General features: G+C 68.3%; 114 protein-coding genes and 1 tRNA gene (2 of these 115 running past the window's edge). 60 read left to right on the plus strand and 55 right to left on the minus strand.

The annotated features are described in order from the left end of the window. The 5 genes from recJ to BLTE_RS09625 form a co-directional block, all read right to left on the minus strand. Positions 1 to 1,746, minus strand: the 5' portion of a protein-coding gene (gene recJ, locus BLTE_RS09605) for a single-stranded-DNA-specific exonuclease RecJ (RefSeq protein WP_126399795.1). Its footprint begins 63 nt before the window's first position; the window shows 1,746 of its 1,809 coding nt (coding positions 1-1,746); the start codon lies at positions 1,744 to 1,746; its stop codon lies off the left edge, out of view. A gap of 157 nt (positions 1,747 to 1,903) precedes the next feature. Next, the gene (glpX, locus tag BLTE_RS09610; RefSeq protein ID WP_425290269.1) at positions 1,904 to 2,881 is read right to left on the minus strand and encodes a class II fructose-bisphosphatase; all 978 of its coding nucleotides are present in this window, start codon (positions 2,879 to 2,881) and stop codon (positions 1,904 to 1,906) included. A 92-nt stretch (positions 2,882 to 2,973) separates the two neighbouring features. Further along, positions 2,974 to 4,284, minus strand: a complete 1,311-nt coding sequence (locus tag BLTE_RS09615) for a homoserine dehydrogenase (RefSeq protein ID WP_126399801.1) — start codon at positions 4,282 to 4,284, stop codon at positions 2,974 to 2,976. Positions 4,285 to 4,324: 40 nt separating this feature from the next. Next, positions 4,325 to 5,542 carry an LL-diaminopimelate aminotransferase gene (locus tag BLTE_RS09620; RefSeq protein ID WP_126402137.1) on the minus strand — a complete coding sequence of 406 codons (1,218 nt, stop codon included), beginning with the start codon at positions 5,540 to 5,542 and terminating at the stop codon, positions 4,325 to 4,327. Between the two features lie 116 nt (positions 5,543 to 5,658). Beyond that, on the minus strand, positions 5,659 to 5,928 hold the full coding sequence (locus tag BLTE_RS09625; RefSeq protein WP_126399803.1) for a hypothetical protein: 270 nt from the start codon (positions 5,926 to 5,928) through the stop codon (positions 5,659 to 5,661). Positions 5,929 to 6,575: 647 nt separating this feature from the next. Between BLTE_RS09625 and BLTE_RS09630 the strand changes: the two genes are divergently transcribed. The 3 genes from BLTE_RS09630 (at position 6,576) to ybaL (ending at position 11,103) form a co-directional block, all read left to right on the plus strand. Continuing rightward, complete coding sequence (locus BLTE_RS09630) at positions 6,576 to 8,375, plus strand: PHA/PHB synthase family protein (RefSeq protein WP_244600216.1); 1,800 nt, start codon at positions 6,576 to 6,578, stop codon at positions 8,373 to 8,375. A gap of 103 nt (positions 8,376 to 8,478) precedes the next feature. Beyond that, positions 8,479 to 8,724 (plus strand): hypothetical protein, encoded by a 246-nt coding sequence (locus tag BLTE_RS09635; protein ID WP_126399806.1) that lies wholly within the window; start codon positions 8,479 to 8,481, stop codon positions 8,722 to 8,724. 648 nt (positions 8,725 to 9,372) lie between these two features. Continuing rightward, complete coding sequence (gene ybaL, locus BLTE_RS09640; protein WP_126399809.1) at positions 9,373 to 11,103, plus strand: YbaL family putative K(+) efflux transporter; 1,731 nt, start codon at positions 9,373 to 9,375, stop codon at positions 11,101 to 11,103. A 52-nt stretch (positions 11,104 to 11,155) separates the two neighbouring features. Here the strand turns inward: ybaL and argC are convergent, their stop codons facing one another. The 5 genes from argC to speB form a co-directional block, all read right to left on the minus strand. Beyond that, complete coding sequence (argC, locus tag BLTE_RS09645) at positions 11,156 to 12,214, minus strand: N-acetyl-gamma-glutamyl-phosphate reductase (protein WP_126399812.1); 1,059 nt, start codon at positions 12,212 to 12,214, stop codon at positions 11,156 to 11,158. Between the two features lie 218 nt (positions 12,215 to 12,432). After that, positions 12,433 to 13,560, minus strand: a complete 1,128-nt coding sequence (locus BLTE_RS09650; protein ID WP_126399814.1) for a Fic family protein — start codon at positions 13,558 to 13,560, stop codon at positions 12,433 to 12,435. A 108-nt stretch (positions 13,561 to 13,668) separates the two neighbouring features. Beyond that, positions 13,669 to 14,793 carry a thiolase family protein gene (locus BLTE_RS09655; RefSeq protein WP_126399817.1) on the minus strand — a complete coding sequence of 375 codons (1,125 nt, stop codon included), beginning with the start codon at positions 14,791 to 14,793 and terminating at the stop codon, positions 13,669 to 13,671. After that, positions 14,790 to 16,238, minus strand: a complete 1,449-nt coding sequence (locus BLTE_RS09660; RefSeq protein ID WP_126399820.1) for an AMP-binding protein — start codon at positions 16,236 to 16,238, stop codon at positions 14,790 to 14,792. The genes BLTE_RS09655 and BLTE_RS09660 overlap by 4 nt, the downstream gene beginning before the upstream one ends. Continuing rightward, positions 16,235 to 17,188, minus strand: a complete 954-nt coding sequence (gene speB / locus BLTE_RS09665) for an agmatinase (protein ID WP_126399823.1) — start codon at positions 17,186 to 17,188, stop codon at positions 16,235 to 16,237. Before speB ends, BLTE_RS09660 begins: the two co-directional genes overlap by 4 nt. 120 nt (positions 17,189 to 17,308) lie before the next feature. Here speB and parE point away from each other — a divergent pair, with 120 nt between their 5' ends. Together parE and BLTE_RS09675 are read left to right on the plus strand one after the other, a co-directional pair. Next, positions 17,309 to 19,399: a DNA topoisomerase IV subunit B gene (parE, locus tag BLTE_RS09670; RefSeq protein ID WP_126399826.1), complete on the plus strand. Its 2,091-nt coding sequence runs from the start codon at positions 17,309 to 17,311 to the stop codon at positions 19,397 to 19,399. Positions 19,400 to 19,679: 280 nt separating this feature from the next. Next, positions 19,680 to 20,648 (plus strand): IS110 family RNA-guided transposase, encoded by a 969-nt coding sequence (locus tag BLTE_RS09675; RefSeq protein WP_126399672.1) that lies wholly within the window; start codon positions 19,680 to 19,682, stop codon positions 20,646 to 20,648. 83 nt (positions 20,649 to 20,731) lie between these two features. Here BLTE_RS09675 and BLTE_RS09680 read toward each other — a convergent pair whose 3' ends face one another. From BLTE_RS09680 to BLTE_RS09710, 7 genes are all read right to left on the minus strand, one after another. After that, positions 20,732 to 21,046: a type II toxin-antitoxin system RelE/ParE family toxin gene (locus BLTE_RS09680; RefSeq protein ID WP_126399828.1), complete on the minus strand. Its 315-nt coding sequence runs from the start codon at positions 21,044 to 21,046 to the stop codon at positions 20,732 to 20,734. A gap of 7 nt (positions 21,047 to 21,053) precedes the next feature. Beyond that, complete coding sequence (locus BLTE_RS09685; RefSeq protein ID WP_197723225.1) at positions 21,054 to 21,290, minus strand: ribbon-helix-helix domain-containing protein; 237 nt, start codon at positions 21,288 to 21,290, stop codon at positions 21,054 to 21,056. A gap of 110 nt (positions 21,291 to 21,400) precedes the next feature. Continuing rightward, positions 21,401 to 22,918, minus strand: a complete 1,518-nt coding sequence (gene ppx / locus BLTE_RS09690; protein WP_126399834.1) for an exopolyphosphatase — start codon at positions 22,916 to 22,918, stop codon at positions 21,401 to 21,403. Between the two features lies 1 nt (position 22,919). Continuing rightward, positions 22,920 to 25,133 carry an RNA degradosome polyphosphate kinase gene (locus tag BLTE_RS09695; RefSeq protein ID WP_244600218.1) on the minus strand — a complete coding sequence of 738 codons (2,214 nt, stop codon included), beginning with the start codon at positions 25,131 to 25,133 and terminating at the stop codon, positions 22,920 to 22,922. Between the two features lie 281 nt (positions 25,134 to 25,414). Next, complete coding sequence (locus BLTE_RS09700; RefSeq protein WP_174769537.1) at positions 25,415 to 26,158, minus strand: HdaA/DnaA family protein; 744 nt, start codon at positions 26,156 to 26,158, stop codon at positions 25,415 to 25,417. Next, positions 26,155 to 27,237, minus strand: a complete 1,083-nt coding sequence (locus BLTE_RS09705; protein ID WP_126399839.1) for an AI-2E family transporter — start codon at positions 27,235 to 27,237, stop codon at positions 26,155 to 26,157. Before BLTE_RS09705 ends, BLTE_RS09700 begins: the two co-directional genes overlap by 4 nt. Positions 27,238 to 27,265: 28 nt before the next feature. Then, positions 27,266 to 27,796: a CDP-alcohol phosphatidyltransferase family protein gene (locus BLTE_RS09710; protein ID WP_126399842.1), complete on the minus strand. Its 531-nt coding sequence runs from the start codon at positions 27,794 to 27,796 to the stop codon at positions 27,266 to 27,268. A gap of 173 nt (positions 27,797 to 27,969) precedes the next feature. Here BLTE_RS09710 and purM point away from each other — a divergent pair, with 173 nt between their 5' ends. The 4 genes from purM (at position 27,970) to BLTE_RS09730 (ending at position 30,881) form a co-directional block, all read left to right on the plus strand. After that, positions 27,970 to 29,052: a phosphoribosylformylglycinamidine cyclo-ligase gene (gene purM / locus BLTE_RS09715; protein WP_126399845.1), complete on the plus strand. Its 1,083-nt coding sequence runs from the start codon at positions 27,970 to 27,972 to the stop codon at positions 29,050 to 29,052. Between the two features lie 13 nt (positions 29,053 to 29,065). After that, entirely contained in the window at positions 29,066 to 29,737 is a 672-nt protein-coding gene (gene purN, locus BLTE_RS09720) for a phosphoribosylglycinamide formyltransferase (RefSeq protein WP_126402139.1), read from the plus strand. Positions 29,738 to 29,747: 10 nt separating this feature from the next. Then, entirely contained in the window at positions 29,748 to 30,452 is a 705-nt protein-coding gene (locus BLTE_RS09725) for a glutathione S-transferase family protein (protein ID WP_126399847.1), read from the plus strand. 108 nt (positions 30,453 to 30,560) lie between these two features. Beyond that, on the plus strand, positions 30,561 to 30,881 hold the full coding sequence (locus BLTE_RS09730; protein ID WP_126399849.1) for a rubredoxin: 321 nt from the start codon (positions 30,561 to 30,563) through the stop codon (positions 30,879 to 30,881). An 82-nt stretch (positions 30,882 to 30,963) separates the two neighbouring features. Here the strand turns inward: BLTE_RS09730 and BLTE_RS09735 are convergent, their stop codons facing one another. Further along, entirely contained in the window at positions 30,964 to 33,039 is a 2,076-nt protein-coding gene (locus tag BLTE_RS09735; protein WP_126399850.1) for a PhoX family protein, read from the minus strand. Positions 33,040 to 33,164: 125 nt separating this feature from the next. Beyond that, positions 33,165 to 33,782, minus strand: coding sequence for a cation efflux transmembrane domain-containing protein (locus BLTE_RS09740; protein ID WP_244600219.1), 618 nt, complete (start codon positions 33,780 to 33,782; stop codon positions 33,165 to 33,167). A gap of 197 nt (positions 33,783 to 33,979) precedes the next feature. Here BLTE_RS09740 and BLTE_RS09745 point away from each other — a divergent pair, with 197 nt between their 5' ends. Then, positions 33,980 to 34,402 (plus strand): MerR family transcriptional regulator, encoded by a 423-nt coding sequence (locus BLTE_RS09745; RefSeq protein WP_126399855.1) that lies wholly within the window; start codon positions 33,980 to 33,982, stop codon positions 34,400 to 34,402. A 78-nt stretch (positions 34,403 to 34,480) separates the two neighbouring features. Here BLTE_RS09745 and BLTE_RS09750 read toward each other — a convergent pair whose 3' ends face one another. The 3 genes from BLTE_RS09750 to ndk all read right to left on the minus strand — a co-directional run bounded on the left by BLTE_RS09750 (position 34,481) and on the right by ndk (position 36,343). Further along, positions 34,481 to 34,948, minus strand: coding sequence for a hypothetical protein (locus BLTE_RS09750; RefSeq protein ID WP_126399858.1), 468 nt, complete (start codon positions 34,946 to 34,948; stop codon positions 34,481 to 34,483). A gap of 35 nt (positions 34,949 to 34,983) precedes the next feature. Continuing rightward, a complete protein-coding gene (locus tag BLTE_RS09755) occupies positions 34,984 to 35,685 on the minus strand; it encodes a TerC family protein (RefSeq protein ID WP_126399860.1) in 702 nt (233 codons plus the stop codon). A 235-nt stretch (positions 35,686 to 35,920) separates the two neighbouring features. Next, positions 35,921 to 36,343 carry a nucleoside-diphosphate kinase gene (gene ndk, locus BLTE_RS09760; RefSeq protein ID WP_126399862.1) on the minus strand — a complete coding sequence of 141 codons (423 nt, stop codon included), beginning with the start codon at positions 36,341 to 36,343 and terminating at the stop codon, positions 35,921 to 35,923. Between the two features lie 185 nt (positions 36,344 to 36,528). Here ndk and BLTE_RS09765 point away from each other — a divergent pair, with 185 nt between their 5' ends. Both BLTE_RS09765 and BLTE_RS09770 read left to right on the plus strand, forming a co-directional pair. After that, positions 36,529 to 37,050 carry a DinB family protein gene (locus BLTE_RS09765; RefSeq protein ID WP_126399864.1) on the plus strand — a complete coding sequence of 174 codons (522 nt, stop codon included), beginning with the start codon at positions 36,529 to 36,531 and terminating at the stop codon, positions 37,048 to 37,050. A 464-nt stretch (positions 37,051 to 37,514) separates the two neighbouring features. Next, positions 37,515 to 38,777, plus strand: a complete 1,263-nt coding sequence (locus BLTE_RS09770) for a glycerate kinase type-2 family protein (protein ID WP_126399867.1) — start codon at positions 37,515 to 37,517, stop codon at positions 38,775 to 38,777. Positions 38,778 to 39,032: 255 nt separating this feature from the next. On the opposite strand, the gene BLTE_RS09775 is transcribed toward BLTE_RS09770, so the two are convergent. The 6 genes from BLTE_RS09775 to hyfB are packed head-to-tail and all read right to left on the minus strand — an operon-like array spanning position 39,033 to position 46,203. After that, positions 39,033 to 39,557: an NADH-quinone oxidoreductase subunit B family protein gene (locus tag BLTE_RS09775; protein WP_126402140.1), complete on the minus strand. Its 525-nt coding sequence runs from the start codon at positions 39,555 to 39,557 to the stop codon at positions 39,033 to 39,035. Between the two features lie 3 nt (positions 39,558 to 39,560). After that, a complete protein-coding gene (locus BLTE_RS09780) occupies positions 39,561 to 41,084 on the minus strand; it encodes a hydrogenase large subunit (RefSeq protein ID WP_126399870.1) in 1,524 nt (507 codons plus the stop codon). A 4-nt stretch (positions 41,085 to 41,088) separates the two neighbouring features. After that, on the minus strand, positions 41,089 to 42,537 hold the full coding sequence (locus BLTE_RS09785; protein WP_126399873.1) for a hydrogenase 4 subunit F: 1,449 nt from the start codon (positions 42,535 to 42,537) through the stop codon (positions 41,089 to 41,091). After that, positions 42,534 to 43,205, minus strand: a complete 672-nt coding sequence (locus tag BLTE_RS09790) for a hydrogenase-4 component E (protein WP_126399876.1) — start codon at positions 43,203 to 43,205, stop codon at positions 42,534 to 42,536. Before BLTE_RS09790 ends, BLTE_RS09785 begins: the two co-directional genes overlap by 4 nt. Positions 43,206 to 43,207: 2 nt before the next feature. Continuing rightward, complete coding sequence (locus tag BLTE_RS09795; RefSeq protein ID WP_244599945.1) at positions 43,208 to 44,188, minus strand: respiratory chain complex I subunit 1 family protein; 981 nt, start codon at positions 44,186 to 44,188, stop codon at positions 43,208 to 43,210. Next, positions 44,185 to 46,203 (minus strand): hydrogenase 4 subunit B, encoded by a 2,019-nt coding sequence (gene hyfB, locus BLTE_RS09800; RefSeq protein ID WP_126399879.1) that lies wholly within the window; start codon positions 46,201 to 46,203, stop codon positions 44,185 to 44,187. Before hyfB ends, BLTE_RS09795 begins: the two co-directional genes overlap by 4 nt. A 353-nt stretch (positions 46,204 to 46,556) precedes the next feature. Between hyfB and BLTE_RS09805 the strand changes: the two genes are divergently transcribed. The 5 genes from BLTE_RS09805 to BLTE_RS09825 all read left to right on the plus strand — a co-directional run bounded on the left by BLTE_RS09805 (position 46,557) and on the right by BLTE_RS09825 (position 50,755). Next, a complete protein-coding gene (locus BLTE_RS09805) occupies positions 46,557 to 46,838 on the plus strand; it encodes an acyl carrier protein (protein ID WP_126399882.1) in 282 nt (93 codons plus the stop codon). A 39-nt stretch (positions 46,839 to 46,877) separates the two neighbouring features. Further along, entirely contained in the window at positions 46,878 to 47,366 is a 489-nt protein-coding gene (locus tag BLTE_RS09810; RefSeq protein ID WP_126399885.1) for a 3-hydroxyacyl-ACP dehydratase FabZ family protein, read from the plus strand. Next, positions 47,359 to 48,549, plus strand: coding sequence for a beta-ketoacyl-ACP synthase (locus BLTE_RS09815; protein ID WP_126399888.1), 1,191 nt, complete (start codon positions 47,359 to 47,361; stop codon positions 48,547 to 48,549). Before BLTE_RS09810 ends, BLTE_RS09815 begins: the two co-directional genes overlap by 8 nt. Before the next feature lie 155 nt (positions 48,550 to 48,704). Continuing rightward, a complete protein-coding gene (locus BLTE_RS09820; protein WP_126399891.1) occupies positions 48,705 to 49,988 on the plus strand; it encodes a beta-ketoacyl-ACP synthase in 1,284 nt (427 codons plus the stop codon). Continuing rightward, entirely contained in the window at positions 49,988 to 50,755 is a 768-nt protein-coding gene (locus BLTE_RS09825; protein WP_126399894.1) for an SDR family NAD(P)-dependent oxidoreductase, read from the plus strand. Before BLTE_RS09820 ends, BLTE_RS09825 begins: the two co-directional genes overlap by 1 nt. Before the next feature lie 437 nt (positions 50,756 to 51,192). On the opposite strand, the gene BLTE_RS09830 is transcribed toward BLTE_RS09825, so the two are convergent. Further along, entirely contained in the window at positions 51,193 to 51,555 is a 363-nt protein-coding gene (locus BLTE_RS09830) for a hypothetical protein (protein WP_126399897.1), read from the minus strand. A gap of 253 nt (positions 51,556 to 51,808) precedes the next feature. Here BLTE_RS09830 and BLTE_RS09835 point away from each other — a divergent pair, with 253 nt between their 5' ends. Both BLTE_RS09835 and BLTE_RS09840 read left to right on the plus strand, forming a co-directional pair. Next, positions 51,809 to 52,831, plus strand: coding sequence for a zinc-binding dehydrogenase (locus BLTE_RS09835; protein WP_126399900.1), 1,023 nt, complete (start codon positions 51,809 to 51,811; stop codon positions 52,829 to 52,831). A gap of 102 nt (positions 52,832 to 52,933) precedes the next feature. Then, entirely contained in the window at positions 52,934 to 53,884 is a 951-nt protein-coding gene (locus BLTE_RS09840) for a lipid A biosynthesis lauroyl acyltransferase (protein WP_126399905.1), read from the plus strand. A gap of 252 nt (positions 53,885 to 54,136) precedes the next feature. On the opposite strand, the gene BLTE_RS09845 is transcribed toward BLTE_RS09840, so the two are convergent. From BLTE_RS09845 to BLTE_RS09860, 4 genes are all read right to left on the minus strand, one after another. Beyond that, positions 54,137 to 55,249, minus strand: a complete 1,113-nt coding sequence (locus BLTE_RS09845) for a polyamine ABC transporter substrate-binding protein (protein WP_126399907.1) — start codon at positions 55,247 to 55,249, stop codon at positions 54,137 to 54,139. A 147-nt stretch (positions 55,250 to 55,396) separates the two neighbouring features. Beyond that, entirely contained in the window at positions 55,397 to 56,497 is a 1,101-nt protein-coding gene (locus tag BLTE_RS09850) for a 3-hydroxyacyl-CoA dehydrogenase (protein WP_126399910.1), read from the minus strand. A 235-nt stretch (positions 56,498 to 56,732) separates the two neighbouring features. Then, positions 56,733 to 57,557, minus strand: a complete 825-nt coding sequence (locus BLTE_RS09855) for an OmpA/MotB family protein (protein ID WP_126399913.1) — start codon at positions 57,555 to 57,557, stop codon at positions 56,733 to 56,735. Between the two features lie 24 nt (positions 57,558 to 57,581). After that, positions 57,582 to 58,355, minus strand: coding sequence for a motility protein A (locus BLTE_RS09860; protein WP_126399916.1), 774 nt, complete (start codon positions 58,353 to 58,355; stop codon positions 57,582 to 57,584). Positions 58,356 to 58,894: 539 nt separating this feature from the next. On the opposite strand from BLTE_RS09860, the gene BLTE_RS09865 reads away from it, so the two are divergent. From BLTE_RS09865 to BLTE_RS09900, 8 genes are all read left to right on the plus strand, one after another. Then, on the plus strand, positions 58,895 to 59,602 hold the full coding sequence (locus BLTE_RS09865) for an outer membrane protein (RefSeq protein WP_160140566.1): 708 nt from the start codon (positions 58,895 to 58,897) through the stop codon (positions 59,600 to 59,602). Between the two features lie 311 nt (positions 59,603 to 59,913). After that, on the plus strand, positions 59,914 to 60,609 hold the full coding sequence (locus tag BLTE_RS09870) for an outer membrane protein (protein ID WP_160140567.1): 696 nt from the start codon (positions 59,914 to 59,916) through the stop codon (positions 60,607 to 60,609). Between the two features lie 114 nt (positions 60,610 to 60,723). Continuing rightward, a complete protein-coding gene (locus BLTE_RS09875; RefSeq protein ID WP_160140568.1) occupies positions 60,724 to 61,398 on the plus strand; it encodes an outer membrane protein in 675 nt (224 codons plus the stop codon). A 410-nt stretch (positions 61,399 to 61,808) separates the two neighbouring features. Then, the gene (locus BLTE_RS09880) at positions 61,809 to 62,513 is read left to right on the plus strand and encodes an outer membrane protein (protein WP_126399928.1); all 705 of its coding nucleotides are present in this window, start codon (positions 61,809 to 61,811) and stop codon (positions 62,511 to 62,513) included. 187 nt (positions 62,514 to 62,700) lie between these two features. Then, positions 62,701 to 64,197, plus strand: coding sequence for a CoA-acylating methylmalonate-semialdehyde dehydrogenase (locus BLTE_RS09885; protein ID WP_126399931.1), 1,497 nt, complete (start codon positions 62,701 to 62,703; stop codon positions 64,195 to 64,197). 460 nt (positions 64,198 to 64,657) lie between these two features. Continuing rightward, on the plus strand, positions 64,658 to 65,179 hold the full coding sequence (locus tag BLTE_RS09890; protein ID WP_160140569.1) for an AprI/Inh family metalloprotease inhibitor: 522 nt from the start codon (positions 64,658 to 64,660) through the stop codon (positions 65,177 to 65,179). 172 nt (positions 65,180 to 65,351) lie between these two features. Further along, on the plus strand, positions 65,352 to 65,981 hold the full coding sequence (locus BLTE_RS09895) for an AprI/Inh family metalloprotease inhibitor (RefSeq protein WP_126399936.1): 630 nt from the start codon (positions 65,352 to 65,354) through the stop codon (positions 65,979 to 65,981). A gap of 273 nt (positions 65,982 to 66,254) precedes the next feature. Next, a complete protein-coding gene (locus BLTE_RS09900; protein ID WP_126399939.1) occupies positions 66,255 to 66,518 on the plus strand; it encodes a hypothetical protein in 264 nt (87 codons plus the stop codon). Positions 66,519 to 66,539: 21 nt separating this feature from the next. On the opposite strand, the gene BLTE_RS09905 is transcribed toward BLTE_RS09900, so the two are convergent. The 5 genes from BLTE_RS09905 to pssA all read right to left on the minus strand — a co-directional run bounded on the left by BLTE_RS09905 (position 66,540) and on the right by pssA (position 70,879). Continuing rightward, positions 66,540 to 67,859, minus strand: coding sequence for a TRAP transporter large permease (locus BLTE_RS09905; protein ID WP_425290270.1), 1,320 nt, complete (start codon positions 67,857 to 67,859; stop codon positions 66,540 to 66,542). Beyond that, complete coding sequence (locus tag BLTE_RS09910; protein WP_126399941.1) at positions 67,856 to 68,377, minus strand: TRAP transporter small permease; 522 nt, start codon at positions 68,375 to 68,377, stop codon at positions 67,856 to 67,858. The genes BLTE_RS09905 and BLTE_RS09910 overlap by 4 nt, the downstream gene beginning before the upstream one ends. 3 nt (positions 68,378 to 68,380) lie before the next feature. Beyond that, on the minus strand, positions 68,381 to 69,370 hold the full coding sequence (locus BLTE_RS09915; protein ID WP_244599946.1) for a TRAP transporter substrate-binding protein: 990 nt from the start codon (positions 69,368 to 69,370) through the stop codon (positions 68,381 to 68,383). Positions 69,371 to 69,518: 148 nt separating this feature from the next. Continuing rightward, positions 69,519 to 69,797, minus strand: a complete 279-nt coding sequence (locus BLTE_RS09920; protein ID WP_126399946.1) for a hypothetical protein — start codon at positions 69,795 to 69,797, stop codon at positions 69,519 to 69,521. 167 nt (positions 69,798 to 69,964) lie between these two features. Continuing rightward, positions 69,965 to 70,879: a CDP-diacylglycerol--serine O-phosphatidyltransferase gene (gene pssA, locus BLTE_RS09925; protein WP_126399949.1), complete on the minus strand. Its 915-nt coding sequence runs from the start codon at positions 70,877 to 70,879 to the stop codon at positions 69,965 to 69,967. A 167-nt stretch (positions 70,880 to 71,046) separates the two neighbouring features. On the opposite strand from pssA, the gene BLTE_RS09930 reads away from it, so the two are divergent. The 3 genes from BLTE_RS09930 (at position 71,047) to BLTE_RS09940 (ending at position 74,287) form a co-directional block, all read left to right on the plus strand. Next, entirely contained in the window at positions 71,047 to 71,415 is a 369-nt protein-coding gene (locus BLTE_RS09930) for an ArsR/SmtB family transcription factor (protein WP_126399951.1), read from the plus strand. A 19-nt stretch (positions 71,416 to 71,434) separates the two neighbouring features. Continuing rightward, positions 71,435 to 73,363, plus strand: a complete 1,929-nt coding sequence (locus tag BLTE_RS09935; protein WP_126399954.1) for an ABCB family ABC transporter ATP-binding protein/permease — start codon at positions 71,435 to 71,437, stop codon at positions 73,361 to 73,363. Positions 73,364 to 73,576: 213 nt separating this feature from the next. Continuing rightward, positions 73,577 to 74,287 (plus strand): phosphatidylserine decarboxylase, encoded by a 711-nt coding sequence (locus tag BLTE_RS09940; protein WP_126402143.1) that lies wholly within the window; start codon positions 73,577 to 73,579, stop codon positions 74,285 to 74,287. Positions 74,288 to 74,319: 32 nt separating this feature from the next. On the opposite strand, the gene BLTE_RS09945 is transcribed toward BLTE_RS09940, so the two are convergent. The 6 genes from BLTE_RS09945 to BLTE_RS09970 all read right to left on the minus strand — a co-directional run bounded on the left by BLTE_RS09945 (position 74,320) and on the right by BLTE_RS09970 (position 80,390). Next, positions 74,320 to 75,303 carry a polysaccharide deacetylase family protein gene (locus BLTE_RS09945; protein ID WP_244599947.1) on the minus strand — a complete coding sequence of 328 codons (984 nt, stop codon included), beginning with the start codon at positions 75,301 to 75,303 and terminating at the stop codon, positions 74,320 to 74,322. A gap of 164 nt (positions 75,304 to 75,467) precedes the next feature. Further along, positions 75,468 to 76,706, minus strand: a complete 1,239-nt coding sequence (locus BLTE_RS09950; RefSeq protein ID WP_126399959.1) for a carboxylate--amine ligase — start codon at positions 76,704 to 76,706, stop codon at positions 75,468 to 75,470. 388 nt (positions 76,707 to 77,094) lie between these two features. Further along, on the minus strand, positions 77,095 to 78,543 hold the full coding sequence (locus BLTE_RS09955; RefSeq protein ID WP_126399962.1) for a tryptophanase: 1,449 nt from the start codon (positions 78,541 to 78,543) through the stop codon (positions 77,095 to 77,097). 305 nt (positions 78,544 to 78,848) lie between these two features. Further along, positions 78,849 to 79,325: a 30S ribosomal protein S9 gene (gene rpsI, locus BLTE_RS09960; protein WP_126399965.1), complete on the minus strand. Its 477-nt coding sequence runs from the start codon at positions 79,323 to 79,325 to the stop codon at positions 78,849 to 78,851. 2 nt (positions 79,326 to 79,327) lie between these two features. Beyond that, positions 79,328 to 79,792, minus strand: a complete 465-nt coding sequence (gene rplM, locus BLTE_RS09965; RefSeq protein ID WP_126399967.1) for a 50S ribosomal protein L13 — start codon at positions 79,790 to 79,792, stop codon at positions 79,328 to 79,330. Between the two features lie 169 nt (positions 79,793 to 79,961). Then, the gene (locus BLTE_RS09970; protein WP_244600220.1) at positions 79,962 to 80,390 is read right to left on the minus strand and encodes a PaaI family thioesterase; all 429 of its coding nucleotides are present in this window, start codon (positions 80,388 to 80,390) and stop codon (positions 79,962 to 79,964) included. 172 nt (positions 80,391 to 80,562) lie between these two features. On the opposite strand from BLTE_RS09970, the gene BLTE_RS09975 reads away from it, so the two are divergent. From BLTE_RS09975 to BLTE_RS09995, 5 genes are all read left to right on the plus strand, one after another. Next, the gene (locus BLTE_RS09975; RefSeq protein WP_126399970.1) at positions 80,563 to 81,408 is read left to right on the plus strand and encodes an enoyl-CoA hydratase; all 846 of its coding nucleotides are present in this window, start codon (positions 80,563 to 80,565) and stop codon (positions 81,406 to 81,408) included. Next, positions 81,408 to 81,863: a CoA-binding protein gene (locus BLTE_RS09980; RefSeq protein WP_126399972.1), complete on the plus strand. Its 456-nt coding sequence runs from the start codon at positions 81,408 to 81,410 to the stop codon at positions 81,861 to 81,863. The genes BLTE_RS09975 and BLTE_RS09980 overlap by 1 nt, the downstream gene beginning before the upstream one ends. 285 nt (positions 81,864 to 82,148) lie before the next feature. Further along, positions 82,149 to 83,426, plus strand: coding sequence for an O-acetylhomoserine aminocarboxypropyltransferase (locus tag BLTE_RS09985; RefSeq protein WP_126399975.1), 1,278 nt, complete (start codon positions 82,149 to 82,151; stop codon positions 83,424 to 83,426). 17 nt (positions 83,427 to 83,443) lie between these two features. After that, complete coding sequence (locus tag BLTE_RS09990) at positions 83,444 to 83,656, plus strand: DUF2842 domain-containing protein (protein ID WP_126399978.1); 213 nt, start codon at positions 83,444 to 83,446, stop codon at positions 83,654 to 83,656. A gap of 167 nt (positions 83,657 to 83,823) precedes the next feature. Beyond that, positions 83,824 to 85,047 carry a GNAT family N-acetyltransferase gene (locus BLTE_RS09995; protein ID WP_160140570.1) on the plus strand — a complete coding sequence of 408 codons (1,224 nt, stop codon included), beginning with the start codon at positions 83,824 to 83,826 and terminating at the stop codon, positions 85,045 to 85,047. Here the strand turns inward: BLTE_RS09995 and BLTE_RS10000 are convergent. Then, positions 85,034 to 87,154 (minus strand): GumC family protein, encoded by a 2,121-nt coding sequence (locus BLTE_RS10000; protein WP_126399984.1) that lies wholly within the window; start codon positions 87,152 to 87,154, stop codon positions 85,034 to 85,036. The two genes, BLTE_RS09995 and BLTE_RS10000, sit on opposite strands and share 14 nt — an antisense overlap. A 153-nt stretch (positions 87,155 to 87,307) precedes the next feature. Between BLTE_RS10000 and BLTE_RS18540 the strand changes: the two genes are divergently transcribed. The 4 genes from BLTE_RS18540 (at position 87,308) to BLTE_RS10015 (ending at position 91,871) form a co-directional block, all read left to right on the plus strand. Beyond that, entirely contained in the window at positions 87,308 to 87,862 is a 555-nt protein-coding gene (locus BLTE_RS18540; RefSeq protein ID WP_244599948.1) for a polysaccharide biosynthesis/export family protein, read from the plus strand. Further along, positions 87,859 to 88,974, plus strand: coding sequence for a glycosyltransferase family 4 protein (locus tag BLTE_RS18545; RefSeq protein ID WP_244599949.1), 1,116 nt, complete (start codon positions 87,859 to 87,861; stop codon positions 88,972 to 88,974). Before BLTE_RS18540 ends, BLTE_RS18545 begins: the two co-directional genes overlap by 4 nt. 90 nt (positions 88,975 to 89,064) lie before the next feature. Further along, positions 89,065 to 90,606 (plus strand): undecaprenyl-phosphate glucose phosphotransferase, encoded by a 1,542-nt coding sequence (locus tag BLTE_RS10010; protein ID WP_126399991.1) that lies wholly within the window; start codon positions 89,065 to 89,067, stop codon positions 90,604 to 90,606. 11 nt (positions 90,607 to 90,617) lie between these two features. After that, entirely contained in the window at positions 90,618 to 91,871 is a 1,254-nt protein-coding gene (locus BLTE_RS10015; protein WP_126399994.1) for an O-antigen ligase family protein, read from the plus strand. Here BLTE_RS10015 and BLTE_RS10020 read toward each other — a convergent pair. Continuing rightward, the gene (locus BLTE_RS10020) at positions 91,843 to 92,301 is read right to left on the minus strand and encodes a hypothetical protein (protein ID WP_126399997.1); all 459 of its coding nucleotides are present in this window, start codon (positions 92,299 to 92,301) and stop codon (positions 91,843 to 91,845) included. The two genes, BLTE_RS10015 and BLTE_RS10020, sit on opposite strands and share 29 nt — an antisense overlap. 173 nt (positions 92,302 to 92,474) lie before the next feature. Between BLTE_RS10020 and BLTE_RS10025 the strand changes: the two genes are divergently transcribed. From BLTE_RS10025 to BLTE_RS10040, 4 genes are all read left to right on the plus strand, one after another. Continuing rightward, positions 92,475 to 92,816 carry a hypothetical protein gene (locus BLTE_RS10025; RefSeq protein ID WP_126400000.1) on the plus strand — a complete coding sequence of 114 codons (342 nt, stop codon included), beginning with the start codon at positions 92,475 to 92,477 and terminating at the stop codon, positions 92,814 to 92,816. Between the two features lie 328 nt (positions 92,817 to 93,144). Beyond that, positions 93,145 to 94,266: an AI-2E family transporter gene (locus BLTE_RS10030; protein ID WP_160140571.1), complete on the plus strand. Its 1,122-nt coding sequence runs from the start codon at positions 93,145 to 93,147 to the stop codon at positions 94,264 to 94,266. Positions 94,267 to 94,474: 208 nt separating this feature from the next. After that, positions 94,475 to 95,035: a hypothetical protein gene (locus BLTE_RS10035; protein ID WP_244599950.1), complete on the plus strand. Its 561-nt coding sequence runs from the start codon at positions 94,475 to 94,477 to the stop codon at positions 95,033 to 95,035. A gap of 242 nt (positions 95,036 to 95,277) precedes the next feature. Further along, a tRNA-Pro gene (locus BLTE_RS10040) sits at positions 95,278 to 95,355 on the plus strand. 137 nt (positions 95,356 to 95,492) lie between these two features. On the opposite strand, the gene BLTE_RS10045 is transcribed toward BLTE_RS10040, so the two are convergent. Genes BLTE_RS10045 through BLTE_RS10065 form a run of 6 tightly spaced genes read right to left on the minus strand, consistent with a single transcriptional unit; the run spans position 95,493 to position 98,357 of the window. Beyond that, the gene (locus BLTE_RS10045) at positions 95,493 to 96,650 is read right to left on the minus strand and encodes a tyrosine-type recombinase/integrase (RefSeq protein ID WP_126400005.1); all 1,158 of its coding nucleotides are present in this window, start codon (positions 96,648 to 96,650) and stop codon (positions 95,493 to 95,495) included. Beyond that, entirely contained in the window at positions 96,536 to 96,868 is a 333-nt protein-coding gene (locus tag BLTE_RS18785) for a helix-turn-helix domain-containing protein (RefSeq protein ID WP_160140572.1), read from the minus strand. The genes BLTE_RS10045 and BLTE_RS18785 overlap by 115 nt, the downstream gene beginning before the upstream one ends. Then, a complete protein-coding gene (locus tag BLTE_RS18080; protein WP_160140573.1) occupies positions 96,858 to 97,304 on the minus strand; it encodes a hypothetical protein in 447 nt (148 codons plus the stop codon). The genes BLTE_RS18785 and BLTE_RS18080 overlap by 11 nt, the downstream gene beginning before the upstream one ends. After that, positions 97,301 to 97,621: a hypothetical protein gene (locus tag BLTE_RS10055; RefSeq protein WP_126400011.1), complete on the minus strand. Its 321-nt coding sequence runs from the start codon at positions 97,619 to 97,621 to the stop codon at positions 97,301 to 97,303. Before BLTE_RS10055 ends, BLTE_RS18080 begins: the two co-directional genes overlap by 4 nt. Then, a complete protein-coding gene (locus BLTE_RS10060) occupies positions 97,618 to 97,956 on the minus strand; it encodes a hypothetical protein (RefSeq protein ID WP_126400014.1) in 339 nt (112 codons plus the stop codon). Before BLTE_RS10060 ends, BLTE_RS10055 begins: the two co-directional genes overlap by 4 nt. Further along, on the minus strand, positions 97,953 to 98,357 hold the full coding sequence (locus BLTE_RS10065; protein ID WP_126400016.1) for a hypothetical protein: 405 nt from the start codon (positions 98,355 to 98,357) through the stop codon (positions 97,953 to 97,955). The genes BLTE_RS10060 and BLTE_RS10065 overlap by 4 nt, the downstream gene beginning before the upstream one ends. 97 nt (positions 98,358 to 98,454) lie before the next feature. Here BLTE_RS10065 and BLTE_RS10070 point away from each other — a divergent pair, with 97 nt between their 5' ends. The 3 genes from BLTE_RS10070 (at position 98,455) to BLTE_RS10080 (ending at position 99,822) form a co-directional block, all read left to right on the plus strand. Beyond that, a complete protein-coding gene (locus BLTE_RS10070) occupies positions 98,455 to 99,051 on the plus strand; it encodes a hypothetical protein (RefSeq protein WP_126400020.1) in 597 nt (198 codons plus the stop codon). 120 nt (positions 99,052 to 99,171) lie between these two features. Beyond that, complete coding sequence (locus BLTE_RS10075) at positions 99,172 to 99,423, plus strand: hypothetical protein (RefSeq protein ID WP_126400023.1); 252 nt, start codon at positions 99,172 to 99,174, stop codon at positions 99,421 to 99,423. Between the two features lie 150 nt (positions 99,424 to 99,573). Further along, positions 99,574 to 99,822, plus strand: a complete 249-nt coding sequence (locus tag BLTE_RS10080) for a hypothetical protein (RefSeq protein ID WP_126400026.1) — start codon at positions 99,574 to 99,576, stop codon at positions 99,820 to 99,822. Between the two features lie 13 nt (positions 99,823 to 99,835). On the opposite strand, the gene BLTE_RS10085 is transcribed toward BLTE_RS10080, so the two are convergent. Next, complete coding sequence (locus BLTE_RS10085) at positions 99,836 to 100,501, minus strand: XRE family transcriptional regulator (protein ID WP_160140574.1); 666 nt, start codon at positions 100,499 to 100,501, stop codon at positions 99,836 to 99,838. An 87-nt stretch (positions 100,502 to 100,588) separates the two neighbouring features. On the opposite strand from BLTE_RS10085, the gene BLTE_RS10090 reads away from it, so the two are divergent. From BLTE_RS10090 to BLTE_RS10125, 8 genes are all read left to right on the plus strand, one after another. Then, complete coding sequence (locus BLTE_RS10090) at positions 100,589 to 100,843, plus strand: hypothetical protein (RefSeq protein ID WP_126400033.1); 255 nt, start codon at positions 100,589 to 100,591, stop codon at positions 100,841 to 100,843. Continuing rightward, complete coding sequence (locus BLTE_RS10095) at positions 100,840 to 101,292, plus strand: phage regulatory CII family protein (protein ID WP_126400035.1); 453 nt, start codon at positions 100,840 to 100,842, stop codon at positions 101,290 to 101,292. Before BLTE_RS10090 ends, BLTE_RS10095 begins: the two co-directional genes overlap by 4 nt. A 325-nt stretch (positions 101,293 to 101,617) precedes the next feature. Next, positions 101,618 to 101,938 carry a hypothetical protein gene (locus tag BLTE_RS10100; protein WP_126400038.1) on the plus strand — a complete coding sequence of 107 codons (321 nt, stop codon included), beginning with the start codon at positions 101,618 to 101,620 and terminating at the stop codon, positions 101,936 to 101,938. 12 nt (positions 101,939 to 101,950) lie between these two features. Continuing rightward, a complete protein-coding gene (locus BLTE_RS10105) occupies positions 101,951 to 102,223 on the plus strand; it encodes a hypothetical protein (RefSeq protein WP_126400041.1) in 273 nt (90 codons plus the stop codon). Next, entirely contained in the window at positions 102,223 to 103,455 is a 1,233-nt protein-coding gene (locus BLTE_RS10110; protein WP_244599951.1) for an MT-A70 family methyltransferase, read from the plus strand. Before BLTE_RS10105 ends, BLTE_RS10110 begins: the two co-directional genes overlap by 1 nt. Next, positions 103,452 to 103,982 (plus strand): DUF7220 family protein, encoded by a 531-nt coding sequence (locus tag BLTE_RS10115; protein ID WP_126400044.1) that lies wholly within the window; start codon positions 103,452 to 103,454, stop codon positions 103,980 to 103,982. The genes BLTE_RS10110 and BLTE_RS10115 overlap by 4 nt, the downstream gene beginning before the upstream one ends. Next, the gene (locus BLTE_RS10120) at positions 103,975 to 104,232 is read left to right on the plus strand and encodes a hypothetical protein (RefSeq protein WP_126400048.1); all 258 of its coding nucleotides are present in this window, start codon (positions 103,975 to 103,977) and stop codon (positions 104,230 to 104,232) included. Before BLTE_RS10115 ends, BLTE_RS10120 begins: the two co-directional genes overlap by 8 nt. Further along, complete coding sequence (locus tag BLTE_RS10125) at positions 104,225 to 104,956, plus strand: DNA cytosine methyltransferase (protein WP_126400051.1); 732 nt, start codon at positions 104,225 to 104,227, stop codon at positions 104,954 to 104,956. The genes BLTE_RS10120 and BLTE_RS10125 overlap by 8 nt, the downstream gene beginning before the upstream one ends. A 16-nt stretch (positions 104,957 to 104,972) precedes the next feature. On the opposite strand, the gene BLTE_RS10130 is transcribed toward BLTE_RS10125, so the two are convergent. Further along, positions 104,973 to 105,230 carry a BrnA antitoxin family protein gene (locus tag BLTE_RS10130; RefSeq protein ID WP_126400054.1) on the minus strand — a complete coding sequence of 86 codons (258 nt, stop codon included), beginning with the start codon at positions 105,228 to 105,230 and terminating at the stop codon, positions 104,973 to 104,975. Then, the gene (locus BLTE_RS10135) at positions 105,184 to 105,462 is read right to left on the minus strand and encodes a BrnT family toxin (RefSeq protein WP_126400056.1); all 279 of its coding nucleotides are present in this window, start codon (positions 105,460 to 105,462) and stop codon (positions 105,184 to 105,186) included. The genes BLTE_RS10130 and BLTE_RS10135 overlap by 47 nt, the downstream gene beginning before the upstream one ends. A gap of 89 nt (positions 105,463 to 105,551) precedes the next feature. Here BLTE_RS10135 and BLTE_RS10140 point away from each other — a divergent pair, with 89 nt between their 5' ends. The 6 genes from BLTE_RS10140 to BLTE_RS10165 all read left to right on the plus strand — a co-directional run. Further along, entirely contained in the window at positions 105,552 to 106,745 is a 1,194-nt protein-coding gene (locus BLTE_RS10140; protein WP_126400059.1) for a helix-turn-helix domain-containing protein, read from the plus strand. Positions 106,746 to 106,756: 11 nt separating this feature from the next. Continuing rightward, positions 106,757 to 107,380, plus strand: coding sequence for a transcription termination/antitermination protein NusG (gene nusG, locus BLTE_RS10145; protein ID WP_160140575.1), 624 nt, complete (start codon positions 106,757 to 106,759; stop codon positions 107,378 to 107,380). Positions 107,381 to 107,544: 164 nt separating this feature from the next. Next, positions 107,545 to 107,910, plus strand: coding sequence for an HNH endonuclease (locus BLTE_RS10150; RefSeq protein ID WP_174769539.1), 366 nt, complete (start codon positions 107,545 to 107,547; stop codon positions 107,908 to 107,910). Positions 107,911 to 108,090: 180 nt separating this feature from the next. Further along, a complete protein-coding gene (locus BLTE_RS10155) occupies positions 108,091 to 108,708 on the plus strand; it encodes a P27 family phage terminase small subunit (protein WP_126400064.1) in 618 nt (205 codons plus the stop codon). Between the two features lie 9 nt (positions 108,709 to 108,717). Continuing rightward, positions 108,718 to 109,086, plus strand: a complete 369-nt coding sequence (locus BLTE_RS10160; protein WP_126400067.1) for a P27 family phage terminase small subunit — start codon at positions 108,718 to 108,720, stop codon at positions 109,084 to 109,086. Further along, on the plus strand, positions 109,086 to 110,277 hold the 5' portion of the coding sequence (locus BLTE_RS10165; protein WP_126400070.1) for a terminase large subunit. Its footprint extends 377 nt past the window's final position; 1,192 of the gene's 1,569 nt are visible here — the first part of the coding sequence; it begins with the start codon at positions 109,086 to 109,088; its stop codon lies beyond the right edge, outside the window. The genes BLTE_RS10160 and BLTE_RS10165 overlap by 1 nt, the downstream gene beginning before the upstream one ends.

The following is a 110,277-nucleotide window of genomic DNA, read 5'->3' on the forward strand; positions in this document are numbered from 1 at the left end:
GTCGAGGCTGAGTGTTCCTGCGACATGCAGGCTCTGGCCGCGTGCGGCCAGGAGCAGCCGGCCGACCGGCTCGTTCGCCACCCGGAAGGCAACCGCGTCGACCGTCGCGCCGTCCGGCGCCCGGAGGCGCGCCCGCAGATGATCGGCGCCGAAGGTCTCGGCATGGGCCACGGTGTGTGCGGGCAGCGCGAACACCGGCTCGGGATTGCCGGCGCCGAACGGGCCGCCGCGCTCGATCGACGCCACCAGTTCGGGACCGGCGCCGCCGGCCGTCAGCGCGCCGTCGATCAGCAGCGCATCGCGCGCCCGTGCCGCCGCCACCTCGCCGGCAAGCCGCTCTTCGAGAAAGGCGCGCAGGGCGCCGAGTTGTTCGCGGGCGATGGTGAGCCCCGCCGCCATGGCGTGGCCGCCGCCCTTCACCGCGATGCCGGCCTCGACCGCCGCCCGCACGGCCTTGCCGAGATCGACGCCTGAGATCGAGCGGCCCGAGCCGGTACCCTGCCCGTTCGCCCCCCAGGCGATGGCGATCGCCGGCCGGCCGAGCTTCTCCTTCAGCCGCGCTGCCACCAGCCCCATCACGCCGGGGTGCCAGCGCTCGGCGGCGACCACCGCCACCGGCGGCCCCTCCTTCAGCCCCATCGCCGCCAGCGCCTCGGCTTCGGCCTCGGCCACGGTCGCCTGCTCGATGGCTTGGCGCTCGGCGTTCAGCCGGTCGAGCTCGGCGGCGATGCGCCGCGCCTCGATGTCGTCGGCGGTGGCGAGCAGCCGGGCGCCGAGCCCGGCATCGCCGATGCGGCCGCCGGCATTGATGCGCGGCCCCAACAGGAAGCCAAGGTGCCAGGGCTTGGGCGGCCCTTCCAACCGCGCCACGTCCATCAGCGCGACAAGGCCCGGCCGGCTGCGCCGCCGCATGGCGAGAAGCCCCTTGGCGACATAGGCGCGGTTGAGCCCCTTGAGCGGCACCACGTCGGCCACCGTGCCGAGCGCCACCAGATCGACGAGGCCGATCAGATCGGGCTCCGGCCGCGCCGCGCTCCAGAAGCCGGACTGGCGCAGCACCCGCGCGGTGGCGATCACGGTCAGGAACACCAGCCCGACCGCGGCGAGGTGGCCGAGGCCGGAAAGATCGTCGTCGCGGTTGGGATTGACGATGGCTGCGGCCGGCGGCAGCGCGCCGGCCACCTGATGGTGGTCGATCACCACCACGTCGAGGCCGAGCTTTCGCGCCTCTTCGAGGGGCTCCAGGCTGGTGGTGCCGCAATCGACGGTGACGAGCAGCGTCACCCCGCGCGCGGCGAGGCGGCGGATCGCCTCGGCATTCGGCCCGTAGCCCTCGAACAGCCGGTCGGGAATGTGGACGAGGGGATAGAGCCCGGCGGCCCGCAGGAACAGCGTCAGCAACGCGGCACTTGCCGCGCCATCGACGTCATAGTCGCCGAACACCGCCACCGTCTCGCCCCTCCGGCAGGCCGCGGCGAGGCGCGCAGCCGCCGCCGCCATGTCGGTGACGGTGTCGGGGTCGGGCATCAGGTTGCGGAGCGACGGGTCGAGGTGATCCTCCACCTCGTCGAGGCCGACGCCGCGCCCGGCCAGCACGCGGGCCAACAGATCGGGCAGGCCATGGCGCTGGGCGATCGCCAGCGCCGTCGCCTCGCCGGTGGCGTTCAGCCGCGCCTGCCACGGCCGTCCGGCGGCCGAGCAGGTGACGTTGAGAAAGGCACGGCGGGACGATGGCAGCTCAGTCATTCCGTATCGCTGGCGCGCCGCCGTTCATCCTGTCTTCCCGGGCGAGCAAAGCGAGCCGGGATCGCGTGCAGAAGCAGAAAGAGCCGCTTCCTGCGGACGGTCCCGGCTCGCGCGGCTGCCGCCGCTTGGCCGGGACGACGCCAACCGAAGTTGCCGCTCAATCCAGATGGAACTTATCGAGCTGGCGGTGCTCGGCATAGATGAAGCGGGTGGTGCCGGTGGCGGAGCGGTAGACCACCGTCTCGGTCTCGATCAGATTGCCGCGGAACTTGACGCCGCGCAGCACCGGGCCGTCGGTGACGCCGGTGGCCGCCACCAGACAGTCGCCGCGAACCATCTCGTGGGCTTCGTACTTCTTGTGCGGATCGGTGACGCCCATGCGCTCGGCGCGTTCGCGCTTGGCCTCGGTATCGAGCACCAGCCGGCCCTGCATCTGGCCGCCGATGCAGCGCAGCGCGGCGGCAGCGATGACGCCCTCGGGTGCCGCGCCGGTGCCGATATAGAGGTCGACGCCGGAGTCCGGCTTGGCGGTCGCCACCACGCCGGCCACGTCGCCGTCCGAGATCAGGTGAACCGACACCCCGGTGCGGCGCAGGGTGTTGATCAGTTCGGCGTGGCGCGGCCGGTCGAGCACCAGCGCGGTCAGTTCGCTGGGCTGCACGCCTTTGGCCTTGGCCAAAGAGTGGACGTTCTCTTCCGGCGACATGTCGAGATCGACCGTGCCGACCGGATAGCCCGGGCCGATGGCGATCTTGTCCATATAGACGTCGGGCGCGGCGAGCAGGGTGCCGTCCTCGGCCATGGCGATCACCGCGATGGCGCCGGGCGTGTTCTTGGCGCACATCGTGGTGCCTTCCAGCGGATCGACGGCGATGTCGACCTTGGGGCCGTGGCCGATGCCCACGGTTTCGCCGATGAACAGCATCGGCGCCTCGTCGCGCTCGCCCTCGCCGATACGCACGGTGCCGCGGATCGACAGCCGGTTGAGTTCGCGGCGCATGGCGTCCACCGCCGCCTGGTCGGCCGCCTTCTCATTGCCGCGGCCTCGCCATCGGGCGGCCGACACCGCGGCGCGCTCGGTGACGCGGACAAGTTCGAGGGTCAGGATGCGTTCGAGAACCGGACTGGGCTTCAAGAGCGTCACCGGTCCGGCACTCGCACTCGCCGCACTCGCACTCATACTTGCAGTCGCAGACGTAGGCATGGCGCTGAACCCCTCGCTTGGCGTCAATTCTGCTCGATCCGAATGACTTGGGGCGAGCCGACGACGACGCCGTCCCGCTCGATGGCAGCGAGCGCGCGGCGGACGGCGTCCTCGCTGGTCGCATAGGTGATCAGGACCACCGGAACCGGCGCGTCCGCGGAGGCCTGCGCCTCCCCGCGCGACCCGCGCCGCCGCTGCACGATGGATTCCAGAGAGATCATCTCGTCCGCCATGCGGCGGGCGATGGTCGCCGCGGTGCCGGGCTTGTCGACGGCGGCGAGCCGTATGTAGTAGCCGCCGGCATGGTGCTGCATCGGCGCGCGCCGCGGGCGCACCAGCCGGTCGACCGAGCGGCCGAACGGGGCGATGCGGTCGCCGCGGGCGATATCGCACAGGTCCGACACCACCGCCGAGGCGGTGGCCGGCCCGCCGGCGCCCGGCCCGATCAGCGTCAGCGACACCGCGTCGCCGTCGATCTTGACGGCGTTGGTGACGCCGCCGACCTGGGCCAGCGGCGACTCCTTCGGCACCATCGTCGGGTGGACGCGCTGCTCGATGCCCGAGTCGGTGCGCACCGCCACGCCGAGCAGCTTGACCCGGTAGCCGAGCTCGTCGGCCATCTCCAGATCGGCCAGCGAGATCGAGCGGACGCCCTCGACATAGACCGCGTCGCAGTCGATCTCGGTGCCGAAGGCGAGCGAAGTGAGGATGGCCAGCTTGTGGGCGGTGTCGAAGCCGTCGATGTCGAAGGCCGGGTTGGCCTCGGCATAGCCCAGGCGCTGGGCCTCCTTCAGGCAGTCCTCGAACGACAGCTTCTCGTCCAGCATCCGGGTGAGAATGTAGTTGCAGGTGCCGTTGAGGATGCCCCACACTCGGTCGATACGGTTGGCGACCAATCCCTCGCGCAGGGTCTTGATCACCGGGATACCGCCAGCCACCGCCGCCTCGAAATTGAAGGCGACGTTACGGTCCTCGGCGGCGCGCGCCAGCATCGCGCCATGACGGGCGATCAGCGCCTTGTTGGCGGTGACCACGTGCTTTCCGGACTTCAGCGCGGTCTCGACCGTGGTCTTGGCCGGATCGCCCTCCCCGCCCATCAACTCGACCAGCACGTCGATCTCGGGATCGGCGGCGAGCGCGGTCGGGCTGTCCACCCAGCGCACCGTGGCGAGGTCGAGGTTCTTGTCCCTCACCTCCTTGGCGCAGACGGCGACCAGCTCGACCGGGCGGCCGGCCTTGGCGGCGAGCTTGGCCGCCTTGTCCTGGAGAATGCGAACGACGGACGACCCCACCGTGCCAAGCCCGGCGAGGCCAACCTTGAGAGAACCAGCCATGGAAACGTCCGAATGGAAACGTCCGAAACGATGCAGCCGATCAGGCGCGGGCGGCCAGGGGCACCACGTTGTGCAACGTCTTGTCCGCGGTTTCAAGGAAACGTCGCACGTTTCGCGCGGCTTGGCGAATGCGCTGCTCGTTTTCGACCATGGCGATGCGCACGAAGCCGTCGCCGTGCTCGCCGAAGCCGAGGCCGGGCGCCACCGCCACCTCCGCCTTCTCGATCAGGAGCTTCGAGAACTCGATCGAGCCGAGGCTGCGGAACGGCTCCGGGATCGGCACCCAGGCGAACATCGAGGCCGAGGGCGCCGGGATCTCCCAGCCTGCCCGCGCGAAGCTCTCGACCAGCGCCTCGCGGCGCTTCTTGTAGGTGTCGCGCATCTCGCGGATGCAGTCCTCCGGGCCGTTCAGCGCGGCGGTGGCCGCCACCTGCACCGGCGTGAAGGCGCCATAGTCGAGATAGGACTTCACCCGCCCCAACGCGCCGATCAGCCGCTCATTGCCGACCGCGAAGCCGATGCGCCAGCCGGCCATCGAGAAGGTCTTGGACATCGAGGTGAACTCGACCGTGACGTCCATGGCGCCCGGCACCTGCAGCACCGAGGGCGGCGGGTTGTCGTCGAAATAGACCTCGGCATAAGCGAGGTCCGACAGCACGAAGATGTCGTGCTTCTTCGCGAACGCCACGAGATCCTTGTAGAAATCGAGGCTGGCGACGTGCGCCGTCGGGTTCGACGGATAGCAGACCACGACCGCGATCGGCTTGGGGATCGAGTGGACGATGGCGCGCTCCAGCGCGCCGAAGAAGTCCGGCGTCGGCTCGCACGGCACCGAGCGGATGACGCCGCCGGCCATCAGGAAGCCGAAGGCGTGGATCGGGTAGCTCGGATTCGGCACCAGCACCACGTCGCCCGGCGCGGTGATGGCCTGCGCCATGTTCGCGAAGCCTTCCTTGGAGCCCAGGGTGGCGACGACCTGACGGTCGGGATCGAGCTTCACGCCGAAGCGGCGCCCGTAATAGGCGGCCTGCGCCCGGCGCAGACCGGCAATGCCCTTGGAGGCGGAGTAGCGGTCGGTACGCGGCTTGCCGACCGTCTCCTTCAGCTTCTCGACCACATGGGCCGGAGCCGGCAGGTCGGGGTTGCCCATGCCGAGATCGATGATGTCGACGCCCGCGTTGCGAGCCGCCGCCTTCACGCGGTTCACCTGCTCGAAGACGTAGGGCGGCAGACGGCGGATGCGGTAAAACTCTTCCATAGTCACGGGACAGCTCGACAGGTTGAATCGACTGGATGCGGTGAATACGGCTTATTACCACCGATCGCGACCGAATTCAGGCGAAAAGCCACGCCCTTGTCATTGTTCCGTATCGGTCACTGGTCCGACTCGAGCGAACGCTCGACCGCCTTGCGGCGTGTTGCCGCGAGCCCCTTCAGTTCGGCCTCGGTACGCGCCTGCTCCTCGGCGGTCAGCGGCGGCCGCGGCCGGTCGGGCGGAAGCTCGCCGACATTGGGATAGGCCGGCTGCGGCGTCTTTTCGTCCGGCACGTCATGGAACAGGTCGGAGCTGGCGCAACCGCCGAGCGCCAGCCCGGTTATCGCCACAGCGGCAAGCAATCGACGGCGGTCCATCCCAATCGTCACGATTGTGTCCCCGATCCTCTCGGCGGCAAAGCCCTGGCCGGTTATCATGGCGGAAGCGAGACGACGGCCGAGATCTCAATTACGGCCGGCACAGGGAAACGACCATGGACGAAACCACCAAGATCGACCCGGTCCGGTTCGGCGATGCGCCGATGAATCCGGTCGAGAGCACCAGCGCGCCACCCCCGCCGAAGGCCAAGGCCGCGAAGCCCAACGAGGCTGCGAAGCCCAGCGAGCCCGCCAAGTCAAGCGGGCGGGGTAAGTCAAGCGGGCGGGCCAAATCGGCCAAGCGGGCCAAGCCGGCCGGACAGAGCGAGCCGGCCGGACAGGCCAAACCGGCGAAGGCGACGAAGACGGCGAAGGCACCCAACACGGGCGGGGGCGTCACGCCGGCCGCGGCGACGACCGGGACCGATTCGGGCAAGACCGATTCGGGCAGGTCAAAGCCCGGGAAGACCGGAGCGAGCAAGGCCGGAGCGGGCAAGACCCGGGCGGCGAAAGCCGTGCCGCCGGCGGCCGAGGCGCCGGCACCGGCAAGGCTCAAGACGGCGGAGCCCCGGATCGCCAAACCCGAGCCCGCAAGGACTGAGCCCGCAAAGACCGAATCCTCGAGGCCCGAACCCGCCAAGGCGGGCTCGGCCCATCCGCTGCTGCCGGAGGGGATCGACGGGCGGATCGGCGGCTTCGATCCTGAGGAATTCGCCCGCAATCTCGGCCGGCTGGTCGAGGAGAGCGGCCATGTGATGGCCTCCTACCTCAAGCCGCGCGAGAAGGGCCAGGTCGCCGCCGAATTGACCGAAGAGACGGCCGACATGATCAAGACGCTCGGCCACCTCGCCGAGTACTGGATGGCGGATCCGCAGCGCACGGTGGAGGCCCAGACCCGGCTGATCACCGGCTACATGGATCTGTGGCGCTCCTCGCTGAAGCGGCTGGCCGGCGAACCGGCCGAACCGGCCGTGACGCCCGACCCGCGCGACCTGCGCTTCAAGGACCCCGAATGGTCCTCGAACCAGTTCTTCGACTTCCTCAAGCAGGCCTATCTGATCACCGCCGGCTGGGCCGAGGCGCTGGTCAAGGACGCCAAGGACATCGACGACCGCACCCGCCAGAAGGCGGACTTCTACATGCGCCAGCTCGCGGCGGCGATCTCGCCCTCCAACTTCGTGCTGACCAATCCCGAAGTGCTGCGCGAGACGCTGGCATCCAGCGGTGAAAATCTCGTGCGCGGCATGAAGATGCTGGCCGAGGACATCGAGGCCGGCCGCGGCTCGCTGAAGATCCGCCAGTCCGACCCGTCGCGTTTCGAGGTCGGCAAGAACCTCGCCAACACGCCGGGCAAGGTGATCTTCCAGAACGAGCTGATGCAGCTGATCCAATACTCGCCGGTCACCGAGACGGTGCTGAAGACACCGATCATGATCGTGCCGCCCTGGATCAACAAATACTACGTGCTCGACCTCAACCCGGAGAAGTCCTTCATCCGCTGGTGCGTCGAGAACGGGCTCACGGTGTTCACGATCTCCTGGGTCAATCCGGATTCCCGCCTCGCCCAGAAGGGGTTCGACGACTATGTGACCGAGGGGCCGCTGACCGCGCTCGACATCATCGGCGAGGTGACCGGCGAGGACGGGGTGCACGCCATCGGCTATTGCGTCGGCGGCACGCTGCTGTCGGTGACGCTGGCGCACATGGCGCATCTGGGCGACCGGCGGATCAAGAGCGCGACGCTGTTCACCACCCAGGTCGACTTCACCCATGCCGGCGACCTGAAGATCTTTGTCGACGACGATCAGGTTTCCGCCATCGAGCGTAAGATGGCCGAGCAGGGCTACCTCTCGGGCAACAAGATGGCCATGGCGTTCAACCTGCTGCGGTCGAACGATCTGATCTGGCCCTACGTCGTCAACAATTATCTCAAGGGCAAGGCGCCCTTCCCGTTCGACCTGCTGTACTGGAATTCCGATTCCACGCGCATGCCGGCCGCCAACCACTCCTTCTATCTGCGCAACTGTTACCTCAACAACACCCTGACCAAGGGCAAGATGGTGATGTTCGGCCATGTGCTGAACCTGAAGGACGTCACCATCCCGATCTTCAACCTTGCCACGCGCGAGGATCACATCGCGCCGGCCCGCTCGGCGTTCCTGGGATCGCGCTATTTCGGCGGCAAGGTCGATTTCGTGCTGGCCGGCTCCGGCCACATCGCCGGTGTGGTCAACCCGCCGGCCAAGCAGAAATACCAGTTCTGGACCGGGCCCAAGCCGGCCGGCAGCTACGACACCTGGCTGAAGCACGCCACCGAGCACCCGGGCTCGTGGTGGCCGTACTGGTTGGAGTGGATCCGCAAGCAGGGCAGCACCCCCGTGCCCGCCCGCATCCCCGGCACCGGCAGATATCCGCCGATCGAGGACGCACCGGGCAGCTATGTGAAGATGAAGGATTGAGAGGAGCGCCGGATTGCGGGGCGAGAGTTCGCATCATCATGCAGGTTTCGGTCTCGTGTTCGCCATTCTTCCGCGATCCGGCGTTCCATGTTAGCGTTTTTCGATGACGAAGCTGCTTGATCAGGCCTTGGAAGCGGTGCGGCGGCTCCCGGCGGGAGAGCAGGACGAGATTGCGCGTCTGATGATGCGCTGGGCCTCCGGCCCGGCGGACGCAGGAGATGACGACATCGCTGAACTGGATCGCCGCGCCTGTGCTGCTGCGGCAGGTCCGGTCGTCGCCCATGATGACGTCTCGGCTTGGCTCGCGACCTGGGGCACGCCCGCCTTCAAACCGTGGTCGGAGCGGTGAAGCTCGTCTGGTCGGCGGATGCGCTTGCCGATCTCGACCGGTTCGCGGCCTTTCTTCACGAGCATTATCCTGAGCTTGCTGGACAAATCGCCCACGCCATTCTTGCCGAGACGTCCGTCCTGGTCGACCATCCCGCGCAAGTGGATGAAATCCGACGCTTGGCACCCACAAGTCGGATTTCATCCACAGAATCAATAGTTTGTGGGCCGACTTATCCTGACATTTGCGGATGCAAATGTCAGGGTCGGACCACTAGGGCGGCTGCTTGCGGGCCGTCCCGACCTTCGCGAGATCGTGCTGCGGGTGTTGAACGCCAGCTACATCCTCCAATACCGCTTGGAGGGTGACCGCATCATCATGTTGCGCGCGTTCCACGGCCGTGAGCGCCGCTGAAGGCCTGCCACGCCGATGCGGCGAACGGCCCGATCGGCCGGAAGGGACCTCATCCATCCGGCATTTCGGGCTTGCCCTGACTTGACGCTACGGGCGATATGACCGGGGGCACCCGGGCGGCGACGCCGGCCGGCAGATGAGGTTTGCGCCCTGGACATGAGGCCCATGCGAAATCGGGGCCGAGCCGTCCGGGCTGCGAACCTTGCCCCCCCCAGGACAGGACGAGCACGACAGTACGAGCAAGACAGGACGAGGATGCCGCACGACACCCCGCTGATCGCCACCATTGTCGCCGGCCTTGGGCTGGCCTTCCTGTTCGGCGCGGTGGTGCAGAGGTTCAAGGTGCCGCCACTGGTCGGATATCTCCTTGCCGGCGTCGCGGTCGGGCCGTTCACGCCGGGCTATGTCGCCGACCAGAAGCTGGCGACGGAACTGGCCGAGATCGGCGTCATCCTGCTGATGTTCGGCGTCGGCCTGCATTTCTCGCTCAGAGACCTTCTGTCGGTGCGGGCCATCGCGCTGCCCGGTGCCATCGTGCAGATCGCGGTTGCGACGGTGTTCGGGCTCGCGCTCGCGCTCGGCTTGGGCTGGACGGTGGGCGGCGGACTGGTGTTCGGGCTTGCGCTGTCCGTGGCCTCCACGGTGGTGCTGCTGCGGGCGATCCAGGAACGCCACCTGATGGAGACCGAGCGCGGGCGCATCGCGGTCGGCTGGCTGATCGTCGAGGATCTGGCGATGGTGCTGGCGCTGGTGCTGCTGCCGGCCGTCGCGCCGCTGCTCGGCGGCAGCACCGAGCAGCTGGCCTCCGATCCGCTCGCGGCCCGCTTCGGCCTCGGGCTTGGCGGCGTGCTGGCGCTCACCGTCGTCAAGGTCGGCCTGTTCGTCGGCGTCATGCTGGTGGTGGGGCGGCGCGTCATCCCCTGGCTGCTGCATTACATCGCCCACACCGGCTCGCGCGAGCTGTTCCGGCTGGCGGTGCTGGCGATCGCGCTGTGCGTGGCGTTCGGCGCGGCCAAGCTGTTCGGCGTGTCGCTGGCGCTGGGGGCGTTCTTCGCCGGCATGATCCTGAGCGAATCGCCGCTCAGCCAGCGCGCCGCCCAGGAGACCCTGCCGCTGCGCGACGCCTTCGCGGTGCTTTTCTTCGTGTCGGTCGGCATGCTGTTCGACCCGCTCAGCATCATTCGCGAGCCCTGGCCGATGCTGGCGACGCTGTTGATCATCATCGTCGGCAAGTCGGCGGCGGCCTTTGTCATCGTGCGCGCCTTCGGCCATCCCACCGCCACCGCGCTGACCATCTCCGCCAGCCTCGCCCAGATCGGCGAATTCTCGTTCATCCTCGCCGAGCTCGGGGTCAAGCTGAAGCTGCTGCCGGTCGAGGGCCTCGGCCTGATCCTGGCCGGCGCCATCCTGTCGATCCTGCTCAACCCGCTGATCTTCGCCGTCATCGACCGGCTGAACCAGCGCCTCCTCAAGCGGGAGGACGAAGCCCCCGCTGCGCCGGGCGAGCCGGCCGCGCCGCCCAAGCCGCGCACCGACGCCACCACGCTCACCGGCCACACCATCCTGGTCGGCTATGGCCGGGTCGGCCGGCTGATCGGCGATGCGCTGGCCAAGGACCACCAGCCGTTCCTGGTGATCGAGGCCTCGGACGACCTGATCGCCAAGCTGCAGCAGGCGAACATCGACACGATCGCCGGCAATGCCGCCCAGCCCGAGGTGCTGAAGGCGGCGAACTTCGATCAGGCGAAGTTCGTGATCATCGCCATCCCGGAAGCGTTCGAGGCCGGACAGGTGATCCGGCAGGCGCGTGCCGCCAATCCGACGGTGCAGATCATCGCCCGCGCCCACCGCGACGACGAGGTCGAGCATATGATCGGGCTCGGCGCCGACGTGGTGATCATGGGCGAGCGGGAGATCGCCCGCGGCATGATCGACACGTTCAACGCCCGGCAACAGGGTGCGCCCGCCGGCCAGCCGGCGGGGTGAACGCGGCCTGCTCCATTCCTTCGGTTTCCGGCTGATCAAGCCGGAAACCGTGTCAGGGAAACAGTGCGATCTGCTCCAGCCCGGCGGTCTCGGGGAAGCCCAGCATCAGATTGGCGTTCTGGATCGCCTGACCGGAAGCGCCCTTCACCAGATTGTCCAGCACCGAGACGATGATGGCGGCGCCTTCCCGACGGTCCTCGGCGACGCCGATCATCGCCATGTTAGAGCCGCGCACATGGCGCGTCTGCGGCATGTCGCCATAGGGCAGCACGTGGACGAACGGCTCCCTGTCATAGGCCTCGGCGAGGATCGAGCGCAGGTCGCGCGCCGTGCGGTCCTTGCGCAGCCGCACATAGATGGTGGCGAGGATGCCGCGATTCATCGGCACGAGGTGGGGCGTGAAGGTGGCGATCACGTCCTGGCCGGCAGCCTTGGAGAATTCCTGGTCGAGCTCGGCCATGTGGCGGTGGCGGGCGATGCCATAGGCGTTGAAGCCCTCGGAGACCTCCGAGAACAGCATCGCCTCCTTGGCCGAGCGGCCGGCGCCGGTCATGCCGGACTTGGCGTCGATGATGATCTCGTCGGGCTCGATCGCCTTGCGCTTGAGCAGCGGGATCAGCGGCAGCTCGCAGGTGGTGGTGTAGCAGCCGGGATTGGCGACCAGCCGCGCGCCCTTGATCTCCTTGCGGTAGATCTCGACGAGACCATAGACCGCCTCGCTCTGCAGCGACAACGCCTGATGCGGGTGGCCGTACCACGTCTCGTAGGCGGCGGGGTCGTCGAGCCGGAAGTCGGCCGACAGATCCACCACGCGGGTGGCCGGCGCGGTGTCCAGCAGCTCCTTCAGCACCAGCTGGGTGGTGCCGTGCGGCAGCGCGCAGAACACCAGATCGAGCGCCAGCGACCGCCAGTCGAGCCCCTCAATCGCCACCAGCTTGGGCAGATCGAACGGCGCGAACTGCGGGAACACGTCGGCCATCGCCTGCCCGGCCTTGCGGTCGGCGGTCAGCACGGCGAGTTCGAAATGGGGATGGCGCAGGCCGAGCCGCACCAGCTCGGCGCCGGTGTAGCCGGACGCGCCAAGAATGCCGATCCTGGCCTTCTTCACCATGGGCTTTCTCCTTGCCGCGCACATCGGCCGAACGCCGAACGCTGTCAAGGCTGGCTTTTGCGGCACGTTCGGCCGGCCAGATCAAAAGCGGCCTGCCTCATCCAATTTCAGGAGATCACGTTTCAGGAGATCCACGGCGTGACCTTGGACGCAGGCTCGCCGACTATCCCGGTTCGAGACTGAGCTTTCGGCACCCGGAAAACGACACTCCCGCTTGATCAGCCAAAATCCACGTCGACCAGCGAGTAGCTTGTGCTTCGCCCTCCCCCTGGATCCCGGGCCAGGATCCCCCGTTCCACCAGATCATTGATGTCCCGCAGAGCCGTGTCGGCCGAGCATTTTTCGATGACGGCCCATTTGGAGGATGTGAGCTTTCCGTCGAACCCGTCGAGCAGACGGTTCAGCATGTCTCGCTGCCGATCGTTGAAGGTTCGGTCTGCATGCATCTCCCAAAACCGCGCTTTCGCCAGAACGTGCGCAAGAATGGTTTCAGTGCTGTCGAAGGCACGTGACAGGCAAGCCAGAAACCATGTCAGCCATACGGTGATGTCAATGTCACCTTTCTGTGCTGCTTCAAGATTATCGTAGTACGTCCTGCGCTCCCGGCGAATCTGCGCCGACATGCTGTAGAAGCGTTGCGAGCTGTGCTCGGAGCGCGCAAGCTGCATGTCCGCGATGGCGCGCGCGATACGTCCGTTGCCATCTTCGAACGGATGGATGGTCACGAACCAAAGGTGTGCGATGCCGGCCTTGAGGACGGGATCGACAGGAACGGGATCCGTGCCTGGCTCGCGGTTGAACCAGGCCAGAAAGCCTGCCATCTCCATTGCGATGCGCGTTGCCTTCGGCGCCTCAAAGTGTACGCGCTCGCGCCCCAACGGCCCCGAAACCACCTGCATCGGTCCCGATCTGTCATCGCGCCACATGCCGACCGCGATCCTGCGCATGCCGCTGCGCCCAGTCGGGAACAGCGCTGCGTGCCAACCGAACAGCCGTTCGCTGGTCAGCGCGTGGCGGTAGTTCTGGGTTGCGTCGAGGGTCATCTCGACAACCCCCTCCACGTCGCGATCCGTCGGCACGAGCCCGCCAACGTCCAGGCCCAGACGACGGGCGACAGATGAGCGAACCTGATTGCGGTCGAGGATTTCGCCCTCAATCTCACTGGATTTGAGAACATCCTCGGTGAGCGTACGCAGCATGGCTTCACTGCGCAGGGAAAAGCCGAGTTCCTCCATTTGGCCGATCAGCCTGCCCTGGCGGAAGCGTACGGCGGCAAGTGTGTCTGCCACTGCCGTCTGGTCCCAGCGGAACATCGGCCAGCCGGGCAGTTCGTGGATATAAGGCATATTCTCCGCACCCGTTGCGGCGATTGTGCTCGGTCTTCACCGCTCGCACAACGCTATTCTCCGCATTTTATGCGGAGAATAGGCCGTCCATTCTCCGCACGGCCCCGCCTACACGTCCGCCACCAGCGCGCTGCCGAGGCCGCCGGCCGCGGCGATGGCGGCAAGGCCGGTGGCGCCGGGGCGCTCGCGCTGCAGCTCGTGCCATAGCCTTACCGCGAGAATCGCACCGGAGGCGCCGATCGGGTGGCCGCGGGCCAGCGCGCCGCCGGAGCGGTTGACGATCCCCGCATCGAGCCCGATGCCGTCGATGCAGGCCATCGCCTGCACCGCGAACGCCTCCATGATCTCGGCCGTGGCGAGGTCGCCCACCCTACGACCCGCGCGCTCCAGCGCGGCGCGGGCGGCCGCGATCGGCGCGAGGCCGGGCCGGACCGGGTCGCCGCCGCACCGCGCCCCGGCCAAAATACGCAGCGGCCGGCCCGGAAGCCTGAACGCGCCGAGCCGGCATTCGCTCGCCACCAGCACCGCGGCCGCCGCATCGGCCTCGACCGCGACTGTGGCCACTGTGACGGCATGGGCGCCCTCGCCCGCCAGCGGCTTCAGCCGGGCGGCAGCGGCCGGCGTCAGCGCGCGGGTGAAGGCGTCGCGCCCAAGATCCGCCACCGCCACGATCTCGCCGGCCGCCGAGCCGGCAAGCGCCTTGCGGTGGCTCTCGACCGCGAACGCCTCCTGCGCCGCGCGCGGGAAGCCGAGTTCGGCCGCAAGCGCTGCCGCGGCCGGGATCATGTCGGGGTCGCGCTCGGGCCAGGGCGTGAAGGGCGGTCGGTCATAGGCCACCGGCACCTCGCCCGGCCCGCGCGGCCGGTGCTGGCGGATCGGCGCCCGGCTGAAGCTCTCGACGCCCCCCGCGACGATCACGTCCGCCGCGCCCGCTTCGACGCGCTCGGCGGCCAGCAGGATGGCGTCGAGCCCGGCGCAGCATTGGCTGTCGAGCGTCAGCGCCGGCACGGTCTCGGGGATGCCGGCGGCGAGTGCGGCGCGGCGCGCCGGATTGCCGCCGCCATAGAGGGCGTTGCCGAGGATGACGTCTTCGACCGCGTCCGGCGCCAGCCCGGCATCGGCCAGCACGGCGGCGATCACCCGGCGCGCGAGGTCGTGCGGCTCGATTTGCGCGAACGCGCCGCCGCGCGGGGCGACCGCGGTGCGGCGGGCGGCGACGATGACGGCGCTCATGCCAGCGCCGCGCAGGCGCCGGCCTGCCACGCCCGCGCCACGCCGGCGAAATCGGTCTTGCCGGAGGCGGTGTGCGGCCACTCGGCCAGGACCGCGACGTGGCGGGGAACCTTCGACGCCGGCAAATGGGCGCGGGCGAACGCCATCAGTTCGGCCGCTGTCGGCGGCTGGCCGGCCGGCTTGATGATCGCCTGCAGGCGGGTGCCGCGCTTGGCATCAGCGACGCCCAGCACTGCCGCTTCGGCGATATCCGGATGGCGGCGCAGCACCGCCTCGATCTCCTCCGGATGGATGTTGCGGCCCGAGGAAATGATCATGCGGTCGGCGCGGCCGACGAGGTGCAGGAAGCCCCCGGCATCGAAAAACCCCATGTCGCCGACCGATAGGGCCTCCCCTTCCCGCCTCAGCGCCGGCTCCTCGCCGGTGGCATATTCCAGGAAGCATAGAGCGCTCCGCACGTACACCCGCCCGGTGCGCCCCACCGGCAGGCGGCGGCCGGAGGCATCGCGGATCGTCACCTCGACGCCGGGAAACGGCCGGCCGACTGAATCGGCCGGCGCGCTCTCATCGGCATAGGCGACGAAGCTCAGTTCGGACGCGCCATAGAACTCGGCAAACGCGGCGTTCGGAAACAGCCGCTTGAGGCGCGCCGTCTCGGACGGCGGCCATTTGGCGCCGGAGGACAGCACCCGCGTCACCCGCTTGATCGGCCCCTGCCCGGCGCGCTCGGCGGCCTCGATCAGCATCAGAAGCTGGGTCGGTACGGCATAGAGGACGCGCACGTCCTCGCGCTCGATCGCGGCAAGCGCGGCGCGGGCCGAGAAGCGCGGCCCGAACACCACCTTGGCGCCGGCATGGAGCCCGCGCACCACGGCATAGAGAAACAGCGAGTGCACCAGCGCGCCCGGCGCCAGCACGGTGCCGGTATGGTCGAGCCCGAACACCTCGGCCTCACCCGCGATGCTGGCGATCCAGGACGCCTGGCTGCGGCGAAACCCCTTGGGAATCCCGGTCGAGCCCGAGGTGAAGCCGACATAGAATGGCAGGTCCGGCGACGGCTCGGCCAGCGGAGGCGGATCGGCCGGTGCGCCCAGCGCGTCGGATACTTGCGCGAACGGGATGTCCAGATCGAGGCCGGCGACGGTCCAGGCCGGCTTCAGCCGCTCGGTGACACGGCGCGCCGTCGCCTCCGGCCAGCCGGGGTCGAAAACCTGCGCCTCGCGGCCGGCGCGGCAGGCGGCGAGCACCAGCAGCACCAGCGCCGGCGAATTGGGCAGGCTGAGCGCCACGCCCTGCCCGGCCGGCACCCGGGAGGTGATGAGTGCTTCAAGGCGCGTCACCGCCCTGTCCAGATCGGCCCATTTGAGGCGGTCATCGCCGAAGACCAGCGCGGTTTCGCCGGGCCGCAGCCGCCCGTGCACCACCAGCGGCGCAGTGAGGCTCATGCGCGGCGCCGCTCCGCAAGCAGCCCGATATAGTGCATGGCGATGGCCGAGGCGGCGATGGCGGTGATGTCGGCGTGGTCGTAGGGGGGCGACACCTCCACCACGTCCATGCCGCGCCAGTCGATCGGCCCGAGCGCCCGCAGCACCGTCAGCGCCTCGCGGCTGGTGAGGCCGCCGGCCACCGGCGTGCCGGTGCCGGGCGCGAAGGCGGGGTCGAGCGCGTCGATGTCGAAGGACAGATAGGCCGGCCCGCCGCCGACCCGCTGACGGATGCGCTCGATCGTGCCCTTCACGCCGATCTCGGCGAAGGTGTAGGCGTCGATGATGTCGAGGTCGCAGGTGGCCGGCGCCACGGTGCGCACGCCGATCTGGATCGAGCGGGCAGGATCGACCAGCCCCTCGGCAACCGCGCGAGCGGTGACGCTGCCATGGTCGATGCGGGCGGCGTCCTTGGCGTGCCAGGTATCCTGGTGTGCGTCGAACTGCACCAGCGCCAGCGGTCCGTGCCGGGTGGCGTGGGCGCGCAACAGGCCGAGCGTGATCGAATGGTCGCCGCCGAGCGTGACGAGCTGAGCGCCGGAGGCGAGAATCTCGCCGGCCTGGGCGGCGATCTCCTCGGTGGCGGCTGCCGGACGGCCGTAATCGAGCGCGCAATCGCCCCAATCGACCACGGTCAGCCGCTCATAGGGGTCGAGGCCGAACGGATATTGCGGGTCGCCGTCGAAGATCGCCGAGGCACGGCGGATCGCCTGCGGTCCGAAACGCGCGCCCGGCCGGTTGGAAGTGGCGGCATCGAACGGTACGCCCCACACCACTACGTCAACGCCCTGGATCTGGCGGCTGTAGCGGCGGCGCATGAAGGACAGCACGCCGCCATAGGTCGGCTCGGGCGAGCCGCCGGTCAGCGGGCCGAAGACGGCGTTGTCGGTGGGACGGCGGGCGGGGCTCATGGCGCAACTCTAGCCGGTCGGTGGGCGCGCGTCAGCCTCGTGCCGGCGCGCCGTCCCCTCTCCCGCCCCAATCTGGCATCATCCAACCTGAACGAATCGCGACCGAACCGGACAGGATTGATGAGCAAAGCCAAGAGCGGACAGGCGAGTGACCTGTTCGGCGCTGCCGAGCAGGCGAAGGCCAAGTCTGCCGATATGAAGTCTGCCGAAAAGACGACGGATAAGGCCGCCAGCGCGCGCTCGGCGGCGCGGGCCGCCGCCTCGGCCGAGGCCGGCTATGGCGCCCAGCACATCGAGGTGCTGGAGGGGCTGGAGCCGGTGCGCCGCCGGCCCGGCATGTATATCGGCGGCACCGACGAGAAGGCGCTGCACCACCTGTTCGCCGAGGTGATCGACAACGCCATGGACGAGGCGGTGGCCGGCCATGCCAGCTTCATCGAGGTGGAGCTTGGCGCCGACGGCTACCTGACCGTCACCGACAATGGCCGCGGCATCCCGGTCGAGGACCACCCGAAATTCCCCGGCAAGTCGGCGCTGGAGGTGATTCTCTGCACGCTGCATGCCGGCGGCAAGTTCGACTCCAAGGTGTACGAGACCTCGGGCGGCCTGCACGGCGTCGGCGTGTCGGTGGTCAATGCGCTGTCCGAGCATCTCGAAATCGAGGTGGCGCGCGGCCAGATGCTCTACCGCCAGATCTACAGCCGCGGCGTACCGCAGGGCCCGCTGGAGGAGGTCGGCCGGGTGGTCAACCGGCGCGGCACCCGCGTGCGCTTCAAGCCGGACCCTCTGATCTTCGGCAAGAGCGTGGCGTTCAAGCCGCAGCGCGTGTTCAAGATGGCGCGCTCGAAGGCGTACCTCTTCGGCGGCGTCGAGATCCGCTGGTCGTGCGACCCGGCACTGCTGGAGGGCGTCGAGGGCGTGCCCGAGAAGGACACGTTCCACTTCCCCGGCGGGCTGAAGGACTTCCTCGCCGCCGCCATCGAGGGCAAGACGCTGGTCCACCCCGAGATTTTCGCCGGCAAGACCAAGACTGGCGGCACCAGCGGCGCGGTGGAATGGGCGGTGGCGTGGATCGCCGACGATGACGGCTTCGTCTCCTCCTACTGCAACACCATCCCGACGCCGGATGGCGGCACGCATGAGTCCGGACTGCGCTCGGCGCTGACGCGCGGCCTCAAGGACCATGCCGAGCGCATGAACCAGGCCAAGCGCGCCAGCGCCATCACGGCGGAGGACGTCACCGCCGGCTGCGCCGCCATGCTCAGCGTGTTCATCCGCGAGCCGGAATTCCAGGGCCAGACCAAGGACAAGCTGGCCACCACCGAGGCCTCGCGGCTGGTCGAGAGCGCGGTGCGCGATGCCTTCGACCACTGGCTCGCCGGCAACCCGAACCAGGCCTCAAAGCTGCTCGACTGGGTGGTGGAGCGCGCCGAGGAGCGGCTGCGCCGCCGCCAGGAGAAGGACGTCGCGCGCAAGACCGCCGTGCGCAAGCTGCGCCTGCCCGGCAAGCTCGCCGACTGCTCCAACGCCCAGGCGGCGGGCTCCGAGCTTTTCATCGTCGAGGGCGACTCGGCCGGCGGCTCGGCCAAGCAGGCGCGCGACCGCCAGACCCAGGCCGTGCTGCCGTTGCGCGGCAAGATCCTCAACGTCGCCTCCGCCGGCCGTGACAAGCTCGCCCAGAACCAGCAGATCGCCGACCTCATCCAGGCGCTGGGCTGCGGCACCGGTGCCGCCTATCGCGAGCAGGACCTGCGCTACGAGCGGGTGATCGTGATGACCGACGCCGATGTCGACGGCGCCCACATCGCCTCGCTGCTGATCACCTTCTTCTTCCGCCAGATGCCGCAACTGATCGAGCAGGGCCATCTGTTCCTGGCGGTGCCGCCGCTGTTCCGGCTCTCGCACGGCGGCAAGATCGTCTATGCCCGCGATGAGGCCCACAAGGACCGGCTGCTGAAAAGCGAATTCAGGGCAGGCTCGAAGGTCGAGATCAGCCGCTTCAAGGGCCTGGGTGAGATGATGGCGTCTCAGCTCAAGGAGACCACCATGGACCCGCGCCGGCGCACCCTGCTGCGGGTGACGGTGGAGGACGCGCGCCGGGCCGAGACCGCCGCCACCATCGAGGAACTGATGGGCAACAAGCCGGAAGCGCGCTTCGCCTTCATCTCCGAGCGCGCCCGTTTCGCCGACGAGGAACTGCTGGATATTTGACGGAATTTTCCCGGCAGTCTCCTGTCGCCCCGGACCGAGCGCAGCGAGGAGCCGGGGCCGTCATCAGGAAGAGGTGCCTTCTCCGGATGACGATCCCGGGTTGGAACGGCGAACTGTGCTTTGATGGGTGCACCGGCTCGGGGTGGCCACCCCGAGCCGGTGCGGGCGGCACGCCGTATCCCGGGTGAGCCTTCGAGGCCGTCGCGAGCAGAAGCGGCCGTCCGTCCCAAGCCAACCCGAACAGTTGCACGGGGCTTTTGACCCCGCTTCCAAGCCTGGGATGCTTGCCATGCTGCCACACCCGACGCCGTTTGCCACCCACCTTGTGGGCATCGATGTCTCCAAGGACTGGCTCGACATCGCCTTCGACGACACCAAGGTCGAGCGCGTCGATAACACCCCCGCGGCTCTCCAGCGCTTGGCCAGGCGCCTGGTGAAGGCCGGGCTCACCACCGCCGGCCTGGAGCCGACCGGCGGCTATGAACGCCTGGCGGTCGCGGTGCTGCGCGAGGCCGGCCTCACCGTGCTGCAGGTCGACAGCTGGCGCTGCCGCCAGTTCGCCAAGGCCTGCGGCCAGCGCGCCAAGAGCGATCCGCTCGACGCCCGCATCATCCGCGCCTTCATGCTGCATCACCCCTGCCGGCCGTTCCCGGAGCCCTCGCAAGCGCAGAGCGACCTGACCGCCTGGGTGCGCGAAATCACCCGCGCCGAGGCCGACATCCGCCGCCTCGAGAACCGCAAGGCCCACCCCACCCTGGCGGCCATCACCGCCCGGCTCGATGCCGAAATCGCCGCCCTGCGCGAGACCGTCGCCGCGGCCGAACAGGCCATCGAGGCGTTGATCGCCGCCGATCCGGCGATGGACGCCAAGGCCAAGATCATCACCTCGGTGCCGGGGATCGCCAACAAGACGGCCCGCGTCCTGCTCGCAGAAGCTCCCGAACTCGGCCAGTTCAGCCCCCGCCAAGCCGGTGCCATCGGCGGCTGCGCACCCTATCGCAACGACAGCGGCAAAGCGCGGCGGCCGGCCCATATCGAGGCCGGACGCCGCGCGCTCAAGCGCGCCTGCTATCTCGCCGCCTTCGCCGCCATCCACTGGAACCCGTGGGCCAAACAGCTCTACGCCGACCTCAAAGCCCGCGGAAAACCCGCCAAGGTCGCCCTCATCGCCATCGCCAGAAAGCTCCTGACCATCCTCAACGCCATGATTCGAGACAACAAACCCTGGCGAGACCCCAAAACCGCATGACAGTTGCTCGCGTTGCTCGCCCGGGACGACGAGGCCCGACGAAGGATGATCGATGCTCGGCAAAATTGCGCCGATGCGCGGCGTCATAGCCCGAAGTCTTCGCGGAAGCGGTCGATCTGGTGCATGCGCTCGTGCAGGATTGTCACAATGCCGATGTCGCCATTGCTGAGCTTTCGCCAATAGACGAAGTGGCTTTCATAGCGGAAGACGTAGCCCTCGACCCCGAACTCGGCCGGAACCGGACGTGACAGCACCTCGCGCGTCTCGATCCTGGCGAACGCCTCGAACAGGCCGGTGATGTAACGATCCGCCTGCTCGGTGCCCCACCGGTCGCGCGTGTAACGGTAGATATCATCGAGGCGGTGGGATGCGGCCTCCTGGATGCGGACCACGGCCATCGCGGCGCTACGCTTTGTTGCGCGCGATGATTTCGGCCGCCGTCAGCGGCTGGTACGACGACTCGGGCGCGGCAAAGGCCCGCGTCAATTCCGCCTTCAGCCGGTCGAACGCCTCCTTTTCCACCCGCTCCTTGTCGCGGCGGATGAGGTCCCGAATGTACTCGCTGACGTTTTCGTAAGCCCCGGTCTCGCCGACATTGGCGGCGACGAAATCGCTGAGCGCTCCGCTGAGCCGGACCGTCATGGTCATGGTTCGGGACATTGCGGCACCTCTTTGCATATCCTCGTATTCAAGATAAGCAAAAATGAATACGAGACAAGCGACGCACTTTCAGGCGTGCGCCGCGCCGTCGCTCACACCGCGGCGATCACCGGCTCGCGGCCGATCAGCTTGGCCAGGGTGCGCAACCGGCCCATCAGCCGCTCGCCGGCGAGGTCGGCGAGGTCGCCTTCGAGCCGCAGCACCAGCTTGCCCTGCACCACCTCCAGCGGCGCGCGCGGCAGGATGCCCGGCATGGCGGCGGAGACGAGATAGCCCACCCGCATGGTGGCGCCGAGGATGCGCGCATGATCGAGCATGCCGGGCGACGCGAGCTCGCGCAGCGCCGGCGACAGCGCATCCTCCGACAGGCCGGCATGGCGGAAATACACCGCCAGCGCCATGAACGCCCGCGCCGAATGGTCGAGCCCGACGAAGGCGGCGTGCGCGATGATGTTGAGCGACTGCTCGCCGCGATAATCGGGGTGGGCGCGCCAGCCGATATCGGCGAGCAGGCAGGCGGCGCGCCGCACGCGCATCTCCTCCGGCGTCTCGTCGATGCCGGTGGAGGCCATGAAGCGGTCCGACCATTCGACCAGCTCATGGCCGTGGCGCGGCGAGCGCGAGCGCAGCGCGTTGAGGTCCGCGGCTGCCACCAGCAGCGGGTCGCGATGCTGCTCGCTCTCGGGCAGCAGCGAGAACAGGAGGCCCTCGCGCACGCCGAGCGCCGAGACCGTGATCTCCGCCGGCTTGCCGATGCGGATGATGTGCTCCAGCACCAGCGCGCCATAGGCGAGCAGCGCGCGGCGGGCATCCGACACCACCTCGATCTTCGACAGCGTCGAGGCGTCGACGCGCTGCACGAGGCGGCAGAATTCCAGCGCCTCCCGCACCGGCAGGGTGTAGCCGTGCATCACGCGCAGCGGATAGCCGCGCTGCGACATGTGCAGCTTCGCCAGTGAGCGCCAAGTGCCGCCGACCGCATAGAAGGTGCGGCCCGGCAATTCCTCAAGCTGGGTGATGCCGGCGAAGGCGTCGCGCACAATGCGGTCGGCCTTCTTCAGCGACTTGGCCGAAACGTCCTGCAGCGCCAGACCGCCGAGCGGCAGGGTGACGCCGGGGCCGATCTTGTGGCCGTGGATGTCGGCAAGCTCCAGCGAGCCGCCGCCGAGATCGCCGACCACGCCGCTCGGCCGGAATGTGCCGGCGATGACGCCGAGCGCGGCGAGCTTGGCCTCGCGCTTGCCGGACAGCACCTCGATGTCGGCGCGGCAGATCTCACGGGCGCGCGCGATAAACTCCTGGCCGTTGGCGGCATCGCGCGCCGCCGCCGTGGCGAGCACGTAGAGATGCTCGACCTGCAGCAGGTCGCACAGCGCGCGGAAGCGCTTCAGCGCCGCCAGCGCCTTCTCGACGGCATCGAGATCGAGCCGGCCGGTGGTGGCCACATTGCGGCCGAGGCCGCACAGCGCCTTCTCGTTGAACATCGGCGTCGGCGAGCGCGAGACCGCCTCATAGACCACGAGGCGAACCGAGTTGGAGCCGATGTCGATGACCGCGACCGGCGGACCGAGCGACAGCCGGCCGCAGGCGACTTCCTGGATGGCACGCACGTCAGCTTCGGGCGATTCGCCGGGTGAGGGTTCGGGGAGCGGTTGCTTCGAGGGACTTTCCACGGCCGGACAGACTCGGGTTGGTCATGAAGTAGCGATGGGCATTGAACGGCTCCTCGTCCGCCGGGCGGATGATGCGTTCGGACCCGCCATCCGGCAAGACCCGCCAGCTCTGTTCGTTGTCCATAAGGTTGGCGACCATGATCTGATCGAGCACCTGCTCGTGCACGGTCGGGTTGAGAATCGGGCACAGCGCCTCGACGCGCCGGTCGAGATTGCGCGGCATCAGGTCGGCCGACGAGATGTAGACCGCCGCCTTGGGGTGCGGCAGGCCGTGGCCGTTGCCGAAGCAGTAGATGCGGCTGTGCTCCAGGAAGCGGCCAATGATCGACTTGACGCGGATGTTCTCCGACAGGCCCGGCACGCCGGGGCGCAGGCAGCAGATGCCGCGCACGCTCAGCTCCACCGGCACGCCGGCCGAGCTTGCGGCATAGAGCGCGTCGATCACCTCGGGATCGACCAGCGCGTTCATCTTGCCCCAGATCCCCGCCGGCCGCCCGGCCTTGGCGTGGGCCATTTCCTGAGCGATGTGGTCGAGGATCTTCTTCTTGAGCGTCACCGGCGACACCGACATGCGCTCCAATTCCTGCGGCTCGGCATAGCCGGTGACGAAATTGAAGATGCGCGCCACGTCGCGCGCGATCATCGGGTCGGCGGTGAAGAACGACAGGTCGGTGTAGATGCGCGCGGTGATCGGATGATAGTTGCCGGTGCCGACGTGGCAGTAGGACACCAGCGAACCGGACTCGCGGCGCACCACCATCGACAGCTTGGCGTGGGTCTTCAGCTCGATGAAGCCGAACACCACCTGTACGCCGGCGCGCTCGAGGTCGCGCGCCCAGCGGATGTTGGCCTCCTCGTCGAAGCGCGCCTTGAGCTCCACCAGCGCGGTGACCGACTTTCCGGCCTCCGCCGCCTCCGCCAGCGCCTTGACGATGGGGCTGTTGGCCGAGGTGCGGTAGAGCGTCTGCTTGATCGCCACCACATTGGGATCGGCCGCCGCCTGGTTGAGGAACTGCACCACGACGTCGAAGGATTCATACGGGTGGTGGACGATGAGATCCTTCTGGCGGATGGCGGCGAAGCAGTCGCCGCCATGGTCGCGGATCCGTTCGGGAAAGCGCGCGTTGAACGGCGGGAACTTCAGCGCCGGCTTGTCGAGCGCGACGATCTGCGACAGGTCGGTGAGCGCGAGGATGCCATCGACCAGGAACGTCTCATCGTCGGCGACGCCGAGCGCGCGCTGGATGAAGCTGCGCAACGGCCGCGGCGTCGAGGCCTCGATCTCCAGGCGGATCACCGAACCGCGGCGGCGCTGCTTAAGCGCGGTCTCGAACAGGCGGACGAGATCCTCGGCCTCTTCCTCGACTTCGAGATCGCTGTCGCGGATCACCCGGAAGGCGCCCTGCCCTTTCACCGTGTAGCCGGGGAACAGGCGGCCGATGAACAGGCCCATCACCTGCTCCAGCGAGATGAAGCGCACCACGCCGGCTTCGCCCTGGTCGGGAATGCGGATGAAGCGCTCGACCTTGACGGGGGCGCGGATCAGCGCGGTGAGCGCGCGCGCATCGGCGGCGACGAGCTGCAGCGCCAGCGAGAAGCCGAGATTGGGAATGAACGGGAACGGGTGCGCCGGATCGATGGCGAGCGGCGTCAAAATGGGGAAGATGTGGCGCAGGAAATACTCTTCGAGCCAGATGCGCTCGGCCCTGGTCATCGTCTCGCCGTCGACCAGGACGATGCCCACCTGCTCAAGCTCCCGGCGCAGCTCGCGCCAGCACCGCTGTTGCTCGGTGGACAGGCGCGCCACCTCGACGGCGATGCGGTCGAGCTGCTCGTGCGGCGTCAGGCCGTCCGGGCTGCGTGAGGTGATGCCGGCGCGTTCCTGGCCCTTGAGACCGGCGACGCGCACCATGAAGAACTCGTCGAGATTGTTGGCCGAGATCGACAGGAAGCGCAGCCGCTCCAGCAGCGGGTGGTGGGCGTTCTCGCTCTCGGCCAGAACGCGGCTGTTGAAATCGAGCCAGGACAGTTCGCGATTGATGAAACGCTCGGGCTGGTCGGCCAGAACCGGGCCAGCCTCCGGCTCTGCCTTGTCCAAAGTGACGCTGTCCGGCTCGGCCAGTTCCGTCTTGGCCAGTTCCGGCTTGGCCATTTCCGCCTTGGATCTGGCCGGCTTGGCGCCCCCGTCCGGCTTGCCCTTGTCAGGCTTGCCCGTGTCGGATTTGGCGGCCTCGGCCTTCACGGAGTCAGGCTTTGCGGATTCAGGCTTTAAGGATTCAGGCTTGGCCGGCGGTGGCGTGGCGACAGACTCGGCGGGGGCACGAGCGCGAACGTCTTTGGCCATGAGGGTCTCCGAAACGGGGTTCGGCAGCCTGACTATTACGAACGCATGACAAAATCGCGAAACTGCCGGGCACTTCTATAGCAGAGCGTTCAACGCCCGGCGCGCGCCCGCGGCGGCGCCTGCGCTGCGTCAACCTCGGGGGCCTGGGGCTCGGACGCCTGCGGCAGAAGCTGGGCGGCCAGCGCCCGCGTCACCGGCCGGCGCAAGGCGAGTGCGGCCTCGTCGAGCATCGCCACCGTGCGCGCCAGGGCCTGGGCCGAGCGCTCGATGCGGGCGAGCAGATAGCGCACGAGGCCGGGGTCGGCATCGATGCCGCGGTCGGCGAAAAGCTTGAAGGCCATGGCCTGCAGCAGCGTCTCGTCGGCCGGGGCCAGCGTCGCCACCGGCAGCGCCCGGAGGCGGGAGACGAGGTCCGGCAGGGTGAAGCCGGCCGCCGGTGCCGCGCGGGCGGTGAGCAGCAGCCACGCCCCCTGCTCGCGCACCAGATTGAGCAGATGGAACAGCACCGGCTGGTCGACGCCCACCGGGTCGAGATCCTCGACCACCAGCGCGCCGGTGGCGAGCAACGTGCCGAGGTCGGCCTCCTGCAGCGCTTCGGCCAGCACCCGCTTGGCGCCGGCCTGGGCGGCCCAGATGGCGGTAAGATGGCTCTTGCCCGTGCCCTCGGACCCGACCAGCGCCACAGCGCGGTCCGGCCAGTGCGGCCAGCGCTCGATCAGCGCCAGCGCATCGGCATTGCAGGGAGCCGACACGAAATCCTCGCGGACGAAGCTCGGCGGTTGTCCGAAATCGAGGACGAGCTGGTGGGGCGCGGCAAGCGGCATGACGGTCATTCGGCGTCCGGGCCGGGGCGCGGTACGCCGGTATAGAAGGGGCTGGCGAGATAGCGCCTGAGCGCGAAGCGCGTCAGCACGCCGGTGGCCGCCGCCAGCGGCACCGCCAGCAGAAGACCCACGAAACCGAACAGATAGCCGAAGGCGAACAGGGCGAACATCAGCCAGACCGGATGCAGGCCGACGCTGTGGCCGACCAGATTGGGCGCCAGGATGTAACCTTCCAGGATCTGGCCGATGGCGAATACCGCCATCACCGCCAGCACCCAGTGCCAGTCCGGCCAGAACTGCACGAACGCCACGCCGGTGGCGGTGAGGAAGCCGGCGAGCGAGCCGACATAGGGGATGAAGGAGAACAGCCCGGCCATCGAGCCGATCAGCAGGCCGAAATTCAGGCCGACCAGGATCAGGCCGAGGGCGTAATAGGAGGCCAGGATCAGGCACACGCCGGCCTGCCCGCGCACGAAGCCGGCGATCGCCATGTTCATCTCGCGGGCCAGTTCGCGGATGGTATCCCGATGCTTTAGCGGCAGCCAGCTGTCGATGGCGCTGATCATCCGCTCCCAGTCATAGAGCAGATAGAAGGCGACGATCGGCGTCACCACGATCAGCGAGACCACCGAGATCAGCGCAGTGCCGCCCGACCACAGGCCCTGAAGCGAGGCGAGCAGCCACCGCGCCCCCTGCGTCACCAGCTCGGACAGCGATTTCTGGACGTCCGGCAGCCAGTTGCCCAGCATCGGCGTCAGCCATTGCCGGTTTTCGCTGGTCAGGAGGTTCTGCAGCGACATCACATAGTCCGGCACGCCCTGGATGAAGGCGATGAGCTGGCTGGTCAGCAGCGGCGCCAGCAGGATGACGCTCAGCACGAAGCCCAGCAGGAACACGCCGACGATGAGCAGCGTCGCCGGCAGGCGGCCGAGCCCCAGCCGCTCCAGCCGGTCGGCGACCGGATCGAGGAAATAGGCCAGCGCCATGCCTGCCACGAACGGCAGCAGCATGCCGCGCAGCAGCCACAGAATGAGGATGAAGACGGCCAGCGTGACGAGCCAGAACGTCACCTGCTTCTGGAGGGTCATGGGTTCGTCCGCCATCGAACGCCGACCCTCAGCTCGCCATGTGGCGTGTCCATTCGGCGAGATAAGCGCCGGCCGAAACCGCCGTCAAGACGCCCGTGATGTACATCGCCACCGCCACCACCGGCTCCAGCGACAGGTTGAATCCCAGCGAGCCCAGCACCAGCGCTGCGAACACGATCTGGGCGGCGGTGTTGAGCTTCGACACAATCAGCGGGCGAATGGTCACCGGCTTCTCCAGCACGCCCGACAGCACGATGGCGCCGACGATCATGATGTCGCGGGAGACCACCAGGATGGTGATCCAAAGGGGGATGTTCCCGTGAATGGCCAGGGTGAGGTAGATGCTGACCAGCAGCGCCTTGTCGGCCAGTGGGTCGAGATAGGCGCCGAGCTCGGTGGCCATGCCGAAGCGCTTGGCCAGGAAGCCGTCCACCGCGTCGGACACGCCGGCGATGACGAACAGCACGAAGGCCAGATGCAGTTCCTGCGCGGATATGGCCCAGACGACCGCCGGAACCAGCAGAATCCGGCCGATGGTGATCAGATTGGGGATGCTCACGCCCGACCCCCGCAACGTCGGATGACCCATCCGGTTGATACAGGCCCCCGCCCCGCTTGGAAAGCCGGCTTGAGAAGCCAGCTTGGGACGGCGGCTCGGGAAGGCGGCGGCCGGCGCATCCCGCCATTGCACGCCGCCGCGTTTGGCCTTAACCCCCCTGCCGGGAGGGCGACATGAGCCTGAGACGCGATACCGGAAGCGGCCTGACCTATGCGGATGCGGGTGTCGACATCGACGCCGGCAACCGGCTCGTGCAACTGATCAAGCCGCAGGTGCGCGCCACCCGCCGCCGTGGCGCGGATGCCGAGATCGGCGGGTTCGGCGCGGCGTTCGACCTCAAGGCCGCCGGCTTCACCGATCCCATCCTGGTCTCGACCACCGACGGCGTCGGCACCAAGGTCAAGATCGCCGCCGAGACCGGCCGGCTTGCCACCATCGGCATCGACCTGGTCGCGATGTGCGTCAACGACCTCGTGGTCCAGGGCGCCGAGCCGCTGTTCTTCCTCGATTATTTCGCGACCGGACGGCTCGATCCGGTGCAGGGCGCCGAGATCGTCGGCGGCATCGCCCAGGGCTGCCGGATCGCCGGCTGCGCGCTGATCGGCGGCGAGACCGCCGAGATGCCGGGCGTCTATGCCGGCGGCGACTTCGACCTCGCCGGCTTCGCGGTCGGCGCCGCCGAGCGCGGCCACCTGCTGCCGCGCGGCGATGTCGCGGCCGGCGACGTGGTGCTGGGGCTCGCCGCCTCGGGCGTGCATTCCAACGGCTATTCGCTGGTGCGGCGGATCGTCCGCGACGCCGGGTTCGAGTGGGATCAGGCGGCGCCGTTCGCCCCCGACGTGCAGGTAGGGCAGGCCCTGCTCGAGCCCACCCGCATCTATGTGAAGAGCCTGCTCGCCGCCATCCGCGCCACCGGCGCCGTCAAGGCGCTGGCCCACATCACCGGCGGCGGCTTCACCGAGAATATTCCGCGCTCGCTGCCCGATGGCTTGGGCGTGCGCATCGACCTTGCCGCCGTGCCGCTGCTGCCGGTGTTCCGGTGGCTGGCCTCGGCCGGCGGTGTGGCGGAAGCGGAAATGCTGCGCACCTTCAACTGCGGCATCGGCATGGTGGCGATCGTCGCCGCGGCCGACGCCAAGCGGGTCACCGAGGTGCTGACCGCCGAGGGCGAGCGGGTGTCCGTTCTCGGCGAGGTGGTGGCGGTGCCGCCGGACGGCTGCCGCGTCGCCTATTCCGGCCGGCTGGACCTCGTCTGACATGGCGTCTGATATGGCGCGCGTCAAAACCGCGGTGCTGATCTCCGGCCGCGGCAGCAACATGGCGGCGCTGATCGCGGCGGCCGCCGCGCCCGGCTTTCCGGCCGAAATTGCGCTCGTCATCGCCAACAAGGCCGGGGCCGGCGGGCTCGCGCTGGCGGCCGAGGCCGGCATCCGGACGGCGGTGGTGGAAAGCCGTCCCTTCGGCAAGGACCGGGCGGCGTTCGAGGCCGTGCTGCAGGCCGAGCTTGAGGCCGCCGGCATCGAGTTGGTGTGCCTCGCCGGCTTCATGCGGGTGCTGACGCCGGCCTTCGTCGAGCGCTGGCAGGGCCGAATGCTGAACATCCACCCGGCGCTGCTGCCCGCCTTCCCCGGCCTCGACACCCACGAGCGGGCGCTCGATGCTGGGGTGAAGATCCACGGCTGCACCGTGCATCTGGTGGTGCCGGAGGTCGATTCGGGGCCGATCCTGGCCCAGGCGGCCGTGCCGGTGCTGCCAAACGACACGCCCGACACGCTGGCCGCGCGGGTGCTGGCGCAGGAGCACGTCATCTATCCGGCCGCCCTGGCCCGCCTCGCCCGCGACCTTGCGTCCGGCGGCGCCGATCCGGCGCCAAGCGACCCCGCCCGGCCAGAGGCCGGCCAGCCTGCCGCCGCTCAGGCGCTCGTCGTTCCCGCTCCTTGAGGATCCCCCGATGATCACGCTCTATGGCTTCGGTCCCGCCTTCGGCCTGCCGGACCCCAGCCCGTTCGTGCTCAAGGCCGAGCTGCTGCTGAAGTTCGCCGGCCTGCCCTACCGCATCGACACCTCGGGCATGATGCGCGCGCCCAAGGGCAAGCTGCCCTATATCGAGGATGACGGCACGCGGATCCCGGACTCGACCTTCATCCGCTTCCATATCGAGAAAAAGTACGGCTTCGACTTCGACGCCGGACTCGACGCCAAGGATCGCGGCATCGCCTGGGCGGTGGAGAAGATGATCGAGGACCAGCTCTATTGGGCGCTGGTCCATGACCGGTGGATGGACGAGACGAATTTCACCAACGGCCCCAAGACCTTCTTCAAGCGCATCCCGCCGCCGCTGCGCCAGCTCGCGATTTTTCTCATCCGGCGCAAGATCCGGGGCGTGCTGAAGGGCCAGGGCTTCGGCCGGCATTCGCGCGCCGAGGTGGCCCAACTCACCGGCCGGGTGGTGGACTCGCTCGCCGCCATTCTCGGCGACAAGCCGTTCCTGATGGGCAACGCGCCCTGCGGCGCCGACGCGACTGTCGCCGGCATGCTGATCGCCATCCTGTGCCCGATCTTCGAGTCCCCCACCCGCGCCGCCATCGAGCGCCACGCCAATCTGGTGGCCTACCGCGACCGGATGATGGAGCGGTATTTTCCGGCGGGCGGCTGAGCGGCCGCACTTCTCGGCCCTCGCCGCAGGCTCGACACCCCGCTGTCATGAAGCGGCGGATAGAATGGCCGACCGTCACGCCACCCCGCGCCCAATGACCGGCTCCCAATGACCGGCCCCGAAACAAGTCCCATCCGCCGTTCCCTGCTGCTCCGTGCCGGCGCGCTGGCGCTTGCGGCGCTGGCCGCTCCGCTCGGTCTTGTCGGCGCGGGCCTCGGGCGGGCGCGGGCAGAGGCCCGGCAGCGCTGGGTGTGCACCAATGCCGACTGCAAGCCCTATATCTACGACCCGGCGGTGGGCGATCCGGTCAATCTCGTCGATCCCGACCATCCGCTGCCGCCTGGCATCGCCTTCGAGGATCTGCCCGACGATTGGCGCTGTCCGGACTGCGGCTCGCCCAAGAGCTATTTCCGCCCGACGCGGCGGTGAGGCGGAAACCGGCCGGCCATCCGAAAACCGTATAAAAACAAAGATGTGGATGGCCGGGACAAGGCCCGGCCATGACGTTTGGTCAGCCGCCGATCGGCCCGCCGTCCTTCCTGGTAATCGCCACCACCGCGGGACGCGGCGGCACGCCGTCCTTGAAGTCGGGCCAGCGGGTGGCCGGGGCCTCGTAGGTCGCCTTGGCCTCGTCGCCCGGGTGCTGGACGGCGACGAAGAAAGTGGTGTTGTCGGGCGTGAAGCACGGCCCGCACATCTCGGCGCCGCGCGGGGTGCGGTAGAAATGGCGGGTCACCGCCCGGCCCGGCCCCTCGACATCGGCCGCCCACACGCCGTCGGCGATGCCGAATTTCGGCGCGCCGTCGGTCGAGATCCAGATCCGGCCCTGCTTGTCGAAGGCCATGTTGTCGGGGCACGACAGCCAGCCGTTCTCGCCGACCTCGCCGCCATAGCGGGCGCCGTCCTTGTCATTGGCCGGGTTGCCGGCGAGCAGGAAGATGTTCCAGGTGTAATTGGTGGCGGCGTGGTCGCGCCGGCCGCGCTCGCCGGGCGGCACCATCTCGATGATGTGGCCATGGGCGTTGCGGGCGCGCGGATTGGCGGCATCCTGCCGGTCGTCCTTGCGCTTGGTGTTGTTGGTGAGGTTCATGAACACCGTGCCGGTGACCGGGTTGGGCTCGACGTCCTCAGGCCGATCCATCGGCGTGGCGCCGACGAGGTCGGCGGCACGGCGGGTCTCGATCAGCACGTCGGCCTGGCTGTTGAAGCCGTTGGCCGGGGTCAGCGGCCCCTCGCCGAACACCAGCGGCAGCCAAGTGAGCCCGCCATCGGCATCGAACCGGCCGACATAGAGCGTTCCGGCATCGAGCAGGTCGGCATTCGCCGCGGGGTTGGCGAGATCGACCTTGCCCGCGGTGATGAACCTGTAGACGTACTCGAACGCCTCGTCGTCGCCGGAATAGATCACCAGCCGGCCGTCGCCATTGAGAATCGTGGTCGCCGCCTCGTGCTTGAAGCGGCCGAGCGCGGTGCGCTTCTTCGGCACGGATTTGGGGTCGTAGGGGTCGAACTCGACCATCCAGCCGAAGCGGTTGGGCTCGTTCGGCTCCTTCGCCACGTCGAAGCGGTCGTGGAAACGCGCCCAGTCATAGGCCGGGCGCTCGGTGATGCCCATGCGCTTGTAGTTGGCGGCTTCCGGACCGGCATCGGCGCTGCCGCGGAAATACTGGTGGAAGTTCTCCTCGGCGACCAGCACCGTGCCCCACGGCGTCTCGCCGCCGGCGCAGTTGTTGAGCGTGCCGATCACCTTGGTGCCGGTGGGGTCGGCCTTGGTCTTCAGCCGGCCGTGGCCGGCGGCCGGGCCGGTGACGACGAACTCGCTGGCCAGCGCGGTGAGCCGCCGGTTGTAGGGGCTCGATTCGACCACCTGCCAGCGGCCGCCCTCGCGCTTGATCTCGACGACGCTCACGCCATGGGCGGCCAGCTCGACGTCGATCATCTCGAGCGTCTGCCTGTCGAGATCCTCCGGGCCGATGCCGGGGAACATCAGCTGGCGGTCGGTATATTCGTGGTTGACGGTGAGCAGGCCGTGGTCGGAGTTCTTCGATCCGCGCGGCAGCGGGAAATAGCCGACGAAATCGTTGTTGTAGCCGAACTGCTTCGCCTGGGCGGCGGCGGTGAGGTTTCTCGGCTCGAACGGCGGCGCATCAGCCAGCACCTTGTCGCCCCAGCGGATCAGCACCTGTGCGTCATAGCCGTCGGCGACGTGGTGGTTCTCGTCATAGCCGTGGGCGAGTTCGGGGAATGTCAGCGAGGATGCGGCCGGCGCCGGGGCAGCCGGGGCCGCTGCCGCAGGATTTGCCGCCGCCGGGCGCGGCGACAGCGCAGCCCCCGCCCCGCCGAGCATGGCCGCTGCCAGCGCGCCCGACATGCCTTTCAGCGCGGTCCGCCGCTCGCAGCGCAAAGCGATGAGGTCGCCGATCGAGGGCGCGCGCGAGGGGTTGACCCCGCGGTTCTCGCTGGCGTCGGCCTCGACCGCGCTCCGCGCCGCAAGCAGCGCGCAGAACGGTTCGCGCTCGCTGGTGTTGACGCCGATGGATTCGCGGGCATCCGCGGCGCGGGCGGACGCGCCCTCTCGATTGGTCATGGTCTGTCCCTCCCCCACCGACTCGCAAGGCGGCGGCAGAGTCCGCACACACCATGAAGGTCTCATGACAGAGGGCCGGTCCCAGCATGTCATCCGGTTTCCGGCAGACCCAGCCGGAAACCCGATCAATGGGGATGCGCGTGGCCGTGGCCGGCGAGCGCGCCGAGATCGTCTCCGGTTCGAACCTCGCGCCACGCTTGCCGCAGGATCTGCAGCGACGAGGTGAGGAACAGGCCGGCCATCGCCGCCGCGACGATCAGGTCCGGCCATGCCGTGGTGGTGCCCCACACGCTGGCCGCCGCCGCCATCACCGCGACATTGCCGATGGCGTCGTTGCGCGAGCACAGCCACACCGAGCGCACATTGGCGTCGCCGTCCTTGTAGCGCATCAGCAGCAGCACGCTGGCGAGGTTGGCGGCGAGCGCCATGAGCCCGACCACCCCCATCACGTCCGCCCGCGGCACGCCGAGATAGAGAAGCTGATAGGCGGTCGAGCCCAGCACCCACAGCCCCATCAGCGACAGGCTCATGCCCTTGACCAGGGCCGCCGTCGCCCGGACCCGGAGCGACATGCCGATTACGGCAAGGCTCATGCCGTAGGTCAGCGTGTCGCCGAGGAAATCCAGCGCGTCGGCCTGCAGCGCCTGCGATCCGGCAGCCCGGCCGGCGGCCAGCTCGGTGACGAACATCGCGCCGTTGAGAGCGATCACCGTCCACAGCACGCGCCGGTAGCGGGGATCCATCCCGTCGAACACCGGATTGCCGTGGCAGCCGCAGGCACCGCCGGAACATGCCGCAGCGGACGGGGCGGCTGCGATCGTATGCACCGCCGCGGTCCGGACCCCATCCTCGCACCCATCACACATCGTCGAGCCCTTCTTTCGTGTGTCAGCGTGCGACGCTACAGTCTCCAGTCACTAGAGGATCAAGGGGCAAGTGCATGGGTTCCCTGTCGATCGGCGACCTGTCGCGCAAGGCCGGCGTGAAGGTGCCGACCATCCGGTTCTATGAGGAGATCGGCCTTCTGCCGCCGCCCGCGCGCACGGCCAGCAACCGGCGCGTCTATGACGCCGAGGCCGTGAAGCGGCTCAGCTTCATCCGCCATGCCCGCGAACTGGGGTTCGAGGTCGAGGCCATCCGCGCCCTGCTGCGCCTCAGCAGCGAGCCGCAGGCGCCGTGCGCGGAGGCCGACCGCATCGCCCGCCGCCACCTCGCCGAGGTCGAGGATCGAATTGCCCGCCTCACCGCGCTGCGCGCCGAGCTAGAGCGCATGGTGGCTGAGTGCGGCCACGGCCGGGTGTGCGACTGCCGGGTGATCGAGGTGCTGGCCGATCACCGGCTGTGCCACCACGACCACCATTGATGCGGTGCTGCGGCCCTGAAGGCCGGAAAGCAGGTCATGCGGTTTCCGGCATCCCGAAGGGATAAACCGGAAACCCTATCAGCCCCGGCGGCCCTGGCAGGCGTCCCAGGCGGCGTTGGCGCGCTCGCGAATGCCCTCGGGCATCTGGTCGCTGGCGTCGAAGGCGGCGATGTCGTCCGGCGAGAAGGTCTTGGCGACGGTCTTCGACCAGCAGCCGCAGCGCGCCGGCGCCGTCTCGTCCGGCTTGTCGCCCTCGGCCGAGCGGTACATGCAGACGTCCTGCAGGCGCAGGCGCACCTGCTCGGCCGTGCGAATGCCGCCGTCCGGCGGCGGCGGCACGACATAAAGCGGGTTCGGCCGCGGCTCGGGCTGGCCGAACAGCGGCCTCTGGCTCACGGCCTGCGGCGGCGCCTTCGGTCCGCCCGGCTGGACCCGGCTCTGCTGAGCCGGCTGGAATGCCCCCTCCTCCGGCGGCACGCCACCCGCCAGGGCGGCGGCGGGCGCGAGACAGAGAACGACGAGGGCGGTGCGCGCGAGCGCAATCATGGTCTTTCATCCCAACAGACGTGTCGCCGGCGCGATCAGAGTTCCTCGATGACGTCCGGGCGCCGCCGGCGGCGCGCCAGAACCCAGCCGATGGCCAGAACCAGCAGCGCGCCCGAGGCGGCGACCGTCAGTTCCAGCAGATGGGGAAGCCTGGAGCCATAGAGGTCGATGATCAGCGGCTCGCTCACCACGATCTCGCCCGCCACCCAGCCGAGCAGCGCCGCGCCGGCCCAGATCATCACCGGGTAGCGCTCCAGGAGACGCATCAGCATGGCGCTGCCGGCGACGATCAGCGGAATGCTGACGATGAGGCCGAACACGATCAGGATCAGTTCGCCGCGCGCCACCGCGGCGATGGCGATGACATTGTCGAGGCTCATCACCGCATCGGCGATGGCGATGATGCGCACCGCCCGCCACAGGCTGTCGGCCGGGGCGAGTTCGCCTTCCGCATGGCTCTCGGCCGGAACCACCAGCTTGACCGCGACCCACACCAGGAGGGCAGCGCCGACCAGCTTGAGATAGGGCAGGCTCATCAGTTCGGTGACGACACCGGCGAACGCGATGCGCAGCGCCACCGCCGTTCCCGCGCCCAGGATCATGCCCCACAGGCGCTGCTGCGGCGGCAGATGGCGGCAGGCGAGCGCGATGACCACCGCATTGTCGCCCGACAGCAGGATGTCGACCCAGATGATCTGGAGAGCGGCGAGCCAGAATGCTGGCTGATCGAGGGACATTGGGGGATAGTCTCTTCGGGGGCAGTCTCGCGGGGAAAGTCCCGTGCGCGGCCGGCGATCTGCGCGGCCGGGTAGGATCGCAACAGGCCGGCTTCGCTGCCGGCACGCCGTGAGGGCGAAACCGTCCCCACGCTTCAATGACGAGCCCGGCGCACTGGCGACGCCGGGCCGTCCGGTCAGACATAAGCGGCCAATCGGGCCGAAAACCGGCATCCGCCGCCGGACCGAAGCCCGCTCAGCCGACGATCTCGTTGCCCGAGAAGAACTGGGCGATCTCGATCGCCGCGTTCTCGACGGAGTCGGAGCCATGCACCGAGTTCTCGCCGATCGACTTGGCGAACTGCTTGCGGATGGTGCCCGGCGCGGCGCTGTCCGGATTGGTCGCGCCCATGATCTCGCGGTACTTCGCCACCGCGTTCTCGCCTTCCAGCACCTGCACCACCACCGGCGCCGAGGTCATCATCTCGACCAGCTCGCCGAAGAAAGGCCGCGCCTTGTGGACGGCATAGAACGTCTCGGCCTCGGCGCGCGACATGCGGATGCGCTTCTGGGCCACGATGCGCAGGCCGGCCTGCTCAATCACCGCGTTGATCGCGCCGGTCAGGTTACGGTCGGTCGCGTCGGGCTTGATGATCGAGAATGTGCGCTCGATCGCCATGGGAAACCTCACGGATTGTTGGATTGGTGGAAGATCGGAAAAATGATCGGCAGGCTCTTAGCAGCGGGCCGACGACGCGACAAGCCGCGGCTTCCGTTGCGGGCGAGGCCTGATCTAGATCAAAGCGGCCCCGGCCGGTCTTCGCCATTCTCCGGCGATCGGTCGCGGTTCCGCTGGAGCAGGGGATGAAGAATCATTTCGTGATGCTGGCCCGCTACAATTCCTGGGCGAACCAGCGTGTCTACGCCGCCGCCGCCACCGCCCCGGCCGAGGCGCTGGATCGGGACGTCGGCGCCTGCGCCGGCTCGATCATCGCCACGCTGAACCACCTCCTCCTGGTCGACCGCAACTGGATGGCGCAGCTCAATGATGGCGGCGAAGCGCCCGACAGCGTCGACGACGTGCTGATCGACGACCTCGCCGAGCTGCGCGCGGTGCGCGAGATCGAGGATGCCCGGATCCTGTCGTTCACCGAGCGGCTGACCGAGGGCGAGCTGGACAAGACCGTCCGCTACCACACCATCCGCCAGCCGCTGGTGGAGGAGCTGCCGCTGTCGACCGTGCTGACCTACAGCTTCACCCACCAGATTCACCATCGCGGCGAGCTGTGGGCGGGCCTGACGCGCATCGGCGCGACCGTCACACCCTACGACCTGTTGTGCTTCCATCGGGAGACCAATCCGAGCCGGCTGGCCCGGGTCGCCTGACGCCCTTTTGCCGGCCCAAGATCTTACCGGCCAAGACCCGACCCCGGACGGGACGGCATGTCGAGACATCCTTCTGGAGCGTCGTAGCCGACGTTCCGCGAGAAAGCCTGACGGACGCCACAGGCGGGGGAAGTTGGCGTACGTTCGGGCCTCAGGGACGGGCGTTCCTTTCGGAACGTCCGTCCCGTTGCTTTTTGGGCCCCTCATCAACCAATGTTCCTATCGACGCCCCTGCCCTTTTGGGTGGCGACCGAGTCGTTTCAACGGCTTGGCACGGAATGTTGAGGCGTTGAATCAGGGCGTTGACGTTGAGAGTGCGGGTCAGCGACCTGACGCTCCAGTTCAGATTCAACGCCTTGCCGTTCCGATTCAGATTCAACGCGGGCTGCGCCCTGCGCCAGAATTCCCGAGTCGCCCGAATCGCTTGGCGCCCGAGGTTCGCGAATTGATTCATCTGCGCTCCCATGCCGCTCGCTGACCCGCGCGCCTTCCTCCGCCGGCTCGCCGAGGCGGCAATCGCCCGCGCCGCGCCCGATCGGGTGGCCGACCACCTGCCGCCGAAGGCCGTTGGGCGCACCGTGGTGGTCGGTGCCGGCAAGGCGTCGGCGGCGATGGCCAGCGCGTTCGAGGCGGCGTGGCCGCACCCGCTCGCCGGGCTGGTGGTGACGCGCTACGGCCACGCCGTTCCCTGCCGGCGGATCGAGGTGGTCGAGGCCGCCCACCCGGTGCCGGACGCGGCCGGCGCCGATGCCGCCCGGCGCATCCTGGACCTGGTCTCCGGTCTCGGCCCGGACGATCTGGTGGTGGCGCTGATGTCGGGCGGCGGCTCGGCGCTGCTGACCCTGCCCGCCCCCGGTCTCACCCTCGCCGACCTTCAGGCGGTCAATGCCACCCTGCTGAGATCGGGCGCCGACATCGGGGCGATGAACACGCTGCGCAAGCACCTGTCGGCGATATCCGGTGGCCGGCTGGCGGCGGCGGTCCACCCGGCCAGATTGTGGACGCTGGCAATCTCTGACGTGCCGGGCGACGACCCGGCGGTGATCGCCTCAGGCCCCACCGTACCGGACCCGACCACGCTCGCTGACGCCCGCGCCGTGGTCGTCCGCTACAACCTCGCGCTGCCGCCGGCCACCGCAGCGCGGCTCGACGACCCCGCTGCCGAGACGCCGAAGCCGGGCGATCCGGCGTTCGCCAATGCCACGTTCCGGCTGGTCGCCCGGCCGTTGGAGAGCCTGATGGCCGCCGCCGAAGTGGCGCGCGCCGCCGGCATTACCCCACTCATTCTGGGCGATGCCCTCACCGGCGAGGCGCGCGAGGTCGGCACGATGATGGCCGGCATCGCTCGCGCGGTGGCCGAGCACGACCTGCCGGTGGCGAAGCCGGCCGTGCTGCTGTCGGGCGGCGAAACCCATGTGACGGTGCGCGGCAGCGGCCGGGGCGGCCGCAACAGCGAGTTCCTGCTGGGGTTCGCGCTGGCCGCGGCGGGCCTGCCCGGCACCTTCGCGCTCGCCATCGACACCGACGGCATCGACGGCAGCGAGGACAATGCCGGGGCGATCGCGGCCCCCGACACATTGGCGCGCCTTGTGGCCGCCGGCTGCGACCCGGCGGCGCTGCTCGCCGACAACGACGCCTATTCCGCCTTCGCGGCGATCGGCGATCTCGTCGTCACCGGCCCGACCCACACCAACGTCAATGACTTCCGGGCGGTGCTGGTGATGTGAGCCCTTGCGTACCGGCCGAGCGGCTGAAGGCCGCGCAAGCCGGGGCCAGATTCAGAATGAGGTGCCCTTACGGAAGACGGTCCCGGGTCTCGCTTCGCTCGCCCGGGACGACAAATGGTGCATTGTCATCCCGGACGGCGCGGATGCGGAGCATCCGGCGCCGAGCCGGGATCGTTGGCCGAAGATGGCGCCAACCCGCCAACCGACCCCGGATCGCGCGGCTTAGCCGCTTGTCCGGGGTGACAGGCGATTATCTCACCGCCGGGCGGCGGCCTGGTCCAGCAGCGCGATCAGGCCCTGCAGCAGGTCGATCGGCCGCGGCGGGCAGCCGGCCAGCGAGAGATCGACCGGGATGACCGAGGACACCGGGCCGGCCACCGCATGGGAGCCGGCGAACACGCCGCAATTCAGGGCGCAGTCGCCGACCGCCACCACCCATTTGGGGTCGGGCGTCGCGGCATAGGTGCGCTCCAGCGCCACCTTCATGTTCTTCGCCACCGGCCCGGTGACGATCAGCCCGTCCGCGTGGCGCGGCGAGGCGACGAATTTGATGCCGAAGCGTTCGAGGTCGTAGATGGCGTTGCCCAGCGCATGCAGCTCCAGCTCGCAGCCATTGCACGAGCCGGCATCGACATGGCGGATCGACAGCGCCCGCCCATGGAGCCGGCGCACCCGTTCCTCCAGCGCCGCAGCGACCTCGGCGAGCGCCGCGTCGGACGGCCCCGGCCCGTCCATGGTCGCGGGCTTCGACAGCACGGCGTTCAGCAGGAAGGTGCGCATCATCTAAAGATCGTGCCCCGAATAGGAGCAGTTGAAGGATTTGTTGATGATCGGGAAGTCGGCGACGATGTTGCCGTCGATCGCCACTTCCAGCAGCGGCCATTGGAACCAGGAGGCATCGCGCAGGTGCAGGCGGGACACCGTGCCGTCCGCGGCGAGCCGAACCCACACCACCACGTCGCCACGGAAGGCCTCAACGATCGCGATGCCCTCGCGGACCTCGCCGGCCGGCATGACCTCTGCCTTGACCGGCCCGGCGCGCAGCTCGTCGAGGAAGGCGCGGATCAGCCGGATCGAGTCGCCCACCTCGTCGATGCGCACCCACAGCCGGGCATCGACGTCGCCGGCCTCACGTAAAGCGACGATCGGCGGAATGCGGTCATAGGGCGGATAGGCGTGATCGCGGCGGGTGTCGAAGTCGCGCCCCGCGGCGCGGCCGACATGGCCGCCGGCCGCGAAGCGGCGGACATCGGCCGGCTTGACTGTGCCGGTGGTCACCGTGCGGTCGAGCAGCGAAGGTGTCGTATCGTAAAGCTCGACAATGCGGGCGAAGCGCGGCTCCAGCCGCGACAGCAGCACGCGGATGCGCTCGGTGCCGTCGGCGGCGATGTCGCGGGCGAGCCCGCCCGGCACGATCATGTCCATCATCAGCCGATGGCCGGTGGCGGCATCGGCGGTACGCAGCACCTCCTCGCGCAGCAGGCCGCACTGCGTCAGCATCAGGGCGAAGGCGGCGTCATTGCACACCGCGCCGATGTCGCCGAGATGGTTGGCGAGGCGCTCCAGCTCGGCCAGCACGCCGCGCAGCATGTGCGCGCGGGGCGGCGGCTCGATGCCGAGCGCCGCCTCCACCGCACGGGCGAAGGCCAGCGCATAGGCGACGGTGGAATCGCCCGACACTCGGCCGGCGAGCTTCGCCGCCCGCTCCAGCGATGCGCCGGCCGCCAGCGCCTCGACGCCCTTGTGGACGTAGCCGAGCCGCTGCTCCAGCCGCACCACCGCCTCGCCATTGGCGGTGAAGCGGAAATGGCCGGGCTCGATGATGCCGGCATGGACCGGGCCGACCGGGATCTGGTGCAGCCCCTCCCCCGTCACCGGCAGGAACGGATAAAGCGTGGCCGCGCCGCCGGCCCAGACGCCGTGATCGAGCCAGGGGCGATCATCGGGGGCGCCCTCCGGCGCGTGGCCGTAGAGGTCGCGGATCGTCCGCTCCAGCCGGATCGCCGGCGGATGGTGGGCGCCGACCGAGGGGAAGCGGCCGTCCGGTACCTGCAGCGAGGCCACCGCCACCCCGCTGACCGGGGCCACGACCGCCCCGCGCACCGCCATATGGACGGCGTCGGCGTCGGCGAACAACGCCACCAGATCGCCCTCGCCACGGCCGAGCGCCAGGGCCAGCGCCGTCCAGGCCGCGGCGTCCCGCAGCACGAAACGCGGCCAGGGCCGGTGGGCCGCGACGCGCGCCGCGCCCGCGAACGGATCGGCGGCGGGGGTGGCTTCGGCCGAGGATGCCGTGGGCGCCGTCATCGCGTCACCCGAGCTGTGCCGCCACCGTCTCGAACCAGCGGCGCACCGGATCGGGCAGCCACAGGCCGGCGACGAGGACGAGGATCATGTGGACATAGACCGGCAGCAGCGAGGCCTGCCGCGGCGCGTAGGCCGGGTTCGGCGTGCCGAACAGCACGTCCTGCAGGCGCCAGATCAGCGCGCCGAAGCCGATGAGAAGGCCAATGGCGAGCGGCACCGCCAGGAGCGGCTGGCGGGCGAAGCTCGACGACACCACCAGGAACTCGCTGACGAACACGCCGAACGGCGGCAGGCCGGCGATCGCCAGCACGCCGAAGGCAAACGCCACCGCCAGCCCCGGATGGCTGACGGACAGGCCGCGAATGTCGGCGAAGCGCTGGGAGTGCGTGACCTGGGCGATGTGGCCGACGGCGAAGAAGATCGCCGACTTGGTGAGCGAGTGCATGGTCATGTGCATCAGGCCGGCGAAATTGGCCAGCGGCCCGCCCATGCCGAAGGCGAAGGCGACGATGCCCATGTGCTCGATCGAGGAATAGGCGAAGAAGCGCTTGATGTCGCTGCGCCGGTACAGCATCACCGCGGCGAAGATCAGCGACACCAGCCCCATCACCACCAGCACCGGGCCGACTGGAATGGTGGCGGGATTGCCGGCGAGGATGATCTTGAAGCGCAGCAGCGCGTAGAGCGCGACATTGAGCAGAAGCCCGGACAGCACCGCCGAGACTGGCGTCGGACCCTCCGCGTGCGCGTCCGGCAGCCAGGCGTGCAGCGGCACGAGGCCCGCCTTGGTGCCGTAGCCGATGAGCAGGAACACGAAGGCGAGCGACAGAAGCCCGGCATCGAGCGTCGCGGCGCTGGCCTTGAGCCCGGTCCAGGCCATCGAGGCGAGGCCGCCGCCGAGTTGCTGCTCGGCCGCGACATAGACGAAGATGGTGCCGAGGAACGCCAGGGCGATGCCGACCGACCCCAGGATGAAATACTTCCAGGCCGCCTCCAGCGCCTGCGGCGTGCGGTAGATGCCGACCATCATCACGGTGGAGACGGTGGCCACCTCGATGCCCACCCACATCAGGCCGATATTGTTGGACAGCAGCGCCAGCGCCATGGCCCCCATCATCGCCTGATACATGGCGTGATAAAGTCCGAGGATGCGCGGCGTCAGCCGGCCGGTCTCCAGCTCGTGGCCGATATAGGCGGCCGAGAAGATGGCGGTGGTGCAGCCGATGAAGGCGTTGAGCAGCACGAGGTAGATGTTGAAGTCATCGACCAGGAACAGTTCGGTGACGAACGGCCCCTCAATGAGCAGCCACACCGCGGCGGCGAGGCTCACCACGGAGAAGCCGACATTCAGCGCCGCGCTGATCCGGTAGTCGGCCGACATCACCAGCACCGCCACGGCCAGCGACGGCACGGCGAGAACGGCGATCAGCGGCGTGATGAGCAGCGGGGTCATGCGCCGTCCTGCTGTTCGCCGCGGTAGCGTTCGAGGGTGCCGATGTCGACGGTGTCGAAACGCTCGCGGATGCGGAAGACGAAGACGCCGAACACGATGAAGGCGATCAAGACCGAGAAGGCGACCGACACCTCCACCACCAGCGGCATGCCCTTGGCGCCGGCCGCGGCCAGAATGAGCCCGTTCTCCAGCGACATGAAGCCGACGATCTGGCTCACCGCGTTGCGCCGGGTGATCATCATCAGAAGGCCGAGCAGCACCACCGCCAGCGCGAAGGCCAGATCCTCGCGCGCCAGCGGGTTGGCGTATTCGGTGGCTGGCATCACCACCAGCACCGCCAGCGCGGTCAGCGCCAGAGCGGCGATCAAAGTCGGGCCGACGCCGACCACCGTCTCGATCTCGCGATGAATGCCGAGCCGGCGGACCATGGCGTGCAAGGCGGTGGGGATGACGATGCCCTTGAAGACGAAGGCGATGCCGGCGGTGATCCACAGATGGCCGGCGCCCTGCACCTCGGCCTGCCAGCCGACGGCGGCGCCGAGCAGCATGGCGTGGGCGGCGAAGACGTTGAGCATCGCCGTCAGCCGGTCCTGATAGAGCAGCACCATGCTGACAACGACCATGAGGCCGGAGAGCAGATGGGCGAGGTCGAAGGCAAAATCGCCCATTCTCAGAACCCTCGCGACACGAACAGCAGGAGCGCCGCCATCGAGGCCAGCGCAAACGCGCCGCCGACGAAATCGGTGACGCGGAACACCCGCATCTTGGCCACCGACACCTCGATCACCGCCACCGCCACGCCAAGCCCGACCAGCTTGGCGAAATAGGTGACGAGCCCGAACGCCATCGCCACCGGATCGTCGGTCGAGGTCGCCATGCCGAACGGCACGAACAGGCAGGCGATCAGCGACAGATAGGCGGTGAGCTTGAGCGCCGCGGCCCATTCGATCATGGCGAGGTGGCGGCCGGAATACTCCAGCACCATCGCCTCGTGCACCATGGTCAGTTCGAGGTGGGTGGCGGGATTGTCGACCGGGACGCGGCCCGTCTCGGTCAGCGCCACCACCATCAGCGCGACGAGGCAGAGCGCCAGCGAGATGCGCAGGCCCACCGGCTGCAGCAGCAGATGATCGGCAATGGCCGACAGCAGCGTGGTGCCGGCCAAGAGCGCCACGGTGAAGGTGATCATCAAGAGCGCCGGCTCGGCCAGCGAGGCGAACAGCATCTCGCGCGAGGAGCCGATGCCGCCGAACGCGGTGCCGACATCCATGCCGGCCAGCGCCAGGATGAAGCGCGCGGTGCCGAGCAGCGCGACGATGGCGATGAGATCGGCCGACCACGAGAACATCAGGCCGGTGGCGAAGCTCGGCACCAGCGCCGCCGCCACCCAGGTGGCGGCGAACTGGCCATAGGGCGCCATGCGGAACAGCGGCGAGGCGGTCTCCGCCACCACCGCCTCCTTGTGCAGAAGGCGCCACAGCTCGCGATAGGGCTGGAAGATCGGCGGGCCGCGGCGGCTGAGCAGCCGCGCCTTGACCTTGCGGATCAGGCCGATCAGCGCCGGCGAGATCGCGAGCATCAGCAGCATCTGGCAGGCCTGCCAGACCAACTCGTGCAGCGACAGGCCGGTCATCGCGGCATCTCCGGTCATCGCCACAGCACCACCACGACAAGGAGCAGCACCAGCGCCGCGAACATCAAGGTGAGGTAGCGGCGAATGGTGAGGAACTGCAGGATGTTGAACTGCCCGGACAGGATCTCGACGACGCGCGCGAGCGGCGCGTAGAGCAGCGACCAGACCGGATCGGTCATCGACAGGCGGAACTCGGCGGGCGCCGTGCTGCCGGGCGGCGGCATGGTGATCTGCTGGCGCACGCGCAGTGCGATCGGACCGAACACCCGGCGAATCGGCTGGGCGAGGCTCGACGCCGTGTACTGGGTTGTGGGCGAGGCGTCGGGGAAGCCACAGTCCCAGGCCGGGGCGCGGCGGGTGGCGCGGGTGGCGATGCGGTGCACCCCCCAGGAGGCCAGGAAGGACGACACCAGCAGAAAGACGGCGATCATGAAGCCGTTATAGGTGGAGCGCGCGCCATCGAACGGGGTGAGCGACAGCGGCGCCGGCCCCGCCGCCGCCTGCGCCGGCAGGCCGGCATGGACGAGCTGCACCGTCACCGGCCGCAGCGCCTCCACCACCAGCGGCGCCAGAACGCCACCGGCGATGCACAGCGCCGCCATCAGCGCCATGGCGACAAGCGAGAACCGGTCGACCTCGTGCGCGTTCGCCGCCTCCGGCGAGCGCGGCCGGCCGAGGAAGGCGATGCCATAGGCGCGCACGAAGCAGGCCGCCGCCAGCGCCGCCACCAGCGCCAGCACCGCGCCGACCGCCGGCACCAGGAAGCGCAGGCCCTCCACCGGCAGCGCCGGGCTGGCCAGGATGGCCTGGAACACCATCCATTCCGAGGCGAAGCCGTTGAGCGGCGGCAGCGCCGAGATGGCGGCGGCGCCGATCAGCATCAGGGCGCCGGTCATCGGCATGCGGTTGAACAGGCCGCCGAGCTTCTCCAGGTCCTTGGAATGGGCCGCGTGCAGCACCGCCCCGGCGCCGCAGAACACCAGGCTCTTCATCACCGCGTGGTTGGCGACGTGGAACAGCGCGGCGGTGAGCGCCACCGCCGCTGGGGCTGTGAGATTCGTGGCGGTGAAGGCCACCGCCAGCCCCAGCGCCACATAGATGATGCCGATGTTCTCGATGGTCGAGAACGCCAGGAGCCGCTTGAGGTCGCGCTCGACCAGCGCCTGCAGCAGGCCGATCAGTGCGGTCGAGATGCCGGCGAACAGGAACGGCAGAGCCCAATACCATTGCGGCGGCGGCATCAGGTCGAAGACGAGGCGGATGGTGCCGTAGATGGCGACCTTGGTCATCACGCCCGACATCAGCGCCGAGACGTGGCTCGGTGCCGCCGGATGGGCGAGCGGCAGCCAGACGTGCAGCGGCACCAGACCGGCCTTGGAGCCGGTGCCCATCAGCACCAGCGCCAGCGCCAGCACCGGCATCCAGCCGGACAGGGCGTGGGCGCGGATGGCGGCGAATGAATAGTCGCCGGTGTGGCCGGCCAGCACGCCGAAGGCGAACAGCAGCGCGAACGCACCGCCGCTGGCCATCAGCAGATAGAGGTGGGCGGCGCGGCGGGCCTCCGGGTCCTCGTGACGCGAGGCCACCATGCCCCACGAAGCGAGCGACATGAACTCCCAGCCGACCAGGAAGGTGAAGGCGTCGTCGGCGACCAGGACAGCATTCATGCCCAACAGGAACAGCGGATAGAGCGCCAGCACGCGGCCCGGATGCTCCTTGCGCCCGTAGCCCACGGCATAGAGGCTGACGAGGGCGGCCACCCCATTCACCACCACCAGGAAAACGAGGCTCAGCGAATCGATTCGCAGCCTGATGCCGACCCCCGGCAGGCCGCCGGGCAGCGCCAGCGCGGCCGGCGATTCGCCGAGAATTCCGTGGACAACGGCAAATCCGGCGCCGACCGCAGCGGCCAGGGCGGAGAGCCCGTAGACGATGTCGGACGTCCCCTGGCGGCGCAGCCCAAGCACGCCGGCGGCCGCCGCCGCGAGCAGCAGGCCGAAGGTGAGGCTCAATTGAAGCGCAAAATGGCTCACCGCACGCTCCGCCGCTGGACAGCCGCCATCGCGACGAAAACGCTCGTTGTTCTCGGACCGACATGGCCGGCCGCGCGGATCACCACCCGTCACTCCCTGATTCTTGGAGGATCATTCCCGAATTTGCGGCCGAAACCAATAAGCGAGGCGAGAAAGCGGACCGGATTTGTGCCGCTGATTTGTGCTGCCGACCTCTGCCACCCCTGGATGACTTGAGCGCCATTGAACTCGTGCGGCCAACCCGGTAAGAGGATCGCCACATTCGAGGTTTCCACCTGGGGCCGTGGCGGTCCGGAACGGCCTATGGTGCGGCCGGTGTGCCGTTCGCTCCCTTTAGAGAGCAAGGTTGCGAGATGTCTTCTACATTCGATACCGTCGCAAATATCATTTCCGAGACCTGCGACATTCCGCGCGAGAAGATCACGGCGCAGAGCCACGCCATTGATGATCTCGGCATCGACAGCCTTGATTTTCTTGACATCGCATTTGCGATCGACAAGGCCTTCGGCATCAAGCTTCCGCTGGAGCAGTGGACGCAGGAAGTCAACGAAGGCAAAGCTTCCACCGAGCAGTACTTCGTGCTCGAAAATCTTTGCGCGCGGATCGACGATCTGATCAAGGCCAAGGGGGCATGATCGAGCGCTTGACCGGCGCCGGCGACTGAGGCCCCCGACGTGCGTCTTGAGTACTTCGAACTGATCGACCGAATCATCGACATCGACCTCCAGGCCGGCACCATCCGGACCGAGGCGGTCGTGCCGAATGAAAGCACCGTGTTCGAGGGGCATTTCCCGGGCTATCCGCTGATGCCCGGGGTGCTGCTCTGCGAAACCATGGCCCAGACCTGCGGCTGGCTGTCGATGGCCAAGCTCAACTTCACCCGCATGGCGTTCCTCGCCGGGTTCAAGGAGGTGAAGCTGCGCACCTTCGTGACGCCCGGCACCCTGCTCGAGGGGCACGGCCAGCTTCTGCACGAGGGGTCGGGCTTCACCCGGCTCCGCTGCCAGGTGACGGCCGCCGGCAAGACGGTGTGCGATTCCGAGCTCAGCATGCGGCTGATGCCGTTCCTCAACGACGCCTTCAAGGCGATGGTGATGGATCGTGCGGCCAGCCTCTCCTTCCCCTTCGACGCGCTAGAGTCGCCCGAGGCCAATAATGCCTGATCGCCGCGAAGCCTGGATCACCGGCATCGGGCTGGTTTCTTCGCTCGGCGAAGGAGTCGATGCCCATTATGAGGCGCTTGCCAGCGGCGCCGGCCCCAAGGTCGACGAGACCCGGTTCGCGCCCTACCCGGTCCATCCGATGGCGCCGCTCGATCTCGACAAGCAGATCCCCAAGCGCGGCGATCAGCGGCAGATGGAGCCCTGGCAGCGCTACGGCACCTATACCGCCGGGCTGGCACTGGAGAGTGCCGGGATCAAGGGCAACACCGAGATCCTGTCGCGCACCCACATGATCGTCGCCGCCGGCGGCGGCGAGCGCGACAATTCCGTCGACATCAAAATTCTCGACGGGCTGCGCACCGCCGGGAACAAGGGCCAGTTCCTCAACGAACGGCTGATGGGCGACCTGCGGCCGACGCTGTTCCTCGCCCAGCTCTCCAACCTGCTCGCCGGCAACATCTCGATCGTGCACGGCGTGGTCGGCTCGTCGCGCACCTTCATGGGCGAGGAGGCCTCGGGCGTCGATGCCGTCCGCATCGCCCTGTCGCGCCTGCACGGCGGCACCGGCGACATCTTCCTGGTCGGCGGCGCGTTCAATGCCGAGCGCGAGGACATGCTGCTGCTGTTCGAGCTCGGCGGCGCGCTGATGCACGGCGCCTATGCCCCGGTGTGGGAGCGGGCAGCGGGCGGCGGCGGGCTGGCGCTGGGCTCGATGGCGGCTTTCCTGGTGCTGGAGGAGAAGGCCCACGCCGAGGCGCGCGCCGCCAAGCCGTTCGCACGGCTGGCATCGGTGCAGTCCGGCCGCTCCCGGCGCAATGCCGGCGACGTGGCGGCGGCGGTCACCAGCCATCTCGATGCGCTGGGTCCGCTCGACCCGGCCTCCTCGGCGATCCTGTCCGGCGCGGTCGGCGCCGAGACCGCAACCAGCGAAGAGCGCGCGGCTCTGGCCGGGCGCGGCCTGCCGGTGCGGGCCACCGCGAGCCTGATCGGCGCGGGCATCGAATCGCAGTTCCCGGTCAACATCGCGCTGGCGGCGATCGCCCTGTCGAAGGGCAAGCTTTTTGCGCCGTTCGGAGCGGACGCCATCGAGGCGCCGTTCGCCGGGCCGCTCAAGCAGGTGGCCGTCACTTCGGTCGGGCACTGGCGGGGCGAGGCGGCGGCGCTGGTCGAGGCGGTCGACTGACGGGGTTTCCGGGCGATCGCATCGCGGTCCCCGGGACCGAACTCGCCGAAAATCCTTGTCCCGAAACGGGATTTTCGGCGAACGGAATACGAAGCCGCGGCTTGGTCAGCCGGATTTCGTATCATTGAACGATATCGCAGAGTGAGGATCAGGACATGGCTGGCGGACGTCGCGACAGGCAGGGCCGGCCGGTGGTCGCCATCACCGGCATGGGCGTGGTGACCTCGCTCGGGCAAGGCAAGGCCGACAACTGGGCCGCCATCATGGCCGGCAAGTCGGGCCTCTCCACCATCAAGCGCTTCCCGCTGGACGGGCTCAAGACCACCGTCGCCGGCACCATCGACTTCATCCCGGCCGAGCCGTTCTGCGCCGCCGAGCTGACCGAGCGCCTCGCCCATGTCGCGGTCGAGGAGGCGCTGGCCGAGGCGGCCATCGGCCGCAAGGGCTTCTTCCCCGGCCCGCTGTTCCTGGCGATGCCGCCGGTCGAGACCGAGTGGGAGCAGCGCGAGGCGGTGCTGGCGGCCGGGCCGAAGGCCGAGCCGGTCACCTACGCCACGCTGCTGGCCGGCGCCGCGACGGGGAAATTCCGCGCCTGGGGCGAGCGCTTCCTGTTCGGCTCGGTCGCCGACCATGTCGCCGAGCGGTTCGGCACCCAGGGCTCGCCGATCACGCTGTCGACCGCCTGCGCCTCCGGCGCCTCGGCGATCCAGCTCGGCGTCGAGGCCATCCGCCGCGGCGAGACGGCCGCAGCGCTCTGCGTCGGCACCGACGCCACGGTGAACCTCGAATCGCTGGTGCGGTTCTCGCTGCTGTCGGCGCTGTCGACCGCCAACGAGCCGCCGGAGGAGGCCTCCAAGCCATTCTCCAAGAACCGCGACGGCTTCGTGATGGCCGAGGGCGCCGCCGCTCTGGTGCTGGAGGACTATGAGGCGGCGGTTGCGCGGGGCGCGCGCATCCTTGGCATCCTCGAGGGCGTCGGCGAGCTCGCCGATTCCTTCCACCGCACCCGCTCCTCGCCCGACGGCAAGCCGGTGATCGGCTGCATGAAGAACGCCCTGGCCGACGCCTCGGTCGGCCCCGAGGCGATCGACTACGTCAACGCCCACGGCACCGGCACGCCGGAAAACGACAAGATGGAGTACAACTCCATGACCGTCGTGTTCGGCGACCTGCTCAAGACGCTGCCGGTGTCGTCCAACAAGTCGATGGTCGGCCATACGCTGTCGGCGGCCGGCGCCATCGAGACGGTGTTCTCGATCCTCACCATGGCGAACGGCCGCATTCCGCCCACCATCAACTACAAGGTTCCCGACCCGGCGATCCCGCTCGACGTGGTGCCGAACGTGCCGCGCGACGCCGAGGTGGCGCGGGTGCTGTCGAACTCGTTCGGCTTCGGCGGCCAAAACGTCTGCCTGGTTCTGGCGCGGGAGCCGGCGTGATGGCCCCCGTGGAAACGAAAAGCCTTCGCGTCCTGCTCACCGGCGGCGGCCGCGGCGTCGGCGCCGCCAGCGTGCGGGCGCTCGCCCAGGCCGGCTTCGGCGTCACCTTCACCTACCGATCAGCCAGCACCGAGGCGGACGCGCTGGTCGCCGAGCTTGCCGCCGCCCATCCCGGCCAGGGCTTCGAGGCGCGCGCGCTCGACCTCACCGACAAGGCGGCGGTCGAGGCGTTCGCGGCCACAGTGGCCGACGAGAGCTATTTCGGCTTCGTCCACAATGCCGGCATGCCCTACGACACGCTGGCGGCGATGATGGACCAGGACAAGGCCGAGGTGCTGATGCAGGTGAACTACTGGTCGTTCACCCGGCTCGCCAAGGCGGTGGTGCGCGGCATGATGCGGGCGCGGGCCGGGCGAATTGTCGGCATCGGCTCGATTGCGGCCTTGCGCGGCAGCCAGGGCAACGCCCCCTATGCCGGCTCGAAGGCGGCGATCATCGGCTACGCCCAGACGCTGGCGGCGGAAAGCGCCCGGCGCGGCATCACCGTCAATGTGATTGCGCCGGGCTTCGTCGACACCGACATGCTGGCGCCCTACGCCGCCTTCCGCCAGAAGATGGAGGCGCAGATCCCGCTCGGCCGCTTCGTCAAGCCGGAGGAGGTGGCGGGGCTCGTCGCCTTCCTGCTGTCGCCGCCGGCCGGCGCGATCACCGGCCAGACGCTGGTGATCGACGGCGGCCTGTCCAGCACGCTGACCCTGCAGCGCTGACCGCCTCGGGTCAGCTTCGGGCGCATCCCACCTTCCCTCTCCGCTTGCGGGCTACGGTATTCATGGATCTGATTCTGTGCTGAGCCATCAATGGCTTAATGGACAGGCTGCGGATGTCTCATCGAGAACGCGGTGGATCGGCAGTTACCGGGGGCCGCAGGATTGAACTCGTCATGCCCGCGCTTGTCGCGGGCATCCACGTCTTGAAAACCTATTTGAAAACAAAGACGTGGATGGCCGGGACAAGCCCGGCCATGACGACGGCGGGCTTGTGCCAGACGCCGCAGGCGCAAGTCACGCCGAAAGAGATCGCGTTTCGGCTCGATCTCTCTTGGCCCAGGCGATTCAGATCCATGAATACCGTAGCCCCTTGCGGGAGAGGGTGCCGAGAGATCGAATGATCGCGAGGCGGCAGGGCGATCCGCCGTCCGGCTCGGTCAGCCGGAAACCGTGTTGTTCTTCGCCTTCTCGACGGCGGCCTGATACTCCTGCTCCAGCCGGTTCAATTCCCAGCGCGCGCGCCAAGCCAAGCCGGTGTGCAACAGCCCGCCGATGATCAAGGCGCACAGGAGCCAGAGCTTGAGCATCGCCAGGTTGGCCGACTCGTCGGTGCGCATGCCCTGGGCATTGATGCAGGCGACCTGCTTGTCCTCCACCTCCATGCCGGTCTCCGGCACGATGTATTTGGTGATGAAGAACTCGATATGCTGTCCCTCGCCGCACAGCGCCTCGGCAATGGCGGGAACGCGCAGGAAGCTGGTGCGATAGACCAGATAGCCGCTGATCACGGTGGACAGCATGATCACCGCGATCGAAAACCCAACCCAACCCAGAAAGCTGCGGCGCCGCGGCCGCAGAGCCCTCGTCTGCGGCGAGGACTGTTGCGTTCCTTGTTCCGACATGCCGTAGTCTCCCTCTCGTTCCGCTCGTCTGAACGCCAATGCCGACGTCCCTCTGTTGACGGCGGCGGCGCCAGCCTATAGCCCCGCCCCAGTCCTGCCGCCAGCCCCGCCATCAGCCGGCGGGTGCGGCACGTTTTCGGAGCCCTATCCCATGCGTGCGCTCAGACTCCATGGTGACCGCGATCTGCGCCTCGATGAGATGGCGCCCCCTGCCCCGCCGGCGCCGGGCGAGGTGCAGATCCGCATCAAGGCCATCGGCCTCAACCACATCGACGTGTGGGGATATCGCGGCATGGCGTTCGCCAAGCGCGCGCTGCCGCTGGTGGTGGGCGCGGAGGCGGCCGGCGAGATCGTGGCGCTCGGCGAGGGCGTGAGCGGGTTCGCCATCGGCCAGCCGGTGGTGATGTATGGGGCGCTGACCTGCAACCAGTGCAAGGCCTGCCGCGAAGGCCGCGACAATCTGTGCGAGAACGTCGCCGGGGTGCTCGGCTTCCATGTCGACGGCTTCGCCCGCGACGTGATGAACCACCCGGCGCGCCTGACCATCCCAGTGCCGGCCGGCATCTCGTTCCAGGCCGCCGCCTGCGCGCCGATCGCCTATTCCACGGTCGAGCACATGCTGTTCGACAATGCCAAGCTGGAGCCCGGCGAGACCATACTGGTGCAGGCCGGCGGCTCTGGCATCGGCACGGTGGCGATCCTGATGGCCAAGGCCATCGGCTGCACGGTCATCACCACGGTCGGCGACGACGAGAAGGCCGAGAAGGCCAAGGCGCTGGGCGCCGACCATGTGATCAACTACCGCAAGGACCGGTTTGCCACCATCACCCGCCGCCTGACCGGCAAGAAGGGCGTCGACGTGGTGTTCGAGCATGTCGGCGCCGAAACCTGGAACGATTCGCTGCTCTGCCTGAAGCGCGGCGGGCGGCTCGTCACCTGCGGCTCGACCTCGGGCGTCTCGGTGCAGATGAACCTGATGCAGCTGTTCCAGCAGCAGTACCGCATCATCGGCTCGTTCGGCGCGCCGATGGCGGCGATCCGCCGCTCGCTCGACAAGATCGCCGCCGGCATGGCGCCGGTGATCGACACCGAACTGCCGGTCGAGCGCTTCGCCGAGGGCCTGGAGCGGCTGGAGAGCCGCAAGGTGTTCGGCAAGATCATCGTGACCTTCTGAGCATTTTCCGCAAAAGTGGAAACCGGTTTTGCGAAAGAAAATGCGATAACTCAAAAACTTATCGCCCCTCGGCGATCGAGTTAAGATGAGTATTTCTGACCGATGCGCTATCACGTCCTTCGCGCCAAGCTGCTGCTGGCCCGCGCCCGTCATACGCTCGCCCTCGCCGGGTTGAAGGTGGTCGATGCGCTGTTCGCGGCCATCACGCTCGGCGCCCTGAAGCTGGCGCGCCGGGCCGATCCGGACCGGATGAGCGATGTCATGGGCGGGGTGGCCCGGCGGTTCGGACCGATCCTGCCGGTCAGCCGCACCGGGCGGGCCAATCTGCGCGCCGCGTTCCCGTCGAAAAGCGCCGCCGAGATCGAGGAGTTGCTCGCCGGCTGCTGGGAGAATCTCGGCCGCGTCGCCGGCGAGTTCCCGCATATCGACCGGCTGTGGGACTTCAGCCGCGAGCAGCCCGGCACCGGGCGCATCGAGACGCCCTCGGTCGCGCTCTACGACCGGCTGCGCGACGACGGCAAGCCGGCGCTGGTGTTCGCCGCCCACCTTGCCAATTGGGAGCTGCCGGCGGTGGCCGCCGCCGCCCACGGCCTCAAGGCCGCCGTGCTCTACCGCGCGCCCAACAATCTCAAGATCGCCGATGCCATCGAGCAGGTGCGCGAGAACGCCATGGGCACGCTGATCGCCTCGGGCCCCGATGCGGTGCTGACCATGGCCGGCGTGCTGGAGCGCGGCGAGCATCTCGGCATGCTGGTGGACCAGCGCTTCGGCCGCGGCGTGCCGGTGACGTTCTTCGGCCGGCGCTGCATGGCCAACCCGACCATCGCCCGCCTCGCCCGGCTCTATCCCGACGTGCCGGTTCACGGCGTGCGGGTGATCCGCCTGCCGAATCACCGTTTCCGCGTCGAGCTGACCGAGCAGCTCGACCTGCCGCGGGCAAAGGACGGCAGCATCGACATTCAGGCCTCGATGCAGATGATCACCTCGATCATCGAGGACTGGGTGCGCGAATATCCTGAACAGTGGCTGTGGCTGCACCGCCGCTGGCGGTGAGACCGGCGCGGTTCCTGTCGTCCCGGGCAAGGGCCGAAGGCCCGCGACCTGGGACCGTTGTCAGAAAGAGCCCCCTTCCGCATGACGATCCCGGGTCTCGGCTTCGCCTCGCCCGGGATGACAGCGGGGAGAGGTCGTCGTCCCGGCCAAGCGGCCGAACGCCACGCGAGCCGGGACCGTCTTCAGAACAAGCACCCCTTCGGATGACGACCCCGGGCCTCGCTCACGCTCGCCCGGGACGGCGACAGAGGGTCACCGCCCGGTCTTGAACTTGGTCCACAGCCGGGTGCCGACGCGCTGGGTGGCGGCATCCCACGGCGTGATGATGAACAGTTTGGCCAGCGTCTCCTCGGGCGGATAGACCGCGGGATCGTTGCGCACACGCGGCTCGATCAGCGGCTGGCTGGCGAGATTGCCATTGGCGTAGCTCACCGCGCTCGAATTCTTCGCCGCGATCTCCGGCCGCAGCATGAAGTCGATGAAGGCGTGGGCCTCGTCGATGTTCTTGGCGTCCTTGGGGATGGCGAAATTGTCGAAGAACATCAGCGTGCCCTCGCGCGGAATGGCGAATGCGACCTGCACCGGCGCTCGTCCGGTCTTCTCGGCGGCCTCGGCCGCGCGCTTCTTGGCCTGGAGCACGTCGCCCGACCAGCCGACCGCGAGGCAGATGTCGCCATTGGCCAGCGCGTTGATGTATTCCGACGAATGGAACTTGCGGATATAGGGCCGCAGCGGCGCCAGCAGCTTCTCGGCCTTCTCGAAATCCGCCTTGTCGCGGCTGTTGGGATCGAGCTTGAGATAGGTCAGCGCCGCCGGGATCAGCTCGTCGGGCGCGTCCAGCATATGGACGCCGCAATCCTTCAGCTTGGCGAGCTTTTCGGGATCGAACACGATCGACCAGGAATCGACCGGCTCGTCCCCTAAGCGCTCACGCACCATGTCGACATTGTAGCCGAGCCCGGTGGTGCCCCACATGTAGTTGACGCCATATTCGTTGCCGGGGTCGTAGACCGCGAGCTTCTCGGTGACGAACGGCCAGGCATTGACGAGGTTCGGCAGCTTCGACTTGTCGAGCTTGCGGAACACGCCGGCCTTGATCTGGCGCTGCAGGAAGTTGCCGGAGGGCACGACGACGTCGAAGCCGGTGCGGCCGGCAAGCAGGCGCGTCTCCAGCGTCTCGTTGGAATCGAAGACGTTGTAGCGGACCTCGATGCCCGTTTCCTTGGTGAAGGCGGCGAGCGTCGATTCGTCGATATAGTCCGACCAGTTGAACACCCGCACTTCGCGCGGCTCGCCCGCCGCCGGCCCCGCCAGCGCCAGCATCGCCGCCAGCGCCACACCCATCAGTCCGTGCCGCCCTGCCATCTCGCCCTCTCCGGATCGTTTCTCACGGCGCCCTTCGGCGCCGAATGCCCTGCGGCGCCACGATAAAACGGGCCGGCAGGCGGCACAACGGGCGTGGCGCTCCCAGCCTATCCGCAGGCAGCCTATCCGCAGGATTGCGCCGCTTCGTCAGTCCACCAGCCGGCCGACCACGGCGATGCTCGCCGGCATGTCGAGGCCGTAGCGTTCGACGAGCGGCGCGATCAGCGCCTCGACCGTGGCGCGGCCCAGCGTGTCCATCAGGGCGCAGGGCGGGTGCGAGAACTTGAAGGCGAGCTTGGCGCCGGTATCGATGGCCGAGGGCGCGGCCACGTCCTCGTCAAGCTCCTGCAGGATGGACAGGAAGGCGGCGCCGCGGATGCGGCCGACCATGTCCGCATGCCGCGCCTCATCGACCGGGCCGAGCGGCTGGTCGATCTCGAAGCTGGCATCGGCCTCGCCGACCTCGACCATCTTCGGCGCCGGTGCGTAGAACGGCCCGAGCTCGGCGAGGTTGCGGATGGCGCCGAGATTGATGCGCGGCTTGATCAGGTTCATCACCCGGAACGGACCGGCGGCCGCGCCGAATGCCTCTTCGGCCGCCCGCTCGATCTCGCCGATGGTGCCGGCCCCCTCGCCGAGCAGGCGGGCGGCCTCGTTGGTGTAGGGGCAGAAGAAGCGGTTCAACGCAAACCCCGGCGCATCCTTGCAGCGCAAGGCCACCCGCCGCGTTGCCTGCAGGAAGGCCTGGGCCAGATCCGCCGTCTCGGGCGCGGTGGTCTCGGCGCTGACCAGCTCGACCACCGGATTGATCTCGGCCGGCGAGAAATAATGCAGGCCGAGGAAGCGGCCGGGATTGGCGACATGGGCGGCAAGACGGCCGACGCGCAGCGCGCTGGTGTTGGTGGCGATCAGCGCCGCCGGCTGGGCATGGCGCGAGATCTCCTCGAACACCGGCGCCTTGATCGCGAAATCCTCGAACACCGCCTCGATGATCAGATCGGCGCGGGTGACGTCGCCGATTGCGGTCCCCAGTTCCAGGCGCGACAGTGCGGCGGCGCGCTCGCGCTCGCTCATCCGCCCCTTCTCGACGAAACGGGAATAGACCTCGGCCGCGCGGCGCTTGGCGCGTTCGACCGCCGCGGCGCTAGTGTCGATCACCACGACGTGCATGCCGTTCTGGGCCGCATTGATGGCAATGCCGGTGCCCATGGTGCCGGCGCCCACGATGGCAAGACGTCGGTTGATCATCGCAGCGCCCCCCGCCCGATCGGCCCGCCGGCCGAATTTCTCAATCTGTACCGTATCGTACGACAGGCGCGCCGGCCGCGCCAATCCACCCCGCGCCGGGGCGCACTTCGCTCATACGGTTTCCGGTTGATCCCTTCGGGATACCGGAAACGGTCTCGCCGAAAATCCATTGCCCGATAGTGGGATTTTCGGCGATCGGAATACGGTTCCCCGGCTTGAACAGCCGGAAACCGTATCAGGGCGTGAAGCCCGGCGGCAGCGGCGGCGCTTCCTTCATCAGGGTCAGCGTCACGCGGCGATTGGCCGACAGATAGGGATCGTCCGGAAACATCGGCTCGGTGTCGGCCTTGCCGGTGACCGCGAAGACCTGGGCGCCCGGCACGCCCGCCTCCTCGAGGATCTGGCGCACCGCATTGGCGCGGTCGGCCGACAGATCCCAGGGGCCGTAGCCGGGGCGCGGGGGGGCACGCGTCGCGGCGGTGTGGCCGGTGATCGAGATGCGGTAGGGCATCTGCTTGAGCGGGCCGGCAAGCTGGAGCAGCACGCGCCGGGCGCGCTCCACCGGCTCCTTCATGCCCTCCGGAAACATCGCGCGCCCGTCCTGATCGACCAGCGAGATGTCGAGACCGCGCTTGGTCTCCTCCATCATGATGTTCTTCGAGATGTCGCTGATCTCGGGCAGATCCTGCAGCGCCTGACGGAGCGAGGCGGTCGCCAGCGCAAACTCCATATCGCGCGAACGCTGGCCGTTGTCCTTGTCCGCCTCGGGCTCGACCGGCGCCGGCTTGTCGGTGGCGTCCTCGGGATTGACCTGCCCGACATGCTTGAGCTTCTGGCGGGTCGGCAGGCCATCGACCTCGACCATGCCGGAGTAGCGGAACATGGTCTGGGTGCCGAACGCCTCGCGCATCGAGCCGGCGACGGTCTGCAGTTTCACCTTGTCCATCGTCGAGAACGCGGTGAGCGTGACGAAGAACATCATCAGCAGGCCCATGAGGTCGGCAAAGGTCACGTACCAGCCGTGACCGCCGCCGTGACCGCCGCCCTTCTTGCGCGCCATCTTGTTCGCCCCTCGCCTGCGCCGTCAGGCCGCGACTGGTTCGGCGAGTTCGTCGCGCTTGTGCTCGGGCAGATAGGCCAGCAGCATCTCGCGCACCACGCCCGGGCTCTTCGAATCGCGGATCATCAGCACCCCGTCGATGATCAGCGAGCGGTTGATCTCCTCGTCGATCAGCCGGCCGTGCAGCTTGTCGGCAAGCGGCAGGCAGACGATGTTGGACACCACCGCGCCATAGAGCGTGGCGAGCAGCGCCACCGCCATGAACGGGCCGAGCTTGGAGGGATCGGACATGTTGGCGAACATCTGCACCATGCCGATCAGCGTGCCGACCATGCCGAAGGCCGGCGCGCAGTCACCGATGGCGCGGTAGACCTTCGATCCCTCCTCCAGGTGGGTGAGGAAATTGTCGCGGTCGCGCTCCAGATTGTCGCGGATGAAGTCGCTGTCGTAGCCGTCGGCGACGTAACGGATACCCTTGGCCAGGAAGGTGTCCTCGATCACCTCCTTCTCCAGGCCGATCGGTCCCTGCTTGCGCGCCACGTCGGCGAGGTGGGAGATCTGCTCGACCAGATCATGGGCGGTGATGCGCCGAAGGTTGAAGGCGAACTTCATCCCCATCGGCAGACCATGAATGATCGTCGACAGCGGAAAACGGATCAGCGTGGCGGCCGTGCTGCCACCGAAGATCACGATCGCGGCGTGCTTGTCGACGAACATGCTGACGTCGCCGTCCAGCATCATCAGCAGCAGAACCGTTCCGGTGCCGAGCGCGAAGCCCAGTGCGGTCGCAATATCCATAGAGGCGAGGCTCCCACAGACGCTGGGAAGCCGCCCTGGCGGCGGATCCCGTTCGAGCCGCCATATTCGGAAGCCGAGCTTAATTCCGGGTAAGCGACCTCCCCTAGGCGGATGTATTTGCCCCGAAACATTCTCCGCAGAAGCAGGAACCGGTCCTGCGCAAGAGTATATGACAGATCAATGACTTGGAACGGCCGGCCAGTATATGTCGATACAACCATACGCTGATGATTTGATATTTTTCAACCTAAACTTTTCACTCAGGAAATCGCGAATTGCGCGAAAATCTGCGACCGGACCAGACGGCCGGCTTGCGCTGCCGCCGGTCCTGAACGGAGCGGCGGCGGCCCCGAGCGGACGTATTTCCTGCGGATTGTCTTCGTCTCAGGACGCCGAAGATCAACTTTCCCAACGTCAGGTTGTTGCCGCGAAGCAACACAGGATGGGAAAGCGAAGCAGAGCCAGGAATCCCTCTGTCGAGCCAACGCAGACGGTGCTACCACCATGTCGTGTTTGGTCGTTCTGCAATGGAGGCTGTGATGCGTCGTCTCGTTATTGCGCTGCTTGCCTCGACTGCGCTGGTTGGGACCGCGTCTGCAGCGGATCTGGCTCGCAAGTCGGTGGTTTCTGCCCCGGTCGTGATGGCTCCGAACTGGACCGGGTTCTATGTCGGCGGCTTCATCGGCTACGGATGGGGCAGCAACGATTGGTCGCTTGTCGACAACTGGAACAACTGGGGAGGCCTGAGCAACGATTTCGACGGGTTCCTCGGCGGTGCGCAGATCGGTTACGATTACCAGTTCAACAACATGGTGATCGGTATCCAGGCGGACATCACCGGTGCGTCGCTGGAAGACAAGAGCTGGTACCTCGACGAGTACTATAATAACGAAGCGTCCTGGATCGCCACCGTGACCGGCCGCCTCGGCTTCGTCGCCGACCGCGCGCTGTTCTACATCAAGGGCGGTGCGGCCTGGGCTGATCACGACAGCTCCTGGTCTTGGATCGGTGATTATTACAGCTCGAGCGGCACCCGCTCCGGCTGGACCGTCGGCGCGGGTATCGAATACGCCTTCGCCCCGAACTGGACCATGTTCCTCGAATACGACTACTATGACTTCGGCGACAAGAACTATTACTTCCCTGCTTTGGACACAACTGTGAAGGTCGACACCGACGTCAGCGCGGTCAAGATCGGCGTGAACTATCGCTTCGGCGGCCCGTCGGCGGTGTCCGCTCGCTATTGATTGCCCGATACGATCTGCTTCCAAACGTCCTGAACCCCGGCTTCGGTCGGGGTTCTTTTTTTATGCCGCCGGCCACACCCGCCGGCAGGGACCGCGGCAGGGCGCCTGCCCCGCGGCGGCCCAGCACCCAAGGCGCAGCGCTCAAGCCCAAGGTGCGGCGTCCGGTCGCGGTTTCCGGTTCGTGGCCGGGAAACCGCAGTTTATCGGAAAATTTTTCCCAGTAACCCAAGCTTAATTCTGATCGCGCACAACAGCCGTAGAGCCGAAAGGATACGGTCATGCGGCGTTGCGTATTTGCAATGGCGGCTTCCTTGCTCACGGTTGCCCCAGCGTTTGCGGCGGATCTCGCACGCCGCGCACCCACCCCCTATTCCGGTGGCCCGATTGCGGTTACCGACTGGACCGGACTCTATCTCGGCGGCCATGTCGGCTGGGGATGGGCCGAAACCGGCTATTTCGGCACGGTCACCGACTGGTCGCTCCACCAGGACACCAACGGATTCCTCGGCGGCGGGCAGGTCGGCCTGAACTACCAGATGGACAATTGGGTGGTCGGCCTCGAGGCCGACATCACCGCCACCGACCTGTCCGGCGGCACCAGCGATCCGGCGGTCCCCGACTCGCGGTTCGACGCCGGGATCAATTGGCTCGCCACCCTCACCGCGCGCGCCGGCTACGATTTCAGCGGCGTCCTGGTCTACGCCAAGGGTGGGGTCGCGTTTGCCGACCAGGATCTGACCTGGACGGCCGGCGGCGAGTCGGCGACGGCCGATACCCGCCGCACCGGCTGGACGGCCGGCGGCGGCGTCGAGGTGGCGCTGTCGCCCACTTGGTCGGCCCGGTTGGACTACGCCTACATGGATTTCGGCGCCGACGACACGGTGTTCACCGGCTCGGTCGCGCCCTTCACCCTAGCCGTCGACCAGGAGGTTCAGGCCCTGAAACTGGGCGTGAACTACCGCTTCGCCCCGGTACCGCCGGTGCCGCCGGCCAGCCGTCCCTACTGAGCTCCACTGTCCGTGCAGGCGGCGGCGGCGGCTTCGCGGACACTCCCTTTCCAACCGCCATCTGCCGGTCCTTCGGGTGTTCCCGCCGGTCCGGCTCCCTTTCAGGAGATGACAATGCGTCGAATCACCCTTGCCCTGCTGGCGACGACGATGATCGCCGGCTCCGCCTCCGCGGCCGACCTGTCCGCCCGCCGCTATGAGCCCGCGGCTGCGGCCTATGCCTTCAGCTGGACCGGCTTCTATGTCGGCGGCCACCTCGGCTATGGCTGGGGCTCGAACGACTGGACCGCCCCGTCGTGGGCCGCCGGCTCGGTCAGCACCGATTTCGACGGCTTCGTCGGCGGCGGCCAGCTCGGCTTCAACTACCAGATGGGCAATATCGTCCTCGGCCTGCAGGGCGACATTTCCGGCGCCAATCTCGAAGGCAAGGTCTTCGACATCGATGGCGACTGGCTGGAGAACAAGGCGACTTGGCTCGCCAGCCTCACCGCTCGCCTCGGCTTCACCGCCGACCGCGCGCTGTTCTACGTCAAGGGCGGCGCCGCCTGGACCGACATCGACAGCACCGCCGTTGTCGGCAACACCGTGTACTCGAAGAGCGAGACCCGCGACGGCTGGACTCTCGGCGCCGGTGTCGAATATGCCTTCGCGCCGAACTGGACGACCTTCATCGAGTACGACTATTTCGACTTCGGCAACAAGAACACGATCTTCGACGGCGATCTCTACAAGGTCGATACCGACGTCAGCGTCGTGAAGGTCGGCGTCAACTATCGCTTCGGCTACTGATCAAAGGCCGCACCACCGGCCGCCTATGGGAGCCCCGGCCATGCCGGGGCTCTCTTCGTTTGATACCAACGGCCGCGAACGCGGACCGTTGGTTCCGGTCGCGGATTTTCGCGAAATCTCTGATTTCCCGAACGAAAATCCGCGAGAGTCAACGGCCCCACGCGTCAGCGTCTGGGGCCGTTGGTATGAAAGGCCGCGCCATCCTTGCCGCAGGCGCGCTGTTGTGCAGCGCAGCACGCAGGGATTGACGGGCCTGCTATGCAAAGTTGCTGGTTGCCGTTGCGCCATTCTGCAAATGTTGCATAGCGGCAACAGCCCCTGCGAAAACGCAGCCTTGCACGATTTCGCCATCCTTTGGCGCATGGGCGGGTATAAACCGCCGGCTCCATCACACTGGAGACTCAAAGACCATGCGTCGTATCGCCCTCGCCCTCCTCGCCTCGACGATGCTCGCCGGCACCGCCTCGGCCGCCGACCTGGCTGCCCGCAAGGCCGCCGCCGCGGCTGCTGCCGCGCCGGTCACCTACGGCGTCAACTGGACCGGCTTCTACCTCGGCGGCCACCTCGGCTATGGCTGGGGCGGCAATGACTGGACCTATGAAGGCCTCTCGACCGGCAGCAACGACTTCGACGGCTTCATCGGCGGCGGCCAGATCGGCTTCGACTACCAGTTCAACAACATCGTGCTCGGCCTGCAGGGCGAGATCACCGGCGCCAGCCTCGAAGGCAAGACCGTCTACGACAACGGCGAGCTGAAGAACGAGGCCTCCTGGATCGCCACCCTCACCGGCCGCCTCGGCTTCACCGCCGACCGCGCGCTGTTCTACGTCAAGGGCGGCGCCGCCTGGACCGACCTCGACAACACCGTCGTCGCTGGCGGCGATGTCTGGAAGAAGAGCGAGACCCGCGACGGCTGGACCCTCGGCGCCGGCATCGAATACGCCTTCGCCCCGAACTGGTCGGCCTTCGTCGAGTACGACTATTACGACTTCGGCGACAAGAACACGGTGATCGGCGACACGCTCGTCAAGGTCGACACCGACGTCAACGCGGTGAAGGTCGGCGTCAACTACCGCTTCGGCGGCGCCTCCGAGCCGCTCGTCCGCAAGTACTGATCAGAAGGTACTGATCCGCATATCCCGGCAAGCCCGGGCGGATCGTTCCGCACAAAGGCCCCGGCCGTCACGGCCGGGGCTTTTTCATGTGCGACGTCCGTCGTCTTTCGCACGGCAGTGTCTTTAGCTAAGCGTGGAGAGAGCGGGGCAATCACGTCCCCGTACCGACAAACCACGGGAGAGACCCATGCGGGACTACGGGCATTTCATCGGCGGCAAGCACGTGCCGGGCACCTCGGGGCGTTTCGGCGACATCTTCCAGCCGATGACCGGCGAGGTTATCGGCCGGGTCGCGTTCGCCACCACCGCCGAGGTTCGCGCAGCGGTCGAGAATGCGAAAGCCGCCCAGCCGGCCTGGGCCGCCACCAATCCGCAGCGCCGCGCCCGCGTTCTGATGGAATTCCTGCGGCTGGTGCAGCGCGACTACGATGAACTCGCCGAGCTGCTCGCCCGCGAGCACGGCAAGACCATTCCCGACGCGAAGGGCGACATCCAGAGGGGCGTCGAGGTCATCGAGTTCTCGACCGGCGTGCCGCATTTGATGAAGGGCGAATACACCGACGGCGCCGGCCCCGGCATCGACATCTATTCGATGCGCCAGCCGCTCGGCGTCGTCGCCGGCATCACGCCGTTCAACTTCCCGGCGATGATCCCGATGTGGAAGTTCGGCCCGGCGCTGGCCTGCGGCAACGCCTTCATTCTCAAGCCCTCCGAGCGCGACCCCGGCGTGCCGATGAAGCTCGCCGAGCTGCTGCTCGAAGCCGGGCTGCCGGCCGGCGTGCTCAATGTCGTCAATGGCGACAAGGAGGCGGTCGACGCCGTGCTCGACGATCCCGACATCAAGGCGGTGGGCTTCGTCGGCTCGACGCCGGTCGCCGAGCACGTCTATTCGCGCGGCTGCGCGGCCGGCAAGCGCGTGCAGTGCTTCGGCGGCGCCAAGAACCACATGATCATCATGCCCGACGCCGACCTCGACCAGGCGGTCGATGCGCTGATCGGCGCCGGCTACGGCTCGGCCGGCGAGCGCTGCATGGCGATCTCGGTGGCGGTGCCGGTGGGCAAGGCCACCGCCGACCGGCTGGTCGAGAAGCTGATTCCGCGCGTCGAGGCGCTGAAGATCGGCCCGTCGACCTCGCTCGACGCCGACTACGGCCCGCTGATCACCAAGGCCCATCTGGACAAGGTGAAGTCCTACGTCGATCTCGGCGTCAAGGAAGGCGCCAAGCTCGTGGTCGACGGCCGCGGCTTCCGGATGCAGGGCTACGAGAATGGCTTCTACATGGGCGGCTGCCTGTTCGACGAGGTGACGCCGGACATGCGCATCTACAAGGAGGAGATCTTCGGCCCCGTCCTGTCGGTGGTGCGCGCGCACGACTATGCCGAGGGCCTGAAGCTCGCCAACGACCACCAATACGGCAATGGCGTCGCCATCTTCACCCGCGATGGCGATGCGGCGCGCGACTTCGCCTCGAAGGTCCAGGTCGGCATGGTCGGCATCAATGTGCCGATCCCGGTGCCCCTGGCCTACTACACGTTCGGCGGTTGGAAGCGCTCGTCGTTCGGCGATCTCAACCAGCATGGGCCGGACGCGATTCGCTTCTATTCCCACACCAAGACGATCACCTCGCGCTGGCCCTCGGGCATCAAGGACGGCGCGGACTTCGTCATCCCGACCATGAAGTGAGGACGCCCGGTCCGGTTTCCGGCCGATACGACCTTCGAACCGTATGCTGGAGTGATCGGCTTCGTTGCGATCGGTTCTTCTTCGATTCGGGGGCCGGCCGAGCCGGCGCGGGTTTCGCGCCGGCCCCCGGCACGTCGTCTCCTTCCGGCAGGCGCGGCGGCCGGCGTCGCCGGGCCGGGATGAAAGAATCCCCTCATCTCAAGAACAAGCCCGAGATGCCGGCCGATGAGCCGGCATCTCGCTGACGGCGCGCGCGATCATCCCCGGGGTGGATGGCGCACGAGAAGATTTCATCATTTTTGTGCGGAGTGTTAATAGGACACCATGGATTGGCCATGGGGCGGATGTACCGGCTCGAATGGCCACGGTCCCCGGTTGCTCTATCGAGGATGCGGGGTTGGGATATTGGGGGATTGCTATGCAACCGTTCCACCGTTTTGCCCTGGTCGCCGGGGCGTTGATGCTGGCAGGCTGTGCAAGCGACGGCACGTCGCTCCTGAGCACCACCGAGCAGACGCCGCCGCCGCCCGCGGCCGAAACCGCCGAGGCGCCGCCGCCCGCCGCCGCGCCGCCGTCGGCTCGCAGCAGCACGCCGGCCCGCTCGACCACGGCCGCCAAGCCGCCGGCGCAGGCCGCCGAGAAGAAGACCGCCAAGACCGAGAAGCAGCAGCCCGCCCGCCAGCCCGCCAGCGAAACCGCGTCGACCAAGGCAAACTCGCCGTTCAACGGCTCCTGGCAGTTCTCCAACGGCCAGAAGGCCTGCATGATGACGCTGTCGACCGCCAACGGCGCGAGCGGCTCGGTCTCGGCCAGCGGCGACTGCTGGAACGCCTATTCCAAGGCCAAGGGCTGGAAGCTGCAGGGCAATGAGATGGTGCTGACCGATTCCGGCAACCAGCCGATCGCCCGGATGCAGTCGACCGGCGCCACCCGCTATGACGGCTATGGCGCGGAAGGCGAACCCGTGGTGCTGGTGCGCTGAGCCGCTTCCGCCCGCTGCGGCGTCTCGTCTTGACGCATTCCCCGCAGAACCGAATCCGGGTCCTGCGGAAAAAGAATGTCATATCTCAAGAGCTTGGAGCGACCGACCCGATTCCGTCGGATCGGGTTTCGCTCCGAAGCGCCGCGGTCGCCGGCGCAGGAGGCATCTGCGTTTGACCGCCACCCCGATTCCGCTCGCCCTGGCCAGCCTGCTGCTTGCGGCCGCCCTTGCCGGCTGCGCCATCGAACGGCCCCTGGTGATGGACTCCGCCCCGGCGGAACCGCCGGTTTCAGCCGCGCCGACGACGCCGGTCACCGGCAGCGCCCTGCCGCCGCCGCCCGGGGCTTCGACTACGGCGGCGGCCCTGCCGCCGCCTGGGGCATCCGCATCACCCGCCATGCACTCCGCGGTCTCGACCGGCAGCGCGGGCGCGGCCTCGACCGGCATTTCACCCGGCTTTCCGTCGATCATCGACGAGAGCCCGGCGCCGGGGCCGGCGAGCGAGCCGCCGCGGATCGCGCCGGGTGCTCAGGCCGCCGGGCTCGGCGGGACCTGGACGCTCGCCCTCGACGGCCAGAGCTGCCAGATCGTGCTGCGGGAGCCGCCCGCCTCCCGCACCGGCTGGGCGCAGGCCGAGCCGCGATGCGGCAGCCTCGCCGGGGCGACGAGCTGGACGCTCACCGGCTCCAGCCTGTTCCTCTATGACAGCGACACCAAGCCGCTGGCTCGGCTGACCAGCAACGGGCCGAACCGGTTCGACGGCACCGCCACCCAGGGTGCGACAATCTCCCTCACACGGTGAGTGCCGATCCTGCGAACCGATGGCTGAGCTGATCCGTATTATAAAGACGCAGGTCGCCATCATCGACAGGTTGAATCCGGCGAAGATGCACGATTTTTTGATCTTTCACGGCCTAGATTTCGCCTCACCTAGCGATAATCATGAACGATGTCGCCGCTAACGGTGATGGCGACAGATACGAACTGTGATCGTGAGGATGTCATGTTTACCCGTCTGCTCGGTATGTCTACGGAATTCACCGCGGCGGCGGCGCTGTCATCGTTCGATGCGTTCGTGACCATCGCGCATCGCATTCCGATACTTGCGTCCGGCCGCGGCCACGACGAGGCGTTCCGCATGGTGTCGGAAAAGGTCGAGGCCGCCATCCAGGGCTCGTTCGATGCCACCCTGGCGGCTGGCGAACTGTTCGGTCGCGCCGCCACCGGCAATCTGCACGCGACCGACGTGCCGGAGGGCCTCTATACGGTCGGCAAGGCGGCGCTGAAGCCGGCCTACACCCGCGTGCGCGCCAATGCGCGCCGGCTGTCGAGCCAGTGATCTTCGGAATGCCGGAAACGATCACCCCAGCAGGCGCACCAGCCCCAGCGACAGGACGGGGAAGGCCACCAGCAGCGTGAGCCGCACCAGATCGGCGACCAGGAACGGCAGCACGCGGCGATAGATGGCGGCGATCGGCACCTCGCGGGCGATGGCGCTGACCACGAACACGTTGAGGCCGATCGGCGGCGCGGTGAGGCCGATGCCAACCACCGTGAGCACGAGCACGCCGAACCAGATCGCCGTCTCCTCCGGCGAGAGCCCGAAATCGAGCGACATCATCACCGGAAAGAACACCGGCAGCGTGAGCAGGATCATGGCGAGCTCGTCCATCAGCGCGCCAAGCAGGATGTAGACGAGCAGGAGCGCGGCCAGCACGCCATAGGCCGGCAGGCCGGCGGCGATCACCGCCTCGGCCAGCGTGTCGGGCAGCCGCGACAACGCCAGGAAGCCGTTGAACACCTCGGCGCCGAGCAGGATGAGGAAGATCATCGCCGTGGTCTCGGCGGTCTGGATCATCGCCTGCCGGATCTCGGGCCAGCGCAGGCTGCCCTGGGCGAGGCCAAGCAACAATGTCGCAAGCGCACCAACCGCCGCGGCCTCGGTGGGCGTGAACACCCCGCCATAGATGCCACCCACCACCAGCAGCGCGATCAGCGCCACCGGCCACACCCGCAGCAGCGCCGTCAGGCGCCCGGCGGCCCCGACCCGATCCACCGGCGGCGCCAGCGCCGGGTTGCGCCGCACCCGGACGGCGACCGCGACCATATAGAGCAGCGCCGCCAGCAGCCCCGGCACCAGCGCCGCCATGAACAGCTTGGCGATGTTCTGTTCGGTGGAGATGGCGTAGACGACGATCACCACCGAGGGCGGAATGAGAATGCCGAGCGTGCCGCCCGCCGCCACGGTGGCGGCCGAGAAGCCGGGATCGCAGCGATAGCGCAGCAGCTCGGGCAGCGCGGCGCGCGCGAAGGTGGCGGTGGTGGCGACCGAGGAGCCGCACACCGCCCCGAAGCCGGCGCAGGCCGTGATCACCGCGCTGGCGAGGCCGCCGCGGCGATGGCCGATCAGGGCGGCCGCCGCCTCGAACAGCGCCCGCGCCAGCCCGCCGCGCTCGGCCAGCGCGCCCATCAGCACGAACAGCGGGATCACCGACAGCGTATAGTTGGCGAAGGTGTAGTAGGGCGTGGTCTTGAGGAAGGCGAGCAGCGGCGCCATGCCGGCCAGCGCGGCGTAGCCGGCGGCACCGACCACCAGCATGGCCAGCCCCACCGGCATGCGCAGCACGATCAGCACCAGCATCGCGGCAAAGCCTGTGACGGCAATCAGAACGCCACTCAAGACCGCCCCTCGAACACCAGACGCAGCGCGCCGACCACGGCACCGATGGCGAGCCAGACGGCGAGCACCGCCGTCGCCATCATCGCCCAGCCGACCGGCAGGCCGAGCACCATGGTGGCGGTGCCGTTGGCGAGCGCATCGCGCCCGCCCTGCCACGCGCCCCAGGCGATGACCAGCGCCACCGCGGCATAGAGCACGTCCCACAGCGCATCGACCGCGCGGACGGCGCGCGGCGGCCAGTTGCGCGACAGCGTGTCGACGATGACATTGCCGCGCGTCTGCTGGCACAGCGGCAGCATGGCGAACGCCACCAGCGCGGTGAGCATCTCCACGGTCTCGAAATCGCCGGGAATGGCGCCCGCCCCCAGCCAGCGCAGCAGCACGCTCAGGCTGACGAGGGCGGACAGGGCGATGAGCGCCGTTCCGCCGCCCAGCGCCAGACCGATGGAGAGCCGCACCTCCACCGGGCGGCCGCGGCCTGCGGCGTTCCGCGCCGGCTCCTGCTGCGATGCCGCCACGGTTCAGGCCGCCGCGAATTTGGCGATGGCCGCGCGGGCCGCGTCGAGATAGCGCTGGCCGTCGAGGCCGCGCGCCGCCATCTGGGCGAGCCACGCGCTCACCACCGGCTCGGTGGTGGTGCGCCAGCGCGCCACCTCCTCCGGCGGCAGCGTGGTGATGGTGTTGCCGCGCTTGCGGACGCGCTCGCTCACCTCGGCGCTGGCGGCGTCCCAGCTGCGGCCGGCCATGGCGGCGGCGGCAAGGCCGGAATTGGCGTCGATCACCGCCCGCAACTCGGCCGGCAGGTTCTCGTAGCGGGCTCTGTTCATCGCCAGCACGAAGGTGGCGACATAGAAGGTCGGCGAGCCGGCGAACTCGGTGTGGAACTTCACCAATTCCTGCAGCTTGACCGCCGGCACCACCTCCCACGGCACCACCGCGCCGTCGATGACGCGCTGGGAGAGCGCCTCGGGCACCTGCGGCACCGGCATGCCGATGGCCTGCGCCCCCAGCGCCTTGAGCGCCTCGCCCGACAGGCGCGACGGAAAGCGCAGCTTGAGGCCTTTCATGTCTTCCAGCTTCGCCACCTGCCGCGAAGAATGGATCACGCCGCCATCGTGCGCCCAGACGCAGAGCGGCTTCACCTCGCCAAGCTCGGCGCCGAGAAATGCGTCGGCGAAGTCCTGCACCGCCAGCGCATTCACTCGCGCGCTCCGGTCGGCGACGAAAGGCAGCTCGAAGGTTTCGAGAATCGGGAAACGCCCGGCGGTGTAGCCGGGCAGCGTCCACACCAGATCGGCGACGCCATCGCGCACCTGATCGTAGAGCTGGGGCGGCTTGCCGCCGAGCTGCATGCTGGGAAAGATGTCGATGCGGATCCGGCCCTCGGACTCCGCCTCGATCTTCTTCGCCCAGGGCGCGAGAAAGCCGACCTGCCCGCTGGTGGTCGGCGGCAGGAAGTGGTGCAGGCGAAGCGTGACCTCCGCCGCACGGGCGGATCGAATGCGCAACACGGCGGGCGACGCCAGAAGCGCGCCCGCAAATCCCCTGCCCGCAAGTCCGATTAAGCGGCGACGAGACGGCATAAGGCGGCCCTCCCCCAAAGGCCCGATCCGCCGCTGTGGCGAATCCTCCGTCCGCCGGTTGGCGGCGGCGCCTATATCAGCGCCGCTTCGCCCGCGCCGCAACCCGCACCGGCACCAGTTCGCCCACCGGCACCTTGGCGGTGCCGCGCGGCTCGGAGTCGCCTCGCGGCAGCAGCATCACCGCCGCCCCCATCGCCACGCTCGACAGGGTGACGATGAAGCCGAAGGTCAGAACCGCCAGCGGCAGCAGCGGCGTTTCCGAGCGGGCCATCAGCGTTCCGAGGCCGTGCGCATCGAAGGCCACGAGCAGGGCCACCAGAACCACCGCCGCGCCGGCGCCAGCCAGGGCGTTCAATCCGAGAAGTCTGAGCAGATGCCGGGGCACATCGTCTCTCCATGTTTGGAACCGCTTTAAAGATAGGGCGGCCCTCCGCGATCCGCCAATGGCGGCGGCCCGCACGTTGCGGTGATTGGAGCAGGAGATGGTGGCCGGACCTTGCTGCCGAATCAGGCTACCGGGCCTCAGTTCAGCCGGCCCGCCGGGGCGGCGCCGTCGCCCGACTGGTCGGCAGGCGGCAGGATCTCCGACGGCATCTTCACCGGCTCGTCAGCGGCATCGTCGGCCGCGACCGGCTCGCCGTCCGCATACTTCTCCTCCAGCCGGCGGTAGAGCCGCATGCCGAGGGGCAGCACCGCGAGATAGGCGAGCGTGCCGAAGATCAGCACCTCCCACGGGAAGCTTGCCAGCAGCGCAAAGAACGCCACCACCGCCACCAGCAGCGGCAGCACCCATTCGCGTGGCACCTTGGAGGTCGCCCGCTTGCCGGACAGCGTCGGCACCTGCGACACCATCAGCGCCCCGACCGCGAGGGTGAACAGGGTCGACAGCGTGTGCAGCACGACACCGTGCGGCAGGCCGAGAAAGGCGAGATACATCGGCAGCATCACCACGATGGCGCCCGCCGGCGCCGGCATGCCGATGAAGAAATCGCCCTGCCACGCCGGGCGGTCGTGATCCTCCAGCATGACGTTGAAGCGGGCGAGCCGCAGCGCTGCGGCGATGGCGAACAGCAGGCAGGCGATCCAGCCGACGCTCTTGAGGTCGTGCAGGCCCCAGAAATAGAGGATCAGCACCGGCGCCACGCCGAAATTGACGAAATCGGCGAGGCTGTCGAGTTCGGCCCCGAAGCGCGAGGTGCCCTTCAGCCAGCGGGCGAGGCGGCCGTCGACGCCATCGAGCAGCGCGGCGGCGACGATGGCGCCCACCGCCCATTCGAAGCGGCCATCGGCGGCCATGCGGATGGCGGTGAGCCCCAGGCCCACGGTGAACAGCGTCACCAGATTGGGCGCCAACAGGCGGAGCGGAATGCGGCGCAGGCGTGCCAGTGGCGCATGCCGGCGCCGGCTCGATTCGAACGATCGGAAGAAGGGACCCATGCGCTGACCATAGGACGCCCGCTTCGCCAAGACCAGCGGCCAAGACCAGCGGCCAAGACCGGGGACGCCAATGGTCCGTTTGCGGCCGGCTTGCCGCCCCGCGGGCGGACCTCTATATCGTCGATCGCCGATGAACGAATCCGTACACCCGGCGAAAGGGCGGCAGCATGTTCGTACAGGACGGCATCTTCGATGCGGACGACGTGCGCCGCGCCGAGCGGCTGCGCGCCCTCGCCCACCCGACGCGGCTGGCGATTCTGCGGGCGCTGGCGCGGCACGGCACCTGCCTGTGCGGCCAGATCGTGGAGCTGACGCCGCTGGCGCAATCGACCGTGTCCCAGCATCTCAAGGTGCTGAAGGAGGCTGGGCTGGTGCATGGCCGCATCGACGGGCCGCGCTCGTGCTATGGCCTCGATGCCGGGGCGATCGCCGATCTGGCCGCCGACCTCGCCGGCCTGCTCGCGACCCTCGGCCGTGGACCGGCCCCCCTTCCCGCCGCTTCCCGCACCGGCGGCGACCGGCCGGCCGCCGGTTGAGCGGACACGGACACAGACGATGAGACCCTCCGACTATGCCGCCGCCGCGCCCCAGCCCGGGCCGCAGAAGCCGCCCACCGTCTCCACCGAGAACGGGCGGCTTTTCAGCACCCTGGTCAATCTGTGGCCCTATGTCTGGCCCTCCGACCGCGCCGACCTGAAGCGGCGGGTGCTCTATGCCATGGTGCTGCTGGTCGTCGCCAAGCTGGTGACGCTGGTGGTGCCCTTCACTTTCAAATGGGCCACCGACGCGCTGGCCGGCGAGGCGCCGAAGGATGACGGCTGGATCGCCTGGGTGCTGGCGGCGCCGCTGGCGCTGACGCTGGCCTATGGCGTCACGCGCAGCCTGATGGCGGTGCTGACGCAATGGCGCGACGGCCTGTTCGCCAAGGTCGCCATGCACGCGGTGCGGCGGCTGGCGCTGATGACCTTCCGCCACATGCACGCGCTGTCGCTGCGCTTCCATCTGGAGCGCAAGACCGGCGGCCTGACGCGCGTGCTGGAGCGCGGCCGCAACGGCATCGAGACCATCGTGCGTATGGTGATGCTGCAGCTCGCGCCCACCATCATCGAGCTGGGGCTGATCCTCGCCGTGATGCTGTGGCAGTTCGACTGGCGCTATGTGGCGATCATCGTCGTCACCGTGGCGCTCTATATGGGCTTCACCTTCCTCGCCACGGAATGGCGCATCGCCATCCGCACCCGCATGAACGAGAGCGACACCGAGGCCAACACCAAGGCCATCGATTCGCTGCTCAATTACGAGACGGTGAAGTATTTCGGCGCCGAGCGGCGCGAGACCGAGCGCTACGACCGCTCGATGGAGCGCTACGAGACCGCCAGCGTCCAGACCTACACCTCGCTCGCGGTGCTCAATTCCGGACAGGCGGTGATCTTCACGCTGGGCCTGACGGCGATGATGGTGCTGTGTGCGCTGGACATCAAGGCGGGACGAAACACCGTCGGCGACTTCGTGATGATCAACGCGATCATGATCCAGCTCTACCAGCCGCTCAACTTCATGGGCATGGTCTATCGCGAGATCAAGCAGGCGGTGCTCGACATCGAGACCATGTTCGGCATCCTCGACCGGCCGGCGGAAATCCTCGACCGGCCGGGCGCGCCGGACCTCGCGGTGCGCCAGGGCGAGGTGCGGTTCGAGAATGTCGTATTCGCCTACGATCCCGAGCGGCCGATCCTCAAAGGAATCGACTTCGCGGTGCCGGCGGGGCGCACGGTGGCGGTGGTCGGCCCCTCGGGCGCCGGCAAGTCGACGCTGTCCCGCCTGCTGTTCCGCTTCTACGACGTCTCGGGCGGGCGCATCACCATCGATGGCCAGGACATCCGCACCGTCAGCCAGACCAGCCTGCGCGCCGCCATCGGCATGGTGCCGCAGGACACCGTGCTGTTCAACGACACCATCCGCTACAACATCCGCTATGGCCGCTGGGAGGCCACCGACGCCGAGGTCGAGCAGGCGGCGGCGCTGGCGCAGATCGACGACTTCATTCGCTCGACGCCGGCCGGCTACGACACCGAGGTCGGCGAGCGCGGCCTGAAGCTCTCCGGCGGCGAGAAGCAGCGCGTCGCCATCGCCCGCACCATCCTGAAAAGCCCGCCGATCCTGGTGCTGGACGAGGCGACAAGCGCCCTCGACAGCTACACCGAGCGCGAGATCCAGGAGGCCTTGGAGCGGGTGTCGAAGAACCGCACCACCATCGTCATCGCCCACCGGCTCTCCACCGTGGTTGGCGCCGACGAGATCATCGTGCTGAACGAGGGCCGCATCGTCGAGCGCGGCACCCATGGCGAGCTTCTGGACCGCGGCGGCTTCTATGCCGGCATGTGGAACCGCCAGAAGGAGGCCGAGGCAGCGCGCGAGACCCTGGCCCACGCCGCGGCCGAAGGCCTGATCTCCACCCCCGCAGGCGCCAGCGCGGCGGGATGAGGGCGGTGAAACTTCGCCAGGATTTCGGCCCACAGGGCGGCGATGGGCCTTCCTGTCGCCGAAAATCCCGCTATCTCTTTGCCGTCTTAGGCGAGCCTGCGTCCGGAATCGCGAGTCGGTCCACCGGAATTCCAACGAAAGTCCCTTGCGGCGCAGCGCCGGATCGGGTGGAAAGGAGCCATCATGTCATCTTCCCTGGACGTCTCCTCGCTCATGACTGCGCTCGCCTCGGCGCGCAAGTCGATCCCGCCCCTCAACCGTGAAGGCGTGCCGTTCGTCGCGGTGTTCGGCATCATCACGCTCGGCCTGTTCTGGATGTCGTTCAGCCTCGGGCTGATCGGCCTGGTGCTGACCGCGTGGTGCTTCGCCTTCTTCCGCGACCCGAAGCGGGTGACGCCGATCCGCGACGGGCTGGTGATCGCGCCGGCCGACGGCGTCGTCCAGCGCATCGTCAATGCGCCCCCGCCGCGCGAGCTGGAGCTCGGCGACGCGCCGCGCACCCGCGTCGCCATCTTCATGAACGTGTTCAATTGCCACGTGAACCGCGCGCCGATCGCCGGACGGGTGGAGCGTGTCGCCTACAAGCCCGGTGTCTTCCTCAATGCCGACCTCGACAAGGCGAGCGAGGACAATGAGCGCAACGGCGTGATCATCAAGACCACCACCGGCGCCACCCTCGGCGTGGTGCAGATCGCCGGCCTCGTGGCGCGGCGCATCGTCTGTTGGGTCAAGGAAGGCGAGCAGGTCGGCACCGGCGAGCGCTTCGGCATGATCCGCTTCGGCTCGCGCGTCGACATCTATCTGCCGCCCGGCGCCCGCGTGCTGGTCGGCGAAGGCCAGACCACGGTGGCCGGCGAGACCCCAATCGCCGACCTCACCTTCCAGCCGGGTCTGGTGCGCGACACCACCTTCCGGGTGAGCTGATCCGGTTTCCGGCTGGACAGCCGGAAACCGCCCTACCCCATCAGCCGGAACGGAATGCCGGAGAGCAGTGCCTCGACATAGCGCGGCTGCTGATAGAGGCCGTTGAGCGAGACGCGGCCGAGCGCGGTCGGCCGCGCAAGCCGCCCGACCGGCAGCACCGCCGGCCGGGTGGTCACCGCCACCTCGAAGCCGGCCGCGGCGGTGGCGGCGAACTCGCGCTCGCCGGCTGCGCTCGCCCAGCCATAGGGGTAGGAGAACGAGCGCGGCTTCACGCCGACCCAGTCCTCGATCGTGCGCGTCGAGGCGGCGATCTCGTGATGCAGGCGCTCGGCGCTCACGCGCATCAGATTGACGTGCGTCATGGTGTGGGCGCCGAGATGGGCCAGCGGATCGGCGGCGAGCGTGCGCAGCTCGTCCACCGTCATCACCAGATCATCCACAATCGCCAGCGGATCGATGCCGACCGCTGCGGCGGCCTCGTCGATGCGGCGCACCGCCTCGTCCTCGTCGATGCTCTGGACGAAGGCCGCGAGCCGCTCGAAGGCTGCGAACTTCTGCAGGCCGGTGGCGGTCGCCACCGCCTCGGGGCCAGCGCCGAAGTCGAAACGGAAGGACGGCCCCTGCCCGGCCAGCGCGGCGGCGGTCTCCCACCAGATGGTGCGGGTGCGGGTGCTGAAGCCGGGGGTGACGAACACCGTGTAGGGCACGCCGTGCTTCCGGAACACGGGCGCGGCGAATTCGGCATTGTTGCGATAGCCGTCGTCGAGCGTGAAGGCGACGAACTTCCGCCGGTCGGACTCGTCGGCCAACAGCTCCGGCAGGTCGTGGAGATGGACCGGCGTCAGGCCGCGTTTCAGCGCCACGCCGATCGCCTGTTCGAGGAAAGCCGGCGTCACCGCCAGGATGGCGTTGGGATCGAATTTCGCCGGTCCGGCCGGCCGCACATGATGGAGCGTGAACACCACGCCGCGCCCCGCCGCACCCGGCAACAGCCGGCCGGCGCGCGTCAGCGCCACCGCCTCCAGCCCGGCGCGAATGACACCGTATTTGAGGAGCCGCTTGGCTTGTCCGCCGATCAGACTGAAACGGTTGGACGCTCCATGCTTTTGAGTTGTCGCATTCTCTTTCGCAAAACCGGTTCCCGCTTTTGCGGAGAATGCTCCGGCGGCCTGAACAACGCTCATGGTGGCGACGTGCCCGCGAGCGGGCCTTCCTTGATCTGTGTGGCGAGCCGCGGCAGCAGCCGCCGGGTCAGCACGCGCCATGCCGTTGCCGGCGGATCGATCAGGCCCGGCAGCGGATCGTCGAGCGCGAAGGCGGCCTCTACCCGCACCCGGACAAGCGACGCCAGATAGTCGGTCGCGCGCAAGCGTCCTCGGCCGATGAGCTGGCCCGCCGCCACCGCATCGCGCAGCACATAGGTCCAGGCCGTGCCTGGCCGGGCTGCGGCCGGCGCCACCTCGCGGCCCTCCGCGACATCCCACAGCATGGCGCCGAGATCGACGCCGGCAGCGCGGGCGAGCCCGAACCACGACCAGGGACGTGGATTGACGTCGAGCAGCCGCAGCGACCCGTCGTGTCCATCGCGCTTGAATTCCACCTCCACCAGCCCGTCATGGCCGATCGAGGCCAACAGCGGGCGCGCGGCCTCGGCCACGCCCGGCTCCTCGACCACCTCGACAAAGGTGCTGGTGAAGCCGAACTCGATCGGAAACTGGCGCGCGCGGCGGGCGACGAACTCCGCCACCGGCGCGCCCCGGCGCCACAGCGCGGCGTAGGAGAACTGGCTCTCGCCGCCGCCCGGAATCAGCTCCTGGACGACGACGTGCTCGCCGCCGATCTCGGAGGCGGCGGCGCGAAACGCGGCGAGGAAGGCGGTCCGGTCGTCGGCCCGCACCACCTTGGCCTTGACGAAACGGCCGCCGCCGACGCCCATATTCGGCTTGAGCACGACGGGAAACCGCACATCGAGCGCCGAGGCCTCGTCGAGCGAGGCCACCCCGTAGGTCTGCGGAATGGCGAGACCAAGATCGCGGGCGCGGCGATAGAGCAGCGGCTTGTCGCACGCCCACTGCAGCGCCTCCCACGGCGGCAGCATCAGCCGGTAGGCGGCGGAGAGCGCCGCGTGCGACTGCGACACCAGCCGGACGGCCGCGTCATCGCCCGGCACCAGCAGCCAGCCGCCAAGACCGTGCGTCCTCGCCGCCTCCAGCAGGAACGGGATGGCGTTGGCGCTGGCGGGGCCGGGCCAGCCGGGCACGCGCGTGACGAAGCGCGACCAGACCGGCAGCAGCGTCTCGTTGGCAATGCAGCGGACCGGCACCCCGCGCAATCCCAGGCTGCGGGCCAGCGCCAGGGCGCCATGCGCGCCCCCGACGATCAGGGCGCCTGCCCGTCCGCCATGCGAAGAATCCGCCAAGATCGCCGTCTCCGACCGAATTGATACCAACGGCCCAGACGCTGACGCGTGGGCCGTTGTCTCTTGCGGATTTTCTCATCCGAAATCAAGGATTTCGCGAAAATCCGCGACCGGAACCAATGGTCCGCGTTCGCGGCCGTTGGCATGACCCGAATCGCCTCTCCGGCGCACCCAGGTTCTCGGCTGCGGAGGGTGGTGCAAATTCGTGAAAAATCTGGCCTCGCGCAAAAATTGCCGGACGCGGGCGGCCTTACCGCCGATGGATTTGCGGTCTTGCCGGAGACTTGCTCAGGCGCCTATCACGCGGATCGCTGGCGCGACCCGCGTGATAGGTAAGCGGGAACGAGACGACCTTCCGGCCTCTCGGGTCGAGATCCCGTCGACGGCCTCAGAGGCTGTCGCCGAAATCGGCGCGGAACTTGGCGACCAGCTTCTCCTGCCAGTCCGACACCGGCTTCAGCAGCCCGTAGAAGAAGCGCAGGATCGGCGGCTCGTCGATGAACTCCAGGCCGCCGATCAGCCGGCGGTTCTCGTGCAGCCAAGCGATGCGGTCGACCGCATACTTCACCTGCGACAGGGTGAAGACGCGGCGCGGCAGCGCAAGGCGCACCAGCTCCATGTTGGCGAAGATCTCGCGGCCGTCCGGCTCGCGCTGCTCGGAGAGCGTGCCGCGCTCCATGCCACGGATGCCGGAGACGAGGTAGAGTGCCGAGGCCAGCGCGCCGGCCGGATACTGCGACTGCGGGATGTGGTCGACGAAGCGCTTGGCGTCGAGGTGGCAGCCGAGGCCGCCGGGCGGGGTGATGACCGGGATGCCGCGCTTGTCGAGGTCGTTCACCATGCAGGCGATGAACTGCGGCCCCTGGCTGATCATGTCCTCGTCCATGGTCTCTTCGAGACCGACGGTCAGCGCCTCCATCTCGCGCACCGACATGCCGCCATAGGTCAGGAAGCCCTCATAGAGCGGCACCAGACCGCGCATCTTGAAGTAGAGCTCCTTGTCGCGGATGCAGATGCCGCCGCCGCGGGCGCAGCCAAGCTTGCGCGCCGAGAAATAGATGATGTCGAACAGGTCGGCGACCTTGCGGGTGATCTCGCGAATGGAGAGGTTCTTGCAGCTCTCCTCGCGGATCTTGTTGAAGTAGAGATTGTCGGCGAGCAGGCTGGCGTCGAGCACGTACAGGATGCCGTACTGCGAGCAGACCTTGCGCAGCTCGGTGAGGTTCTTCAGCGACACCGGCTGGCCGCCGATCAGATTGGTGCCGGACTCGACGCGCACGAACGCCACCTTGTCGGGGCCGTATTTCTTGATGACGGCTTCGAGCTTGGCGATGTCCATATCGCCCTTGAAGGGCAGCGCGCTGGTCACCTCCAGCCCGGAATCGGCCACCAGCTCCTCGACCACGCCGCCCTGCAGCGTGATGTGCGCCTTGGTGGTGGTGAAGTGGTAGTTCATCGCCACCACCGTGCCCGGCTGCACCAGCACCTTCGCCAGAATGTGCTCGCAGGCGCGGCCCTGGTGGGTCGGCAGGAAGTAGTCCATGCCGAAGATGTCGCGCAGCTTGTCGGCGAGGCGGGTGTAGGTGGCGGAGCCGGCATAGGCGTCATCGGCGACCATCATCGCCGCGAGTTGCTGATCGCTCATCGCGTTGACGCCGGAATCGGTCAGCATGTCCAGGAACACGTCGGCGTTCTGCAGCAGGAACGTGTTGTTGCCGGCCTCGGAGATCGCCTTGAGGCGCTGGTCGATCGGCAGGAGATTCAGCTTCTGGACAATGCGCACCTTGTGCATTTCCAGCGGGACCGACTCCTCGCCGTAGAACTTCACTGTCGCCATGTCTCAACACTCCTGGAGCGTGTCAGTCTATTGTTGCGTTGCTCTGTCGGCATGAAGCTCCGATGGAGCGACGCAGGCCGGCAGCAAATCGTGCACGGGACGGGAAAGGGTGGCCGCAGGGCGCTCTCCGACCTCTCCTCCCGCCTCGGACTCTTCCGCCTCAAACTTGGGCAGAAGACATATCGGCAGTGCGGCCGCTCCCGTATGAGGTGGATCAAACGGCGCGGGCCGGATGGCCCATATGCGAAAACAAAAAGGCCGGGCTTGCGCCCGGCCTCTGCATGCATCGGCCCCATGGCCGCCGGTCAGCGCTTCGAGAACTGGAAGCTGCGGCGGGCCTTGGCGCGGCCGTACTTCTTGCGCTCGACCACGCGCGAGTCGCGGGTGAGGAAGCCGCCCTTCTTGAGCACGGTGCGCAGCTCCGGCTCGAAATGGGTCAGCGCCTTGGAGATGCCGTGGCGCAGCGCGCCGGCCTGGCCGGACAGGCCGCCGCCGGAGACCGTGCACAGCACGTCGTACTGGTCGATGCGGTTGGCGACCACGAACGGCTGCTGGATCATCATGCGCAGCACCGGACGGGCGAAGTAGACGTCGACCACGCGGTCATTGACGGTGATCTTGCCGGAGCCCGGCTTGATCCACACGCGGGCGACCGCGTTCTTGCGCTTGCCGGTGGCATAGGCGCGGCCCTGGGCGTCGACCTTCTTCTCGTACTGCGGCGCCTCGGGGGCGCCCGCCTTCAAGCCCTGGAGGTCTTCGAGGGACTGCAGAACCTCGGCCATCGTCAGGCGCTCCTCACGTTCTTGCGGTTCATGGCGGCAACGTCGAGCGTGGCCGGCTGCTGGGCCTCGTGCGGATGGGTCGGGCCCTTGTAGACGCGCAGATTGCCCATCAGCTTGCGGCCGAGCGGCCCGCGCGCCAGCATGCGCTCCACCGCCTTCTCCAGGATGCGCTCGGGGAACTTGCCGGCGATGATCGACTTCGCCGAACGTTCCTTGATGCCGCCGGGATAGCCGGTGTGGTGGTAGTAGACCTTCTGGTCGAGCTTCCGGCCGGTGAACACCACCTTCTCGGCATTGACGACGATGACATTGTCACCGCAGTCCATGTGCGGGGTGTAGGTCGGCAGATGCTTGCCCTTGAGGTGCATCGCGATGATCGTGGCGAGCCGACCGACGACAAGGCCGGTGGCGTCGATCACCACCCACTTCTTGTCGATATCGCCGGCCTTGGCCGAATAGGTCTTCATGGCGGTTCCCGGGTTGACGACGGGCGCGGCGCCCGGACAGGCCGGGGCCGCAGCGTGTGCGGCCTTGTAGAGAAGGCGCGGGCCGCGGTCAATGCTCGAATGCCCGGAATTTCTTCATTGGAACAATGTGTTACAATTTTGGTGTTTTAATACCGTTGAGCAAGCCCTTTCACTTGTCGGGAATCGAATAGGTGGCGGTAGCGTGGGCGACCAGCTCGTCGCGCCCCTCGGAGCGGATGCCGATGTCGCCGACCGCCAGCCGCTTGCCCAGCTTGATCAGCCGGCATTCGGCGATCAGGTCGCGCCGGGTCGGCTTGCGCAGGAAATTGATGTTGAGATTGATGGTCACCGCCAGCGGCACCGGGCCGATCGAGGCCAGCAACGCGACATAGACCGTGGCATCGGCGAGCAGCATCATCGACGGGCCGGAGAGCGTGTCGCCCGGCCGCAGGTGCTTTTCGGCGTGCTTCAGGCGCACCCGCGCCAAGCCGTAACCGGTGGCCTCCACCGAGAGGTCGCCGCCCTCCGCGAAGGCCTGCGGGAACTCCCGCTGCATGAACGCCTGCAGCTCGGCGGTGGTCATGCGCGCGGGCTCCATGCGCGCGGTCTCGGCGTCATCGGGCGCGGCGGTCTCGGCCGTGGTCGGCAGCTGCATTCCGGTCCTCCCCTACACACTTGCGTTTCACGGAGTGGGCTCGTGTCGCGGCCCGTCCTGCGATTAGATTAGAATGTAACCGTATCCTGTACGCTCAAGCCCCCGTGAGGACGCGATGGCCGAAGTCGCCCCGCAAGAGACCGCCCAGCAAGAGACTGCCCAGCAGCAAGATACCTCCCCGGTCGCCCGCGCCCGTGACGGCGCGATCGAGATCGTGACGCTGGCCCGCCCGACGAGCCGCAACGCGCTGTCGGACGCGATGTTGGCCGCACTGGCGGCGGCGCTCGACGACATCCGGGCCGACCGCACCATCCGCGCGGTGGTGCTGACGGCGCAGGGGCCGGTGTTCTCGGCCGGCCACGACCTCAAGGAGATGACGGCGGCACGCGCCCGCCCGGACCGCGGCCGCGCCTATTACGCCGACATCATCGGCCGCTGCGCTGCGGTGATGCAGGCAATCGTCACGCTGCCGCAGCCGGTGATCGCCGCGGTGCAGGGCACGGCCACCGCGGCGGGTTGCCAGCTCGTGGCAAGCTGCGACCTCGCGGTGGCGGCGCGCGAGGCCAAGTTCTGCACGCCCGGCGTCAATATCGGCCTGTTCTGCTCGACGCCGATGGTGGCGCTGTCGCGCAATGTTGCGCCCAAGCAGGCGCTCGAAATGCTTCTGCTCGGCGAGATGATCGACGCCGAGACCGCGTGCGCATGGGGCCTGGTCAACCGGGTGGTGGCGCAGGATGAGGTGCTCGCCACCGCGCTGGCGCTGGCGAACCGGATCGCCGCGAAATCGGCCCACACCGTCAAGATCGGCAAGGAGGCATTCTACCGCCAGCGCGAGATGACGTTGCCGGACGCATATACCTACGCCACCCAGGTGATGGTGGAGAACATGTTGGCGCGCGACGCGGAGGAAGGGATTTCCGCCTTCATCGAGAAGCGCCATCCCCACTGGGAGGACCGCTGATGCTGCCGGCCTACGCCGCCGCGCCCGGCTGCGCCGACGACGCCGCGCTCCGCCGCATCCTGACCGGGACGACCACCATCGCCCTGCTCGGCGCCTCGGCCAATCCGGCGCGGCCCAGCCATCAGGTACTGAGCTACCTCATCGCAGCCGGCTATCGCGTCCACCCGGTCAATCCCGGCCTCGCCGGCCAGACCCTGATCGGCCGCACCGTCCATGCCCGCCTCGCCGACCTGCCCGAGCCGGTAGAGATGGTCGACGTGTTCCGCGACTCCAGCCACCTGCCCCGCATCTTGGCCGAGATGCTGGCGCTCGCCCCGCGCCCCAAGGTGCTGTGGACCCAGCTCGGGGTGGTCGACGCGGCGGTGGCGGCGCAGGCCGAGGCCGCCGGCATCGCGGTGGTGATGGACCGCTGCCCGGCGATCGAGATCCCCCGCCTGGGGCTGGCAGGCCGTTGACATGTGTGTCGTCATCCCGGCCGAGCGTCAGCGAGAGCCGGGATCGTCACCCGAAAATGATACCCCCTCCCGGCGGACGGTCCCGGATCGCGGGCCTTCGGCCCTTGTCCGGGACGACGAGTTTCTTTTGGCACCATCCCCGTCGTCATCCTGGACGACGCGAAGCGACGACCCGGGACGACAGATCCGCACAAGCGGTTTTCTTCCCCATGCCCCTGTCGTCATGGTAGCGGTTCCGCCGACGCGCCGAACCGCCGCCGTAGACTGCCGGACCAGGAGACCGCCATGACCGACCGCACCCCGGGCTTTTCCACCCTGGCCATCCATGCCGGCGCCAAGCCGGACCCGACCACCGGCGCGCGGACGACGCCGATCTACCAGACCACCTCCTTCGTGTTCGACGATGCCGACCACGCGGCGGCGCTGTTCGGCCTCAAGGCGTTCGGCAACATCTATACGCGGCTCGGCAACCCGACCAATGCGGTGCTGGAGGAGCGCATCGCCGCGCTCGAGGGCGGCACCGCGGCGCTGGCGGTAGCCTCCGGCCACGCCGCCCAGCTTCTGACGATGCACACGCTCTTGCAGCCCGGCGACGAGTTCATCGCCTCCAAGAAGCTCTATGGCGGCTCGATCAACCAGTTCAACCACGCCTTCAAGAATTTCGGCTGGGTGGTGAAATGGGCCGACCCGGACGATATCGCCAGCTTCGGCGATGCGGTGTCGGTGAAGACCAAGGCGATCTTCGTCGAGTCGATCGCCAATCCCGGCGGCGTCATCACCGATCTTGAGGCGGTGGCCGGCGTGGCGCGGCGCGCCCGCGTGCCGCTGATCGTCGACAACACCCTGGCGACGCCCTATCTGTGCCGGCCGTTCGAGCACGGCGCCGACATCGTGCTGCACTCCGCCACCAAGTTCCTCGGCGGCCACGGCAATTCGCTGGCCGGGCTGATCGTCGACGGCGGCAGCTTCAACTGGTCGCAGGAAGGCCGCTACCCGATGCTGTCGGCGCCGCGGCCGGAATATCAGGGCATGGTGCTGCACGAGACGTTCGGCAATTTCGCCTTCGCCGTGGCCTGCCGCGCGCTCGGCCTGCGCGATCTCGGGCCGGCGCTGTCGCCGTTCAACGCCTTCATGGTGCTGACCGGCATCGAGACGCTGCCCTTGCGCATGCAGCGCCACTGCGAGAACGCGCTCGCGGTCGCCGAATTCCTCTCCGCCCATCCGGCCGTGAGCTGGGTCAGCTATCCCGGCCTCAAGGGCGACCGCTACCACACGCTGGCGAAGAAGTACGTGCCCAAGGGCGCGGGCGCGGTGTTCACCTTCGGCCTCAAGGGCGGCTACGACGCGGGCGTGAAGCTGGTGTCGAAGGTGGCGTTGTTCTCCCACCTCGCCAATATCGGCGACACCCGCTCGCTGATCATCCACCCGGCCTCCACCACCCACCGCCAACTCACCGACGCCCAGAAGATCCAGGCCGGCGCCGGGCCGGATACCGTGCGGCTGTCGATCGGGCTGGAGGATGCCGCCGACATCATCGCCGACCTCGACCAGGCGCTGGCGTGAGAAAGAGGAGTTCGGGAATGCGACAGCGCACACGCAAGTTCTGGGGCGCCATCCTGCTGCTGCTCTTGGCGGTCGTCTGGTCGCTCGGCGCCATGATGGTGGCGCAGTCCGGCATCGGCCTCGGCCACTGGTTCACCGAGCTGGTCTATTACGTCGTGGCCGGCATCGGCTGGGTCATCCCGGCCGGCGCCCTGGTGTGGTGGATGGCCCAGCCCGACCGCGCGGCCTGATCCCCCTCGGATTCGCGGGGCGCGACGCATCCGGCACGCGATGCCAACCTTTCCTTGAGGAATTGCTGCCACCTTCCGTGCAAGCCAGAAGGCGCACGCTCGGCAGGGGCTTTGCCCCGCCGGACAGAATGACCGTGACCGTTGCGCCCGCAGCCGAGGGACGCAGTTTGACACTGAGCTGGACCGATGCCGACGCCACGCGCCGGCCGCTGACCGAGGGCGCCGCCGGCACCCAGGTCGTGGCCGGGCTGGAGGCGTTCGGCGATCTCGCCACGATCGAGCCGGTCTGGCGCATGCTGGAGCGGGAGGCGGTCTTCCCCGCCTATCAGCGGTTCGATTTTCTGGCGCTGTGGCAGCGCCACATCGGGGATGCGGCCGGCATCGCGCCATTCATCGTAGTTGGCCGCGATGGCGCGGGCCGCCCGGCGTTCCTGTGGCCGCTCGGCCGGCGGCGGGTCGGCCCGCTGATGGTGGCCGAGCCGCTCGGCGGCAAGCACGTCAACTACAATTTCGGCCTGTGGCGCAAGGATATCGCCGAGGCGCTCGATGCCACGGCGACCGCCGATCTCGTCGCGCGCATCGGCCGGCTGGGGCCGCGGCTCGACATCATCTCGATCGAGCGCCAGCCGGAAAGCTGGCACGACGTGCCGAACCCGCTGCGGCTGCTGCCGCATCATGCCACCCCGAGCTTCGGCTGGCGCGGCCGGCTCGCCGACGATCCCGCCGCCTATCTGGGGCGGACGATGTCCGCCGACACCCGCAACAAGTTCCGCCGCAAGGAGCGCAAGCTCGCGGCGCTGCCCGGCTATCGCTATGTGGCGGCCTCAAGCCCCGGCGAGGCCGAGCGGCTGCTTGGCGCCCATTTCGCGCAGAAGGCGGCGCGGATGCGGGCGGCGGGTCTTGCCAATGTGTTCGCCGAGCCCGGTGTCGAGGCATTCCTGCGCAATGCCGCCCGCCATGGCGTCGAGACCGGCCGGCCGCTGCTCGAATGCCACGCGCTGGTGTGCGACGACGAGGTGATCGCCGTCGCCTGCGCCCTGCGCGATGCGCGCCGCTGCTCGTGCCTGCAGGTGTCGATCACCGGATCGGACAATGCCCGCTTCAGCCCCGGCGTGCTGCTGTTCATGCACATTGCCGAAGCCTGCTGTGCGCAGGGGCTCGACTGGCTCGATCTCGGCGTCGGCGAGGCGAGCTACAAGAACTGGTTCTGCGACGAGGCCGAGCCGCTGTTCGACAGTTGCCTGCCGGTGACCGCCGCCGGCCGGCTGATGGCCGCGGGCCAGCGCGGCGCGGGCGTGCTCAAGCGCCACATCAAGCGCTCGCCGCGGCTGTGGAATCTGGTGCTGGCCACCCGCCGCCGGCTGTTTGCAGCCCCACTCACGCCGCCATGACCGGGTCGCCCGATCCCGGCCCCGCGCCCGCGACGTCCGTCTCGACAACGGCGATGAGATCGGCGATGCCGACCTCGGCGAGTTGGTCATAGACGCCTTCGGCCTCGGCCGGCTCCCACACCTTCGGCCCGACCACCACCGCCAGCGGCAATTGCCCGACGAAGCCGGCCTTGGCCAGCGTCGCCGCCGGCGGCGCGACCAGCACGACGTGATCATAGGTCTGGACCAGCGCCGACAGCGCCAGCGCCAGACGGTCGGCCTTCAGCAGTTCCTCGATCTCCGCCGCCGGTCCGCCGAACGGCACGACATGCAGGCGCGAGGCGCGGTCGCGATGGATCACCTGCCCGAACGACGCGGTGCCGCGCACCAGATTGACGACGCCGGACGCGGTAGGATCGCGCACCAGGCTGGGAGCGGCCGCACGCGGATCGAGCTCGATCAGCACCGTGCGCCCGCCGCGCAAGGCGAGATCGCGCGCCAGCCGGATCGCCGTCGGTGCCGCCGCCACGGTCTCGCTCGCCGGCACCACCGCCACCATGCCCGGCTCGTGCGCGCTCACCAGCTCGGCGAGGCCCGGCCCGCGGGTGGGCTCCTCCGCCGGCTCATCGGCGGGCGCGGCCTGCTGCAGGTTGAGCGCGACGGGAACGCCGCGCTCGCGCACCGCCATGTGACGGGCCCGGCCGCTGAGCAGTTCGCCGCTGGCGACGATGCCGGTCGACAGCACCAGGGTCGCCAGCGTGATCAGCACGATCATCGGCACCTTCTTGGGGAAGGCCGGCACGTTGGAGGGCATGGCGCGCGAGATGATGCGCGCATCCGGCGGCAGCGCCGCCAGCGTGTCGCGCGCCGCCGAGTCGCGGTAGCGCGCCAGATAGGATTCGAGCAGGTCGCGCTCGGCCTTCGCCTCGCGCTCCAGCGCCCGCAGCTGCACGTCCTGCTCGCCGGCACCGGCGACCTGCTGCTTGAGCCGGTCGAGTTCGCCCGTAAGCTGCGCCTGACGGGCCTCGGCGATCCTTGCGTCGTTCTCGAAGGCGCGCACCATGCGCTCGGCCTCGTCGCGGATCTGGCGGTCGAGGCCGGCGATCTGGGCGCGCAGCTCCTTGATGCGCGGATGCTGGTCGAGCAGCGTCGAGGACTGCTCGGCCAGCAGCGCCTTGAGCGTGACGCGCTGTTCGGCGAGCCGGCGGATCAGCTCGGAATTGATGATGTCGGACGTCTCGATCGGGCGGCCGGCGGCAAGCAGCTCGCGGATCATCCGCGCTTTCGACTCGGCCTCCGCCTTCTGGGCGCGGGCGACACCAAGCTGGGTGTTGAGCTCGGCGAGCTGCTGGTTGAAGAGCTGGGTGTTGTTGACCCCGACGAACAGATCGGCACGCGAGCGGAAGGCGTCGGCGCGGCCTTCGGCCTCGGCCACCTTCTTGCGCAGCTTCTCGATCTCGCCCTGCAGCCAGTTCGACGCCTGCCGCGTCGAATCCTGCTTGGCCACCTGTTGGAGCGCGAGATACGCCTCCGCCACCGCATTGGCCACCTTGGCGGCGAGATCGGGATCGCGGGATTCGAACTCGATGGCGATCACCCGCGACTTGTCGATGGGATAGACCTTGAGCCGCTCGAAATAGGCGCGCAGCACGCGCTCCTCGACGGCGAGCGTGTCGTCGCGGCCGAGACCGACCAAGCGTAGCAGATTGGACACCGGCGAGCGCGCATCGAACTCCGGCTTGTCGGCAAGGTGCAGCTCGGCGATCACCTGCCGGCCGAGGTCGCGCGACAGCAGGATCTGCACTTGGCTGGTGACCGCCTCCGGATCGACCAGCGCACGGTCGACCGTGGCATTGCGCTCGATCTCGGGACGGAAGAAGGCGTTCTCGCCGTTCTCGATGAGGATGCGCGTCTCGGCGCGGTAGATCGGCGTCATCAGATTGACGGCGACGAAGGTGAGGGCCAGCGCTACCAGGGTCGGCGCCAGGATCCACCGCCGCTTCTCCCACAGCGCACGGCCGAGCGCGGCAAGGTCGATGTCGCCGTCGTGCTCCCGCGCGGCCGGAACCGCGGGTGCCTGAACCGGCACCAGCGGTTCGAGGCCACTCACTTCGCCGACGCCACGCATCGTCCACTCCACCCAACGCAACAGAACGCTGGGCCGATTAACGTCGCTTCATGGTTGCCGGTCGGTTAATCGGCCCGGCAATTCGCTTGACGCAAGACTTCGTTAACCATGTTCGCCCGATAGAAGAGGTCAGAGGCGATCGGGTTCATCGCAATGCGACTGCGTTCCACCATCCTGCTGACCGTTGCGCTGGCGCTCGCCGGCTGCGCCACGCCGTCGCAGATTCCGCCGGTCGAGGTGGCGCCAGAGGCGCCCTACACGCTCGATGCCGGCGACAAGCTGCGCGTGACCGTGTTCGGCCAGGACGGGCTGACCAACACCTATGCCGTCAACGCCTCGGGCAAGATCGCGATGCCGCTGATCGGCTCGGTGGAAGCGCGCGGGCGCACCACCGAGAGCCTCGCGCGCGCCATCGCGGCGAAGCTGCGCCAGGGCTATGTGCGCGAGCCGCACGTCGCGGTCGAGGTCGAGACCTACCGGCCGTTCTTCGTGCTAGGCGAGGTCACTGCCGCCGGCCAGTACGCCTATGTCAACGGCATGACGGTGGAAACCGCAGTGGCGATTGCCGGCGGCTTCTCGCCGCGCGCCTACAAGACCTATGCCGAGGTGTCGCGGGTCGTCGACGGCCAGCTCGTGCGCACCAGCGTGCCGCTGACCTATCCGGTGCGGCCGGGCGACACCATCAACGTCATCGAACGGTGGCTGTGACACCCCTTCGCATTCTTCACGTGCTGCGGGCGCCGGTCGGCGGCCTGTTCCGTCATGTCGTCGATCTCGCCCGCGAGCAGGCGGCGCACGGCCACGCGGTCGGCGTGGTGGCGGCCACCGCGAGCGGCGGCGCTTTGGCCGAGGCGGCGCTGGCCGACCTTGAGCCGCAGCTCGAACTCGGCCTCAGCCGGGTGCGGATGACCCGGCAGGTCGGGCTCGACGACATCGGCGCGGTGCGCCATGTCGGCGTGCGGGCGCGCGATATCGGTGCCGATGTGCTGCACGGCCACGGCGCCAAGGGCGGCGCCTATGCGCGGCTCGCGGCCGCGCCGAATGCAATCCGCGTCTACACGCCGCACGGCGGCAGCCTGCATTACAGCGCGCGCTCGGCCTCGGGCCTCGTCTATCTGACGCTGGAGCGACTGCTGGCGCGGCGCACCGACCTGTTCCTGTTCGAAAGCGCGTACGGCCGCGACACCTATGCCCGCAAGATCGCGAGCCCCACGGCCGCGGCGCGGGTGGTCCACAACGGCCTGCGCCCGCAGGAGTTCGCGCCGGTGGCGCCGCGTCCGGATGCCACCGACATCGTGTTCGTCGGCGAGCTTCGCCGCCTCAAGGGCGTCGACGTGCTGATCGAGGCGATGGCGCGGCTGCGGCTCGAAGGCCCGCAACTCACCGCCACCATCGTCGGCGACGGGCCGGATGCGCGCTTCTTCCGCGATCTCGTCGAGGCCCGCGACCTCGTCACCCGCGTGCGCTTCACCGGCCCCCTGCCCGCCCGCGACGCCTTCGCGCTTGGCCATCTGCTGTGCGTGCCCTCGCGCGCGGAGTCGCTGCCCTATGTGGTGCTGGAGGCCGCCGCCGCCGGCATGCCGATGGTAGCGAGCCGCGTCGGCGGCATGGCTGAAATCTTCGGCGAGGCGGCCGACCGGCTGGTCGAGCCCGGCGACATCGCCGCGCTGATGGCCGCTCTGCGCAGTGCCATCGCCATGCCGGACGAGGCTGCAACCGCCACACTTCGGGCGCGGGTGCGGGACCTCTTCAGCGTTGCGGCGATGACCGACGGGGTGCTCGACGCTTACCGAACGGTTATATCCACGCGCCGAAATTAAGCCTTCCGTGAAGGTTCCGGGCTAGCCTCGCTTCGCAAAAGAACAGGGTGCGCCCGCTCCCTTCACGCGCATCCTTCGGAGCGTATCGGTATGCTCGATGCAAATTTGCGTGGTGGGCCGGACAACCGCTCGGTTGCGCCCCCCTCCCCGGCCGCTGCTGCGCCGGCCGCGAAGCCCCGCCTCACCGCCGTCGCCCGCCGCCTCGCCGCCGAGCCGATCGCCTCGGCCATCTCGCCGATCGTGCTGGCCGGCTTCGTGCGGCTGGTCGAGTTCACCGCCATCGCGCTGCTGGGCGCGGCGATCTACCTCGCCTATGTGGTGCCGAGCGACGGCTTCGCCGCCTATTATCCGGTCGCCATCCTGACGCTGACGGCGGCGGCCGTGCTCGCCTTCCAGGCGGTCGACATCTATGACGTGCAGGCCTTCCGCTCGGTGTCGGCGCAGTTCTCGCGGCTGGCGGCGGCCTGGACCATCGTGTTCCTGGTCGCCTTCGCCGTGGCATTCTTCGCGCGCATCGAGGATGCGTTCTCGCGCGTGTGGATCGGCAGCTGGTACGTCAGCGGCTTGGCGATGCTGCTCGCGCTGCGCATCGGCCTTGCCAGCCTGGTGCGAACCTGGACCCAGGAGGGCCGGCTGGTGCGCCGCACCGTCATCGTCGGCGGCGGCGAGGCTGGCGAAAAGCTGATCAAGTCGCTGGAGGCGCAGCCCGACAGCGACCTCGACATCGTCGGCGTGTTCGACGACCGCAGCGACCGCCGCTCGCCGGGTCAGGTCGGCGACAAGTTGAAGCTCGGCAGCGTCGCCGATCTCGTCGAGTTCGCCCGCCGCACCCGCATCGACCTCGTGGTGTTCTCGCTGCCGGTCTCCGCCGAGACCCGCATCCTGGACATGCTGAAGAAGCTGTGGGTACTGCCGGTCGACATCCGGCTGTCGGCGCACTCCGCGCAGCTCCGCTTCCGGCCGCGCGCCTATTCCTACATCGGCAACGTGCCGACGCTCGACGTGTTCGACCGGCCGCTGGCCGATTGGGACGTGGTGATGAAGTGGCTGTTCGACAAGATCGTCGGCAGCCTCGCGCTGCTCGCGCTGTCGCCGGTGATGCTGCTGGTGGCGATCGCCGTGAAGCTCGACTCGCCGGGGCCGGTGCTGTTCCGCCAGAAGCGCTACGGCTTCAACAACGAGCTGATCGAGGTGTTCAAGTTCCGCTCGATGTACACCGACAAGTGCGACGCCACCGCCTCGAAGCTGGTCACCAAGGGCGACCCGCGGGTGACGCGCGTCGGCCGCATCCTGCGCAAGACCTCGCTCGACGAGCTGCCGCAGCTCTTCAATGTGGTGTTCGCCGGCAACCTGTCGCTGGTCGGCCCGCGCCCGCACGCCGTGCACGCCAAGGCCGAGAACCGGCTCTATGACGAGGCGGTGGACGGCTATTTCGCGCGCCACCGCGTCAAGCCCGGCATCACCGGCTGGGCGCAGATCAATGGCTGGCGCGGCGAGACCGACACCGAGGAGAAGCTCCAGCGCCGCGTCGAGCACGATCTCTATTACATCGAGAACTGGTCGGTGCTGTTCGACCTTGCGATCCTGCTCAAGACGCCGTTCGCGCTGTTCAAGACCGATAACGCCTATTGACCGGGCGGGCCATGAGCATCTGCGCCGACGCGCTCCCCACCGTCGCAGCCCCGCTGCGGCGCGAGCGTGTGCGGCCCGTCCTGCTGCTGCTCGTGGGCCTTGCCGGGGCGTTCGTGTTCATCGAGCCCTCGCCCTACGAGATCATCTCGCTTCTGACCTTCACAGTGTTCGTGGCGGCGGGCCTCAGCCTCAACCCCACCCACATTCCGCTGCTGCTGCTCGTCATCCTCTACAATGTCGGCTTCACACTCTCGCTGCTGCAGGTGCTCGGCGAGGACAAGACCGGCATGTGGGTGGCGGTGTCGTGGTATCTCGGCGCGACGGCGCTCGGCTTCGCGCTGGTGATGGCCGATGAGACGTCGCGGCGGCTGCGCTTCCTGCTCGGGGGGGTGATGATCGGCGCGGTGGTGGCCGCCGTCTGCGGCATCGCCGGCTATTTCGGCGTGCTCGCCGATCTCTTCACGCGCTATGGCCGCGCCCGCGGCACGTTCAACGATCCCAACGTGTTCGGCCCATTCCTGGTGCTGCCGGCCGTGCTGTGCGTGCAGCGCAGCCTCGCCGGCAGTCCCGGCGCCATTCTGCGCAATGTCGCGGTGCTGGCGGTGCTGCTGCTGGGGCTGTTCCTCAGCTTCTCGCGCGGCTCCTGGTTCATGTTCGCCGCCGCCGCGACCATCGCGGTGCTGCTGTCGCTCATCACCACCCGTGCGACGGCGGAGCGCGCGCGCATCATCCTGCTGGCGGGCGTGGGCGTGGTGTTCGTCGGCGCGCTGGTGGTGGCGGCACTGTCGATCGATGAGGTGGGCACGCTATTCCGCGAGCGCGCCTCGCTGACCCAGAGCTACGATGCCGGCCCGCTCGGCCGGTTCGGGCGGCACATCCTCGGCGCCCTCCTGGCGCTCGACCATCCGTTCGGCATCGGGCCGCGCCAGTTCCACCTCTATTTCGTCGAGGATCCCCACAACGTCTATCTCAACGCCTTCCTGTCGGGCGGCTGGCTCTCGGGGCTCGCCTACGCGCTGCTGGTGGTGATCACCGTCGGCTTCGGCTTTGCGACGGTGCTGCGGCCGACGCCGTGGCAGGGCGCCTACATCGCCATCTACAGCACCTTCGTCGCCATGGTGCTGCTCGGCTTCGTGATCGATTCCGACCACTGGCGGCTGTTCTGGATGCTGCTCGGGCTGGTCTGGGGCCTGACGATCGCGACGCGCGCGCAGACGCCGCAAAAGGGAAATCGGCTCACTCCGGCTTCAGGTGCAGGTCGCTGAAGCGAACCGCGGTGGCATTGCTGAACACCGCCTTGGTGATGCCCGTGGCGTCGCCATTGGCCACGGTGACGATCACCTTGCCCTTGGCGTCCAGAAACTCGATGACGCCGTCGATGACCACGGTGCGGGCGCCGATCTCGCACTCGAAGGGCAGCACCCGCTCGCCGCCGAGGTGCCGCCACTGATTGCCGAGCCGGGTGGCGCCGCACACCAGCTCGGCCGGATCAACCTTCTCCTGCGCCACCATCGCCTCCAGTTGCTCGGCCAGCGCGGGCACGGCGCGGGCGTGCTCCAGCACGTCCGAGAACGGCAGCGAGCCCCCGGCCACAGCGCCCGCCGCGCTGAAAAGCCAGGCGCCGAGCGCAATCGCAGCGATGCGCAGCCGCCTGCGAGCGCGCGCCTCGTCTCCACGCCATTCCGTCTGGTGCATCGGGCAACCTTTCGCGGTCTCATGCGGTTTCCGGTCGATCCCCTCGGGAGGCCGGACCACAAGGTTAGGCCAATAGCGGGCGTTTGATCAAAGTTTAGCGGTCGGCAAAACCGAATGTTCGGGTGTTTCCGTTATGTAAGCTGCACCAGCGTCGGAGACCGGAGCCTGCCCCAATGCCCCAGTTGTGGTTGACCTACGAGGAACTTGCGGCCTTCACCAACCAGACGCCGGAGAAGGCGCGCGAGGGCGTCATCGCCGCCGCGTGGGACCGCCGGCGCTGCCATGATGGGATGACCCGCGTGAAGCTGCCGCTGGCTTTCATGGCCGACTGCATCTGCCTGATGGCCGAACGGCTGCAGCGCAGCGACAACGGCTTTCCGGAGGCCGGCTCGCAGGCCGCCCGCATGGAATGGCTCGGCCGCCGCCTCAGTGAATCCGGCATGACGGTCAGCATCGCCGATACCTCCGCCGAGCCGCAGCCGGCCGCCCGGCCGGACTCGCGTCAGGCCGCCTGACGTTACGGCGGCCGCGCGGTCGCCCCCGCCCGTCCGGCGCTGCCATGGGCGCGCACCATACCGGCCCGGCTTGCGGAGGTTTCTCCCGCGCGCCCGGAGCCGGATCGCGCGCCAGAGTTGATAACGCCGTTGTCGGCTTTCGCGAACTTCCCTAGAGCCTCCGAGCTGACGAAGTCAGCTCGGAGGCTCTAGAACTTTGTTTTTTACGCATTTTCTTTCGCGCAACCGGTTCCCACTTGGGCGGAAAATGCTCTAGTCTGTGTTCCGCCCTGCCCACAATCCCCGGGGGATGACGGTGGGGCGGCGGATGGCGGGGCGGGCGTCGCGCATGGTCCAGAAGCACGTATGGCTGGTGCTGCTTGCCGTTCTGGTCGTGTCGGCGACCGTGCTGCGCGAGGCGCTGCTGCCGTTCGTCGCCGGTGCCGCCGTCGCCTATGTGCTGAACCCGCTGGTGATCCGGCTGGAGCAGCTCGGCGTGAGCCGGCTCGGCGCCGCGCTCGGCATCTTTACGGTTATCGGCGTGATCATGGTGGGGCTCGTCGTCGGCGCCGGCCCGGTCGTCGTCGAAGAGCTCAGCTATCTGGTCGAGCGGGCGCCATCCTATTTCCGCCAGCTCCAGGCGTTGACCACCGCCGACCAGGACCGGCCGTGGCTGGCGCGGGTGATCGGCGACGGCTTGGGGCAGGCGGAGCAGGCGTTCTCGGAATTCTCCTCGGCGGCGGTAAGCTCGGTCGAAAGCTTCCTCGGCTCCGCATGGTCGGGCGGTGAGGAGCTGATCTCGGCGCTGTCGGTGCTGATCGTCGTGCCGATCGTCGCGGCCTACTTCATCAAGGATTGGGACCGCATCACCACCTTCCTCGACCGCTGCGTGCCCGACGCCCACAAGGAGACCGTCCACACGCTGGCCCGCGAGATCAACGACAAGATCAGCGGCTTCATGGTCGGACAGGCGACGCTGTGCCTCGTGCTGGCGGCCTTCTACGCGATCGCGCTGAGCCTGATCGGCCTCAATCACGGCCTGATCGTCGGCATCGGCACCGGGCTGCTCAGTTTCGTGCCCTATCTGGGGTTCCTCACCGGCCTCGTCGTCGCCACCCTCATCGGGCTGGCCCAGTATTGGCCGGACTGGCCGCTGGTGCTGCAGATTCCCGTCATCTTCCTGGTCGGCCAGACCATCGCCGACTATGTGCTTTCGCCCTATCTGCTGGGGCGCCGGGTGGAATTGGGGCCGGTGTGGGTGATGTTCTCGCTGTTCGCGTTCGGCAAGCTGTTCGGGCTGTTCGGCCTCGTGGTGGCGGTGCCGCTGGCGGCGGCGATCGGCGTCATCTTCCGGTTCCTGACCAAGATGTATCTCGAAGACCCCGAGGCGGCGGGCCTGACGAGCGCCCCGGCGCCCGGCACCGAAAACGGCACCGGGGGCGGCGCCGGCACGGGGGGGCTAACTCTTTGAATTATCGCACTCTCTTTCGCAAGACCGATGCCCGCTTCTGCGGAGAATGCTCCAGGGTGCTCCAGCCGATGCGCAAAGCGGTTCAGAGTGCGATTCAACGCGAGCAATTCCGCCGGTTCGAAGGCATGATCGAACGCGAATTCGGACAACCCCGCCTGTCACGGGCGAAGTTAAGAACCATGTCTCGGCCGAACCAAGGGACCGGATTATGACGAACTGGAACGCAGACGATGCTGCCGACGACGCCGCGCCTTCATTCGGGCGGCGGCTGATCTTCCGCGAACTGCCGTATCTGGCGGTGCTGGCGCTGTCGATCTTCGGCGCGGCCTATACCAGCTTCTCCGGCACGCCGCTGCGCGGCTACTGGATCGCGCTGGGGCCGATCATCGGCCTCGTGTGCATCCTGTCGCAATGGCGGGCGGCGGGAGACCGGAAGGGCCGGCTGCGGCTGATCTGGACCCAGATTCTGCACTGGGGCGCCGTCCTGGGGGCCATCGAGCTGCTGTCGATCGCCGACGTCTCCGACATGATGAGCGCGGATGCCACGGCACTGTCGACCCTGACCATTCTGGCGCTCGGCACCTTCACCGCCGGCATCCATATCGCGTCGTGGCATGTCGCGCTGGTGGGGATCGTGCTCGCGCTCACCGTCCCCGGCATCGCCTGGCTGGAAGAATCGGCGCTAATGATGCTGCTCGTCGCCGTCGCCGTGATCGGTCTGGTCGCGCCCTTCATCCTCCACAGGATGCACAGGAAACAGGACGCATGAGGCGGTTTCCGGCTGCCCCCTTGGGCACGCTGGCAACGGTCTCGCCGAGAAGCCCATCGCCGATGAGGATTTCCCGGCACCTCGCATGCGGGTCTCCGGCCGGATCGGCCGGAAACCCGATCCGACGGAAGCCCTCCTGAAACCGGCACCGGGGCGGCGGCGCAGTTTTCCAGATCCGGTGTTGTGCGAGCCGCGCCGGCCCCTTGCACCGCGCGGCTTGGCGGCGTAGAGGTGTCGGCCTTCGGAGCGTAGCGCAGCCCGGTTAGCGCACCAGTCTGGGGGACTGGGGGTCCCGAGTTCAAATCTCGGCGCTCCGACCATTTTCCCCTAAAACGTCAATGGCTTGGCGGGGTTCCGAAAATTCGGCCCGCCGGCCGGACATGAACGAAACAGAGACAAAATGCCGATGTCGGGACCAAAAGTCCCGACGCGAGTCCCGACGCTGTTCCGCGTTCGTTCAGGTGGTGGAATCGCCTGCCCGCCGGGCCGGGACGGCTTCCGGCCGGGGCGCCTCGGCATCCAGGGCAGCGCGCACGTCGTCGAGTTGGGCGTGGGCGTAGAACTTCGCCGTGGTCTCGATCGAGGCATGCCCCAGCAGGCGCTGCACCAGTTTCAGGTTGCCGCTGGAGCGCAGCAGCCGTGTCGCCCTTGTGTGGCGCAGGTCGTGAAAACGGTAGTCGAGCCCCAGCGCCTTGGCCGCGCGCCGCCATTCCGACTTCAGGCCGGCTTCGGTGATCGGGTAGCGACGGCCGCGCACGCGATCGGGCTTCCGGGTCCGGCGGGCGGGATAGCTGAACACCCATTCCGGGTGCTGGCCGCGGCAGGTCGACAGGATGGCGGCGATTCGCGCCGAGATCGGGATGGTGTGGGGCCGCCCGCCCTTCTGCACCACCGTGATGGTGCCGGCCTGTTCGTCGACCTGTGACCACCGGAGCAGGCATTCGGCCATCCTCAGCCCGGCCGCCTCGGCGAAGGCGACGATCTCCCGGTATCCCTGCGGCAGCCGCTCGATGAGGCGCGCCTCGTCGGCCGCGGTGACCTCCACCACCAGCTCGCCGCGCTCGGCCAGGCGGAGCTTGGCCCAATCGCGCTCCCGAATCGCCGGCACCTCCCACACCCGGCGCGCCCGCGTCTCGATCTTGCGCAGCAGGTCGACCGTGGTGCGGTTCACCGTGGCATTGGAGACCAGCCTGGGCGGCGGCAGCTTCCTCTTGCTGGCATCGCGGGCGGCGTTGCGGACCGGCTGGCCGCGGCGCCTCGCCACCCAGGCCGCGATGTCGGAATTGGTGATGCTGGCGAGGGTACGGGTCGGGCCGAAATGGTCGATCATCGCCGAGAGTGCCGCCCAGGTGTCGCCGGCGCCCTTGTGGTGCTGGCCGACCTCGACCCAATAGCGATCGGCGGCGACATCGATGGTCAGGGGCGCGGCGCCCCGCAGCTGGGCGGCGGCGGTCTTGGCGGCGGCGATCTCCAGGGCCGCCTCGCGGCGCCTGCCTTCCTCTACGGCCTCTGCCTCTCGGCGAGACGTTGCGCCCGTCGAGCCGTGAAACCGACGACCACCGAGCTCGAAATCGTAGAGGTAGCGCCGTCGTCCCTTCGGCTTGTAGACGGACATGATCCCCCCTTCGGGACCGGCGGAACGTCGCGCCGCGTTCGGTTGGCGATGAACTCGGCCAAGTCCGCCTCGGCGAACCGGCGCCGCGGCCGTTTGGTGCCGCGCCCGGTCAGGACGTAGCGGATTTGACCGGATTTGACGTGCTCCAGCAACAGCCGCGGGGTGATGCCCAGCCGGTCCGCCGCTTCCTGGGTGGTGAGAAGGCGGTCAGACGGCATGGTCAGGCCTTCCGCGCGTGGAAACGCCGGCTCGGCTCTCGGTGATCTGGTTGGCCGCCTCCTTCGCGGCAAACCGAAATTCTTCGGTGATGATCTTGGCGACGCGCCGCATCGGCGCATCCTCGGTGAGTGTGCTCGCGACCCCATAGACTGCCGCCACTGCCATCACTCTCGGCAAGGTGAGCGCGATCTCGTGGGCCGCTCGACCGTGCTTGATTTCGATGTTCGACAACTCGACGGTCGCGACCAGAAATCCCTTCAAGAGGCGCAGAAAAGATGCCTCATCTGGCGTGAGGCTCGCCTCCGGCTGGTCAATGGTGCGACGTGCAACGTCAATGAATGCTTCGAATCCGTCGCTGCGTTGGCAATCACCTTGACGATCAAGCCATTCATTCAACGTCGGTAAGGGCTGACTGATGATCGAATGCTTGGTCATGCCCGGCTCCCTTGCCCGATCAGCGCCAGCAGCTGCCGGCCGCGCGGGGTCAGGCGAGCGTTGCGGTGCGTCACCTCGATTAGGTCGCGCCGCGCCAGCGCCTCGATGGTGCTGCGCTCGAACAGCCGGCCGTCGCCGGCAGAGGTGCGCCCGAGCCAGACGCGCCGCCGGGCCACCAGGGGCTTCACGCCGGCCAGCTGCAATGCGTCGAGCTGCGTCTTCGACAGATCGAGTTGCCGCGTCGCGACGCGGCAGACTTCGGGTCCGCCCACAAGGTCGAGGTCGATGCGTGTCGGCTTTGCCATGGTGGCGCTCATGGCGTTTTCCCGGTGGCAGGGTCTGTCTGCGCGCGTAGCGCGGCGATGGTGGCATCGGTCTCGGCCGCGAGCGCGCGCAGTGCTGCCGCTGTCCGCCCCAGCGCGGCGATCATGGCGGCGCCGGAGTTCGACCCCTGGTCGGCGGCTCCATCGGTGATCGCGGCCACGTCGGTGATCGCGACCCGTATCGTCCGCCTTGGCGCCGGTGGCAGGGACGCGACCTCGACGGCATCGATCCCGCCGACGTATTGCAGGCTATCGAGCCGCGCGACCAGCTGCATCCGCACCAGCACATCGGTGCCGGCGTCCAGACCGGCGATCTCCGCGCGGGTCATGCCGGCCTCCCGTAGCGACGCTGCAGATCGACGATGTCGCGCTCGACGCGGGCGGCGATGCTGCGGGCGGTGGCGGCGATCTCGGCCAGCGCGGCGATCTGGGCGGCCAACGCGTCGGATGCGGCGTCCGGGCTCTCCGCCGCCTCGAGCTGCGAAATGGCGGCCTGCCCGTGCTCGTGGACCTGCGCCCGCGTCCAGCCCAGGGCGATCAACTCGCGGTCGGTGATGACGGCGTCGGCGCCGCGGTCGCCGATGATGCGCCTGATGTCGGCCGCCATGACGTCGCGAATGCGGTGCGGTCCAACCAGTTCGGAACGGATGATGCCGGTGTCCGGAGGGGTGCGGTGCAGGCCGGCGCTGATGTAGCGCGCAGCATCGGTGGGGTTGGCGGCTGTGGACATGGGACCTCCTCAATTGACGTGACGGGAGCTAGGGTTACGGTTGTGCTTCAGTGAGCGACAACCGATGGGGGCATCCGTGAAGCGAGTGGGGGTAGCCGTGCTGCTGATGGCGGGGGCGTGCGCAACGCCGCATCAGATCGTCGACCGCAGCGACTTCTTGGCGGAGGCGACCCGCACCTATGCTGGAGAGACCCGCGAGCGGGTCATCGCCGCCGCGGAGACCGTTCTCAAAATCTCCGACCCGACCGATTTCGAATTCCGCCACACGATGAACGGCTTCACGGCGCTGCGCCGGTATGTCGTCTATGCCGTGATTGCTTCCGCGCAGGGGCGCGAGAAATGGGAGTTCCAGGTCGAGGCCGAGGGCGATCGTCTCAGGGCGTCGGTGTCCATATCGGAGGCCGGCGTGTCCCACGGCGGAAATTCGTCCACACCCTATGAAGGGCGGATGGCCAGCGTGCCGCTCTACCGCCTCTTCTGGGCGCGAGTGGACTACGTTCTCGGCAAACGGAGCGACTGGCTTACCTGCGATGTGGCCGCCGAGCAGGCAAAAGCCAATAATACCAATGCTGCCATCGCTCTTTCGGGACTGTGCGGCGCTACCAGTGACGGCCGCGATGCTCCGCCTCCGCCGCAGATGGAGCCGGTCAAACACTCGCCGCCGGCGGCCGCCTCGAAGCAAAGCCGGCAATGAAGCTCGTGCATGGGCACTGAAACAGTTCCCCCGATTGGGGGAGGCGCGGTCGTCCTGGTGCCGAGGGGGGTGATGCTCCGCGAGTTCGTTTAGCCCAGGTCCGAGCGGATCGGCGAAGCGGTGACCACAGTCGAGGAAAAGATCACCGTCGGCGTCCGCGCCGAGGTCGCCGATGATGCGCCTGATACCGGCCGCCATGACCTCGCGAATGCGGTGCGTTCCAACCGGTTCGGAACGGCTGATGCCGGTGCCCGGAGGGGTGCGGTGCAGGCCCACGCTCATGTAGGGCGCGGCAGAAGCGGCGGACGCAGACATGGTGCTCTCCTCAGTCGCTCAGTTGAGCGGATGACGATGGGCAGCGCCCTCAATTGATAATGGGCATTTGCCCGCTATGTCAACGACGATGGGCAAATTGCGGCAACGGGATTTGTGCGCGCAGGGCAAGCTGACCGCCCCGCGCGTGAGGTTCTTGATTTGTTCTGTACGTTAGGTCAGCATGATCGCCGCAAATTGGAGGCGAGCATGTGCCGCGTGACCCATTTTACGGTGCTGTCGTTCAATGTTGGCCGCAAAGGTCGGCTGTTCGAAGAGTCGCGGCGATTGGCATCGGAACGTGCGCAGGCCGAACGGCTCGCTCGAAGGCTAAGCGAAAGCAGAAAGGGCGTTGTTCTGCTGTCTTTGACGGGCGATCCGGATCTCAATGACTGGGATGAGCCGCAGATAATTGCGACATTTGGATGTGTTCCGGAGGATTTTTTGCAAATGAGTTAAAGCGACAAACGTATTAGCGTCTAGAATATTTTCCAACAACGCGATGACAAGTCGGCCAGTCAATCATGAACTCACTCCACTCTCTTGGAGGATTCCACTGACGCAAAATCCACTCAGTGCTCGTCCATGCAACAAGGTGTTTCAGTATAGCTTCGCAGTTCCCATCGGGAGGGTGATCATAAAGAACGACATCCTCGTTGCGGGCCGGCGGCAAACCAGGGTGTACCAGCGCCATATCGCCTTGGCGATATGCTGGTTCCATGGAGTCTCCAACGACAAGAATGCCATAGGCGCCTGACACGCCCTCAAGTATTGCTGGACGCTTAACAATTTCAACAGGCTCAAATGTTACGATTAGGTTGCCATTCCCACCCATCGCTGCTGCGTATATCGGAAAATCACGGACGGTAACAAGCTCTGTCCCGGGAAGAATTTTTGGACTAAAGCCTTTCTCCTTCTTCGGTCGCTCAACTGGCTTGGCCGGAATATCAGAAGTCAGCCATTCGGGTGGTTGGCCTAAAACAGCGGCAACCTTGATGAGATTTTCAAGCTTTCCTCGGCCTCGCTTGATCGCGTCTCGAACGTAGGTCTCTCCCAGGCCGGCCTTCAGCGAGACCTCCTTCATGTCGCGACCTTGGCGCGCGATCTCGTCCGCCAGCTTTTTCCGCCAATCTGCCATGCGTGGGAATTTGCCCACTCCTCTGCCCAGAGTCGATGGCGCAGATGCCCATTGACATGGCGGGCAAATGCCCATTAAGTCGCTCCCATGAGCGAGACCCAGAAGCTTCTGCGCGAAATCGAAGAATTCGTCCGCGTCTCCCCCATGAGCGAGACGACATTCGGCCGAAAAGCCGTGAACGACGGCAAGCTTGTGCCTCGCCTGCGCGCTGGCGGTTCGGTCACTCTCGAGAAGGCGGCTGATATCCGGAGATTCATTGCAGCGAATGCCGCGACCGTAGCGGGCCACTCGCCTGCCGTCTCCGCTAATCGCGACGCCGAGATTACCGGGGGCGCGGCATGACCAAGCTCCGCGAGCCCGGCTCGCCGCGCGCAGTGTTGCGCGCCCTTTACGACCAATGCGGCGGCGCGCGGCGGGCGGCCGATCTGCTGGGTGGCTCGGAAACCAGTCTGATCGGCGCGACGGATCCCGACAGCGACCGCGACATCGGCTGGCGCCGCGTGGTGCTGCTGACCCGGCATTTCCGCGCCACCGCCGCCGCCGAGCATTTGGCGCTGGCCGCCGGCGGCGTGTTCCTCCCGCTGGACATCACGCCGGGCGAACTCGGTCGCTCCGCCGGCCAGGCGGTGCGCGAGGTGGCTGATGTGGTCGAGCGCGTGTTGAGCGCGCAGGCCGACGGCGCCGTCAGCACCAGCGAGGCACGCGACATCCGCCGCGAGATTGACGAAGCGGTCGCCGAGCTGATGCGCGCCCGCGCCGCCGTCACCGCGATCATCGAGGAAAACCGCTGATGCTGTGGCGCCTGCACCTCACGCGGCCGGCCCGGACAGCGGCTGGCGGCGCACGACCTGCCAGAGAGCCCCTCCCCTCGGCTCTCGCCCCGGCGGGCGGCGCGGACATCCCCCCCGTGCCGCCCGTGCCGACCCACCTTCGGCCTGCTGGTTCCTCCCAGGCTTGGCCGGATCCGGAGGCGCATGGGGGCGCCTCCGCACCTGCGGGCGGCGTGGGGGCCATCGCCCCGGCTGCTGCGCCGCCCGCCTTTTCCGATCCCCGGCGCTGCGCGGATGTGCTGACCGGCGGCTGCGCGGCCCTCAACACCGTTCTGGGAGTCGACTGATGTTCGAGGTGAAGGCGGAACGCGGCGCCGTGGCGCTGCTGCGGGTGCGGCTGGATCCGGCAGGCGGACGGGCCGACCGCGACATGGTTGCCCGCTTGACACTGGAAGAGGGCGAGATTCTGCGCGGCGCATTGACGGCGGCGCTGGCCGAAGCGACCCGCCAGCACGTCGAGGGCCTGCGCGAGATGGAGCACCGGCTGGCGGCGGAAATCTCCGACAAGACGAGCCGGCTGGCCGATCTGCGGCGGCAGCTCGCAAACGCCAGTGCGCAGGCCGCCGAGCCGACGCCACCGCCTCCGGACACTGGTGACTGGCGCTGAGGAGCCGCGTCCATGCCGCCGAGGCAGAGAGAACCGGTCCAGCTTGGCCTGTTCGGCGCCGCACCGGAGGTGGCGAAGGCCGCACCCTCCCCGGCCGAGCCGGTTGACCTGCTGCTGGAGCTGCGCGGCGAGACCGTGTTGGCGATTGCCGTCACCACGCCCGGCGCGGCCTTCTCCGACAAGGTGTGGCTGCCGAAATCGAGAGTGTCCTTCACCATGCGCGGTGGCGCGGCGGTGATGGTGACGATGCCGCAATCGCTGGCGATCGAGAAAGGACTGGTGTGATGGCCACGTCGGCCGCCCTCGCCCGTTACGAGGAAGCGCGGCGATTGGTCGCCGAGTGCGCCCGCGTCGATGAGGCCAAGGACATTCGCGACCGCGCCGAGGCGATGCGGATCTATGCCCGGCAGGCGGGCGATCTCGAGCTGCAGATCAACGCCGCGGAAATCCGGGTGCGGGCCGAACGCCGGCTCGGCGAGCTGATCCTGCAGGCCAAGGACGCCGGGCAGATCAGCCGCGGTCAGCCGCCGAAGAATTGTGCCGATGAGGAACAATTCTCCCGCATCACGCTCGATGAGGTCGGCATCGATCGCAAACTGTCGTCGCGCGCCCAGAAGGTCGCCTCGATTTCCGAGCGGGCCTTCGAGGCGATGATCGACCGCATGCGCGGCGACATGGAACGCCACGGCGTGCGGGTGTCGCTCGATTTCGCGCGCGAACAGGCGATCGCCGAGCGCAAGGCCGCGCATGCCGCCCGCACGGTCGTCGGCGGCACGGTGGAGGATCTGCACCGGCTGACCGAGAGCGGCTTTCGCGCTGGCGCCATCCTGGCCGATCCGGCGTGGCATTTCGCGGTGCGGTCGGAGCGTGGCGAGGGCCGCTCGGCCGGCACCCACTACACCACCGACGCCTTCGCCGAGATGGCGGCGCTGCCCGTCGCCCAGCTTGCCGCGCCGGACTCCGTCCTGGTGATGTGGATGGTGGATTGGGCTCCGCGCCAGGCGCTCGACCTGATCGAGGCTTGGGGCTTCACCCACAAGACCTGCGGCTTCGTGTGGGCCAAGCAGACCGCCTCCGGCGAAGGCTGGCACTTCGGCATGGGCTACTGGACGCGGGCCAACCCGGAACAGGCGTGGCTGGCTACCCGTGGTTCACCGAAACGGCTCGATGCCGGCGTGCCGCAGCTGATCGTCGCGCCGGTGATGGAGCATTCGCGCAAGCCCGACGAAATCCACGACCGCATCGAGCGGCTGGTGGCCGGGCCGTATCTCGAGCTGTTCGCGCGGCGCGAGCGGCCGGGCTGGGTGAGCTGGGGCAACGAGCTGGCGTTCCGCATGCCGGCATCCTCCGGCGCCGACGACAGCTTCGATCCCGTAACCGGCGAAATCATGCCGGCAAACCCGGTCGACGGTCCCGAATGCGTGCGGTCCCCCGCGACGCCGTTCGCCGACCTTCCCGACATTCCCGATTTCCTGCGCCGGCGTCCGGCCGGCGACACCGTCAGGAGCGAGCCATGAAACAGTCCCGCGCGATGTCGCTGCTGGAGAGCATCGTCAACATCCTGGTCGGGCTCGGCGTGGCAATGGCCGCGAACGCGATCATTCTGCCGCTGCTCGGGTTCGCGATCTCGCTGCAGCAGAACCTGCAGATCGCCGCGTTCATGACCGTGGTGTCGATCCTGCGCAGCTACGCGCTGCGCCGGCTGTTCGAGGCGCTGCACATCCGCCACCCCATCTCGCCATTCATGCTGGCGGTGATGGCGGAGCGGCGACGGCAGATCGAGGTCGAGGGGTGGTCGCCGGAGCATGACGACGGCGTGTTGCCGGGCTCGCTGGCCGCAGCCGGCGCCAGCTATGCGCTGGAGGCGCCGCATCACCTCTCGGCCGGCGGCGCCGGACAATCAGCGCGACCGCCGGAATCCTGGCCGTGGTCGCGCGATTGGTGGAAGCCCACCGGCTTCCGCCGCGACCTCGTGAAGGCCGGCGCGCTGATCATCGCCGAGGGCGAGAAGTTCGACCGCAGGCGCGGAGACCGCAATGGCTAGCGCGGCACGAAGCTGTGCGCGCCACCGCTGGGGCGAGCCGCAACGCACGACCTACGAGACCGTGCGGACCTGCCAGCGCTGCGGACTGGAGCGCGTGACGCGGCACGAGCCCGACCGGCTGCCGTGGGTCGAGTTCCGCGCCCAGGGCGTGACCGCGATCGGCTACCGCGGCACGCCGCCCTGCGTGCCGCGTCGCGAGGCGGGGCCAACCTCCACCGGCGTTGCCCTGGAAGGGCGGCGCCATGGCTGAGCTGGTGCTGTCGCTGTTTCCGGGTATCGGGCTCCTCGACAGGGCGTTCGAGGAAGCCGGATTCTGCGTCGTGCGCGGACCGGACCTGCTGTGGGGTGGCGATGTCCGGCGGTTTCACGCGCCGGCCGGTCGGTTCGACGGCGTGATCGGCGGTCCGCCCTGCCAGGCGCATTCCAGCTTCGCCGGATTTGTACGGCAGGCGGGCCACACGCCAGCCTGCGACCTCATCCCCGAGTTCGCCCGCGTGGTCGAGGAGGCGGCGCCGGCATGGTTCCTGATGGAGAACGTGCGGTCGGCACCATCGCCGGCGACGCCGAGCTATGGGCAGACCCGGCTGTTGGTCAACGCGCGGCATGTTGGCAGCCCGCAACACCGCGTCCGCGCGTTCGTGTTCGGCCAGCGTGGCGCAGACGCGCCCCGGTTCCATGTCGAGACGGAAGCCCTCGAACCCTTCGACTGGTGCAACACCGTGCTGGCGAGCGGAGGCGTCAAGCCCGGCACCGAGGGGCGACGGGGGAGCCGGCGCGGAAACGAGTACGGCTATCACGGCGCGAAGGCGCTAGCGCATGCGCTGGAGGCGCAGGGGCTGCCGCCGGATTTTCTCGCCGAGGCGCCGTTCACCAATGCCGGCAAGTTCCGCGTCGTCGGCAATGGCGTGCCGTTGCCGCTGGGGCGAGCCATCGCCGCCGCCGTTCGCAACGCCGTGGCCGGAGGCGGCCCATGACCGCCGGCATCCCCGCTCACGCCTTCTTGCGGTGCATGGACCGGCGCAGCGTTTCGTTGATGCGCGACTGCCAGCCGGTGCCGCTCGCGCGGAAATGCTCCAGCACGTCGGCGTCCAGCCGGATCGTGGTCGACACCTTCGGACGCTCGGACTTCGGGCGGCCCCGGCGTACCGGCGCCGCCGCCATCTTCGCCTGCCACTCCGGGGCCGACAGGTCGGGCGCGTCGTCAGGGTCGGTCCAGGCGGGGGGCGTAGAGCGCTTGCTCGCGGTCATTGGCCTTCCTCAACGAAATGATGCGGCGGGCCGCGCCGCGCGGTGTCCACACCATCACCACCATGCGGCCGTCGAGCCGGCCGACCGTGATGAAGCGGACCTCGCCGTAATCCTGCCGGTCGTCCTCGATGGTGATCGTCGCACCGGCGAACACCTCGTCCGCGCGCGCCATGTCGAGGCCGCGATGGTCGAGGGTGGCTTGGCGCTTGGCGGGATCGAACTCGACCGGCATGCATTTTTGTTACTACGGAAAGTCGCTGTCGTCCATGTTTTTGTAGTAACGGAAAATGGTGGCGACGGCGTTGTGGCGGGGGCGCCGCAATGAACGCGCCGCTGGGCCAGCGCTTCCGCATCCAGGCGTGGGCGCGTGAGCAGCGCTGCGGCTCGCCGGCGGCCAAGATCGTGCTGATGGTGCTCGCCGAACATGCGGACGAGGACGGCTGGGCGTGGCCGTCGGTCGCGCGTATCGCCGCCATCAGCGAACAGAGCGAAGACACCGTCGCGCGCAAGCTGGGCGACCTGGAGCGGCTCGGGCTGATCGCCAAGGTCCCGACCTATGCCGCGGACGGCCGCCGCACCGCCAACCGCTATCGCGTCAACCTTGCCCGCACCACCACCGATGACGACGTCGCCGAGCTGCGCGGCGACCGCAGGCCGGCGGCGTGCGAGGCCGACGGCGCGCCGTCCGAGGAACAAGATGTTGTGGTGGCACCCGCAAATTGCGGGGGCCAAAATGACGAGGGTGGCACCCGCAAATTGCGGGGGTCACCCCCGCATAGCTGTGCGGGGGTCATTCTTGAACTGCCAAATGAACTAACCCCCTTACCCCCAGCGGACCACCCTTCGGCCGGCGAGCCCGACCCAGGTCTAGGGCTTGGGGTCGAGCGGTTCTGGGCCGGCTATCCGGGATCGGCGTGGTCGGACCGACAAAGGCGGGCTGCCGAGAAAGCCTGGACCAGCCTCTCGGCCGACGACCGCACCCGCGTGCTCGCCGTGTTGCCGGATGTGGCTCGGCGAGCACGCGTCTCGGGCAAGCCTCCGCGCCCGCCGGCCGAGTGGCTCGCCAGCCGGCAATGGGCGGCGCCCGAAGCGGCCGACGGCGCGGGCCGGGTGTGGGTGGCGGAGGATTCCCCCGAGGGCCGGGCTTGGGATGTCCTGAGCCAGCTGGTGTTCGGGCTCGGCAGCACAGCGTGGTCGGACCAGCATCGCTGCCGCGGTGCGTGGCGCCCGTGCGTGATGCCGCCAGCCTTCGGGCTCGGTGTCGGCGCGGTGCCGCGTGCCGAGTGGGTGCTGGTGGCCGAGGGCACGCCGGAATTCGCCGCGTGGCGCGGCCGGCTGACGGAGATGGCCGCCGCGCTCGGCAGCGCGGTGCGCATCAAGCCGCCGGCGAAGCACTTCGGCCGCGACCCTGCATCGGGCCAGATCATTCAGGCGGTGGGATGGGACGTGCCGATGCGGACGCCGCCGCCGCGACCGGCCAGCGGCGACGGCGCTGAACGGGCCTCAAGCGGATGACGGAGAGCGACATGCTGGCGAAGACCCCCGACTCGAACGCGATCGAACGCTCCCTCCGTCTTGCGCCGGGACCGGCTTGGCATGTGGTGCGCTCCATCGGCCGCACCGACACCCAGGTGCTCGACTGGCTCAAGCGCCGCGACGTCGAAACCTACTATCCGGTGGTGCGCGAGATGCGGCCGGTGCGGCGCAACAAGCTGAGCCGAGCACAACGCAAAGCCGGCCTCATGATCCTGCGGCCGAAGCTGGTGCCGCTGTTTCCCAAATATTACTTCGTGCGGCTCGACCTCGCCGACGGCGAGTGGCACGAGCTGTTCCGGCTCGGCGGGCTGACCGGCCTCGTGTGTGCCGGCGGCCTGCCGGTGCGGATCGGCGATGATCTGGTCGCGGCGTTGCGTGGCTGCGAGGTCGACGGCGCAGTGCCGGGCACGACGCCAGCGCGCGTGGTGTTTGCGGTCGGCGACACCGTGCGGGTGACGAACGGCCCGTTCGCTGCGCAGCTCGCAACAGTGGAGCGCGGCATCGATGTCGCGCTGCAGGATATTGACGGCGAGACGCGACTCACCGTTGCTATTGAGCTGTTCGGTCGCGCCACGCCCGTTGAGTTGATGATCGACCACGTCGAACGCGTCTGATCGGACCAGCCACCGCTGCAGCCACCACCGGACCACCCGGTGTGCGAAGCTTGCGCGATCAACTTCAAGCCCCGGCGCGGCGACGCGGCCGGGGTTTTTGCTGTTCAAGGATCAGAAGCAAAGGCAGAAATTTCGAAGGCGGACGTCCCTCTGGCCGATCACCGATGCCGACTGCACCGCCGTCCTATCGTCCGCCCCGCGCCGCCGTCGCCGAGCACGTCCGCAAGGCGGAGCACGACGCCAAGCGGCGCAGGACCCAGCCGTGGCGCGCGCTCTACAACACACCGCAATGGCGGGCGATCCGCGAGCAGCAGCTCGCCGAGCATCCGTTGTGCGAGCGCTGCGAGGCGCGCGGCTTGGTCGTGGCGGCGACGGTGGTGAACCACGTTGTTCGTCACCGCGGCGATCCAGTGACGTTCTTCGGCGGCCCGTTCGAGTCGCTGTGCAAGCACTGCCACGACAGCGAAGTGCAGTCCGAGGAAAGGCGCGCGGAGATCAACGCAAGCGGCGCGTCGACGACGTGCGAATGATGTTTCACCGCATCGAAAATAAACAACACTGTTAAGGCCAAACAACGCTGCTTAGCGTCCGGTCTCGTCCATGGGAGGGGGGCAGAAAATCTCTGTCGCCCCCACGAGAAGACCGGCGCCCGCAAGTCTGTGCGCAATTCCGCAGAATTCTCAGAAGTTTTTTCGGCACAAGAGGATCGGATGCCCCGCGGTCGACGCTCTCAGCCCGACGACATCAAGGCGCTCAAGGGCAATCCCGGCAAGCGCCGCCTTGCGCTCAAGGCTGGTGTCGACCACGGCGAGACCAAGGCACCGCTTGCCCATGTCGAGCTGCCGGACTTCCTCACTCATGAGCGCGAGCGCGCCATCTTTCAGCGCGTGGTCGACGACCTGCTGCAGCGGCGTGTCGCACGACAGGCCGACCTCGCCGCCTATGCCCGCTGGGCGCACTACCTGCACCGCTGGATCGAGTGCAAGGACGCGCTCGATGGCGTGTCGCTCGCCTATGAGACTGCCTCGAAGCACGGCACCATGTTGCGTAAGCACCCGCTGTTCGCGGCGATGGTCGATCTCGAGCGGCTTTTGATGGCGCTCGAGGATCGCCTCGGCCTCAACCCCGCGGCGCGGCAGACCATCATCCGCGGCCTCGCCGCGCTGCCACCAGCCTTCCTCGGCGACCTGTTCGAGGAGGATCGCCGCGAGCGTGCCGCGGCCGGCGACCCCGCGCCGAGCGCCAAGGAGGCCGCGCCGCCGGCGGACTCCCCGCTCGGTTTCCTGGCGCGCGCCGGCGCGGCGAAGCCGAGCACCGCCAAGCACTGACCTGCTACCATGACGCCTCTCGTCCAAACCGATCCGCTTGGTTTCCTGGCGACCGACCGCGCGATTTTTCAGCGCGTGTTCGATGACCTGCTGCGGCGGCGGGTCGTGCGGCGGGCTGACCTCAAAGCCTATGCCCTATGGGTCTATTACCTGCGCCGCTGGGTCGAGGCGAAGGATCAGCTCGAGGGATGCTCGTCCACCCACGAGATCGAGACCAAGCACGGCAAGATTCTGCTCGTGAACCCGCTGTATGCCAAAACGGCCAAAGTCTGTGAGGAAAATTGTAGGTACATGATCGCCTTGGAGGATCGCCTAGGGATCAATCCGGCGTCGCGGCAGACCGTCATCAGAAACCTTGCTGAATTGCCGCATCGCTGATGGCCTCGCCCTACGTGTTCGACAGGCGTCTTGCCGACGCCGCGGTCGAATGGTTCGCGCGCTACATGCGCTTCGTCGACGGCGAGTGGGCGGGCAAGCCGTTCGTGTTGTCGCCGCACCAGGTCAAGCGCACGCGCAACATCTTCGGCTGGCGCCGCCGCTCGGACGGCACCCGCCGCTATCGCCGGGTGCGGATCTGGGAGCCGCGCAAGAACGGCAAGACGGAGTACATGGCCGGGCTCGGCCATCTCCTCACCATCGGCGACAACGAGCCCGGCGCCCAGGTGCTGGCGCACGCCCTCGATGCCAAACAGTCCGGCATCGTGTTCGACAAGGCAGCGCGGATGGTGCAGCTGTCGGAGGAGCTGTCGCGCCTCTACGAGGTCACCAAGACCGGCCTGTTCTGCCCGGCGCTGATGGCCTCGTTCCGGCCGCTGTCGGGCGAACCGCAGGGAAAGCACGGCCTGTCGCCACACGCCGCGCTGGGCGACGAAGCGCACGAGTGGCGGAACTTCCGCCTGCACACCTTCCTGGTCCAGGGCATGGGCGCGAGGCGCCAGCCGCTCGACGTCATCATCTCGACAGCGGGCGAGGTCAACACGCCGGGGCACGAGCTGTATCGCGAGTCCAAGCGTATCCTCGAAGACCCGGCGATCGACCCGGAATGCTACGTTGAGATCTTCGAGGCGCCGGCGGACGCCGACTGGACCAACCCCAGGACTTGGGGTCGGGCCAATCCGAACCTCGGCGTATCGGTCAAGTCCGACTGGATGGCCTCGGAATGCAAGCGGGCGCAGGATTCGCCGCGGCTGGAGAACGACTTTCGCCGTTACCACCTCAACCAGTGGGTCGAGCAAAAGACCCGCTGGCTGCCGATGCAGAAGTGGCCGGCGAACACCACCTCGCCGAAGCGGCCGACCTGGCGCGAGCTGTGGCAGGCGGCGTGGGGCCGGCGAGCATTCGCCGGGCTCGACCTCGGCTCGACCCGCGACATTACCGCGCTGGTGTGGATCGTCGAGCTGGACGACGGCCGCCTCGCCCTGCTGCCGCGGTTCTGGGTGCCGGAAGACAGCGTCGCCCAGCGGGTTCGCGAAGACCGCGTTCCCTATGACCGGTGGATCGCCGAGGGCGCGTTGCAGACGACGCCGGGCAACGTCACCGACTACGACTTCATCGAGCATGCGGTGATGG

Origin of the sequence: Blastochloris tepida (assembly GCF_003966715.1) — a bacterium.
Lineage (GTDB): Bacteria > Pseudomonadota > Alphaproteobacteria > Rhizobiales > Xanthobacteraceae > Blastochloris > Blastochloris tepida.

What these genes read in the sequence shown, in the direction of transcription:
- BLTE_RS09615 (WP_126399801.1), bottom strand. Translation starts at nt 4,284, where the DNA reads ATGGCTGGTTCTCTCAAGGTTGGCCTCGCCGGGCTTGGCACGGTGGGG.
- BLTE_RS09620 (WP_126402137.1), bottom strand. Translation starts at nt 5,542, where the DNA reads ATGGAAGAGTTTTACCGCATCCGCCGTCTGCCGCCCTACGTCTTCGAG.
- BLTE_RS09635 (WP_126399806.1), top strand. Translation starts at nt 8,479, where the DNA reads ATGACGAAGCTGCTTGATCAGGCCTTGGAAGCGGTGCGGCGGCTCCCG.
- ybaL (WP_126399809.1), top strand. Translation starts at nt 9,373, where the DNA reads ATGCCGCACGACACCCCGCTGATCGCCACCATTGTCGCCGGCCTTGGG.
- argC (WP_126399812.1), bottom strand. Translation starts at nt 12,214, where the DNA reads ATGGTGAAGAAGGCCAGGATCGGCATTCTTGGCGCGTCCGGCTACACC.
- BLTE_RS09650 (WP_126399814.1), bottom strand. Translation starts at nt 13,560, where the DNA reads ATGCCTTATATCCACGAACTGCCCGGCTGGCCGATGTTCCGCTGGGAC.
- BLTE_RS09655 (WP_126399817.1), bottom strand. Translation starts at nt 14,793, where the DNA reads ATGAGCGCCGTCATCGTCGCCGCCCGCCGCACCGCGGTCGCCCCGCGC.
- BLTE_RS09660 (WP_126399820.1), bottom strand. Translation starts at nt 16,238, where the DNA reads ATGAGCCTCACTGCGCCGCTGGTGGTGCACGGGCGGCTGCGGCCCGGC.
- speB (WP_126399823.1), bottom strand. Translation starts at nt 17,188, where the DNA reads ATGAGCCCCGCCCGCCGTCCCACCGACAACGCCGTCTTCGGCCCGCTG.
- parE (WP_126399826.1), top strand. Translation starts at nt 17,309, where the DNA reads ATGAGCAAAGCCAAGAGCGGACAGGCGAGTGACCTGTTCGGCGCTGCC.
- BLTE_RS09675 (WP_126399672.1), top strand. Translation starts at nt 19,680, where the DNA reads ATGCTTGCCATGCTGCCACACCCGACGCCGTTTGCCACCCACCTTGTG.
- BLTE_RS09680 (WP_126399828.1), bottom strand. Translation starts at nt 21,046, where the DNA reads ATGGCCGTGGTCCGCATCCAGGAGGCCGCATCCCACCGCCTCGATGAT.
- BLTE_RS09685 (WP_197723225.1), bottom strand. Translation starts at nt 21,290, where the DNA reads ATGACGGTCCGGCTCAGCGGAGCGCTCAGCGATTTCGTCGCCGCCAAT.
- BLTE_RS09695 (WP_244600218.1), bottom strand. Translation starts at nt 25,133, where the DNA reads ATGGCCAAGCCGGAACTGGCCAAGACGGAACTGGCCGAGCCGGACAGC.
- BLTE_RS09700 (WP_174769537.1), bottom strand. Translation starts at nt 26,158, where the DNA reads ATGACCGTCATGCCGCTTGCCGCGCCCCACCAGCTCGTCCTCGATTTC.
- BLTE_RS09705 (WP_126399839.1), bottom strand. Translation starts at nt 27,237, where the DNA reads ATGACCCTCCAGAAGCAGGTGACGTTCTGGCTCGTCACGCTGGCCGTC.
- purM (WP_126399845.1), top strand. Translation starts at nt 27,970, where the DNA reads ATGAGCCTGAGACGCGATACCGGAAGCGGCCTGACCTATGCGGATGCG.
- purN (WP_126402139.1), top strand. Translation starts at nt 29,066, where the DNA reads ATGGCGCGCGTCAAAACCGCGGTGCTGATCTCCGGCCGCGGCAGCAAC.
- BLTE_RS09725 (WP_126399847.1), top strand. Translation starts at nt 29,748, where the DNA reads ATGATCACGCTCTATGGCTTCGGTCCCGCCTTCGGCCTGCCGGACCCC.
- BLTE_RS09730 (WP_126399849.1), top strand. Translation starts at nt 30,561, where the DNA reads ATGACCGGCCCCGAAACAAGTCCCATCCGCCGTTCCCTGCTGCTCCGT.
- BLTE_RS09735 (WP_126399850.1), bottom strand. Translation starts at nt 33,039, where the DNA reads ATGACCAATCGAGAGGGCGCGTCCGCCCGCGCCGCGGATGCCCGCGAA.
- BLTE_RS09740 (WP_244600219.1), bottom strand. Translation starts at nt 33,782, where the DNA reads ATGGATCCCCGCTACCGGCGCGTGCTGTGGACGGTGATCGCTCTCAAC.
- BLTE_RS09745 (WP_126399855.1), top strand. Translation starts at nt 33,980, where the DNA reads ATGGGTTCCCTGTCGATCGGCGACCTGTCGCGCAAGGCCGGCGTGAAG.
- BLTE_RS09750 (WP_126399858.1), bottom strand. Translation starts at nt 34,948, where the DNA reads ATGATTGCGCTCGCGCGCACCGCCCTCGTCGTTCTCTGTCTCGCGCCC.
- BLTE_RS09755 (WP_126399860.1), bottom strand. Translation starts at nt 35,685, where the DNA reads ATGTCCCTCGATCAGCCAGCATTCTGGCTCGCCGCTCTCCAGATCATC.
- ndk (WP_126399862.1), bottom strand. Translation starts at nt 36,343, where the DNA reads ATGGCGATCGAGCGCACATTCTCGATCATCAAGCCCGACGCGACCGAC.
- BLTE_RS09765 (WP_126399864.1), top strand. Translation starts at nt 36,529, where the DNA reads ATGAAGAATCATTTCGTGATGCTGGCCCGCTACAATTCCTGGGCGAAC.
- BLTE_RS09770 (WP_126399867.1), top strand. Translation starts at nt 37,515, where the DNA reads ATGCCGCTCGCTGACCCGCGCGCCTTCCTCCGCCGGCTCGCCGAGGCG.
- BLTE_RS09775 (WP_126402140.1), bottom strand. Translation starts at nt 39,557, where the DNA reads ATGCGCACCTTCCTGCTGAACGCCGTGCTGTCGAAGCCCGCGACCATG.
- BLTE_RS09780 (WP_126399870.1), bottom strand. Translation starts at nt 41,084, where the DNA reads ATGACGGCGCCCACGGCATCCTCGGCCGAAGCCACCCCCGCCGCCGAT.
- BLTE_RS09785 (WP_126399873.1), bottom strand. Translation starts at nt 42,537, where the DNA reads ATGACCCCGCTGCTCATCACGCCGCTGATCGCCGTTCTCGCCGTGCCG.
- BLTE_RS09790 (WP_126399876.1), bottom strand. Translation starts at nt 43,205, where the DNA reads ATGGGCGATTTTGCCTTCGACCTCGCCCATCTGCTCTCCGGCCTCATG.
- BLTE_RS09795 (WP_244599945.1), bottom strand. Translation starts at nt 44,188, where the DNA reads ATGACCGGAGATGCCGCGATGACCGGCCTGTCGCTGCACGAGTTGGTC.
- BLTE_RS09805 (WP_126399882.1), top strand. Translation starts at nt 46,557, where the DNA reads ATGTCTTCTACATTCGATACCGTCGCAAATATCATTTCCGAGACCTGC.
- BLTE_RS09815 (WP_126399888.1), top strand. Translation starts at nt 47,359, where the DNA reads ATGCCTGATCGCCGCGAAGCCTGGATCACCGGCATCGGGCTGGTTTCT.
- BLTE_RS09820 (WP_126399891.1), top strand. Translation starts at nt 48,705, where the DNA reads ATGGCTGGCGGACGTCGCGACAGGCAGGGCCGGCCGGTGGTCGCCATC.
- BLTE_RS09825 (WP_126399894.1), top strand. Translation starts at nt 49,988, where the DNA reads ATGGCCCCCGTGGAAACGAAAAGCCTTCGCGTCCTGCTCACCGGCGGC.
- BLTE_RS09830 (WP_126399897.1), bottom strand. Translation starts at nt 51,555, where the DNA reads ATGCTGTCCACCGTGATCAGCGGCTATCTGGTCTATCGCACCAGCTTC.
- BLTE_RS09835 (WP_126399900.1), top strand. Translation starts at nt 51,809, where the DNA reads ATGCGTGCGCTCAGACTCCATGGTGACCGCGATCTGCGCCTCGATGAG.
- BLTE_RS09840 (WP_126399905.1), top strand. Translation starts at nt 52,934, where the DNA reads ATGCGCTATCACGTCCTTCGCGCCAAGCTGCTGCTGGCCCGCGCCCGT.
- BLTE_RS09845 (WP_126399907.1), bottom strand. Translation starts at nt 55,249, where the DNA reads ATGGCAGGGCGGCACGGACTGATGGGTGTGGCGCTGGCGGCGATGCTG.
- BLTE_RS09850 (WP_126399910.1), bottom strand. Translation starts at nt 56,497, where the DNA reads ATGATCAACCGACGTCTTGCCATCGTGGGCGCCGGCACCATGGGCACC.
- BLTE_RS09855 (WP_126399913.1), bottom strand. Translation starts at nt 57,557, where the DNA reads ATGGCGCGCAAGAAGGGCGGCGGTCACGGCGGCGGTCACGGCTGGTAC.
- BLTE_RS09860 (WP_126399916.1), bottom strand. Translation starts at nt 58,355, where the DNA reads ATGGATATTGCGACCGCACTGGGCTTCGCGCTCGGCACCGGAACGGTT.
- BLTE_RS09865 (WP_160140566.1), top strand. Translation starts at nt 58,895, where the DNA reads ATGCGTCGTCTCGTTATTGCGCTGCTTGCCTCGACTGCGCTGGTTGGG.
- BLTE_RS09875 (WP_160140568.1), top strand. Translation starts at nt 60,724, where the DNA reads ATGCGTCGAATCACCCTTGCCCTGCTGGCGACGACGATGATCGCCGGC.
- BLTE_RS09880 (WP_126399928.1), top strand. Translation starts at nt 61,809, where the DNA reads ATGCGTCGTATCGCCCTCGCCCTCCTCGCCTCGACGATGCTCGCCGGC.
- BLTE_RS09885 (WP_126399931.1), top strand. Translation starts at nt 62,701, where the DNA reads ATGCGGGACTACGGGCATTTCATCGGCGGCAAGCACGTGCCGGGCACC.
- BLTE_RS09890 (WP_160140569.1), top strand. Translation starts at nt 64,658, where the DNA reads ATGCTGGCAGGCTGTGCAAGCGACGGCACGTCGCTCCTGAGCACCACC.
- pssA (WP_126399949.1), bottom strand. Translation starts at nt 70,879, where the DNA reads ATGGGTCCCTTCTTCCGATCGTTCGAATCGAGCCGGCGCCGGCATGCG.
- BLTE_RS09930 (WP_126399951.1), top strand. Translation starts at nt 71,047, where the DNA reads ATGTTCGTACAGGACGGCATCTTCGATGCGGACGACGTGCGCCGCGCC.
- BLTE_RS09935 (WP_126399954.1), top strand. Translation starts at nt 71,435, where the DNA reads ATGAGACCCTCCGACTATGCCGCCGCCGCGCCCCAGCCCGGGCCGCAG.
- BLTE_RS09940 (WP_126402143.1), top strand. Translation starts at nt 73,577, where the DNA reads ATGACTGCGCTCGCCTCGGCGCGCAAGTCGATCCCGCCCCTCAACCGT.
- BLTE_RS09955 (WP_126399962.1), bottom strand. Translation starts at nt 78,543, where the DNA reads ATGGCGACAGTGAAGTTCTACGGCGAGGAGTCGGTCCCGCTGGAAATG.
- rpsI (WP_126399965.1), bottom strand. Translation starts at nt 79,325, where the DNA reads ATGGCCGAGGTTCTGCAGTCCCTCGAAGACCTCCAGGGCTTGAAGGCG.
- rplM (WP_126399967.1), bottom strand. Translation starts at nt 79,792, where the DNA reads ATGAAGACCTATTCGGCCAAGGCCGGCGATATCGACAAGAAGTGGGTG.
- BLTE_RS09970 (WP_244600220.1), bottom strand. Translation starts at nt 80,390, where the DNA reads ATGGAGCCCGCGCGCATGACCACCGCCGAGCTGCAGGCGTTCATGCAG.
- BLTE_RS09975 (WP_126399970.1), top strand. Translation starts at nt 80,563, where the DNA reads ATGGCCGAAGTCGCCCCGCAAGAGACCGCCCAGCAAGAGACTGCCCAG.
- BLTE_RS09980 (WP_126399972.1), top strand. Translation starts at nt 81,408, where the DNA reads ATGCTGCCGGCCTACGCCGCCGCGCCCGGCTGCGCCGACGACGCCGCG.
- BLTE_RS09985 (WP_126399975.1), top strand. Translation starts at nt 82,149, where the DNA reads ATGACCGACCGCACCCCGGGCTTTTCCACCCTGGCCATCCATGCCGGC.
- BLTE_RS09990 (WP_126399978.1), top strand. Translation starts at nt 83,444, where the DNA reads ATGCGACAGCGCACACGCAAGTTCTGGGGCGCCATCCTGCTGCTGCTC.
- BLTE_RS10000 (WP_126399984.1), bottom strand. Translation starts at nt 87,154, where the DNA reads ATGCGTGGCGTCGGCGAAGTGAGTGGCCTCGAACCGCTGGTGCCGGTT.
- BLTE_RS18540 (WP_244599948.1), top strand. Translation starts at nt 87,308, where the DNA reads ATGCGACTGCGTTCCACCATCCTGCTGACCGTTGCGCTGGCGCTCGCC.
- BLTE_RS10010 (WP_126399991.1), top strand. Translation starts at nt 89,065, where the DNA reads ATGCTCGATGCAAATTTGCGTGGTGGGCCGGACAACCGCTCGGTTGCG.
- BLTE_RS10015 (WP_126399994.1), top strand. Translation starts at nt 90,618, where the DNA reads ATGAGCATCTGCGCCGACGCGCTCCCCACCGTCGCAGCCCCGCTGCGG.
- BLTE_RS10020 (WP_126399997.1), bottom strand. Translation starts at nt 92,301, where the DNA reads ATGCACCAGACGGAATGGCGTGGAGACGAGGCGCGCGCTCGCAGGCGG.
- BLTE_RS10025 (WP_126400000.1), top strand. Translation starts at nt 92,475, where the DNA reads ATGCCCCAGTTGTGGTTGACCTACGAGGAACTTGCGGCCTTCACCAAC.
- BLTE_RS10030 (WP_160140571.1), top strand. Translation starts at nt 93,145, where the DNA reads ATGGTCCAGAAGCACGTATGGCTGGTGCTGCTTGCCGTTCTGGTCGTG.
- BLTE_RS10035 (WP_244599950.1), top strand. Translation starts at nt 94,475, where the DNA reads ATGACGAACTGGAACGCAGACGATGCTGCCGACGACGCCGCGCCTTCA.
- BLTE_RS10045 (WP_126400005.1), bottom strand. Translation starts at nt 96,650, where the DNA reads ATGTCCGTCTACAAGCCGAAGGGACGACGGCGCTACCTCTACGATTTC.
- BLTE_RS18785 (WP_160140572.1), bottom strand. Translation starts at nt 96,868, where the DNA reads ATGCCGTCTGACCGCCTTCTCACCACCCAGGAAGCGGCGGACCGGCTG.
- BLTE_RS18080 (WP_160140573.1), bottom strand. Translation starts at nt 97,304, where the DNA reads ATGACCAAGCATTCGATCATCAGTCAGCCCTTACCGACGTTGAATGAA.
- BLTE_RS10055 (WP_126400011.1), bottom strand. Translation starts at nt 97,621, where the DNA reads ATGAGCGCCACCATGGCAAAGCCGACACGCATCGACCTCGACCTTGTG.
- BLTE_RS10060 (WP_126400014.1), bottom strand. Translation starts at nt 97,956, where the DNA reads ATGACCCGCGCGGAGATCGCCGGTCTGGACGCCGGCACCGATGTGCTG.
- BLTE_RS10065 (WP_126400016.1), bottom strand. Translation starts at nt 98,357, where the DNA reads ATGTCCACAGCCGCCAACCCCACCGATGCTGCGCGCTACATCAGCGCC.
- BLTE_RS10080 (WP_126400026.1), top strand. Translation starts at nt 99,574, where the DNA reads ATGTGCCGCGTGACCCATTTTACGGTGCTGTCGTTCAATGTTGGCCGC.
- BLTE_RS10085 (WP_160140574.1), bottom strand. Translation starts at nt 100,501, where the DNA reads ATGGCAGATTGGCGGAAAAAGCTGGCGGACGAGATCGCGCGCCAAGGT.
- BLTE_RS10090 (WP_126400033.1), top strand. Translation starts at nt 100,589, where the DNA reads ATGAGCGAGACCCAGAAGCTTCTGCGCGAAATCGAAGAATTCGTCCGC.
- BLTE_RS10095 (WP_126400035.1), top strand. Translation starts at nt 100,840, where the DNA reads ATGACCAAGCTCCGCGAGCCCGGCTCGCCGCGCGCAGTGTTGCGCGCC.
- BLTE_RS10100 (WP_126400038.1), top strand. Translation starts at nt 101,618, where the DNA reads ATGTTCGAGGTGAAGGCGGAACGCGGCGCCGTGGCGCTGCTGCGGGTG.
- BLTE_RS10105 (WP_126400041.1), top strand. Translation starts at nt 101,951, where the DNA reads ATGCCGCCGAGGCAGAGAGAACCGGTCCAGCTTGGCCTGTTCGGCGCC.
- BLTE_RS10110 (WP_244599951.1), top strand. Translation starts at nt 102,223, where the DNA reads ATGGCCACGTCGGCCGCCCTCGCCCGTTACGAGGAAGCGCGGCGATTG.
- BLTE_RS10115 (WP_126400044.1), top strand. Translation starts at nt 103,452, where the DNA reads ATGAAACAGTCCCGCGCGATGTCGCTGCTGGAGAGCATCGTCAACATC.
- BLTE_RS10120 (WP_126400048.1), top strand. Translation starts at nt 103,975, where the DNA reads ATGGCTAGCGCGGCACGAAGCTGTGCGCGCCACCGCTGGGGCGAGCCG.
- BLTE_RS10125 (WP_126400051.1), top strand. Translation starts at nt 104,225, where the DNA reads ATGGCTGAGCTGGTGCTGTCGCTGTTTCCGGGTATCGGGCTCCTCGAC.
- BLTE_RS10130 (WP_126400054.1), bottom strand. Translation starts at nt 105,230, where the DNA reads ATGACCGCGAGCAAGCGCTCTACGCCCCCCGCCTGGACCGACCCTGAC.
- BLTE_RS10135 (WP_126400056.1), bottom strand. Translation starts at nt 105,462, where the DNA reads ATGCCGGTCGAGTTCGATCCCGCCAAGCGCCAAGCCACCCTCGACCAT.
- BLTE_RS10140 (WP_126400059.1), top strand. Translation starts at nt 105,552, where the DNA reads ATGAACGCGCCGCTGGGCCAGCGCTTCCGCATCCAGGCGTGGGCGCGT.
- nusG (WP_160140575.1), top strand. Translation starts at nt 106,757, where the DNA reads ATGCTGGCGAAGACCCCCGACTCGAACGCGATCGAACGCTCCCTCCGT.
- BLTE_RS10150 (WP_174769539.1), top strand. Translation starts at nt 107,545, where the DNA reads ATGCCGACTGCACCGCCGTCCTATCGTCCGCCCCGCGCCGCCGTCGCC.
- BLTE_RS10155 (WP_126400064.1), top strand. Translation starts at nt 108,091, where the DNA reads ATGCCCCGCGGTCGACGCTCTCAGCCCGACGACATCAAGGCGCTCAAG.
- BLTE_RS10160 (WP_126400067.1), top strand. Translation starts at nt 108,718, where the DNA reads ATGACGCCTCTCGTCCAAACCGATCCGCTTGGTTTCCTGGCGACCGAC.